The organism is Flavonifractor sp. An52, assembly GCF_002159385.1.
Taxonomy (GTDB): domain Bacteria; phylum Bacillota; class Clostridia; order Oscillospirales; family Oscillospiraceae; genus Flavonifractor; species Flavonifractor avicola.
In genome coordinates, this window is record NZ_NFIB01000007.1 from 1 (window position 1) to 105782 (window position 105782).

Annotated in this window: 108 protein-coding genes; 85 read left to right on the forward strand and 23 right to left on the reverse strand. The window is 60.3% G+C overall.

Going from position 1 to position 105782, the window contains the following annotated elements:
- A partial coding sequence (locus tag B5G06_RS03830) for a glycoside hydrolase family 3 protein (RefSeq protein ID WP_143382709.1) occupies positions 1-1097 on the forward strand: 1097 nt, incomplete at its 5' end.
- A gap of 61 nt (positions 1098-1158) precedes the next feature.
- On the opposite strand, the gene B5G06_RS03835 is transcribed toward B5G06_RS03830, so the two are convergent.
- Both B5G06_RS03835 and dpsA read right to left on the reverse strand, forming a co-directional pair.
- Complete coding sequence (locus B5G06_RS03835; protein WP_087187768.1) at positions 1159-1743, reverse strand: dipicolinate synthase subunit B; 585 nt, start codon at positions 1741-1743, stop codon at positions 1159-1161.
- Positions 1744-1745: 2 nt separating this feature from the next.
- Entirely contained in the window at positions 1746-2618 is an 873-nt protein-coding gene (gene dpsA / locus B5G06_RS03840) for a dipicolinate synthase subunit DpsA (protein WP_087187769.1), read from the reverse strand.
- A gap of 137 nt (positions 2619-2755) precedes the next feature.
- Between dpsA and B5G06_RS03845 the strand changes: the two genes are divergently transcribed.
- The 9 genes from B5G06_RS03845 to aroE all read left to right on the forward strand — a co-directional run bounded on the left by B5G06_RS03845 (position 2756) and on the right by aroE (position 12397).
- A complete protein-coding gene (locus B5G06_RS03845; protein WP_087187770.1) occupies positions 2756-4120 on the forward strand; it encodes an MATE family efflux transporter in 1365 nt (454 codons plus the stop codon).
- A 337-nt stretch (positions 4121-4457) separates the two neighbouring features.
- On the forward strand, positions 4458-5477 hold the full coding sequence (gene aroF / locus B5G06_RS03850) for a 3-deoxy-7-phosphoheptulonate synthase (protein ID WP_087187771.1): 1020 nt from the start codon (positions 4458-4460) through the stop codon (positions 5475-5477).
- Positions 5478-5543: 66 nt separating this feature from the next.
- A complete protein-coding gene (gene aroB, locus B5G06_RS03855; RefSeq protein WP_087187772.1) occupies positions 5544-6608 on the forward strand; it encodes a 3-dehydroquinate synthase in 1065 nt (354 codons plus the stop codon).
- On the forward strand, positions 6605-7834 hold the full coding sequence (gene aroA / locus B5G06_RS03860) for a 3-phosphoshikimate 1-carboxyvinyltransferase (protein ID WP_087187773.1): 1230 nt from the start codon (positions 6605-6607) through the stop codon (positions 7832-7834). Before aroB ends, aroA begins: the two co-directional genes overlap by 4 nt.
- A complete protein-coding gene (gene aroC, locus B5G06_RS03865) occupies positions 7831-8865 on the forward strand; it encodes a chorismate synthase (protein WP_343286351.1) in 1035 nt (344 codons plus the stop codon). The genes aroA and aroC overlap by 4 nt, the downstream gene beginning before the upstream one ends.
- Positions 8866-8880: 15 nt before the next feature.
- Positions 8881-10044, forward strand: a complete 1164-nt coding sequence (locus tag B5G06_RS03870; protein ID WP_087187775.1) for a bifunctional chorismate mutase/prephenate dehydratase — start codon at positions 8881-8883, stop codon at positions 10042-10044.
- Positions 10041-10535 carry a shikimate kinase gene (locus B5G06_RS03875; RefSeq protein WP_087187776.1) on the forward strand — a complete coding sequence of 165 codons (495 nt, stop codon included), beginning with the start codon at positions 10041-10043 and terminating at the stop codon, positions 10533-10535. The genes B5G06_RS03870 and B5G06_RS03875 overlap by 4 nt, the downstream gene beginning before the upstream one ends.
- The gene (gene aroQ / locus B5G06_RS03880; protein WP_087187777.1) at positions 10532-10963 is read left to right on the forward strand and encodes a type II 3-dehydroquinate dehydratase; all 432 of its coding nucleotides are present in this window, start codon (positions 10532-10534) and stop codon (positions 10961-10963) included. Before B5G06_RS03875 ends, aroQ begins: the two co-directional genes overlap by 4 nt.
- Positions 10964-10999: 36 nt before the next feature.
- Positions 11000-12397 (forward strand): shikimate dehydrogenase, encoded by a 1398-nt coding sequence (aroE, locus tag B5G06_RS03885; protein ID WP_087187778.1) that lies wholly within the window; start codon positions 11000-11002, stop codon positions 12395-12397.
- A gap of 53 nt (positions 12398-12450) precedes the next feature.
- Here aroE and B5G06_RS03890 read toward each other — a convergent pair whose 3' ends face one another.
- Entirely contained in the window at positions 12451-12699 is a 249-nt protein-coding gene (locus tag B5G06_RS03890; protein ID WP_087187779.1) for a helix-turn-helix domain-containing protein, read from the reverse strand.
- A gap of 121 nt (positions 12700-12820) precedes the next feature.
- On the opposite strand from B5G06_RS03890, the gene B5G06_RS03895 reads away from it, so the two are divergent.
- The 35 genes from B5G06_RS03895 (at position 12821) to B5G06_RS04065 (ending at position 33419) form a co-directional block, all read left to right on the forward strand.
- Complete coding sequence (locus B5G06_RS03895) at positions 12821-14263, forward strand: hypothetical protein (RefSeq protein ID WP_087187780.1); 1443 nt, start codon at positions 12821-12823, stop codon at positions 14261-14263.
- Positions 14264-14590: 327 nt separating this feature from the next.
- Positions 14591-14905 carry a 30S ribosomal protein S10 gene (rpsJ, locus tag B5G06_RS03900; RefSeq protein ID WP_006573401.1) on the forward strand — a complete coding sequence of 105 codons (315 nt, stop codon included), beginning with the start codon at positions 14591-14593 and terminating at the stop codon, positions 14903-14905.
- Positions 14906-15036: 131 nt separating this feature from the next.
- The gene (gene rplC, locus B5G06_RS03905) at positions 15037-15762 is read left to right on the forward strand and encodes a 50S ribosomal protein L3 (protein ID WP_087187781.1); all 726 of its coding nucleotides are present in this window, start codon (positions 15037-15039) and stop codon (positions 15760-15762) included.
- A gap of 17 nt (positions 15763-15779) precedes the next feature.
- Positions 15780-16400, forward strand: a complete 621-nt coding sequence (gene rplD, locus B5G06_RS03910; protein WP_087187782.1) for a 50S ribosomal protein L4 — start codon at positions 15780-15782, stop codon at positions 16398-16400.
- Entirely contained in the window at positions 16400-16699 is a 300-nt protein-coding gene (gene rplW / locus B5G06_RS03915; protein ID WP_087187783.1) for a 50S ribosomal protein L23, read from the forward strand. The genes rplD and rplW overlap by 1 nt, the downstream gene beginning before the upstream one ends.
- A 15-nt stretch (positions 16700-16714) precedes the next feature.
- Complete coding sequence (gene rplB / locus B5G06_RS03920) at positions 16715-17548, forward strand: 50S ribosomal protein L2 (RefSeq protein WP_087187784.1); 834 nt, start codon at positions 16715-16717, stop codon at positions 17546-17548.
- A gap of 15 nt (positions 17549-17563) precedes the next feature.
- The gene (gene rpsS / locus B5G06_RS03925) at positions 17564-17836 is read left to right on the forward strand and encodes a 30S ribosomal protein S19 (protein WP_087187785.1); all 273 of its coding nucleotides are present in this window, start codon (positions 17564-17566) and stop codon (positions 17834-17836) included.
- Between the two features lie 14 nt (positions 17837-17850).
- Complete coding sequence (rplV, locus tag B5G06_RS03930) at positions 17851-18183, forward strand: 50S ribosomal protein L22 (RefSeq protein ID WP_087187786.1); 333 nt, start codon at positions 17851-17853, stop codon at positions 18181-18183.
- Between the two features lie 15 nt (positions 18184-18198).
- A complete protein-coding gene (gene rpsC / locus B5G06_RS03935; RefSeq protein ID WP_087187787.1) occupies positions 18199-19062 on the forward strand; it encodes a 30S ribosomal protein S3 in 864 nt (287 codons plus the stop codon).
- Complete coding sequence (rplP, locus tag B5G06_RS03940; protein WP_087187788.1) at positions 19062-19496, forward strand: 50S ribosomal protein L16; 435 nt, start codon at positions 19062-19064, stop codon at positions 19494-19496. Before rpsC ends, rplP begins: the two co-directional genes overlap by 1 nt.
- A 2-nt stretch (positions 19497-19498) precedes the next feature.
- The gene (gene rpmC / locus B5G06_RS03945) at positions 19499-19696 is read left to right on the forward strand and encodes a 50S ribosomal protein L29 (RefSeq protein WP_204220740.1); all 198 of its coding nucleotides are present in this window, start codon (positions 19499-19501) and stop codon (positions 19694-19696) included.
- A gap of 17 nt (positions 19697-19713) precedes the next feature.
- Positions 19714-19974, forward strand: coding sequence for a 30S ribosomal protein S17 (gene rpsQ, locus B5G06_RS03950; RefSeq protein WP_050617190.1), 261 nt, complete (start codon positions 19714-19716; stop codon positions 19972-19974).
- A 12-nt stretch (positions 19975-19986) separates the two neighbouring features.
- Complete coding sequence (gene rplN, locus B5G06_RS03955; RefSeq protein ID WP_087187790.1) at positions 19987-20355, forward strand: 50S ribosomal protein L14; 369 nt, start codon at positions 19987-19989, stop codon at positions 20353-20355.
- 16 nt (positions 20356-20371) lie between these two features.
- A complete protein-coding gene (gene rplX / locus B5G06_RS03960; protein WP_087187791.1) occupies positions 20372-20689 on the forward strand; it encodes a 50S ribosomal protein L24 in 318 nt (105 codons plus the stop codon).
- 19 nt (positions 20690-20708) lie between these two features.
- Complete coding sequence (gene rplE / locus B5G06_RS03965) at positions 20709-21263, forward strand: 50S ribosomal protein L5 (RefSeq protein WP_087187792.1); 555 nt, start codon at positions 20709-20711, stop codon at positions 21261-21263.
- Positions 21264-21277: 14 nt separating this feature from the next.
- Positions 21278-21463: a type Z 30S ribosomal protein S14 gene (locus B5G06_RS03970; RefSeq protein ID WP_006573415.1), complete on the forward strand. Its 186-nt coding sequence runs from the start codon at positions 21278-21280 to the stop codon at positions 21461-21463.
- A 372-nt stretch (positions 21464-21835) separates the two neighbouring features.
- Positions 21836-22234 carry a 30S ribosomal protein S8 gene (gene rpsH / locus B5G06_RS03975; protein WP_007494638.1) on the forward strand — a complete coding sequence of 133 codons (399 nt, stop codon included), beginning with the start codon at positions 21836-21838 and terminating at the stop codon, positions 22232-22234.
- Positions 22235-22250: 16 nt separating this feature from the next.
- Entirely contained in the window at positions 22251-22799 is a 549-nt protein-coding gene (gene rplF / locus B5G06_RS03980) for a 50S ribosomal protein L6 (protein ID WP_087187793.1), read from the forward strand.
- Positions 22800-22813: 14 nt separating this feature from the next.
- Positions 22814-23173, forward strand: coding sequence for a 50S ribosomal protein L18 (rplR, locus tag B5G06_RS03985; protein WP_087187794.1), 360 nt, complete (start codon positions 22814-22816; stop codon positions 23171-23173).
- Between the two features lie 17 nt (positions 23174-23190).
- Positions 23191-23691: a 30S ribosomal protein S5 gene (rpsE, locus tag B5G06_RS03990; RefSeq protein WP_087187795.1), complete on the forward strand. Its 501-nt coding sequence runs from the start codon at positions 23191-23193 to the stop codon at positions 23689-23691.
- 14 nt (positions 23692-23705) lie between these two features.
- Positions 23706-23888 (forward strand): 50S ribosomal protein L30, encoded by a 183-nt coding sequence (gene rpmD / locus B5G06_RS03995; protein ID WP_087187796.1) that lies wholly within the window; start codon positions 23706-23708, stop codon positions 23886-23888.
- Between the two features lie 13 nt (positions 23889-23901).
- Entirely contained in the window at positions 23902-24342 is a 441-nt protein-coding gene (gene rplO / locus B5G06_RS04000; protein WP_087187797.1) for a 50S ribosomal protein L15, read from the forward strand.
- Positions 24343-25665, forward strand: coding sequence for a preprotein translocase subunit SecY (gene secY, locus B5G06_RS04005; protein ID WP_087187798.1), 1323 nt, complete (start codon positions 24343-24345; stop codon positions 25663-25665).
- Positions 25666-25677: 12 nt separating this feature from the next.
- On the forward strand, positions 25678-26310 hold the full coding sequence (locus B5G06_RS04010) for an adenylate kinase (protein WP_087187799.1): 633 nt from the start codon (positions 25678-25680) through the stop codon (positions 26308-26310).
- Positions 26311-26322: 12 nt separating this feature from the next.
- Positions 26323-27075, forward strand: a complete 753-nt coding sequence (gene map / locus B5G06_RS04015) for a type I methionyl aminopeptidase (RefSeq protein WP_087187865.1) — start codon at positions 26323-26325, stop codon at positions 27073-27075.
- 2 nt (positions 27076-27077) lie between these two features.
- Positions 27078-27356 (forward strand): KOW domain-containing RNA-binding protein, encoded by a 279-nt coding sequence (locus B5G06_RS04020; protein WP_087187800.1) that lies wholly within the window; start codon positions 27078-27080, stop codon positions 27354-27356.
- Positions 27357-27360: 4 nt separating this feature from the next.
- The gene (gene infA / locus B5G06_RS04025) at positions 27361-27579 is read left to right on the forward strand and encodes a translation initiation factor IF-1 (RefSeq protein WP_009258089.1); all 219 of its coding nucleotides are present in this window, start codon (positions 27361-27363) and stop codon (positions 27577-27579) included.
- Positions 27580-27693: 114 nt separating this feature from the next.
- Entirely contained in the window at positions 27694-27807 is a 114-nt protein-coding gene (gene rpmJ / locus B5G06_RS04030; RefSeq protein WP_006573428.1) for a 50S ribosomal protein L36, read from the forward strand.
- 19 nt (positions 27808-27826) lie between these two features.
- Positions 27827-28195 (forward strand): 30S ribosomal protein S13, encoded by a 369-nt coding sequence (gene rpsM, locus B5G06_RS04035; RefSeq protein WP_087187801.1) that lies wholly within the window; start codon positions 27827-27829, stop codon positions 28193-28195.
- A gap of 15 nt (positions 28196-28210) precedes the next feature.
- Positions 28211-28612: a 30S ribosomal protein S11 gene (gene rpsK / locus B5G06_RS04040; RefSeq protein ID WP_007494608.1), complete on the forward strand. Its 402-nt coding sequence runs from the start codon at positions 28211-28213 to the stop codon at positions 28610-28612.
- Positions 28613-28632: 20 nt separating this feature from the next.
- Positions 28633-29262 carry a 30S ribosomal protein S4 gene (gene rpsD / locus B5G06_RS04045; RefSeq protein ID WP_087187802.1) on the forward strand — a complete coding sequence of 210 codons (630 nt, stop codon included), beginning with the start codon at positions 28633-28635 and terminating at the stop codon, positions 29260-29262.
- A 79-nt stretch (positions 29263-29341) separates the two neighbouring features.
- Positions 29342-30289: a DNA-directed RNA polymerase subunit alpha gene (locus B5G06_RS04050; RefSeq protein ID WP_087187803.1), complete on the forward strand. Its 948-nt coding sequence runs from the start codon at positions 29342-29344 to the stop codon at positions 30287-30289.
- 148 nt (positions 30290-30437) lie between these two features.
- The gene (rplQ, locus tag B5G06_RS04055; RefSeq protein WP_087187804.1) at positions 30438-30779 is read left to right on the forward strand and encodes a 50S ribosomal protein L17; all 342 of its coding nucleotides are present in this window, start codon (positions 30438-30440) and stop codon (positions 30777-30779) included.
- A 280-nt stretch (positions 30780-31059) separates the two neighbouring features.
- On the forward strand, positions 31060-32316 hold the full coding sequence (locus B5G06_RS04060) for an HlyC/CorC family transporter (protein WP_242955340.1): 1257 nt from the start codon (positions 31060-31062) through the stop codon (positions 32314-32316).
- Positions 32313-33419 (forward strand): M20 metallopeptidase family protein, encoded by a 1107-nt coding sequence (locus B5G06_RS04065; protein WP_087187806.1) that lies wholly within the window; start codon positions 32313-32315, stop codon positions 33417-33419. Before B5G06_RS04060 ends, B5G06_RS04065 begins: the two co-directional genes overlap by 4 nt.
- Before the next feature lie 33 nt (positions 33420-33452).
- Here the strand turns inward: B5G06_RS04065 and B5G06_RS04070 are convergent, their stop codons facing one another.
- A complete protein-coding gene (locus B5G06_RS04070) occupies positions 33453-33935 on the reverse strand; it encodes a hypothetical protein (RefSeq protein ID WP_087187807.1) in 483 nt (160 codons plus the stop codon).
- Between the two features lie 12 nt (positions 33936-33947).
- The gene (locus B5G06_RS04075; RefSeq protein ID WP_087187808.1) at positions 33948-34922 is read right to left on the reverse strand and encodes a lysine exporter LysO family protein; all 975 of its coding nucleotides are present in this window, start codon (positions 34920-34922) and stop codon (positions 33948-33950) included.
- Between the two features lie 340 nt (positions 34923-35262).
- Here B5G06_RS04075 and B5G06_RS04080 point away from each other — a divergent pair, with 340 nt between their 5' ends.
- Positions 35263-36591 (forward strand): uracil-xanthine permease family protein, encoded by a 1329-nt coding sequence (locus B5G06_RS04080; RefSeq protein WP_087187809.1) that lies wholly within the window; start codon positions 35263-35265, stop codon positions 36589-36591.
- Between the two features lie 53 nt (positions 36592-36644).
- Here the strand turns inward: B5G06_RS04080 and B5G06_RS04085 are convergent, their stop codons facing one another.
- A complete protein-coding gene (locus B5G06_RS04085; RefSeq protein ID WP_087187810.1) occupies positions 36645-37283 on the reverse strand; it encodes a helix-turn-helix transcriptional regulator in 639 nt (212 codons plus the stop codon).
- A gap of 427 nt (positions 37284-37710) precedes the next feature.
- On the opposite strand from B5G06_RS04085, the gene ssnA reads away from it, so the two are divergent.
- From ssnA to arcC, 8 genes are all read left to right on the forward strand, one after another.
- Positions 37711-39051, forward strand: a complete 1341-nt coding sequence (gene ssnA / locus B5G06_RS04090) for a putative aminohydrolase SsnA (RefSeq protein ID WP_087187811.1) — start codon at positions 37711-37713, stop codon at positions 39049-39051.
- Positions 39052-39116: 65 nt separating this feature from the next.
- Entirely contained in the window at positions 39117-42113 is a 2997-nt protein-coding gene (gene ygfK, locus B5G06_RS04095) for a putative selenate reductase subunit YgfK (protein ID WP_087187812.1), read from the forward strand.
- 158 nt (positions 42114-42271) lie between these two features.
- On the forward strand, positions 42272-42823 hold the full coding sequence (locus B5G06_RS04100) for a 4Fe-4S binding protein (RefSeq protein WP_087187866.1): 552 nt from the start codon (positions 42272-42274) through the stop codon (positions 42821-42823).
- Between the two features lie 16 nt (positions 42824-42839).
- Positions 42840-45410 (forward strand): selenium-dependent xanthine dehydrogenase, encoded by a 2571-nt coding sequence (gene xdh / locus B5G06_RS04105; RefSeq protein ID WP_087187813.1) that lies wholly within the window; start codon positions 42840-42842, stop codon positions 45408-45410.
- A 298-nt stretch (positions 45411-45708) separates the two neighbouring features.
- A complete protein-coding gene (gene dpaL / locus B5G06_RS04110) occupies positions 45709-46944 on the forward strand; it encodes a diaminopropionate ammonia-lyase (protein ID WP_087187814.1) in 1236 nt (411 codons plus the stop codon).
- A gap of 65 nt (positions 46945-47009) precedes the next feature.
- Positions 47010-48401 carry a YgeY family selenium metabolism-linked hydrolase gene (locus B5G06_RS04115; protein ID WP_087187815.1) on the forward strand — a complete coding sequence of 464 codons (1392 nt, stop codon included), beginning with the start codon at positions 47010-47012 and terminating at the stop codon, positions 48399-48401.
- Between the two features lie 105 nt (positions 48402-48506).
- Positions 48507-49706 carry a knotted carbamoyltransferase YgeW gene (gene ygeW, locus B5G06_RS04120; RefSeq protein ID WP_087187816.1) on the forward strand — a complete coding sequence of 400 codons (1200 nt, stop codon included), beginning with the start codon at positions 48507-48509 and terminating at the stop codon, positions 49704-49706.
- A 165-nt stretch (positions 49707-49871) separates the two neighbouring features.
- The gene (gene arcC, locus B5G06_RS04125) at positions 49872-50813 is read left to right on the forward strand and encodes a carbamate kinase (RefSeq protein WP_087187817.1); all 942 of its coding nucleotides are present in this window, start codon (positions 49872-49874) and stop codon (positions 50811-50813) included.
- A 113-nt stretch (positions 50814-50926) separates the two neighbouring features.
- On the opposite strand, the gene B5G06_RS04130 is transcribed toward arcC, so the two are convergent.
- The 7 genes from B5G06_RS04130 to B5G06_RS04160 form a co-directional block, all read right to left on the reverse strand.
- Positions 50927-52657 (reverse strand): sensor histidine kinase, encoded by a 1731-nt coding sequence (locus B5G06_RS04130; RefSeq protein ID WP_087187818.1) that lies wholly within the window; start codon positions 52655-52657, stop codon positions 50927-50929.
- Between the two features lie 89 nt (positions 52658-52746).
- Complete coding sequence (locus B5G06_RS04135) at positions 52747-53415, reverse strand: response regulator transcription factor (RefSeq protein ID WP_087187819.1); 669 nt, start codon at positions 53413-53415, stop codon at positions 52747-52749.
- Between the two features lie 29 nt (positions 53416-53444).
- A complete protein-coding gene (phoU, locus tag B5G06_RS04140) occupies positions 53445-54095 on the reverse strand; it encodes a phosphate signaling complex protein PhoU (protein ID WP_087187820.1) in 651 nt (216 codons plus the stop codon).
- Between the two features lie 12 nt (positions 54096-54107).
- Positions 54108-54869: a phosphate ABC transporter ATP-binding protein PstB gene (gene pstB, locus B5G06_RS04145; protein ID WP_087187821.1), complete on the reverse strand. Its 762-nt coding sequence runs from the start codon at positions 54867-54869 to the stop codon at positions 54108-54110.
- Positions 54870-54881: 12 nt separating this feature from the next.
- Positions 54882-55748: a phosphate ABC transporter permease PstA gene (gene pstA / locus B5G06_RS04150; protein ID WP_087187867.1), complete on the reverse strand. Its 867-nt coding sequence runs from the start codon at positions 55746-55748 to the stop codon at positions 54882-54884.
- Positions 55749-55757: 9 nt separating this feature from the next.
- Positions 55758-56624, reverse strand: coding sequence for a phosphate ABC transporter permease subunit PstC (gene pstC / locus B5G06_RS04155; RefSeq protein ID WP_087187822.1), 867 nt, complete (start codon positions 56622-56624; stop codon positions 55758-55760).
- An 87-nt stretch (positions 56625-56711) separates the two neighbouring features.
- Entirely contained in the window at positions 56712-57602 is an 891-nt protein-coding gene (locus tag B5G06_RS04160) for a phosphate ABC transporter substrate-binding protein (protein ID WP_087187823.1), read from the reverse strand.
- Positions 57603-57952: 350 nt separating this feature from the next.
- Between B5G06_RS04160 and B5G06_RS04165 the strand changes: the two genes are divergently transcribed.
- The 3 genes from B5G06_RS04165 (at position 57953) to B5G06_RS04175 (ending at position 60874) form a co-directional block, all read left to right on the forward strand.
- Positions 57953-58525 carry an inorganic diphosphatase gene (locus B5G06_RS04165; RefSeq protein WP_087187824.1) on the forward strand — a complete coding sequence of 191 codons (573 nt, stop codon included), beginning with the start codon at positions 57953-57955 and terminating at the stop codon, positions 58523-58525.
- A gap of 138 nt (positions 58526-58663) precedes the next feature.
- On the forward strand, positions 58664-59833 hold the full coding sequence (glf, locus tag B5G06_RS04170) for a UDP-galactopyranose mutase (protein ID WP_087187825.1): 1170 nt from the start codon (positions 58664-58666) through the stop codon (positions 59831-59833).
- Positions 59834-59845: 12 nt separating this feature from the next.
- Positions 59846-60874: a glycosyltransferase family 2 protein gene (locus B5G06_RS04175; protein ID WP_087187826.1), complete on the forward strand. Its 1029-nt coding sequence runs from the start codon at positions 59846-59848 to the stop codon at positions 60872-60874.
- 45 nt (positions 60875-60919) lie between these two features.
- On the opposite strand, the gene B5G06_RS04180 is transcribed toward B5G06_RS04175, so the two are convergent.
- Positions 60920-61630: a DUF554 domain-containing protein gene (locus B5G06_RS04180; RefSeq protein WP_087187827.1), complete on the reverse strand. Its 711-nt coding sequence runs from the start codon at positions 61628-61630 to the stop codon at positions 60920-60922.
- A 149-nt stretch (positions 61631-61779) separates the two neighbouring features.
- On the opposite strand from B5G06_RS04180, the gene B5G06_RS04185 reads away from it, so the two are divergent.
- Positions 61780-63309, forward strand: a complete 1530-nt coding sequence (locus B5G06_RS04185) for a putative polysaccharide biosynthesis protein (RefSeq protein WP_242955341.1) — start codon at positions 61780-61782, stop codon at positions 63307-63309.
- A 1-nt stretch (position 63310) separates the two neighbouring features.
- On the opposite strand, the gene B5G06_RS04190 is transcribed toward B5G06_RS04185, so the two are convergent.
- The gene (locus B5G06_RS04190) at positions 63311-64228 is read right to left on the reverse strand and encodes a CPBP family intramembrane glutamic endopeptidase (RefSeq protein ID WP_087187829.1); all 918 of its coding nucleotides are present in this window, start codon (positions 64226-64228) and stop codon (positions 63311-63313) included.
- 163 nt (positions 64229-64391) lie between these two features.
- On the opposite strand from B5G06_RS04190, the gene B5G06_RS04195 reads away from it, so the two are divergent.
- From B5G06_RS04195 to B5G06_RS04255, 13 genes are all read left to right on the forward strand, one after another.
- On the forward strand, positions 64392-66752 hold the full coding sequence (locus B5G06_RS04195; protein ID WP_255396440.1) for a vitamin B12-dependent ribonucleotide reductase: 2361 nt from the start codon (positions 64392-64394) through the stop codon (positions 66750-66752).
- Positions 66753-66875: 123 nt separating this feature from the next.
- Entirely contained in the window at positions 66876-67847 is a 972-nt protein-coding gene (gene bsh, locus B5G06_RS04200; RefSeq protein ID WP_087187831.1) for a choloylglycine hydrolase, read from the forward strand.
- 300 nt (positions 67848-68147) lie between these two features.
- Positions 68148-68924: an enoyl-CoA hydratase-related protein gene (locus tag B5G06_RS04205; protein WP_087187832.1), complete on the forward strand. Its 777-nt coding sequence runs from the start codon at positions 68148-68150 to the stop codon at positions 68922-68924.
- 295 nt (positions 68925-69219) lie between these two features.
- Positions 69220-70071 (forward strand): 3-hydroxybutyryl-CoA dehydrogenase, encoded by an 852-nt coding sequence (locus tag B5G06_RS04210; RefSeq protein WP_087187833.1) that lies wholly within the window; start codon positions 69220-69222, stop codon positions 70069-70071.
- Positions 70072-70166: 95 nt separating this feature from the next.
- The gene (locus B5G06_RS04215) at positions 70167-71327 is read left to right on the forward strand and encodes an acyl-CoA dehydrogenase (RefSeq protein WP_087187834.1); all 1161 of its coding nucleotides are present in this window, start codon (positions 70167-70169) and stop codon (positions 71325-71327) included.
- Between the two features lie 23 nt (positions 71328-71350).
- Positions 71351-72151 (forward strand): acryloyl-CoA reductase electron transfer subunit gamma, encoded by an 801-nt coding sequence (gene acrB / locus B5G06_RS04220; RefSeq protein WP_087187835.1) that lies wholly within the window; start codon positions 71351-71353, stop codon positions 72149-72151.
- Between the two features lie 19 nt (positions 72152-72170).
- Positions 72171-73274 carry an acryloyl-CoA reductase electron transfer subunit beta gene (gene acrA, locus B5G06_RS04225; RefSeq protein WP_087187836.1) on the forward strand — a complete coding sequence of 368 codons (1104 nt, stop codon included), beginning with the start codon at positions 72171-72173 and terminating at the stop codon, positions 73272-73274.
- Positions 73275-73396: 122 nt separating this feature from the next.
- Entirely contained in the window at positions 73397-73753 is a 357-nt protein-coding gene (locus B5G06_RS04230) for an EamA family transporter (RefSeq protein WP_242955342.1), read from the forward strand.
- A gap of 114 nt (positions 73754-73867) precedes the next feature.
- A complete protein-coding gene (locus B5G06_RS04235) occupies positions 73868-75106 on the forward strand; it encodes an IS1595 family transposase (protein WP_087187837.1) in 1239 nt (412 codons plus the stop codon).
- Positions 75107-75124: 18 nt separating this feature from the next.
- Positions 75125-75775 (forward strand): zinc-ribbon domain-containing protein, encoded by a 651-nt coding sequence (locus tag B5G06_RS04240; protein WP_087187838.1) that lies wholly within the window; start codon positions 75125-75127, stop codon positions 75773-75775.
- 122 nt (positions 75776-75897) lie between these two features.
- Positions 75898-76407, forward strand: a complete 510-nt coding sequence (locus B5G06_RS04245; RefSeq protein WP_242955344.1) for a DMT family transporter — start codon at positions 75898-75900, stop codon at positions 76405-76407.
- A 105-nt stretch (positions 76408-76512) separates the two neighbouring features.
- A complete protein-coding gene (locus B5G06_RS04250; protein WP_087187840.1) occupies positions 76513-76761 on the forward strand; it encodes a DUF6514 family protein in 249 nt (82 codons plus the stop codon).
- A 302-nt stretch (positions 76762-77063) separates the two neighbouring features.
- Positions 77064-78449 (forward strand): sodium-dependent transporter, encoded by a 1386-nt coding sequence (locus B5G06_RS04255; protein WP_087187841.1) that lies wholly within the window; start codon positions 77064-77066, stop codon positions 78447-78449.
- Positions 78450-78490: 41 nt separating this feature from the next.
- Here B5G06_RS04255 and B5G06_RS04260 read toward each other — a convergent pair whose 3' ends face one another.
- The 3 genes from B5G06_RS04260 to B5G06_RS04270 all read right to left on the reverse strand — a co-directional run bounded on the left by B5G06_RS04260 (position 78491) and on the right by B5G06_RS04270 (position 81934).
- Positions 78491-79216, reverse strand: a complete 726-nt coding sequence (locus tag B5G06_RS04260) for a polysaccharide deacetylase family protein (RefSeq protein WP_242955343.1) — start codon at positions 79214-79216, stop codon at positions 78491-78493.
- Positions 79217-79294: 78 nt separating this feature from the next.
- Positions 79295-79972, reverse strand: coding sequence for a DUF2461 domain-containing protein (locus B5G06_RS04265; RefSeq protein ID WP_087187843.1), 678 nt, complete (start codon positions 79970-79972; stop codon positions 79295-79297).
- Positions 79973-80047: 75 nt separating this feature from the next.
- Positions 80048-81934, reverse strand: coding sequence for a VanW family protein (locus B5G06_RS04270; RefSeq protein WP_087187844.1), 1887 nt, complete (start codon positions 81932-81934; stop codon positions 80048-80050).
- Between the two features lie 363 nt (positions 81935-82297).
- Between B5G06_RS04270 and B5G06_RS04275 the strand changes: the two genes are divergently transcribed.
- Positions 82298-83410 (forward strand): 5-bromo-4-chloroindolyl phosphate hydrolysis family protein, encoded by a 1113-nt coding sequence (locus B5G06_RS04275; protein ID WP_087187845.1) that lies wholly within the window; start codon positions 82298-82300, stop codon positions 83408-83410.
- Positions 83411-83702: 292 nt separating this feature from the next.
- Here B5G06_RS04275 and B5G06_RS04280 read toward each other — a convergent pair whose 3' ends face one another.
- Positions 83703-84653 carry an Ig-like domain-containing protein gene (locus tag B5G06_RS04280; protein WP_087187846.1) on the reverse strand — a complete coding sequence of 317 codons (951 nt, stop codon included), beginning with the start codon at positions 84651-84653 and terminating at the stop codon, positions 83703-83705.
- Positions 84654-84831: 178 nt separating this feature from the next.
- Between B5G06_RS04280 and B5G06_RS04285 the strand changes: the two genes are divergently transcribed.
- Positions 84832-86253 carry an AAA family ATPase gene (locus B5G06_RS04285; RefSeq protein ID WP_087187847.1) on the forward strand — a complete coding sequence of 474 codons (1422 nt, stop codon included), beginning with the start codon at positions 84832-84834 and terminating at the stop codon, positions 86251-86253.
- A gap of 40 nt (positions 86254-86293) precedes the next feature.
- On the opposite strand, the gene B5G06_RS04290 is transcribed toward B5G06_RS04285, so the two are convergent.
- A complete protein-coding gene (locus B5G06_RS04290; RefSeq protein ID WP_087187848.1) occupies positions 86294-86710 on the reverse strand; it encodes a hypothetical protein in 417 nt (138 codons plus the stop codon).
- Between the two features lie 183 nt (positions 86711-86893).
- On the opposite strand from B5G06_RS04290, the gene murI reads away from it, so the two are divergent.
- From murI to B5G06_RS04325, 7 genes are all read left to right on the forward strand, one after another.
- Complete coding sequence (gene murI / locus B5G06_RS04295) at positions 86894-87709, forward strand: glutamate racemase (protein ID WP_087187849.1); 816 nt, start codon at positions 86894-86896, stop codon at positions 87707-87709.
- Positions 87710-87797: 88 nt separating this feature from the next.
- Positions 87798-88241: a DUF1934 domain-containing protein gene (locus B5G06_RS04300; RefSeq protein ID WP_087187850.1), complete on the forward strand. Its 444-nt coding sequence runs from the start codon at positions 87798-87800 to the stop codon at positions 88239-88241.
- Positions 88242-88436: 195 nt separating this feature from the next.
- The gene (argS, locus tag B5G06_RS04305) at positions 88437-90185 is read left to right on the forward strand and encodes an arginine--tRNA ligase (protein WP_087187851.1); all 1749 of its coding nucleotides are present in this window, start codon (positions 88437-88439) and stop codon (positions 90183-90185) included.
- Positions 90186-90519: 334 nt separating this feature from the next.
- On the forward strand, positions 90520-91794 hold the full coding sequence (locus B5G06_RS04310) for a glycosyltransferase family 2 protein (protein ID WP_087187852.1): 1275 nt from the start codon (positions 90520-90522) through the stop codon (positions 91792-91794).
- A gap of 131 nt (positions 91795-91925) precedes the next feature.
- Entirely contained in the window at positions 91926-93146 is a 1221-nt protein-coding gene (locus B5G06_RS04315; RefSeq protein WP_087187853.1) for a homocysteine S-methyltransferase family protein, read from the forward strand.
- A gap of 222 nt (positions 93147-93368) precedes the next feature.
- Positions 93369-95690 (forward strand): anaerobic ribonucleoside triphosphate reductase, encoded by a 2322-nt coding sequence (locus B5G06_RS04320; protein WP_087187854.1) that lies wholly within the window; start codon positions 93369-93371, stop codon positions 95688-95690.
- An 81-nt stretch (positions 95691-95771) separates the two neighbouring features.
- Positions 95772-96977, forward strand: coding sequence for a class I SAM-dependent rRNA methyltransferase (locus tag B5G06_RS04325; RefSeq protein WP_087187855.1), 1206 nt, complete (start codon positions 95772-95774; stop codon positions 96975-96977).
- Positions 96978-97020: 43 nt separating this feature from the next.
- Here the strand turns inward: B5G06_RS04325 and B5G06_RS04330 are convergent, their stop codons facing one another.
- The 3 genes from B5G06_RS04330 to proB form a co-directional block, all read right to left on the reverse strand.
- The gene (locus B5G06_RS04330; RefSeq protein WP_087187856.1) at positions 97021-97347 is read right to left on the reverse strand and encodes a hypothetical protein; all 327 of its coding nucleotides are present in this window, start codon (positions 97345-97347) and stop codon (positions 97021-97023) included.
- Positions 97348-97434: 87 nt separating this feature from the next.
- Positions 97435-98682, reverse strand: coding sequence for a glutamate-5-semialdehyde dehydrogenase (locus tag B5G06_RS04335; protein WP_087187857.1), 1248 nt, complete (start codon positions 98680-98682; stop codon positions 97435-97437).
- Positions 98683-98723: 41 nt separating this feature from the next.
- A complete protein-coding gene (proB, locus tag B5G06_RS04340; RefSeq protein WP_087187858.1) occupies positions 98724-99536 on the reverse strand; it encodes a glutamate 5-kinase in 813 nt (270 codons plus the stop codon).
- Positions 99537-99729: 193 nt separating this feature from the next.
- Between proB and B5G06_RS04345 the strand changes: the two genes are divergently transcribed.
- From B5G06_RS04345 to eno, 5 genes are all read left to right on the forward strand, one after another.
- A complete protein-coding gene (locus tag B5G06_RS04345) occupies positions 99730-100224 on the forward strand; it encodes a tRNA (cytidine(34)-2'-O)-methyltransferase (protein WP_087187859.1) in 495 nt (164 codons plus the stop codon).
- On the forward strand, positions 100221-101492 hold the full coding sequence (locus tag B5G06_RS04350) for a phosphoglycerate kinase (RefSeq protein ID WP_087187860.1): 1272 nt from the start codon (positions 100221-100223) through the stop codon (positions 101490-101492). The genes B5G06_RS04345 and B5G06_RS04350 overlap by 4 nt, the downstream gene beginning before the upstream one ends.
- A gap of 87 nt (positions 101493-101579) precedes the next feature.
- A complete protein-coding gene (gene tpiA / locus B5G06_RS04355; protein WP_087187861.1) occupies positions 101580-102353 on the forward strand; it encodes a triose-phosphate isomerase in 774 nt (257 codons plus the stop codon).
- A gap of 34 nt (positions 102354-102387) precedes the next feature.
- Positions 102388-103908 (forward strand): 2,3-bisphosphoglycerate-independent phosphoglycerate mutase, encoded by a 1521-nt coding sequence (gpmI, locus tag B5G06_RS04360; RefSeq protein ID WP_087187862.1) that lies wholly within the window; start codon positions 102388-102390, stop codon positions 103906-103908.
- 388 nt (positions 103909-104296) lie between these two features.
- Positions 104297-105598 carry a phosphopyruvate hydratase gene (gene eno / locus B5G06_RS04365; RefSeq protein ID WP_087187863.1) on the forward strand — a complete coding sequence of 434 codons (1302 nt, stop codon included), beginning with the start codon at positions 104297-104299 and terminating at the stop codon, positions 105596-105598.
- Positions 105599-105782 lie beyond the last annotated feature (184 nt).

Sequence of the window (105782 nt, forward strand, 5' to 3'; positions counted from 1 at the left end):
CCCCTACCCCCACGCCGGAGCCTACTCCCACGCCCACCCCCACGGTGGAGGAGCGGACGGCGGCTCTGGCGGCGGAGATGACGGCTGAGATGAGCCGGTATGAAAAGATCTGCCAGCTTATCATCGTATCTCCCGAGGATCTTACCGGCGTAAGCACTGCCACCCAGGCGGGTGCGGCCACCAAAGCGGGGCTGGAGCGCTACCCTATCTGCGGTATTCTGTACCGCAAGCCCAATATGCTCAGCCAGAGCCAGCTCAAGCAGATGCTGGACAACAGCCAGAGCTATTCCAAGATCCCCCTCATCTTTACCTGCGACGAGGAGGGGGGACGGGTCACCCGCCTCATGAGCACCGTGGGTACCACCTGGGTGGGCCCCATGCTGGACTATGAGGACCAGGGCCCCGAGACCGCCTACGACAATGCCTACACCATCGGCTCCGATCTGGCCAGCTGCGGCTTCAACACCGACCTGGCCCCGGTGGCCGACGTGTGGACCAATCCGGAGAACACCGTTATCGGCGACCGGGCCTATTCTACCGACTTCAATACCGCGGCGGAGCTGGTGGCGGCGGCGGTGAAGGGCTTCCACGACGGCGGCGTGGGGGCGGTGCTCAAGCACTTCCCCGGCCACGGCGGTACCTCCACCGACTCCCACGACGGGGCCACCTATCTGTATCGCACCCTGGACCAGCTGCGGCAGGGGGAGCTGATCCCCTTCCAGGCGGGCATCGAGGCGGGGGCGGACGCGGTGATGATGGGCCATCTCATTGTTCCCGACCTGGACGATCAGCCCGCCCCTCTGTCCTATGAGATCGTCACCGGTCTGCTCCGGGAGGAGATGGGCTTTAACGGGGTGGTCATGACAGACGCCATGGAGATGTCTGCCCTTACCAAGTATTATACCGGCGGTCAGGCGGCGGTGATGGCCATTCAGGCCGGGGTGGATATCCTGCTGTGTCCCGGCGATCTGGACAGTACCATTGCGGCCCTGGAGGCGGCGGTGGAGGACGGCTCCATCTCAGAGGAGCGGCTGGATGAGAGCGTGCAGCGCATTCTCACCTTCAAGATCAACCGGGGCCTCATCCCTCTGGAGTGAATAAAACAGAAAAAAGGACTGCTGTGGTACAGCAGTCCTTTTTCTTATGTCTGACGCGATCTCAGGCGGGGCTGCCCAGCAGCAGGGGCTGGAGCTGGCGTCCCTCCAGCGCGGCGGCAATGGTGTCGGGCACCAGAGAGAAGTCGGCCACCACCGAGGTGGGCTTGCCCTGGGGATCGTCCTGCCGGAAGGGGACGAAATAGACGTGCTTCTTGTCCAGCAACGCCCCGATGTTCTTGGCCGAAGCGGCCAGAGCGTCATTGGTGGCGGGACAGATCACCAGTGGGCGGCCGTTGCGCAGATGGGCTTTGGCCGCCATGGTGACGGTGGAGTCGGTGACGCCGTTTGCCAGCTTTGCCAGAGTGTTGCCGGTGCAGGGGCAGATGACCAGCACATCCAACAGCTTTTTGGGCCCGATGGGCTCCGCTTTTACCAGAGAGTCGATGACCCGCTTGTCACAGATGCGCTCCATCTCCCGCATAAACTCATGGGCCGGGCCGAACCGGGTGTCGTTGGCGGCGGCGGCCTCCGACACGATGGGGGTCACGTCCCCAAACCGGGCCTTCACCTGCTCCAGGGCGGTCATAGCCATACTGAATGTACAAAAAGACCCGCAAAAGGCGAATCCAACCTTCGCTTGTTCCATGCTCACACTCCCAATTCCCGCAATATGTTGTAGATGGTGGTCTGAATACACTGGCCTGCCGTCACCGGCGCAACCTTGCCCGGCAGGGAGAGGGCCCAGATCACTTTGACCCCCAGCCGGGCGGCCGCATCAAAGTCCACGCCCCCCGGCTTGGAGGCCAGGTCGATGACCAGACAGCCCGGTTTCAGATCGGCAAGCTCTGTGAGGCCCAGCACAGGGGCGGGGACGGTGTTGACCACCAGGTCGTAGCCGCACAGCCAGCCCGCCAGGTGCTCGGTCTGCTCCCCGCAGTAGCCGCAGCTCTCTGCCCAGGCCAGGTCGGCCCACTTGCGGGCAGCCACGCTCACCTTGGCCCCCAGGCCTGCCAGACGCCGGGACAGGGCCTTGCCTACCCGTCCAAAGCCGATGACCAGCACCCTGGCGCCGTGGAGGGTGATGGGCAGTTCCTCCAGTGCGATCTGGATGGCACCCTCTGCGGTGGGCACCGCGTTGGCCACCGCCAGTTCCTCCCGGGCGAAGTAATCCTGAAGGACCAGTCCTTTTTGGGCGGCCAGGGCGGTGAGATTGGGGCCCACCATCCCGGCGCACACCAGTTGGCCGGGCCGCAGAGGGGAGAGCAGCTCCTCCAGCTTCCGGGGCTGGTCGGACAGAGGGGCGTGGAGCAGGCCGCCCTCCTCCTCCGCCGGCAGAGGCAGGATCAGGCAGTCGGCCAGTTCCACCCCCGCCGGGTCGGTCTCCATCTGTACCCCCGTCAGAGGGCCGTGGCCCTCCAGGGCCCAGGTATGTACTGTGTGGCCGTCGGCGGCCAGCAGCTCCGCCAGTTTGGCCTGCCGCAAATCGCCCCCCGCCACCCACAGGTTCAGTTCATGTCTCATGGTAAGCCCTCCGTTCCCAGTGACTGCTCCATCCTATTCCGCCGCCGGAAAAGGGTGACTGGGTGGCACAGCTTGACTTTTTGCTTTAACAGGCTAATAATAAAAGGACAGATCAAGAGAGAGCGGAGATGGACCCGATGGATCGAAACGAACAAAATCGCCTGACCGAAGGCAGCGTCCCCAAAAAGATGCTGGCCTTTGCCCTGCCCATCTTTTTCAGTAACCTGTTTCAGCAATTATATAATGCAGTGGATTCCCTTATTGTGGGCAACTTCATTGGCCGGTCTGCTCTGGCGGCGGTCAGCTCCTCCAGCAGCATGATTTTGCTCATGGTGGGCTTTATCAACGGTGTATCCCTGGGTGCGGGCGTGCTCATCGCACGGTACTACGGGGCGGAGGACGACGACCATATGGAGCGGGCGGTCCACACCACCGTGGCCCTGGGCCTGACAGCAGGTGTGATCCTGACAGTAGTGGGGGCCATTTTAACCCCACAGATCCTCCAGTGGATCGGCACCCCTGCCGACGTCATTGACAACTCCATTCTTTACTTCCGCATTTACTTCTTCGGTTCCTCCGCTGTGGTGCTCTACAACATGGGGGCCAGTATCCTCCAGTCGGTGGGCGACAGCCGCAGCCCCATGAAGTACCTCATTGCCGCCTCCCTTACCAATGTGGTGCTGGATCTGCTCTTTGTGGCGGTACTGAAACTGGGGGTGGGCAGCGCCGCCCTGGCCACCATCCTCAGCCAGTGCCTGTCCGCCTTCCTGGCCTTCCGCAAGCTGACCCTCACCAAGGCGGGCTACCGGGTGAACTGGCGGCGGGTGCGCTTCGAGGGACCCACCTTCAAGCAGATCATCACCCTGGGTATCCCCTCCGGAGTACAGAGCTCGGTGGTCTCCCTGGCCAACGTCATCGTCCAGGCCAACATCAACGCCTTTGACTCCGCCGCCATGGCGGGCTGCGGCGCCTACAGCCGTATCGAAGGCTTTGCCTTCCTGCCGGTAACCTGTTTTGCGCTGGCCCTGTCCACCTTCGTCAGTCAGAACCTGGGGGCCCACCGCTTCGACCGGGTGCGGGCGGGTATGAAGTTCGGCCTGGTGTGCAGCCCCATTTTGGCAGAGGCCATCGGCGGGATCATCTTCCTGGCCTCCCCGCTGCTGGTGGCCGCCTTCAACAGCGAGCCGGAGGTGGTGGCCTTTGGTGTGGCCTACGCCCGTACGGTGTCCCTGTTCTACTGCCTGCTGTCCTTCTCCCACTGCTGCGCCGGCATCCTGCGGGGCATGGGGCGGCCCATCGTACCCATGGCCATTATGCTGACGGTGTGGTGCGCCCTGCGTATCACCTACATCACCCTTACCGTGCGGGTCATCCCCGACATCCGGGTGGTCTATTGGGCCTATCCCCTCACCTGGTCCATCAGCTCGGTGCTCTTCGCCCTCTGCCTGCGGCAGCTGCTGCGGCATATGCCCCCCGGCGAGCTGCAAAGCGCGCCCATGTGACCGGACAGGGGGAAAACACAGTGAGAGTGGAGAAAACTCCGGCGGTATTTGTACACAATTCCCGTTGCAATCACGGGAAAAAGAGGGTATAATGACTCCAACCTAGAAAAGTGAGGCGTACAGGCATGACCAGACGTTCCCTCACAACTGCATCCTTCCTGTTTTCCTTTGGCTGGGCTCGATTTATGGGCACCGGCTTTTTTGGCATGGGAAAATAGCAGGATGGAGTAAATGGGTGGGCCTTATGGGGCCTGATATTACCTTGTAACACAGACAGGGCGCTCATTGATTTCATCAATGAGCGCCTATTTTTGTCACTGGAAAGGAAGCGTGTCATATGGTAGTCGTCATGAAGCCCGGTACCCGGCAGGAGGATATTCAACATCTGGCAGATAAACTGAAGCAGCTGGGCCTGGAAGTGGGCATTACCAACGGCGTGGGCTGCACCATCCTGGGCCTGGTGGGTGATACCACCGCCGTGGATATGGACAAGATTTCCATCAACCCCAACGTGGAGCGGGTCATGCGGGTGCAGGAGCCCTACAAGAAGGCCAACCGCAAGTTCCACCCCGAGGACACGGTGGTCACCGTGGGCAATGCCAAGATCGGCGGCGGCAACTTCTCCGTCATTGCCGGCCCCTGCTCGGTGGAGAGCGAGGAGCAGATCTGCGCCGTAGCCGAGGACGTGAAGCGCTCCGGCGCGGCCATGCTGCGGGGCGGCGCCTTCAAGCCCCGCACCTCCCCTTACTCCTTCCAGGGCATGGGCGCTCCCGGCCTGGATCTGCTGGTGGAGGCCCGGGCCAAGACCGGTCTGCCCATCGTCACCGAGATCATGGACCCCCGGATGGCCGACCTCTTTGAGCGGGAGGTGGACGTGGTCCAGGTGGGCGCCCGCAATATGCAGAACTTTGAGCTGCTTAAGGAAGTGGGCAAGATGAGCAAGCCCATCCTGCTCAAGCGGGGCCTGTCCAACACCTACGAAGAATGGATCATGTCCGCCGAGTATATTATGGCCGAGGGCAATGAGAACGTGATCCTGTGCGAGCGGGGCGTGCGTACCTTTGAGACCTACACCCGCAACACCCTGGACGTGTCCGCCATCCCCGCCGTCAAGCAGATGAGCCATCTGCCCGTCATCGTGGACCCCTCCCACGCTGCCGGTATGTACTGGATGGTGGAGCCTCTGGCCCTGGCCGCCGTGGCGGCGGGCGCCGACGGTCTCATCATCGAGGTCCACAACGATCCCGCCCACGCCAAGTGCGACGGCCAGCAGTCCCTTACCCCCCAGAAGTTCGACGCCCTCATGCACAAGGTGGGTATGCTGGTTGACCTGGTGGAGAAAAAGTTGGTAAAATAAAAAGAAATGACGCAGGGGTGGCCAGAAAGATTGCTCCTACGGTATTATGGAAAGGACGAAGTGCCCATGAAGACCCTCACCGTTGCCCTGCCGGGGCGGGAATATGATATTCTGATCCAGCGGGGCCTGCTGGACCAGGCGGGAGAACACTGCCGGAAGGCCCTGCCCCGGGCGGGCAGGCTCTTTGTGGTCACTGACTCCAACGTGGCCCCCCTCTACGCCCACCGGCTGGAAGCAAGCATTACCGCCGCCGGGTTTTCCGTGACAGTCCATGTCGTGCCCGCCGGAGAGGCCTCCAAGTGTGCCGGTCAGCTGGCCGGCCTGTGGGAGGCCATGATGGCCGCCGGGCTCACCCGTACCGATGCCGTGGTGGCTCTGGGCGGCGGCGTGGTGGGGGACCTGGCGGGCTTTGCCGCAGCTACTATCCTGCGTGGGGTGGACTTCGTCCAGATCCCCACCACCCTCCTCTCCCAGGTGGACTCCTCTGTGGGAGGCAAGGTGGCCATCGACCTGGAGGCGGGCAAGAATCTGGCCGGTGCCTTCTGGCAGCCCAAGCTGGTGCTGATGGACCCGGATACCCTGGATACCCTGCCCGACGCTACCTTTGCCGACGGTATGGCAGAGGTCATCAAGTACGGCTGTATCCTGGACGGGACCTTCTTTGATTTCCTGGCCCACCGGCCCAGCCGGAAGGAAATTATGGCGGAAATCGAACACGTCCTGTATACCTGTTGTAATTTAAAACGAATTGTTGTGGAAGAGGACGAGCGGGACACGGGAAAACGGATGCTGCTCAACTTCGGCCACACCCTGGGCCACGCCTACGAGAAGGCGGGCCACTATGAGAAGTGGACCCACGGTCAGGCGGTGGCCGCCGGTATGGTGAGGGCCGCCGGACTGGGGGAGCGGCTGGGGATTACTCCGGCGGGGACGGCGGACAGGATTGCCGCCGTTCTCACCGCTCTGGATCTGCCGGTGGAGATCTCTTGTACGGCGGAGGAGTATGCCGCCGCCATTGGTCTGGACAAGAAGGGGGCGGGGGCGGACATCAGCGTGATCCTGCTGGAAGAGATGGGCCGGGCCATCCCCCATAAAATGCCCAAAGCCGCACTGCTGGAGGAACTGAAATGAATGTGACCATTACGCCGGCGGTCCTGAAAGGGACGGTGACGCCGCCCCCGTCCAAGAGCCAGGCCCATCGGCTCATCATTGCCGCCGCTCTGTCCGACGGCTTCTGCAAGCTGTCTAACGTGGACCTGTCCGAGGACATCCAGGCCACCCTGCGGTGTATGCGCACCCTGGACGCCGACGCCTCCGCCGACGGCACCATCATCCGGGGCGCCGACCTGGTGGATGGCCATGAGGAGCCCGCCCCCGAGGTGATGGACTGCGGGGAGAGCGGCTCCACCCTCCGCTTTCTCATTCCGGTGGCTCTGGCCCTCAAGGGGGGCGGGAAATTCACCGGCCACGGGCGGCTGATGGAGCGGCCCCAGGGGCCCTACTTCGCCCTCTTCCGGGAGAAGGGCATCTTCTACGAACAGAAGGACGGGGTGCTGACGGTACGGGGCAAGCTGACCCCCGGTATTTACACCCTGCCGGGCAACGTGTCCTCCCAGTTCATCACCGGCCTGCTGTATGCCCTGCCCCTGCTGGAGGGGGACAGCGAGATCAGGCTCACCACCGACCTGGAGAGCCGGGGCTATGTGGACATGACCCTGGACGCCCTGGAACGGTTTGGAGTAAAGGCGGAATACGACGGCAAGCGCATCTTCCGTGTGCCGGGGAATCAGTATTACCAGCATCAGAATCTGGCCATTGAGGCCGACTGGTCCAACGCCGCCTTCTGGTACGGAGCCAAGTTCCTGGACTGCCCGGTGGAGATCGGCGGGCTGGATCAGGCCTCCGTTCAGGGGGACCGGGCCATTGCCGGATTCTATGACCAGCTGCAGGGGACCGGCAGCCTGGACCTGGATGTAAGCCAGTGCCCCGATCTGGTGCCCCCTCTGGCCGCCATGGCCGCCCTGCGAGCGGGGGAGACCACCCGCATTGTCAACGCCGGGCGGCTGCGGATCAAGGAGAGCGACCGGCTGGCTACCGTGACCGAAGTGCTCAACGCCCTGGGCGCCCAGGTGGAGGAATATGAGGACTACCTGGTGATCCATGGGAAGGAGAAGCTGGCGGGGGGTGTTACCGTCTCCGGCCACAATGACCACCGCATTGCCATGATGGCGGCCATTGCCGCCATCCGGTGCGAAGCGCCGGTGACCATCACTGGTGCGGAGTGCGTCAAGAAGTCCTATCCACGGTTCTGGGAGGATTACCGCAGATTGGGAGGAGAACTGATATGCGACATATGATCTTCGGGGAGTCCCACGGCCCTGCCATCGGCGTGGTGCTGGAGGGGGTACCCGCCGGGCTGGAGCTGGATCTGGAGCAGGTGCAGAAGGAACTGGACCGGCGCAAGCCGGGCCAGGACCCCACCGCAACTGCCCGGAAGGAGAGCGACCTGGTGGAGGTGCTCTCCGGGGTGTTTGAGGGCAAGACCACCGGGGCCCCTCTGGCTATGGTGATCCGCAACTCCGACCAGCACTCCAAGGACTATGAATCCATCCGGTACACCCCCCGGCCCAGCCACGGGGATTACGCCGGATTCATCAAGAGCAGAGGCTGTCTGGACTATCGGGGAGGCGGCCACTTTTCCGGCCGCCTCACCGCCCCGCTGGTGGCCGCCGGCGCGGTAGCCAAGCAGGTGCTGGCGGGCCGGGGCGTTCAGGTGGGTGCCCACATCAGCTCCATCTACGGCATCTGCGACGCCGCCCTGGAGGACCCGGAGGAACTGAAAGCTGTGGCGGCCAAATCCTTCCCGGTACTGAATGACAGCAAGGGAGAGGAGATGCGCCAGGCCATTCTGGAGGCCAAGGAGGAGCAGGACAGCGTGGGCGGCGCCATCGAGTGCGCCGTTACCGGCCTGCCCGCCGGACTGGGCGCCCCCGACTTCGGCTGCAACGTGGAGGGAATTTTCTCCCAGTATCTCTTTGCCGTACCCGCGGTGAAGGGCATTGAGTTCGGGGCCGGCGTGGCCTTCTCCCTCATGCGGGGCAGCGAGGCCAACGACCCCTTTGCCGTGGAGGACGGCAAGGTGGTCACCAAGACCAACCACGCCGGGGGCATCAATGGCGGCATCACCAACGGGATGCCGGTGACCTTTGAGGTCACCATCCGACCCACTCCTTCCATCTCTCTGCCGCAGGAGAGCGTGGACCTGCGGACCGGGGAGGAGACGGAAATTGAGATCCACGGCCGCCATGATCCCTGCATCGTCCCCCGGGCGGTGCCGGTGATCGAGGCGGCGGCTGCCCTGGCGGCCTGCGCTGTATTGGGCATCTGATAAGGAGCGATGGATATGACGGAACTGGAGCAATATCGGCAGGAGATCGACCGCATCGACGGGGAACTGGTCAAACTCTTTCTGGAGCGGATGGCCGTCACCGGCAAGGTGGGGGAATATAAGCAGCGCCAGGGCATCCCTGTGCTGGACGCCAACCGGGAGAAGCAGGTCATTGCCGCCAAGACGGCCCTGACCGATGACCCCGCCCGGAAGGCGGATCTGGCGGCGCTCTATGAGAGCATCATGGCCATCTCCCGCCGCCAGCAGCGCCATCTGGTGAAGGAGGGAGCGGAGGACCCGGGCTACGCCGCCTATCTGGCCGACCTGGCCAGAGTGCGTCAGCCGGTGGCCAATCCCCGGGTGGCCTACCAGGGGGAGCCGGGCTGCTACAGTGAGGAGGCCACTGTGGGCTTCTTCGGCGGGGACGTGAACAGCGTGGGCAAGCCTTGGTTCAACGATGTATTCGCTGCCCTGGAGAGCGGCGAGGTGGACTACGCCATGCTGCCGGTGGAGAACTCCTCCACCGGGTCTATCCGGCAGGTATACGACCTGATGGCCCAGTACCGCTATTACATCGTGGGAGAGTGGCAGGTGCCGGTGGAGCACTGCCTGGCAGCACTGCCGGGCGTAGAACTGTCCCAGATTACAACCGTCTATTCCCATGAGCAGGGGCTGATGCAGAGCGAGAAGTATCTGGACGCCCACCGGGACTGGAAACGGGTGCCCACCCTGGACACCGCCGGTTCTGCCAAGCTGGTGGTGGAGAAGGGGGATCTGACCGCAGCCGCTATCTGCTCCAAGCGGGCTGCCCAGCTATACGGCCTCAACATCCTGGCTGAACGGGTCAACCACAATACCATGAACCATACCCGGTTTGCCGTGGTGTCCCCGGTGCCTGAACTGCGGCCCGACCGCAACAAGATCAGCGCCGTGTTCCGCCTGCCCCACCAGAGCGGCTCCCTCCACGAGATCCTTACCATCTTTGCCGTCCAGGGGCTCAACCTGCTGAAGATCGAGTCCCGGCCCATCCCCGGACGGGGTTTTGAGTACCTCTTCTTCCTGGACTTCACCGGCGACCTCACCGCCCCCGGCATGGACGGGGTGCTCCACGAGCTGAGCCAATTGGCCACCGAGGTGCGCATTCTGGGCAACTACAAAGCCTGGGAGGAGCAGGCATGAGGGATAACGTGGTGCTCATCGGTATGATGGGCTGCGGCAAGTCCACGGTAGGGAAGCTGCTGGCCGAGAAATTGGGTTTCACCTTCGTGGACACAGACCAGTATATTGAGGAGGCCCTGGGCCGGTCTATCCCCGACATCTTTGCCAAGGAGGGGGAGGCCTTCTTCCGGGACTGGGAGTTGGGCGCGGCGGAGGAGCTGTCCCAGCGGAAAGGACAGGTCATTGCCTGCGGCGGTGGCCTGCCCACCCGTGCGGATTCCATCGCTTCCCTGAAATATAGTGGTACTGTGATCTTCCTCCGGCGGGACCCGGGGGAGATCTATGACAATGTGTCTATGGGTGGCCGCCCCCTGGGCCAGCAGGGGAGAGAGGCCTTTCTGGAGCGATATGCCGGACGGGAGCCCATCTATTTGGAGTGGGCCGACCATGTGGTGGATGTACAGGCCACTCCGGCGGAGACCGTCCAACGGATTTTGGAGGTGCTGAAATGAAATTCCTCATCATCAACGGGCCCAACCTGAACCTGCTGGGCAAGCGGGAGCCGGGTATTTATGGGGAGAACACCTATGACAGCCTGTGCAAGCGGTTGGAGGACTTTGCCGCCGCCCACGGCTCTGAGGCCCACTGCTTCCAGTCCAACCACGAGGGGGCCATTATTGACGCCATCCACGCCGCCGACGGGGTGTATGACGCCATCGTCATGAACCCAGGGGCCTTTACCCACTACTCCTATGCCATTCTGGACGCCCTCAAGGCGGTGGATGTGCCCTGTATTGAGGTCCACATCTCCAACGTCCACCAGCGGGAGGAGTTCCGGCACAAGAGCGTCACCGCCCCCGCCTGTGTGGGTCAGATCTGCGGCCTGGGCCTGTATGGCTACGAGGCGGCAATGGGTTACTTTCTCGCCAGAGAGTTGTAACCGAAGAGAGCTTCCATAAATGAGCAAGGAGAGATTATGAAATATCCTTCTGTTCCCTTGCCCCGCATTGGAATGCGGGTCATCAAGACAGCCGTGGCGGTGATGGTGTCCTATGCGCTGTTCCTTCCCTTTGGCCTCACCTATCGGGAGGAGCTGGGAGGTATTTTGGGGCAGATGGGGCCTCTGTATGCCTGTATTGCCTGCATCATCTGCACCCAGAGCACCTTGGGTCAGACCTTCCGCCAGGGTATTTCCCGCCTGATCGGCGTCATTGTGGGCGGCGCCCTGGGTACCGCTACCCTGCTGCTGGGACCGGCCCTGGAGCATTTCTGGCTCAAGACCATCATTCTTGGTGTGGTATGTGTGGCAGGGGTTTGGTTGTGTCTGCTCATCAAGCGGCCTACCGCCTGCGGCATGGCCTGCATCCTGCCCTGTGTCATTCTCATCACCGGCGTCACCGGCGTGACCCGGTATTACTACGCCGCCGCCCGCATGATCGAGACCATTGTGGGATTGCTGGTGGCCCTGGCAATCAACGCCGCCCTCCCCGACCACCGGCCGGAGGGCGAACGGGGAGAGATGGATATGAACGTGGAACTGAAAAACACTACCCGCAAGCTGTGCGTTATTGGGGACCCGGTGGCCCACTCCAAGTCCCCTCTGATCCAGAATACCATGCTCAAGGCGCTGGGCCTGGACTATGTGTATCTGTGTCAGCCGGTGCCCCGGGGACAGTGCAGGGAATGGCTGGAGTGTGCCAAATTTGCCGGGTACGCCGGGTTTAATGCCACCATGCCCCATAAGGAGGAGCTGGTGCCCCTGCTGGATGAGCTGGACGAGGATGCCAGACTCATCGGAGCGGTGAACACCGTATGCATCCGGGAGGGCAAAACCTACGGCTACAACACCGATGGCGAGGGCTTCCTTCGGGCACTGGCCGACGAGGGCATCGATCCGGCGGGTAAAAAGGTGACGGTGCTGGGAGCGGGAGGCGCCGCCAAGGCGGTATGTCTCAAGCTGGCCCAGGCCGGAGCGGGGGTCATCGTGTGCAACCGTACCCTCGACAAGGCTCAGGCCATCTGTGACCACGACCCGGAGCACCTTCATCCGGCGGGCTTTTCCCAGGATGAACTGGCCCGGGCGGCGGAGGAGTGCGACCTGCTGGTGAATTGCACCTCCCTGGGAATGGCGGACACCGCCGGACAGTTTGCCGACTTCTCCTTCCTGGATCATCTGAAGCCCGGCGTGCCGGTGGTGGATCTGATCTATATCCCCGCTGAAACCGAATTGCTCCGCCAAGCCAAAAAGCGGGGCCACAAGGCCATTAACGGGCTGGGCCTGCTGGTCAACCAGGCGGTGCTGGCCCTGGAGCACTTTACCCAGACCGAAATTGACGCCGCCGAGATGAAAAAGCGGATTGCCGAAGTGCTATAAGATAACGTAGAAAGGAGCCCCCGACGTTCCAATGGACGTCGGGGGCTCCTTTTTTATTGCTCGTCGGGACCAAAGAGTTGGGAGATGGGCACCCCCAGCACCTGGGACAGGCCGTACAGCTCGATGTCGGTGACCGTACGCTGCCGGTCCTCAATCCGGGAGACCGAGCCCCGGCAGACATAGATCGCCATGGTTTCCAGCTTATCGGACAGGGCCTGCTGGCTCATGCCCCGCTTGATGCGCAGGGCCCGCACCTGCTCGCCCACCAGGTTTTTGGCAGTCCCGTCAATGATCCTGGCCATGAGAATACACCTCCTTTTGTCTTGACATAGGACAACCCCAACGTTATACTGAAAATCGTCCTGAGTTGTCCTATCATAGGACAAAACTAAAAAATGTAAGGTCAGGAGGGGGGAGAAGACGATGGAACGGCGTTTGACGGCGGGGGCCGGTCTTTTGACCCGGATTATGCTGGGGCTGGCGCTGGCCCTGCTGGCCGGCGGGCTGGTACTGGGGCTGGGGCAGAATGGGGAGACCTGGAAGGCCCTGGCACTGGCAGTCCCCGTCCTGACAGCGGGCTGGAAAGGGTTGCCGCCGCTGTGCCGTTGGTTGGAGAGAATGGGGGCGGTCAGGATCTGGCTGGGGCTTACCCTACTCTGTCTGGCGGTCAAGGGAGCCTGGGTGTTCCTGGTACGGGTAACTCCCTCCGGGGATTACGCCACCTTCTGGGGCTATGCCAATGCCCTGGCCCGGCAGCCGGTACTGGAGGACGGGCGCTATATGGCCCTCTTCCCTCATATCTTCGGCTACTCCTCCTTTCTCAGTTGGTTTATCCGCCTGCTGGGGCCGGGGGAACTGCTGGCCCAGATGCTCAATGTGGTCCTCACCGCTGTCTCCGGCAGTTTTCTTTTCCTGTTGGGGCGGCGGTGGTGGGGACTGCTGGCCGGGATCTCCGCCTATCTGCTGTGGATTGCCTGCCCCTCCCAGACCATTTATAATAGTCTGGTTCTGTCCGAGCCCCTCTATACCACTCTGATGCTGGGAACCTTGGTGCTGCTGACGGCAGGGGAGGGGAGACGGCCCATCCTGCGGGGGGTGGCAGCAGGGCTGGTGCTGCGGTGGTTCAACGGGGTGCGTCCCATTGCGGCGGTGGTGATCATTGCTCTGCTGATCTGGCGCCTGGTGCTGAAGCCGGAGGAATGGCTGCTGGGAGAATCCCGGCGGTACTGGTTGGGGCTGCTGGCCGCCCTGCTGGCGGTCTATGCCGTCACCGGCCCGCTGTGGCAGGCCCATTTGACCCGCCGCATTGGGGAGAAGCCCTCCACCACGCCGGGCTACAGTGTTCTGGTGGGATTTAACCAAGACTCCGGCGGGGCATGGAACCAGGAGGACAGCCAGCTGCTCTTTTCTCTCGGCGATGCGCCGGGGGCCACCGCCCAGCAGGCTCAGGAGGGAGCTTTGGAGGCTGCCAAAGACCGCATCACCTCCGGGAAGGTGGCCTTGCTGCCTCTGCTGCGGGATAAACTGAGGGCTTTTCTGGGCTCTGACCACGCCTGCGTGGGCTATGTGGGCAGCGTGGTGCGTCATACCAAGCTGTTTGCCCTGGCCTGCAACGGATTCTATTATGCAGCCATGGTACTGGCGGGAGGTGGCCTGGTCCGGCTGTGGCGAAACCGGGAGCGCTCCGCTGTGGTTTTGCTGCCCCTGTATGTGCTGGGGCTGACCTGCGCCCAGATGCTGGTGGAGGTGGCCGGGCGGTACCACTATTCCCTGATTCCTGTGCTTTTGCTGCTGGGACAGGCGGCCCTTTTCCCGCCCGCTCCGGCAGAGACAAAAATTTTTCAAAAAAACCGGGAAAGCTCTTGACAGGGAATGGGTTTTAGAGTATCATAATCAAGCGCCTGTTTGGGGCGCAGTCTGCGATGATGCGGGAGATTGCTCAGCAATGAGGTAACTTCCGCGGAGTATGTCCGAGCTAGAATCGGGCGGCTGAGGGATCTGTACACGGCGTATATCGCCATGTATGGGTAAAACCGGCCTGCTTGTGCCGGTTTTCTTCATGTCACGGAGTGATACGCACGGAAACGTGTACTGAAATCTCTCACCGTACGAAGCGAGGAAAGACACCGCGCTTTGGCCCCGTGGACCCGGCAAAAGCGCACCACTTCGTATGTTTAAGGAGGAACAAACACCATGGCAGCTCAGAAAGAAATGATCCGCATCCGTCTGAAGGCCTACGATCATCAGCTCATCGACCAGAGCGCTGAGAAGATCGTTGAGACCGCCAAGCGCACCGGCGCTTCCGTGTCCGGCCCCATCCCCCTGCCCACCAAGAAGGAAGTCGTCACCATCCTGCGCGCCGTCCATAAGTACAAGGACTCCCGCGAGCAGTTCGAGCGCCGCACTCACAAGCGCCTGATCGACATCCTCAAGCCCTCTCCCAAGACCGTCGAGGCCCTGATGAGCCTGGAGCTCCCCGCCGGTGTGGAGATCGAGATCAAGCTGTAAGAGACAGCGATCCATTCCTTTGTTTGTACCGCAGTCCGCCGCGTTTTGAGGCGGACGGGTCAAGTTGGCCGAGCAATACCAGTCCAATGGGTAACTCGCCCAACCAATAACCTTATTAAGGAGGAAAACACATGGAAAAGGCCATTATCGGCAAGAAGGTCGGCATGACGCAGATCTTCGACGAAGCCGGCAAGGTCATCCCGGTCACCGTCATCGAGGCGGGCCCCTGCACCGTGGTGCAGAAGAAGACCGAGGAGAAGGACGGCTACAACGCCGTTCAGCTGGGCTACGGCGACGTAGCTGAGAAGAAGCTCACCAAGCCTGAGCTGGGTCACCTGAAGAAGGCTGGCGACGCTCGCAAGAGCACCCTGAAGGAGTTCAAGCTGGACAACTGCGACGCCCTCAACGTGGGCGACGAGGTCAAGGTTGACGTGTTCGCCGAGGGCGACCGCGTGGACGTGACCGGCATCAGCAAGGGCCACGGCTATCAGGGCGTTATCAAGCGTCACGGCGCTCACCGCCTGAAGGAATCCCACGGTACCGGCCCTGTGCACCGTCACGCCGGCTCCATGGGCTCCAGCACCGATCCCTCCCGTATCTTCAAGGGTAAGATCGGCGCCGGCCAGATGGGTAACGAGCAGGTCACTGTTCTGAACCTGGACGTCATCAAGGTTGACTCCGAGCTGGGCATCATCGCTGTCCGCGGCGCCATCCCCGGCCCCAAGGGCGGCATCGTGTACCTGCGCAACTCCGTGATCAACGTCAAGGAGAAGGGCGCCGCTGCCAACGCCAGCGTCAACCCGCAGAAGGCTTCCGCCCGCGTCAATCCCCAGAAGGCTTCCGCCCGTAACAAGTAAGAAAGGAGAGAACTCAAATGCCTAAGGCAATTCTTGTGAACATGGCCGGCAACCAGGTCGGCGAAGTGGAGCTCTCCGAAGCTGTGTTCGGGATCGAGCCCAATCAGACCGTTGTCCACGAGGTGGTTAAGAACCACCTGGCCAACTGCCGTCAGGGCACCCAGTCCGCTCTGACCCGCGCCGAGGTTTCCGGCGGCGGCATCAAGCCCTGGCGCCAGAAGGGCACCGGCCGTGCCCGTCAGGGTTCCACCCGCGCTCCCCAGTGGACTCACGGTGGTATCGTCTTTGCTCCCAAGCCCCGCGACTACAGCTACGTGCTGAACAAGAAGGTCAAGCGTCTGGCTCTGAAGTCCGCTCTGTCCGCCAAGGCCGCCTCCGGCGACATCGTGGTTGTGGACAGCCTGACCATGGACTCCATCAAGACCAAGGCCATGCAGGGCTTCCTGAGCACTGTGGGCGCCAAGAAGGCCGTCATCGTGACCCCCGAGGTCAACGAGACCGTCATCAAGTCCGCCCGCAACATCCCCGGCGTGGTGACCACCACTGCCAAGATCCTCAGCGTGTACGACATCGTGAACGCTGGCAAGTTTATCGTAGATAAGGCCGCTCTGGCCGTCATCGAGGAGGTGTTTGCGTAATGGCTACCACCGCTTATGATATCATCAAGCGCCCCATCATCACCGAGCAGTCCATGGCCGAGACCGAGGCCAAGAAGTACACCTTCGAGGTGGCCAAGAGCGCGAACAAGATCGAGATCGCCAAGGCCGTCGAGGAGATCTTCGGCGTGAAGGTCGCCAAGGTCAACACCCTGAATATGCAGGGCAAGGCCAAGCGCACCGGCCGCTTCCCCGCCGGCCGCCGCGCCAACTGGAAGAAGGCTATGGTTACCCTGACCGAGGACTCCAAGACCATCGAGTTCTTCGAGGGCATGGTGTAAGGAGGATAAGGAACAATGGCTATCAAAACTTATAAGCCCACTACGCCCTCCCGCCGCCACATGACCGTGAGCGCCTTCGAGGGCATCGATAAGAAGGCCAAGCCCGAGCGCAGCCTGCTGGAGAACCTGAAGAAGAATGCCGGCCGCAACAGCTACGGCCGCATCACCGTCCGCCATCGCGGCGGCGGTAACAAGAAGAAGTACCGCATCATCGACTTCAAGCGCGACAAGGAAGGCACCGCTACTGTCATCAACCTGCAGTACGATCCCAACCGTTCCGCCAACATCGCCCTTATCCAGTATGAGGACGGCGAGAAGCGCTATATCCTGGCTCCTGTGGGCCTGAAGTCCGGCCACATCATTATGACCGGTCCTGACGCCGACATCCTGCCCGGCAACTGCCTGCCCATCGCCAACATCCCCGTGGGCGAAATGATCCACTGCATCGAGCTCTACCCCGGCAAGGGCGCCCAGCTGGTCCGCGCTGCCGGTGAGGCCGCTCAGCTGATGGCCAAGGAGAACGGCATGGCTCAGGTCCGTCTGCCCTCCGGCGAGGTGCGTTATATCCGCGAGAACTGCAAGGCCACCATCGGCCAGGTCGGCAACACCGACTGGGCCAACATCCAGATCGGTAAGGCCGGCCGTAAGCGTCACATGGGTTGGCGTCCCACCGTGCGTGGTTCCGTCATGAACCCCAATGACCACCCCCACGGCGGCGGCGAGGGCAAGAGCCCTGTCGGTCGTCCCGGCCCTGTTACCCCCTGGGGCAAGCCTGCTATGGGTTACAAGACCCGCAAGCTGAAGAACCGCACCGAGAAGTTCATCGTCAAGCACCGCAACGCGAAGTAAGGGAGGCAGTAAAAGATGAGCAGAAGTATCAAGAAGGGCCCCTTTTGCGCTCCCGAGCTGCTGAAGCGGGTCGACGAAATGAATCAGACCGGCGAGAAGAAGGTTCTGAAGACCTGGAGCCGCGCCTCCACCATCTTCCCCTCCTTCGTCGGACACACCTTTGCCGTGCATGACGGCCGCAAGCACGTTCCCGTCTATGTGACCGAGGATATGGTTGGCCACAAGCTGGGCGAGTTCGCCCCCACCCGTACCTTCCGCGGCCACGCCGGCGCCAAGTCTGGTAAGTAAGGAGGAGAGAGAATATGGAAGCTAAAGCACATCTGAGATATACCCGTATCTCTCCCCGTAAGGTCCAGATCGTCTGCGACCTCATCCGCGGCAAGAGCGTAGCCCAGGCCAACGCCATCCTGATGGCCACCCCCAAGGCTGCCTCCGAGCTGCTGCTCAAGCTCCTCAAGAGCGCCGCTGCCAACGCGGAGAACAACCATCAGATGGACCCCGAGAAGCTGTATGTTTCCCAGGTGTTCGCCTGCCCCGGCCCCATCATCAAGCGGATGCGTCCCCGGGCTCAGGGCCGCGCCTATCGGATCAACAAGCGCACTTCTCACATCACCATCTGCGTGGCTGAGCGCTAAGGGAGGAGGAAGAATATGGGACAGAAAGTGAATCCCCACGGCCTGCGCGTGGGTGTCATTAAGGATTGGGACTCCCGCTGGTATGCCCGCAACGAGAAGGTGGGCGACCTGCTGGTGGAGGACAAGAAGATCCGGGACTACCTGAAGAAGACCCTGTATTCCGCCGGTATCCCCAAGATCGAGATCGAGCGCGACAACGCCAAGGTGCGCATCTACCTGCACTGCGCCCGTCCCGGTGTGGTCATCGGTAAGGGCGGCGAGGCCATCGAGGCCCTGCGCCTGAAGGTGGAGAAGATGATCGGCAAGCCCGTGGCCCTCAACATTGTTGAGGTCAAGAGCCCCGACATGGACGCTCAGCTGGTGGCCGAGAACATCGCCCAGCAGCTGGAGAAGCGCATCGGCTTCCGCCGCGCCATGAAGAACGCCATGGGCCGCGCTATGCGCATCGGCGCCCGCGGCATCAAGACTCAGGTGTCCGGCCGTCTGGGCGGCGCTGAGATCGCCCGCACCGAGCACTATCACGACGGCACCATCCCCCTGCAGACTCTGCGCGCCGACATCGACTACGGCTTCGCTGAGGCTGCCACCACCTACGGCCGCATCGGCGTGAAGGTGTGGATCTACAAGGGCGAGGTGCTCACTCAGACCCTGCGCACCACCCCCCGCACCCTGGACACCAAGAACTTCAAGGAGCGTTCCGACCGTCCCCGCCGCGACCGCCGCGACGGCGACCGTAAGGGCGGCTTCAACCGCAACGGTGGCTTCAACCGCAACGGCGGCAACCGCCAGGGTGGTTTCAATAACAACCGTCCCCAGGGCGGTGCCCGTCCTCAGGGCGGCGCTCGTCCTGCCGCTGCCAAGGAAGGAGGCGCTCAGTAATGCTGCTGCCTAAGCGCGTTAAGTATCGCCGCGTGCACCGCGGCCGCCTGAAGGGCAAGGCCCTGAAGGGCAACACCGTGACCTATGGTGAGTTCGGTCTGCAGGCCACTGAGCCCAGCTGGATCACCAGCAACCAGATCGAGGCCGCCCGTATCGCCATGACCCGTTACACCAAGCGTGGCGGTAAGGTTTGGATCAAGATCTTCCCCGATAAGCCCATCACTGAGAAGCCCGCTGAGACCCGCATGGGTTCCGGTAAGGGTTCCCCCGAGTACTGGGTGGCCGTGGTTAAGCCCGGCCGTGTTATGTTCGAGATCGCTGGCGTCTCCGAGGAGATCGCCCGCGAGGCCCTGCGTCTCGCTTCCCACAAGCTGCCTGTCAAGTGCAAGATCGTGGCGAAAGAGACCGCCGAGACCGAGAATGGTGGTGAATGAAGATGAAGGCTACTGAAATCCGTAAGATGAGCGCCGAGGAGCTGACCAGCAAGCTGGGCGACCTGAAGAAGGATCTCTTCCAGCTCCGTCTTCAGCACGCCACCAATCAGCTGGACAACCCGGTGAAGATCGCTGAGGTCAAGCGGGATATCGCCCGCGTCAAGACCATCATCCGTGAGCTTGAGCTCGCAGGCCGATAAGAAGGAGGAACTAGATCATGGAAAACAGAACTTCTTCCCGCAAGACCAGAGTCGGCCTGGTGGTTTCCGATAAGATGGACAAGACCGTGGTGGTGGCCATCGCCGACCGTGTGGCCCACCCCCTGTACAAGAAGATCGTCAAGAGCACTTACAAGCTGAAGGCCCACGACGAGAACAACGAGTGTGGCATCGGCGACCGCGTGCGGGTCATGGAGACCCGGCCCCTGTCCAAGGACAAGCGCTGGCGCGTCGTCGAGATCATCGAGAAGGCGAAGTAAGGAGGTGCCGGTATGATTCAGCAGGAAACTTATCTGAAGGTGGCCGACAACACCGGCGCCAAGGAAATTAAGACCATCCGCGTGCTGGGCGGCTCCAGCCGCAAGTTTGGCAACATCGGCGACGTGATCGTGGCTTCCGTCCGCAAGGCTCAGCCCGGCGGCACCGTGAAGAAGGGCGAGGTCGTGAAGGCCGTTATCGTCCGTTCCGCTAAGGGCGTCCGCCGCGCCGACGGCAGCTACGTCCGCTTTGACGAGAACGCCGCCGTCCTCATCAAGGACGACAAGAATCCCCGCGGTACCCGTATCTTTGGGCCCGTGGCCCGCGAGCTGCGCGACAAGGATTATATGAAGATCCTGTCCCTGGCTCCCGAAGTGCTGTAAGGGGGTAGGAGAAGACATGAATAAGATGAGCATTCGTAAGGACGATACCGTCATCGTCCTGTCCGGTAAGGACAAGGGCAAGCAGGGCAAGGTCCTGGAGGTCATGCCCAAGGAGGGCAAGGTCGTCGTCGAGAAGATCAACGTGGTCTCCCGTCACACCAAGCCCCGCAAGCAGGGCGAGCAGGGCGGCATCATCAAGAAGGAAGCCCCCATCTACGCCTGCAAGGTGCAGCGCGTCTGCCCCAAGTGCAACAAGCCCACCCGGCCCGCTCACAAGCTGCTGGCCGACGGCAAGAAGGTCCGCATCTGCAAGAAGTGCGGCGCCGAGATCTGAGAGAGGAGGAGACTAGACAATGGCTGATAAGAAAGTGCCCAACCTGAAGGCGAAGTACCAGGCCGAGGTCGCTCCTGCTCTGATGCAGAAGTTCGGCTACAAGTCCACCATGCAGATCCCCAAGATCGACAAGATCGTGGTCAACTGCGGCTGCGGCGAGGCCCGCGACAATGCCAAGGTCCTGGAGGCCGTTGTGGGTGATCTGACCAAGATCACCGGCCAGAAGGCCATCATCACCAAGGCTAAGAAGTCCGTGGCTAACTTCAAGCTGCGTGAGGGTATGCCCATCGGCGCCAAGGTCACCCTGCGTGCCGACCGTATGTGGGAGTTCCTGGACCGCCTGTTCAACGTGGCCCTGCCCCGCGTGCGTGACTTCCGGGGCATCAACGGCAACTCTTTCGATGGCCGCGGCAACTACGCCCTGGGCATCAAGGAGCAGCTGATCTTCCCCGAGATCGAGTACGATAAGATCGACAAGATCCGCGGCCTGGACGTGGTCATCTGCACCACCGCCAAGACCGACGAAGAGGCCAAAGAGCTGCTGACCCTGATCGGCGCTCCCTTTGCCCGCTAAAGGAGGAGAACGTAATGGCTAAGAAGTCTATGATCCTGAAGCAGCAGGCGGAGCCCAAGTTCTCCACCCGCCGCTACAATCGCTGCAAGATCTGCGGCCGTCCCCACGCCTACCTGCGGGACTACGGCATCTGCCGTATCTGTTTCCGCGAGCTGGCTTACAAGGGCCAGATCCCCGGTGTGAAGAAGGCATCCTGGTAATCAGGACAGCCTGAATGACGCAAACGCCCGCGCCCGGCGTGCGAGAGCACGTCAGGCGCTTGCGTTGCGTGATGAGGTTTTTTGGATTTGCCTTGCAGTCCAAAAAATAAAATTCTCCGTTTAGGAGAAAAACCCTGAGATTGTGTCAATCCGACTGTGAAAAATGAATAAGCGGCGCCCGCTCCACGGGGTAGGGTAGGGCATTCCTCCAAAAGTTTGGCGGAAAGTCACTTTTTCCTTTTCACACAAGGGTTTTCACGATATAATAATTCCTTGGCAGACGGTTAAAAGGTCGGAGCCCCGCGAACTCCGATACCTTACCGCCTTAACGGGCTCTCTCACGGCCCGTCATTCAAAAAGGAGGGTAAACTCATGCACATCACAGACCCCATTGCGGATATGCTGACCCGCATCCGCAACGCGAACAACGCCAAGCATGACACCGTGGACGTCCCCGCGTCCAACATGAAGAAGTCCATCGCGCAGATCCTGCTGGATGAAGGCTATATCAAGAACTTCCAGCTGATCGACGACGGCACTCAGGGCGTCATCCGCGTTACTCTGAAGTACAACCCCGGCAAGGAGAAGGTCATCACTGGTCTTCGCCGCGTTTCCAAGCCCGGCCTGCGTGTCTATGCCGGTGCTGACGAGCTGCCCCGGGTCCTCCACGGCCTGGGTATTGCCATCGTGTCCACGTCCAAGGGCGTCATGACTGACAAGGCTGCCCGCGCAGCCCATGTCGGCGGCGAGGTCCTGGCGTTTGTCTGGTAAGGAGGGAGAGTAGAAAATGTCTCGTATCGGAAGAATGCCGATCTCCATCCCCGCCGGTGTGGACGTGAAGATCGAAGCCGGTAACCTGGTTACCGTGAAGGGTCCCAAGGGCACCCTGACCCAGCAGCTGCACCCCAACATGAACATTGCCCAGGAGGGCGATGTCATCCATGTCACCCGCCCCAATGACGAGAAGGAGAACCGCAGCCTCCACGGCCTGACCCGCACCCTGCTGCACAACATGGTGGTGGGCGTGACCGAGGGCTACAAGAAGGAGCTGGACGTCAACGGCGTCGGCTACCGTGTGGCCAAGGAAGGCAACAAGCTGGTTATGAACCTGGGCTTCTCTCATCAGGTGGTCGTCGAGGAGATCGACGGCATCACCATCGAAGTGCCCAGCGCCAACAAGATCGTCATCAGCGGCGTCGACAAGCAGAAGGTCGGCCAGTTCGCCGCCGAAGTGCGCGAGAAGCGTCCCCCCGAGCCTTATAAGGGCAAGGGCATCAAATACACCGACGAGGTCATCCGCCGCAAGGAAGGCAAGACCGGCGTCAAGAAGAAATAAGGAGGTGTGCCACTATGATCAACAGACCCGATACCAACGCTCAGCGGCTTAAGCGCCACAAGAGAGTGCGCGGCAAGATTTCCGGCACGCCCGAGCGTCCCCGTCTCAACGTGTTCCGCAGCAACACCAACATCTATGCCCAGATCATCGACGATGTGAACGGCAAGACTCTGGTGTCCGCTTCCTCCATGGAAAAGGGCTTTGAGGGCAAGGGCTCCGACTGCGAGGCCGCCAAGAAGGTTGGCCTGGCTGTCGCCGAGCGCGCCAAGGCCGCCGGCATCGAGAACGTCGTGTTCGACCGCGGCGGTTACGTCTACCACGGCCGCGTGCAGGCCCTGGCCGAAGGCGCCCGTGAGGGCGGCCTGCAGTTCTAAGGGAGGAGGAAGATTAAATGGCTCGTTTTGAAAGAGAACCCAGCGAGTTCACCGAGAAGCTGGTTGCCCTGAACCGCGTGTCCAAGACCGTCAAGGGCGGTCGTATCTTCAAGTTTGCCGCCCTGATGGTGGTAGGCGACGAGAAGGGCCGCGTGGGCTTCGGCCTGGGCAAGGCCGCTGAGGTGCCCGAGGCCATCCGCAAGGGCATCGAGGATGCCAAGAAGCATATGTGCAACGTGACTCTGTCCGGCACTACCATTCCCCACGAGGTCATTGGTGAGTTCGGCGCCGGCCGCGTGCTCCTGAAGCCCGCTGCCCCCGGTACCGGCATCATCGCCGGCGGCCCCGTCCGCGCCGTCATGGAGGCCGCCGGCATCCGTGACATCCGCGCCAAGTGCCTGCGCTCCAACAACCCGCAGAACGTGGTCTCCGCCACCTTCGAGGGCCTGAAGGCTCTCCGTGGCCCCGAGGAGGTCGCCCGCATCCGCGGCAAGAGCGTCAGCGAGATCGTAGGTTAAGGAGGGCCGTGAACATGGCTAATCTGAACATCAAGCTGGTCAAGAGCCTGAACGGCCGCATCGCCAAGCATAAGGCCACCGCCGAGGCTCTGGGGCTGCGCCACATCGGCGACACCACCGTACAGCCCGACAACGAGGCTACCCGCGGCAAGATTGCCCACATCGGCTATCTGCTGCAGGTGACCGAGGAAAAGTAAGGAGGTGCGCGAAATGAATCTGCATGATCTTTCCCCCGCTGCCGGTTCCAACCCCAAGGCTTACCGCAAGGGCCGCGGCAACGGTTCCGGCAACGGCAAGACTGCCGGCCGCGGCCAGAAGGGCCAGTGGTCCCGTTCCGGCGGCGGCGTCCGCGTGGGTTTTGAGGGCGGCCAGATGCCTCTGACCCGCCGTATCCCCAAGCGGGGCTTCAACAACATCTTTGCCAAGCCCCTGGAGGCCATCAACGTGTCCGTCCTGAACAAGTTCGAGGATGGCGCTGTGGTCAATGTGTGCGACCTGCTGGAGAAGGGTATCCTCTCCAAGTGTGAGTATGGCTACAAGGTGCTGGGCAACGGCACCCTGACCAAGAAGCTGACCGTCCGTGCCTCCGCTTTCTCCGCCTCCGCCAAGGAGAAGATCGTGGCGGCAGGTGGAAAGTACGAGGTGGTCTAAGTGATCGAGACCATCCGTAACGCGTGGAAGATCCCCGAGCTGCGCAAGAAGATCCTCTTTACCATCTTCGCGCTGCTCATCTTCCGGCTGGGCTCGGTGGTTCCTGTTCCCTTTATCAACAGCGACCTGCTGGGCAATACGCTCAACAGCATGGGTGGTATCTTCTCCCTGCTGGGCACTATGAACGGCACCGCCTTCTCCATGGCCGCCGTTTTCGCCCTGGGCGTACAGCCGTATATCAACAGCTCCATCATCATCCAGCTGCTCACCGTCGCTATCCCCGCTCTGGAGCGTCTCCAGCGGGACGGCGGCGAGGAGGGCCGGAAGAAGATCGCGGCCATCACCCGTTACGTGACCGTGGCTATCGCTATCCTGCAGGGCCTGGGTTACTACACCCTCATCAGCAGCTACAACCTGATCGACACCGCCGGCCTGCCCGGCTGGTGGGTGGCTGTTGTGATCATCCTGTGCTTCACCGCCGGCTCCGCCTTTGTCATGTGGCTGGGTGAGCAGATCACCGAGTTCGGCATCGGCAACGGCATCTCCATCATCCTGTTCGCCGGCATCCTGTCCCGGGTGCCCGGTATGGTGGAGTCCATCTACACCGGTATCAGCAACAACCTCAACGGCGTCACCGGCGAGGGTGTCGTTAACCTTCCCTGGTGGGGCGCCATCCTCATCGTCATTGGTATGCTGGCCATCGTGGTGCTCATCGTGTTCATCCAGAACTCCGAGCGCCGCATCCCCGTCCAGTACGCCAAGCGGGTGGTGGGCCGCAAGATGTACGGCGGCCAGTCCAGCCACATCCCCCTGAAGGTGAACATGAGCGGCGTTATGCCCATCATCTTCGCCCAGGCCATTGCCTCCCTGCCGTCTACCATCGGTATGTTCTTCGGCAAGAGCGCCAACAGCGAGGGTGGCTGGGGCGTGTTCCTCAGTGTGTTCAATACCACCAGCATTGTTTATATCATCGTTTACTTCCTGCTGATTGTGGGCTTCAGCTACTTCTATTCCACCATGCAGTTCAACCCGGTGGAAGTGGCCAACAATCTCAAGAAGAACGGCGGCTTTATCCCCGGCTTCCGTCCCGGCAAGCCCACCGCCGACTTTATCCACAAGGTTCTGGGTAAGATCACCATGTTTGGTGCTCTCTATCTGGCCGTGATCGCCATCGCTCCCATCGTCACCGGCGCCATCATCGGCGTCAGCAGCCTGGCCATCGGCGGTACTTCCGTCATCATCGTGGTGGGTGTTGCTCTGGAGACTACCAAGGCGATGGAGGCTCAGATGATGATGCGCCACTACAAGGGCTTCCTGGAGTAAGGGGCGAGGAAAATGAAAATCATTCTTCTGGGCGCCCCCGGCGCCGGAAAGGGTACTCAGGCTGAGATCATCAGCAAGAAGCTGGGTATCCCCACCATCTCCACCGGCAACATCCTCCGGGCCGCCGTCAAGGCCGGCACCCCTATCGGGCTGGAGGCTAAGAGCTATATGGACGCCGGCAAGCTGGTCCCCGATGAGGTCATCATCGGCATCATTCAGGAGCGGCTGGCCGAGCCCGATTGTGCAAACGGTTTTATCCTGGACGGCGTGCCCCGCACCATCGCCCAGGCTGAGGCTCTGGATGCCCACGGCATCCACTTTGACGCGGTGCTCTCCCTGGAGATCGCCGACAGCGTCATCGAGGCCCGCATGACGGGCCGCCGGACCTGCCACACCTGCGGCGCCACCTACCACATTGTGGCTGCGCCTCCCAAGCAGGAGGGGATCTGCGACAAGTGCGGCGGCGAGCTGGAGCAGCGCAAGGACGACCAGCCTGAGACCGTTAAGCACCGGCTGGAGGTCTATCACAACGAGACCGAGCCCCTCAAGGACTACTACCAGGCTCACGGCGTGCTGATGAGCGTGCCTGATCTGGGCGGGATCGAAGAGACCAACAACAAGATCATGGAACTGCTGGAGAAGTGATTTGAGATGGAAATGATCTCACTGAAATCTCCCCGTGAAATCGAGCTGATGCGCCGGGCCGGGCGGTTGACCGCCCAGGCCCGGGCGCTGGCCGGTTCCATGGTGCGGCCCGGTGTCACCACCCATGAGATTGACACTGCGGTACGCAAATTTATCGAAAGTCACGGAGCCAAGCCCTCCTTCCTGGGATATGGCGGCTTTTCCGGCTCCGCCTGCATCTCCATCAATGAGCAGGTTATCCACGGCATCCCCGGCCCCCGGAAGCTGCAGGAAGGCGACATCGTCTCTATTGACGTGGGCGCTTACCTCAACGGCTTTCATGGTGACTGTGCCGCCACCTTCCCCTGCGGAGAGGTGAGCGACGAGGCCATGCGGCTCATTCAGGTCACCGAGCAGAGCTTCTGGGAGGGCATCCGTCTGGCCCGGCCGGGCAAGCGGGTGTACGACATCTCCCACGCCGTTCAGCAGTATGTGGAGGCCAACGGCTTCTCCGTGGTGCGGGACTTTGTGGGTCACGGTGTGGGCGCCAAGCTCCACGAGGCTCCGGAGGTACCCAACTACGGGCCTGCCGGACACGGTCCCCGGCTCCAGCCGGGCATGACCATCGCCGTGGAGCCCATGGTGTGTGCCGGTGACTGGCGGGTGAAGGTGCTCAAGGACGGCTGGACCACCGTGTCCGCCGACGGCAGCATGACCGCCCACTATGAAAATACCATCCTCATCACCGACGGCGAGCCCGAAGTGCTTACCGTGGCGGAGGACTGAGTATGGCGGCGGAGCATCCGCGGATCGTCCGCTCACTGGCAGGGCATGACAAGGGGCAGCTGTTCTGCGTATTGGATCAAGACGGCCCCTATCTGCTGCTCTGCGACGGCAGACGGCGAAAGGCAGAGTCCCCCAAGCGGAAGAAAACCGTACACACGGCCGACGCCGGGGACTTCCAACACCCCGTTCTGGAGAAGATCCGGACTGGGGAACCCATCACAAACCGAGAGGTGCGGAGGGCGCTGGCCGCTTTCCGAGCTGAGGAGTCAAGGAGGGTATGACGCTTTGGCAAAAGACGATATGATCGAAGTGGAGGGCGTCGTCACCGAGTCCCTTCCCAATACCACGTTCCATGTGGACATCGGAAACGGCCACATCATTCTGGCCCACATCTCCGGCAAGCTGCGGATGAACTTCATCCGCATTCTGCCCGGCGATAAGGTCACCGTCCAGATGTCCCCCTACGACGTAACCCGGGGCCGGATCACTTGGCGAAGCAAGTAATCCGGCTCATTCCGGCGGGCGCAGGCCTGCCGACCCTATCAATGACCGGTGCGGGTCAGCGGGGCCTTGCCTCCGCCGTACCGGGGCCATCAGGCTCTACAGGAGGTTAATGACATGAAAGTTAGACCGTCCGTGAAGCCCATGTGCGAGAAGTGCAAGATCATCAAGCGCAAGGGCAAGGTCATGGTTATTTGCGAAAACCCCAAGCATAAGCAGAGACAAGGTTAATAGGAGGTGCTGAAACAGTATGGCACGTATTGCTGGCATTGATTTGCCCAAGGATAAGCGGGTCGAGATCGGCCTTACCTATATCTTTGGTATCGGGCGCACCAGCGCCAACAAGATCCTGGCTGAGGCCGGTATCAACCCCGACACCCGCGTGAAGGATCTGACTGAGGCCGACGAGGCTAAGCTGCGCGAGATCATCAGCCACAGCTACACTGTGGAGGGCGACCTCCGTCGTGACGTGGCGATGGACATCAAGCGTCTGACCGAGATCGGCTGCTACCGCGGCCTGCGTCACCGCAAGGGTCTGCCCGTCCGCGGTCAGCGTTCCAAGACCAACGCTCGTACCCGCAAGGGTCCCAAGCGCACCGTCGCTAACAAGAAGAAGTAAGGGAGGGAGAAACACATGGCTACCGCTACCAAGGGTAAGAAAGTTATCCGTAAGCGCCGCGAGCGCAAGAACGTTGAAAAGGGCCAGGTGCATATCCGCTCTTCCTTCAACAACACCATGGTCACCGTGACCGATATGGGGGGCAACGCCCTGTCCTGGGCCTCTTCCGGCGGCCTGGGCTTCCGTGGCTCCCGTAAGTCCACCCCCTTCGCCGCTCAGACCGCTGCCGAGACCGCCGCTAAGGCTGCCATGGAGCACGGCCTGAAGACCGTAGAGGTGTACGTGAAGGGCCCCGGCGCCGGCCGTGAGGCTGCCATCCGCGCCCTGCAGGCCGTGGGCCTGGAGGTCACCCTGATCAAGGACGTGACCCCCATTCCCCACAACGGCTGCCGTCCGCCCAAGCGCCGCCGCGTGTAAGAGAAGGAGGAGTACGAATTATGGCTAGATATACCGGAGCAGTCTGCCGCCAGTGCCGCAGAGAGGGCCAGAAGCTCTTCCTGAAGGGCGACCGCTGCTACACCGACAAGTGCGCCATGGAGCGCCGTCCCTTTGCCCCTGGTATGCACAACCAGGGCCGCACCAAGAAGCTGTCCGAGTACGGTATGCAGCTGCGTGAGAAGCAGAAGGCCCGCCGTTACTACGGCGTGCTGGAGAGCCAGTTCCACAAGTATTACGAGATGGCCGCTGCCCGCAAGGGCGTGACCGGCGACAACCTGCTGAGCATCCTGGAGACCCGCCTGGACAACGTGATCTATCGTCTGGGCTTCGCCATGAGCCGTCCTGAGGCTCGTCAGCTGGTCCGTCACGGCCACTTCACCATCAACGGCCATCGCGTGGACATCCCCTCCTACCTGGTCAAGCCCGGCGAGGTCATCGCCCTGAAGGAGACCAGCCGGAGCAAGGAGAAGTTCAAGGCTTCTCTGGAGGCCAACGGCTCTCGTCCCGCCCCCAAGTGGCTGGACTTTGACCAGAACAACCTGGTGGCCAAGGTGGTTGCGCTCCCCGCCCGCGAGGACGTGGACCTGCCCATCGAGGAGCACCTCATCGTCGAGCTGTACTCCAAGTAATCGTGCTTGTACCCTCGATTATTGGTGAGCTGTATAAGGCGGCGGACAGAGTCCGCCGCCGCGAAAAGGAGGGTAACACATGGTAGAAATCGAGAAGCCCCGCATCGAATGTGTGGAGAACCCCGGCGACGGCTCCTACGGCAAATACGTCGTGGAGCCCCTGGAGCGTGGCTATGGTACCACGCTGGGTAACTCCCTGCGCCGCATCCTGCTCTCGTCCCTGCCCGGCACGGCGGTTACCTCCATTAAGATCGCCGGCGTGCAGCACGAGTTTTCCACCATTCCCGGAGTGAAGGAGGACGTCACCGAGATCGTCCTCAACGTGAAGAGCATCATTGCCAAGCTCCACTCCGAGGGCGTGAAAACGGTCTATATTGAAGCCAGCGGTGAGTGCGAAGTCACCGCCGGCGACATTAAGGCCGACGGCGAGGTGGAGATCCTCAATCCGGACCTCCACATTGCCACCCTGGGACCGGACGCCAGCCTCAACATGGAGCTGACCCTGTCTCATGGCCGGGGCTATGTCCCCGCCGACCGGAACAAGCCGGCCCAGACCATCATCGGTCTGATCCCGGTGGACTCCATTTACACGCCGGTGCGGAAGGTCAATTACACGGTGGAAAACACCCGTGTCCGCGACCTGACCGACTTCGACAAGCTGACCCTGGAGGTGTGGACCAACGGGACCATCACCGCCCGGGACGCCGTCAGCCTGGGCGCCCGCATCCTCTGCGACCACTTCGTCCTCTTCACCGATCTCTCTGAGACCATGGGCTCCAAGTCCACGGTGGTGGAGAAGGCCGAGGCCCAGCGGGACAAGGTGCTGGAGCTGACCATCGAGGAACTGGACCTGTCTGTCCGTTCCTTCAACTGCCTCAAGCGCGCCAACATCAATACGGTGGAGGATCTGATCTCCAAGACCGAGGACGAGATGATGAAGGTGCGCAACCTGGGCCGCAAGTCCCTGGAAGAGGTCATCAACAAGCTGGCCATGATGGGCCTGCACCTGGCCGACGAGGAAAACTGAGGCCAGGGAAGAGGGCGGCCCGGGGGCACGTAACGTCCCCTCCCGGACCCGCAGGCCGCAAGGCGCTCTCTTCAGGGGATTTCATCCCCCCGGACGAATTTAAATTGTGGAGTTCGCCTTGGCGAACATCCGATAGGAGTTGGATTTCATGTCTCACAACCGTAAGCTGGGCAAGCCTACTGATCAGCGCATCGCCATGCTGCGCGCCATGACCACCTACCTGCTGGAGAATGGTCAGATCAAGACCACCTATGCCCGTGCCAAGGAAGTTGCTCCTATGGCCGAAAAGATGATCACCCTGGCCAAGAACCCCAGCCTGGCCAATTACCGCAAGGCTCTGTCCTACCTGACCAAGGAGGACGTGGCCAAGAAGACCTTCGACGAGCTGGGTCCCAAGTATGCCGGCCGTAACGGCGGTTATACCCGTGTGGTCAAGATCGGTCCCCGCCGCGGCGATGCCGCCGAGATGGCCATCGTGCAGCTGGTGTAATTTCACCTTAAAAAGCGCCCTGCCTTCTGGCAGGGCGCTTTTTCTATACGCAACTTCTTGCAATTTGTGGAATGCTATGGTATACTATGCAACAATAAACTATAAAGAAGACGGTGAGCCCTTGTGGACGAACCTCCGCCCAGTAACAACTGCAAAAAAGACTATGTGGGACAGGACAGCCTTACCCTGAGCAGGGGATAGGGTTGTCCTTTTGCGCGTTCCGCACATTTTGAACATTGGAGTTGATGATTATCCTATGCCTGACAGTTCCAGTTTAACCATGATTGTAATTTTGATTGTCCTGGTGATCCTGTCCGCTTATTTTTCTGCAACCGAGACTGCCTTCACCTCGTTGAACCGCATTCGCCTGAAAAGCAAGGCGGACGCCGGCAATCGCAGGGCCGCGTTGGCTCTCAAGCTGGTGGATCAGTATGACAACCTGCTGTCTACCATCCTGGTGGGCAACAACATTGTCAACCTGTCCGCCTCCTCTCTGGCCACCGTGTTCTTCACGGAGGGCCTGCGGCTGCAAAATGGTGCGGTGATCTCCACCGCCGTCATCACCATTGTGGTGCTGGTCTTCGGCGAGGTCTCCCCCAAGAGCCTGGCCAAGGAATACCCGGAGAGCTTTGCCATGTTCTCCGCCCCCATTATGCGTATCCTGATGGTGATCCTCACCCCGGTGAACTTCCTGTTCAGCCTGCTGAAGAAGGTGCTGTCCAAGGTGTTCCACAAGGAGGGGGACAGCGGCATCACGGAAGAAGAACTGGTGACCATGGTAGACCAGGCCGAGAGTGAAGGTGGTCTGGACCAGCACGAGAGCAAGCTCATCCGCTCCGCCATTGAGTTCAATGACATGGAAGTGGATGAGATCCTCACCCCCCGTGTGGATATTGTGGCGGTGGAGGACACCGACTCCATGGACGATATTGCTCAGGCCTTTGCTGAGAGCGGCTACTCCCGTCTGCCGGTGTACCATGAGGACATTGACGACATCATCGGTGTGATCCATGAGAAGGACTTCCACGCCGCCCGCTATCGCGGTCAGACCGACGTAAAGGCCATTACCGGCCCCATGCTGTACACCACCGGCAATACCAAGATCTCCGAGCTGCTGCGAATTCTCCAGCGGGAGAAGGCCCACATGGTCATCGTGGTGGATGAGTACGGCGGCACCGAAGGCCTGGTGACCCTGGAGGACATCGTAGAAGAACTGGTGGGCGAAATCTGGGACGAACACGACGAGGTCATTGAGGAGTTCAAGAAGCAGGAGGACGGCAGCTACCTGATCTCCTGCTCTGCCGACCTGACCGATCTGTTTGACCTGTTCTCCATCAAGGGCGAGTGCGACGCCAACACCATCTCCGGCTGGGTGATGGAGCAGATCGGCCGTATTCCCGAGGAGGGAGACCACTTTGTCTCCGACGGGCTGGATGTCACCGTTACCAAGGTGGATCACCGGCGGGTGCTGGAGATTCGGGTGGAAGTGCTCCCCCAGCCGGAAGAGGATAAAAAAGAGAAGGCGAAGGACCAGTGAATCAGGCAGATTTGAATTTGGCGGTTACCCTGCGCCATGAACTCCACGCCCATCCGGAGTTGTCCCGACAGGAGACATGGACCAAGGCACGGCTGATGAATTTTTTACAGGAACATACCAAGTTGGAGCTGCATGACCGGGGAAGCTGGTTTTACGCCCTGTATCGAGGCATGGGAGTGGGGAAGATCGCCTTCCGGGCGGACTTTGACGCCCTGCCCATGGAGGAGACCTGTGAGCTGCCCTACCGCTCCCAGTGCCCCGGCGTAGCCCACAAGTGCGGGCACGACGGCCACAGCGCTGCCCTGGCTCTGCTGGGGCTGACCCTGGAGCGCACCGGGGCGGCCCGGGACGTGTACCTGATCTTCCAGCCTGCCGAAGAGGTGGGGGCTGGCGGCGAAGCTTGCGCGGCTCTGCTGAAGGAGGAGCACATCGGGGAGGTATACGCCTTCCACAATATGCCCGGCTATCCTCTGCATACACTAGCCCTGCGGAAGGGTACCATGAACTGCGCCTCCAAAGGCGTGACTTATCGCTTTGAAGGGGTGTCTACCCACGCCAGCACCCCGGAGCTGGGCCGTAACCCTGCCCAGGCGGTGGCTCGGATCGTAGGCGCCCTGCCGGGACTGACCCGACAGGAGGACCACCGGGGCCTTGTAATGGCCACTGTGGTCCAGATAGCTGTGGGAGAGCCGGCCTTTGGCATCTCAGCTTACCGGGGGGCGCTTCTGCTCACCCTGCGGGCCCAGTACCAGGAGGAGCTGGACGCCCTGTCCCAACAGGTGACCGATCTGGCCCGCCAGGCGGCGGAGGAGGACGGCCTGACCCTGACCATAGAGGAGCAGGATGTGTTCCCTGAGACTGCTAATCACCCCGCCGGGGTGGAACGGGTGGAAAAGGCCGCCCAGGCCCTGGGCCTGCCGGTGGTGGAGATGGAAGAGCCCATGCGGGGCTCGGAGGATTTCGGATGGTATCTCCGCCAGGCGGAGGGGGCCATGTTCCTGCTGGGGGACGGGGAGGACCATCAGCCGCTCCACAGAACGGATTTCGATTTCCCGGATGCGCTGCTGGGAACAGCTTGCGCTCTGTTCCAAAAACTGATCTGAAAAAAGCCCTGCGGCATTGCCGCAGGGCTTTTCTTATTCCGTTCGGGTTCGTGCCCAGTAGGCTGCCATGCTCTCACCGGGCTGTCCGGTGACCTCCTGGGAGAGATAGGCTTTCAGCTCCTCGGGCGGCGTCCAGGCCAGAGCGGAGGCCTCGTCGGGAAACTCCACTTCAGCGTAGAAGAAGCCGGTTTCCAGGTGGGGGTCTACCGAGTTGACCTCCAGCGTAAATCCGCCGGGCAGGGGATAGCGGTGCTGCTCCTTCTGGATCATGGGCTTGCCAAGCATGGCCTTCAGACGCTGGTAGCGATCCTGATCTACTGAGATCTCGATCTCCTCCCGCACCAGACCGGCCCCTCCTTTGAAACAGAGGACATAGGCGGTAGTTCCCCCTTCAAGGGTCTCCTCCCGGATGCGGATCGCGGGACGGGTGGAAAAATAGCCCTGTTCCATATAGAAGGTAGCGGCGGGGGACAGGTTGGGCCAGTCCTGCACCAGCCAGCGGCGTTCAATTTCCATAACAGCGCCTCCTCAGATGGGCAGAGCAACGATGGCAGGTACCAGAACGGGCACCGCCAGGGAGAGTACCACGCCGGAAGTAAAGGAATAGATGGTGATACGCTCATGGGTAGCTCCCACCACCACCGGCAGCACTGTGTCCATGGCGGCGGCGCCGGGCAGGGCGGCACACTCCACATAGCCCACATACCGGGCCACAAAGGGAATGGCCAGGATGGAGAAGATCTCCCGCATCACATTGGACAGAAAGGCTACTGCCGATACCGACAGGGAATAGGGGGCCAGCAGAGTGGGGGCCAGGGAGTACCAGCCCATGCCGGCGGAGGCGGCCATAGAGTCCTTGATGCCGAGAGGGAGAAAAAGACCAGCCAAAGCGGCAAAGACCAGAGTACCGGCGCACACCGCCACCGGAACCAGCAGCACCTGGAAACCGGCGGTCTTGATGTCGCTGACAAAGGTGCCCTGCTTGCCCATATCCATACCTACCATAAATAGAAGCAGGTAGAGGCCGAAGTTGATGACGGTACCGCAGTGGGCGGTGACGGCGGGGGGAAATACAAAGCGGCCGGCCAGCATACCCAGCACTACCGCAATGACGATCCATTTGGTGAGGGAGTTGTCCGCCTTGCCTGCGGAGTGGGCAGTATCTTCACCGGTCTGGTTGCTGCCCCGGGGCAGACCCACATGGTTCAGCTTGAGGACGAACCGGCGCAGTAGGGTAAGAAAGAGGATGGAGCCAAACATAGCCAACACGGTAATGAGCAGCGCGGCTAGACCGATCTGGCCCAGAGAGGCAATGACCTCATCATTGGCGCCCAGATTGACGCCCAGGGTAACAATCAGAATCATCAGAGCTACAAATTGCAGCTTGCCCACCCATACCAGGGGACGACTGCGTACCCCGGGCCGGGAGCCGATCAGTGCGCCCAGAATTACCAGCGCGATGTAGATCGCCAGATTGCTCAGGGTGCTGAGTGTAGTGCCCATAGAAGTACATCCTTTCTGAACCATAAAATGTGAGAAAAAACGCGGAAACAGGCAGCAGGGCCATTCTAGCATATCTCCTATGGAAAGTCCACCCCTGAACGACAGCGGTCAATAAGTGAAAGTCAACTCGCATTTTTAAAACTATTTAGTTTGTGAAGGATACTAAAGTTATAAGATCTGCCCTAATATTCTGGATATAATTTCATGATTTGCACAAAAAAAGGGAAAGAATTTTGGGGGGCGTGCTCCATTTTTCACTTGCATCTGAAGTTTAAATGGGTTATAGTTTGGTTGAGCAAAAAAACTATTTGGGCAAAAAAATTTTTGTGAGGTGATTGGAATGGGTACACCAAAAACAAAGAACTCTGATACCGTATTTCAATGGAACGGTATCCCCCAGCCGGGTCAGCTGATCCCCCTGGGCCTCCAGCACGTGGTGGCCGCGGTAGTGGGTATCATTACGCCTGCTATTCTGGTTGCCAACACCTGTGGTCTGAGCGAAGCAGAGAAGACCCTGATGATTCAGGTCTCCCTGATCCTGACCGCCCTTGCCACTCTGCTCCAGCTTTTCCCCATCTTCCGGCGCATCGGCTCCGGTCTGCCCGTCATCATGGGCATCAGCTTTGCGTACATCCCCACCCTCCAGGCCATTGGCGCACAGTTTGACATCGCAACGATTCTGGGCGCTGAGATCATCGGCGGTATCGTGGCCATCGTCTTCGGCGTGTTCGTCAAGTGGATCCGTCCTCTGTTCCCGCCCCTGGTCACCGGCACCGTGATCTTCACCATCGGCCTGTCCCTCTATCCCACCGCTGTCAAGTATATGGCCGGCGGCGCCGGCACCGAGTGGTTCGGCAATGTGAAGAGCTGGGTCGTGGCCCTCATCACCCTGGTAGTGGTGGTCGTCCTGTCCAACTTTACCAAGGGTATCTTCAAGCTGGGTGCCATTCTGATTGGTATGATTGTGGGTTACATCGTGGCCTACTTCACGGGCATGGTGGACTTCACCAGTGTGGGCACCTCCAGCTGGTTTGCTCTGCCCGAGGTCATGCCCTTTGAGATCAAGTTCGTGCCCTCTGCCTGCGTCTCCCTGGCCATCGTGTATGTGGTCAACGCGGTACAGACCATCGGCGACCTGTCCTCTACCACCATGGGCGGCATGGACCGGATGCCTACTGACCGTGAGCTGTCCGGCGGTATCATCGGACAGGGCGTCATGAGCATCCTGGGCGCCTTCTTCGGCGGCCTGCCCACCGCTTCCTACAGCCAGAACGTGGGTATCGTTACGGTCAACAAGGTTATCAACCGTGCCGTCTTTACCCTGGCTGCCGGCATCCTGCTGGTGGCTGGCCTGATGCCCAAGTTTGCCTCCCTGCTCACCACCATTCCCCAGTGCGTCATCGGCGGCGCTACCATCTCTGTGTTTGCCACTATCACGATGACCGGCATCCGTATGATCACCGAGGGCGGCTTTACTGCACGCAAGAGCTCTGTGGTCGGCCTGTCCGTGGCGCTGGGCGTGGGCATCACTCAGGTATCCGGCTGCCTGGCTGGCGAGGGCTTTCCCGAGTGGGTCAACACTGTGTTTGGTTCCTCCTCTGTAGTGGTCGCCACCATCGTGGCTATCATCCTTAATCTGGTATTGCCTAAGGAAAAGGAAAGCAAATAAACTGAAGACGGCAAAAGGCCCGGCTCCTTGGGGAGCCGGGCCCTTTCCTGGGATCATTCCTTAGCTTCGTCAATGTAGCTGTACAGCGTATACTTGGAGATTCCGAAGAACTTGCATACTTTGTCGCCGCTTTTGGTAATAAGGAAGGCACCGGTGTCGTTCAGGAACTGAATGGCCTTCACCTTGTCTTCCTTATTCATCAGCGCCACCGGCTTGCCTACGATCTTTACACTCTGCTCCATCAGCTCATCCAGCAGATCGGAGACATTGCGGGAGATGGGCTCGGGCTCCTTCTCCTCCCGCTCAGTGGCGGTGAACTGCTTGAGCGCAGTCTCCATGGCCAGCATCAGGGTGATATCGTAGTTGATGCCGAAGATCCCGATGGGGGTGCCGTCGTCATCCCGGATGTAGATGGTGGTGGACTTGAGGATCTTGCCGTCCTTGGTGCGGGTTAGGTAGCACAGGTGATCCTGCAGCTGGTCCTGATTGCCCCGCAGGGCCTCCAGGACCACATGAGACGGTCCATCGCCCACCTTCCGTCCCGTAACCTGCCCGTTTTCAATGGCGACGATGGAACTTTCCGGATCGTTGGTGGCCAGGTCATGAACCACCACCTCGCAGTTGGGACCAAACTGGCTGGCGATCCCTTTGGCCAGTTTGAAGAGGAATTGCAGGGTAGATGCTTCTGGCACGTAGATTCCCTCCTTTCAGAGTCTGCGCCAGAGCGGCAGGCACCCCCGGAGGAATGGGCACCAAAGGTTACCGATTCAGCGGCAGACGGTAAAATATATCTCTATCATTTTACCACATTTCAGCTCAGATTCAACTCATTTTGTGGACCTAAAAAATTTTTTGTTTTTCTAACAAAAGTATTGCATATCCGTGCGAAGTGTGGTAACATAAAAACAACGAGAGAATGAAACTATGCAAGATGCACAAATTTCCATATAAAAAGTTGTAGCTGCAACGGAGTGCTTTCGCGCACGGGCTGGATGGACATGGAATTCGGCTGGGTTGCGGATGCAACCTGGCGAAGAACGAATTTGTACTGTCCATTCCACCAGGAATGGGCAATTTTTTTACGGAGAAAAAGAACGAAATTTAAAGGAGGAACTTACTATGCTGCTGGTCGGTAATGGCAGACTCATCACCCGGAGCGAGGAGCTCCCTTATCTGGAAGACGGCGCCGTTGTTCTGGACGGCGAGGTGGTCAAGGAGGTCGGCTCCCTGGCCGACATGAAGGCCAAGTACCCCGACGCCGAGTTCGTGGACGCCAAGGGCGGCGTCATCATGCCCGGCCTTATCAATGTCCATACTCACATCTATTCCGGTCTGGCCCGGGGCCTGTCCATCAACGGCTTCAACCCCACCAACTTTTTTGAGGTGCTGGACGGCCAGTGGTGGTACATCGACCGCCACCTGACTCTGGACGGCACCCGCGCCTGCGCCTACGCCACCATCCTGGACTGCATCCGGGACGGTGTGACTACCATCTTTGATCACCACGCCTCCTTCTGTGAGATCCCCGGTTCCCTCTTTGCCATCAAGGATGTGTGCAAGGAGCTGGGTATGCGCGCCAACCTCTGCTACGAGGTGTCCGAGCGTGACGGCCAGGAGAAGTGCGATCAGTCCATTCAGGAGAACGCCGACTTCGCTAAGTGGGCCAAGGAGCAGGACGACGACATGATCAAGGCCATGTTCGGCGGCCACGCCCTGTTTACCATCTCCGACAAGACCTTTGAGAAGATGGTCAAGGCCAACGACGGAATGACCGGTTTCCATATCCACGTGGCCGAGGGCATGAACGACGTGTACGACTCCCTGCAGAACTACGGCTGCCGCCCCGTCAACCGCCTGCTGTACAACGGCATCCTGGGCGAGAAGACCATGCTGGGCCACTGCATCCACGTCTCTCCCGCCGAGATGGACATCATCAAGGAGACCAACACCATGGTCTGCCACAACCCCGAGTCCAACATGGGCAACGCCGTGGGCTGCTCCCCCGTGCTGCAGCTGTACAACCGGGGCATCCTCATCGGCCTGGGCACCGACGCCTACACCCACGATATGCTGGAGAGCCTGAAGGTCCTGCTGCCCATGCAGCGCCACAACGTCTGTCAGCCCAACGTGGGTTGGTGCGAGGCCACCGGGATGCTCTTCCAGAACAACGCCAAGATCTGCTCCCGCTACTTCAAGAAGCCTCTGGGCGTGCTGAAGCCCGGCGCCGCTGCCGACGTGATCGTGATGGACTACAAGCCCTTCACTCCCTTCTCCGACGCCAACATCGACGGCCATATGCTCTTCGGCATGATGGGCAAGAACTGCCGCACCACCATTATCAACGGCAAGGTGCTGTACAAGGACCGCGAGTTCGTGGGCATTGACGAGGACAAGATCAACGCCTGGTGCATGGAGCAGTCCAAGAAGCTGTGGGGCGAACTGAACCACTGCACTTACTGAGAAAAGCCCCAAAACTGAAAACAAAATGTAATTCCGAGTTATAACGATAACTGGAGGTTTTGATTATGAGCGATATTATGCGTCCCATGCCTTTTGCCCACCTGATGAACTGGATCCTCAGCGAGTATAAGAGCCAGGGTTCCATCTTCGGCGTGTCCAAGCTGGTCAAGCACAGCAACGGCAAGACCCTGCCCATCTTTGAGGAGAAGATCGAGTCTCCCTACGGCCCCGCCGCCGGCCCCCACACTCAGCTGGCCCAAAACATCATCGCCGCCTACGCCGCCGGCAGCCGCTTCTTTGAGGTCAAGACCGTTCAGGTCATGGACGGCGACGAGCTGAGCAAGTGCGTCAACAAGCCCTGCATCACCGCCGCCGACGAGTGCTACAACTGCGAGTGGTCCACCGAGCTGTATGTGCCCCAGGCTTTCGCCGAGTACGTCAAGGCCTGGTTCGCCTGCAAGCTGCTGGCCAAGGAGCTGGAGCTGGGCGATCCCAACGGCTTCGTGTTCAACATGAGCGTGGGCTACGACCTGGCCGGCATCAAGAGCGAGAAGGTGGACAAGTACATCAACGGCATGATGGACGCCTCCCAGACCGAGGTTTGGAAGGAATGCATGGACTGGGCTCTGGCTAACCTGGATAAGTTCCAGAACGTGGATGAGGCCTATGTGAAGGCCATCTCCCCCAAGGTGTCCGACTCCATCACCGAGTCCACCCTCCACGGCTGCCCCCCCGATGAGATCGAGCGCATCGCCACCTACCTCATCACCGAGAAGAACCTGAACACCTATATTAAGTGCAACCCCACGCTGCTGGGCTATGAGTTCGCCCGCAAGACCCTGGACGGTCTGGGCTTTGACTACATCGCCTTTGACGACCACCACTTCCTGGAGGACCTGCAGTGGGAGGACGCCATCCCCATGTTCCACCGCCTGATGAAGCTCACCGGCGAGCGGGGCCTGGAGTTCGGCGTGAAGATCACCAACACCTTCCCCGTGGATGTGAAGGCCGGCGAGCTGCCCAGCGAGGAGATGTATATGTCCGGCCGCTCCCTGTACCCCCTGTCCCTGTCCCTGGCCGGGATGCTGTCCAAGGAGTTCAAGGGCAAGCTGCGCATCTCCTACTCCGGCGGCGCCGACATCCACTCCATCAAGAAGCTGTTTGAGGCCGGTATCTGGCCCATCACCATGGCTACCACCGTCCTGAAGCCCGGCGGCTATCAGCGCTTCAGCCAGATCGGCAAGGAGCTGATGGACATCAGCTATGAGCCCTGGACCGGCGTGGACGTGGCCAAGGCCCAGGCTCTGGTGCAGGAGTTCGTCACCGACGCCCACTACCAGAAGCCCATGAAGCCCATCCCCAGCCGCAAGATGGACAAGAAGGTGCCTCTCATCGACTGCTTCGAGGCCCCCTGCCGCAACGGCTGCCCCATTGAGCAGGATATCCCTGCCTACCTGATGAAGGTCAACGAGGGCAAGTACGAGGAGGCCCTCCAGATCATCACCCACCGCAACGCTCTGCCCTTCATCACCGGCACCATCTGCTCTCACCGCTGCCAGGACAAGTGTATGCGCAACGCCTATGACGAGAGCGTGTACATCCGCACCCAGAAGCTGAAGGCTGCCGAGGGCGGCTTTGAGGCCCTGCTGCCCAAGCTGAAGCCCGCTGCTCCTGTGGCCGGCAAGAAGGTTGCCGTCATCGGCGGCGGCCCCGCCGGTATGTCCGCCGCCTACTTCCTGGGCCGCGCCGGTGTGGATGTGACTATCTTTGAGCGCAAGGACTCCCTGGGCGGCATCGTCCGTCACGTGATCCCCGCCTTCCGTATCAGCGATGAGGCCATCGACAACGACGTCAAGCTGATGAACGCCATGGGCGTGAAGGTGGAGCTGAATACCGAGGTCAAGAGCGTGCAGGACCTCTTTGGTAAGGGTTACACCCACGTCATCCTGGCCACCGGCGCCTGGCACAAGGGCAGCGCCGGCATGGAGTACGGCGAGGAAATGAACGTCATCGAGTTCCTGGAGAAGGCCAAGAAGGCCCCCGAGAGCCTGGATCTGGGCAAGAACGTGGTGGTCATCGGTGGCGGCAACACCGCTATGGACGCTGCCCGGGCCGCCAAGCGCATCCCCGGCGTGGAGAAGGTCTCCCTGGTCTACCGCCGCACCAAGCGCTATATGCCCGCCGATCAGGAGGAGCTGGAGCTGGCTCTGGAGGACGGCGTGGAGTTCTGCGAGCTGCTGGCTCCCGTGGGCGTGAAGGACGGCGTGCTCACCTGCCACCAGATGGAGCTGGGCGCTCCCGATGCCTCCGGCCGCCGGTCCCCCGTGGACACCGGCAAGGTGGTTGAGGTCCCCGCCTGCACCGTCATCACCGCCGTGGGCGAGAAGGTGGACACCGAGCTGTACACCGCCAACGGCCTGGAAGTGGATAACCGCGGCAAGGCTGTGGTCAACGCCGACACCCTGGAGTCCTCCGTGAAGAACGTCTACGTCATCGGCGACGGCCAGAAGGGCCCCGGCACCGTGGTGGAGGCCATTGCCGGCGCTACCAAGGCTGCCCGCGCCATTCAGGACTTCGACGTGAACGTCTATGTGGACAAGAACGTCAACCCCGACTACCAGAAGCCTCTGGCCAAGCGCGGCGACGTCTGCACCGATTGCAGCAGCTGCGACGACATCCGCTGCCTGGGCTGTGCCACCGTGTGCGAGACCTGCACCGAGGTGTGCCCCAACCGTGCCAACGTGGCCATCACCGTGCCCGGTATGCGGATGCGCCAGATCATCCATGTGGATGGTATGTGTAACGAGTGCGGCAACTGCGGCACCTTCTGCCCCTACGACAGCCGTCCTTACAAGGATAAGTTCACCCTGTTCTGGAGCGAGGAGGACTTCGTCAACAGCGAGAACGAGGGCTTCCTGAAGCTGGAAGGCACCAAGACCCGGGTCCGTCTGGGCGGCCAGGTCAAGGAGTACGATGTGGCCGACGCCGGCTGCGGTCTGTACGAGCCCCTGCGCAAGCTGATCTGCGCTGTGTATGACAGCTACAGCTATCTGCTGAAGTAAAAGTGTAAATCGGTTCCACTGCCACCCCCCACGGCAGCGCGCATCGCCTCAGTGTTGACTGAGGCTTTGCGTGCGCGTGGGGGATAGGTGGATTGGACGATGGAATACTGACCGGGCGGGAATCCCTGGAGCCCGCCCTGTGTAAGGAGGAACCCAACATGGCACCGACCCAAAACAACCGTATCGCCATGGTGTACTGCGCCGGCGGCAGCCGGGCCAAGCGCCGGGGAGAGGCGGATCTGTCCTACCTGGATTGCAGCATGGCAAAGCAGGCCTTTGCCGACGGAGTGCTGGAGTGCGCTCAGGGGTGCCTGGGCCTGGGCAGCTGCGTGGAGGCCTGCCGTCTGGACGCCATCCACATCGGTGTCCACGGCGCTGCCGTGGTGGACCGGGAGGCCTGCGTGGGCTGCGGCCTGTGCGTGGAGGCCTGCCCCCAGGGCCTGATCCGTCTGGTGGACGCGGACACCACCATCGTGCCCCGCTGCTCCAATCAGGATGCCGGCCCCGTGGCCCGGAATGCCTGCGACGTCAGCTGCATCACCTGCCGTATGTGCGAGCGCAACTGTCCGGCGGCCGCCATTACCATGGTGGACAACCACGCGGTCATCGATCCGGAGCGCTGCATCTCCTGCGGAATGTGCGCGGTAAAGTGCCCCCGGGGCGTGATTGTGGACGCTGACGGCGTCTTTACCGTGGCTGACTTTGCATAGGAAAGAGGGACCACAGATGAGCTATTCTTTTACCGTAAACGGCGTCCTCCGTACCACCGAGGAGGATAAGCCCCTGCTGCGCTATCTGCGCGACGATCTGCACCTCTATTCCGTCAAGGACGGGTGCAGCGAAGGCGCCTGCGGCACCTGTACCATCGTGGTGGACGGCAAGGCCGTCAAGTCCTGTGTCCTCACCACCAAGAAGGCGGTGGGTAAGACCATCCTCACCGTAGAGGGCCTGTCCCAGGTTGAGCAGGAGGCCTTTGTGTACGCCTTCGGCAAGGTGGGCGCCGTCCAGTGCGGCTTCTGTATCCCCGGCATGGTGATGGCGGGCAAGGCCCTCATCGACCAGAACCCCAATCCCTCCGAGGCCGACATCAAGAAGGCCATCCGGGGCAACATCTGCCGGTGCACCGGCTACAAGAAGATCATTGAGGGCATTGCTCTCACTGCCGCCATTCTCCGGGGGGAGGAGAAGATCGACCCCGAGCTGGAGAAGGGCGACATCTACGGCGTGGGCGACCGGGCCTTCCGCACCGACGTGCGGGGCAAGGTGCTGGGCAGCGGCGCCTACTGCGACGACATCGAGATGGAGGGTATGGTTCATGCCTCCGCCATCCGCTCCCAGTATCCCAGAGCAAAGGTGCTGGACATTGACGCCTCCAAGGCCCTGGAGCTGCCCGGCGTGCTGGCCGTTCTCACCGCCGAGGACGTGCCCAACAACAAGGTGGGCCACATCCAGCAGGACTGGGATGTGTTCATCGCCAAGGGCGATATCACCCGCTGCGTGGGCGACGCCATCTGCCTAGTTGTGGCTGAGAACGAGAAGGTGCTGGCCCAGGCCAAGAAGCTGGTGAAGATCAGCTACGAGCAGCTGGAGCCGGTGCGCTCCATCCAGGAGGCCATGGCCGAGAATGCGCCCAAGCTCCACCCCAACGGCAACCTGTGCCAGCAGCGCCATGTGACCCGTGGCGACGCCAAGACCGCTCTGGCCAACTCCAAGTATGTGGTGACCCAGAGCTACAAGACTCCCTTTACTGAGCACGCCTTCCTGGAGCCCGAGTGCGCCGTGGCCTTCCCCTACAAGGACGGCGTGAAGGTGTACACCTCCGACCAGGGCGTGTACGACACCCGGAAGGAGATCTCCATCATGCTGGGCTGGGAGCCCGACCGCATCGTGGTGGAGAACAAGTTCGTGGGCGGCGGCTTCGGCGGCAAGGAGGACGTGTCCGTGCAGCACCTGGCGGTGCTGGCGGCCCTGAAGGTGAACAAGCCGGTGAAGGTGAAGTTCACCCGGCAGGAGTCCATCAACTTCCACCCCAAGCGCCACTATATGGAGGGTACCTTCACCCTGGGCTGCGATGAGAACGGCATCTTTACCGGTCTGGACTGCGAGATCTACTTCGACACCGGCGCCTATGCCTCCCTGTGCGGCCCCGTACTGGAGCGTGCCTGCACCCACTCCGTGGGCCCCTACTGCTACCAGAATACCGACATCCGTGGCTTCGGCTACTATACCAACAATCCTCCCGCCGGCGCCTTCCGTGGCTTCGGCGTGTGCCAGAGCGAGTTTGCCCTGGAGTCCAACATCAACCTGCTGGCCGAGAAGGTAGGCATCTCCCCCTGGGAGATCCGCTACCGCAACGCCATTGAGCCCGGCAAGGTGCTGCCCAACGGCCAGATCGCCGACTGCTCCACCGCTCTGAAGGAGACCCTGCTGGCGGTCAAGGACGTGTACGAGGCCAACATGGATCACGCGGGCATCGCCTGCGCCATGAAGAACGCCGGCGTGGGCGTGGGCCTGCCCGACAAGGGCCGCTGCAAGCTGGTGGTGCGTGACGGCATGGTGGAGCTGTATGCCGCTGCCTCCGACATCGGTCAGGGCTGCGCCACCGTCTTCCTCCAGGTCCTCTCCCAGACCACCGGGCTGCCCCGGCTACTGCTGCGGAACATGGGTGCCAACTCTGAAGTGGCTCCCGACTCCGGCACTACCTCCGGCTCCCGTCAGACCCTGATTACCGGCGAGGCCGTGCGTATGGCCGCCGTGGATCTGAAGAAGGATATGGACGAGGTGAACGGCGACCTGTCCAAGCTGGAAGGGAAGGAATACTTCGCCGAGTTCTTCGATCCCACCGACAAGCTGGGCTCCGACAAGCCCAATCCCAAGAGCCATGTGGCCTACGGCTTTGCCACCCATGTGGTCATCCTGGACGACGAGGGTCAGGTCAAGGAAGTCTACGCAGCCCACGACTCCGGCAAGGTGGTCAACCCCACCTCCATCCAGGGTCAGATCGAGGGCGGCGTGCTCATGGGTCTAGGCTACGCCCTCACCGAGGACTTCCCCCTGAAGGACTGTGTGCCCCAGGCCAAGTACGGTACTCTGGGCCTGATGCGGTCCAACCAGATCCCCGATATCCACGCCATCTATGTGGAGAAGGACGAGCTGCTGCCCTTCGCCTACGGCGCCAAGGGCATCGGTGAGATCGCCACCATCCCCACTGCACCGGCTGTCCAGGGCGCCTATTACGCCAAGGATCACATCCTGCGCACCAGCCTGCCCATGGAAAAGACCTACTACAAAAAGTAAGCAACGCTCATACCCAGTTACCCAGTCACGGAGGCCGCCCAAAGACCTTCCAGGGGGCCTCAGATCAGCGGTGGAAAAACCACCGCTCTGAGGCCTCCTTTTTTGCTCTGACCGGGAAGAGGGGAGGGGGGAAAACCCACTGAAACCAGAGGGTTTGAGACGTCACCAAAAAAATTTTTAGTATCTCAATATTTTTTTCTGATTTCCTCTTGACAACTGGAAAACAAGTGGTATGATGGTCTCAGAAAACAAAAGAAAGTTTGCGAGTGCGCAAAGAAAATTTGGAGGCGAGTGTTCGATGAAAGACCAGCTCAAATGGGTCCTCAATAAAATGCCGAAGAGCGACGACAAGCAGCTGGACGTCATGTCCCTGTCCAACGTGGCCAAGGCCCGCTTCTTCCACAGCTCCTTCCCCCAGTACTCCATCACCCCCCTGGCTCAGCTGGAGGGCATGGCCAAGTACCTGGGCCTGGGCGGCGTGTATGTGAAGGATGAGTCCTACCGCTTCGGCCTCAACGCCTTTAAGGTGCTGGGCGGCTCCTTCGCCATGGCTAAGTACATTGCCAAGGAGATGGGCCGGGACGTTTCCGAGATGACCTACGACTACCTGACCAGCGAGGCCTTCCGCAAGGAGTTCGGCCAGGCCACCTTCTTCACCGCCACCGACGGCAACCACGGCCGCGGCGTGGCCTGGGCTGCCAACAAGCTGGGCCAGAAGGCTGTGGTACATATGCCCAAGGGCAGCGCCAAGTCCCGCTTTGACAACATCGCCAAGGAGGGTGCCAAGGTCACCATCGAGGAAGTCAACTACGACGACTGCGTGCGTATGGCCGCCGCCGAGGCTGAGCAGACCGAGCACGGCGTCATCGTGCAGGACACCGCTTGGGACGGCTACGAGGAGATCCCCTCCTGGATCATGCAGGGCTACGGCACCATGGCCAACGAGGCTGCCGATCAGCTCCGTCAGTGCGGCGTGAACCGCCCCACTCACGTGTTCGTGCAGGCCGGCGTGGGCTCTCTGGCCGGCGCTGTGGTGGGTTACTTCACCAACCTGTTCCCCAACGATCCTCCCAAGTTCGTGGTAATGGAAGCCCGCGCTGCTGACTGCCTCTATCAGGGTGCTCTGGCCAACGACGGCAAGCCCCGCATCGTCACCGGCGACCTCCAGACCATCATGGCCGGTCTGGCCTGCGGCGAGCCCAACACCATCTCTTGGGACATCCTCCGCAACCATGTTTCCGCCTTCATTTCCTGCCCCGACTGGGTGAGCGCCAAGGGTATGCGTATGCTGGGCGTGCCTGTCAAGGGCGATCCCACTGTGATCTCCGGCGAGTCCGGTGCCGTGGGTATGGGCGTGCTGGACGCCATCATGTGCGACGACACCTACAAGGAGCTGCGCGACGCTCTGGAGCTCAACCGCTTCAGCCAGGTGCTCATGTTCTCCACCGAGGGCAACACCGATCCCCTGAAGTTCCGTCGGGTGATCTGGGACGGCGAGTATCCCACCATCGACACCCCCCAGAAGCCTTACTAAGTTTGTGCTGACCGGGAAATGTCCCGATGAAACCGTGAAATAAATTGAAAATGGAGGTCATTACCATGGATTTTGAGAAGATCAAAGCTGCTGCCGAAGGTTATAAGGCCGACATGACCCGCTTCCTGCGGGACATGATCCGCATCCCCAGCGAGAGCTGCGAGGAGAAGGGCGTTTGCGAGTGCATCAAGGCCGAGATGGAGAAGCTGGGCTTTGACAAGGCCGAGTTCGACGGCCTGGGCAACGTGATCGGCTGGATGGGCGAGGGCGACAAGATCATCGCCATCGACTCCCACATCGACACCGTGGGCATCGGCAATATCAACAACTGGACCCACGATCCCTACGAGGGCTATGAGGACGACGAGGTCATCTACGGCCGCGGCGGTTCCGACCAGGAGGGCGGCATGGCTTCCGCCGTGTACGGCGCCAAGATCATGAAGGATCTGGGCCTGATCCCCGCCGGCTACAAGATCATGGTCGTCGGCTCCGTGCAGGAAGAGGACTGCGACGGTATGTGCTGGCAGTACATCGTCAACAAGTTCTTCCCCGCCAACGGCATCAAGAAGGAGCAGGTTGAGTTCGTTATCTCCACCGAGCCCACCGACGGCGGCATCTACCGTGGTCACCGCGGTCGTATGGAGATCCGCGTGGACGTGAAGGGCGTTTCCTGCCACGGCTCCGCTCCCGAGCGCGGCGACAACGCTATCTACAAGATGGCTGACATTCTCCAGGACGTGCGCGCCCTCAACGAGAACGACGATGCCGACTCCACCGAGATCAAGGGCCTCGTGAAGATGCTCAACCCCAAGTACAACCCCGAGCACTACGAGGATGCCCGCTTCCTGGGCCGCGGCACCTGCACCACCTCCCAGATCTTCTACACCTCTCCCAGCCGCTGCGCTGTGGCTGACTCCTGCTCCATCTCCATCGACCGCCGCATGACCGCCGGCGAGACCTGGGATTCCTGCCTGGATGAGATCCGCAACCTGCCCAACGTGAAGAAGTACGGCGACGACGTGAAGGTCTCCATGTATATGTACGACCGTCCCTCCTGGACCGGCGAGGTGTACGAGACCGAGGCTTACTTCCCCACCTGGATCAACAAGGAGAACGCCGCTCACGTTCAGGCTCTGGCCGACGCCCACCACGCCCTGTTCGGCGAGGAGCGCATCGGGCCCGACGGCGCCATGCACCTGCGTCACCGTCCTCTGATCGACAAGTGGACCTTCTCCACCAACGGCGTTGCCATCCAGGGCCGCTACGGCATCCCCTGCGTGGGCTTCGGCCCCGGTGCTGAGTCTCAGGCTCACGCCCCCAACGAGATCACCTGGAAGCAGGACCTGGTTTCCTGCGCCGCCCTGTACGCTGCCGTGCCCGGCCTGTACAAGGAGGAGAACAAGACCGCTGACGTGACCCAGTTCCGCGCCGGCAAGACCAACAACGACATTAAGTAAGAAGCGCTGACATAGGCCATATGGGGCGGCGCAAGCCGCCCCTGCGGATATGAAACCCGTATCCATCCACCAACCGACTAAATATTGAAAAGGAGATCGATTGCAATGGACAAGACTCTGCAGATGTATATCGACAAGCTGAATGCCCTGAACTTCAAGGAGATGTACGAGGGCGATTTCTTCCTGACCTGGGACAAGACCGACGACGAGATCGAGGCCGTCTTCACCGTGGCCGACGCTCTGCGCTATATGCGTGAGAACAACATCTCCACCAAGATCTTCGAGTCCGGCCTGGGCATCTCCCTGTTCCGCGACAACTCCACCCGTACCCGTTTCTCCTTCGCTTCCGCTTGTAACCTGCTGGGCCTGGAGGTTCAGGACCTGGACGAGGGCAAGAGCCAGATCGCTCACGGCGAGACCGTCCGCGAGACCGCTAACATGATCTCCTTCATGGCCGACGTCATCGGCATCCGCGACGATATGTACATCGGCAAGGGCCACACCTATCAGAAGGAAGTGGTTGAGGCCGTGACCCAGGGCCACAAGGACGGCGTTCTGGAGCAGAAGCCCACCCTGGTCAACCTGCAGTGCGACATCGACCACCCCACCCAGGCTATGGCCGATATGCTGCACATCATCCATCACTTCGGCGGCGTTGAGAACCTGAAGGGCAAGAAGATCGCCATGACCTGGGCTTACAGCCCCTCTTACGGCAAGCCCCTCTCCGTGCCCCAGGGCATCATCGGCCTGATGAGCCGCTTCGGCATGGACGTCGTCCTGGCTCACCCCGAGGGATACGAGGTTATGCCCGAGGTCGAGGAGGTCGCCAAGAAGAACGCCGAGAAGTCCGGCGGCACCTTCACCAAGACCAACAGCATGGCTGAGGCCTTCAAGGATGCCGACATCGTGTATCCCAAGAGCTGGGCTCCCTTCGCCGCCATGGAGAAGCGCACCAACCTGTACGCCGAGGGCGACACCGACGGCATCAAGGCTCTGGAGAAGGAGCTGCTGGCTCAGAACGCCAACCACAAGGATTGGTGCTGCACCGAGGAGCTGATGAAGACCACCAAGGACGGCAAGGCTCTGTATATGCACTGCCTGCCCGCCGACATCAACGACGTGTCCTGCAAGGACGGCGAGGTCGAGGCTTCCGTGTTTGATCGCTATCGTGATCCTCTGTACAAGGAGGCTTCCTACAAGCCCTACATCATCGCCGCTATGATCTTCCTGGCTAAGGTTAAGGATCCCCAGGCCACTCTGAAGGCCCTGGAGGAGCGCGGCATCGCCCGTTGGTTCCAGAAGTAAGATTCTGATCCATATCTGACTTCCATTTTTCCTTCCCCTTCCTTTTAAAGGCCCGTCCGCATAGGTCAACCTGCCTGTATCTGTGCGGACGGGCCCCGCTATTTCACATCCGAAATACTTGGCGTAAACAGCGCCGCTTTTATTCCATTTAAGAGGTGTTTTAACATGGGCAAGCGTATCGTGATCGCCCTGGGCGGCAATGCTCTGGGCAACAATCTTCCTGAGCAGATGATCGCCGTGAAGCAGACCGCCAAGGCCATCGTGGATCTGATTGAAGAGGGCCACGAGGTCATCATTGCCCACGGCAACGGTCCCCAGGTGGGCATGATCCAGAAAGCCATGGCCGAGCTGACCCGCTCCGAGCCGGAGAAGTACATCCCCTGCCCCCTGTCCGTGTGCGTGGCCATGAGCCAGGGCTACATCGGCTACGACCTGCAGAACGCCCTCCGGGAGGAGCTGCTGGATCGGGGCATCAACAAGGGCGTGGCCACCGTGCTGACCCAGGTGGAGGTGGACCCCGAGGACAAGGCTTTCCAGAATCCCACCAAGCCCATCGGCGCCTTCATGACCAAGGAAGAGGCCGACAAGATGGTGGCCGAGCGCGGCTACAACGTCATCGAGGACGCCGGCCGCGGCTATCGCCGTGTGGTGGCTTCTCCCAAGCCCCAGTCCATCATTGAGATCCAGTCCATCCGTGACATGGTGGCTGCCGGCCTGGTGGTCGTGGCCTGCGGCGGCGGCGGTATCCCCGTTTACAAGACCGAGGGTCATCACCTGAAGGGCGCTGCTGCCGTTATCGACAAGGACTTCGCCTCCTGCGTGCTGGCTCAGCAGGTGGAGGCCGATACCCTCATCATCCTCACCGCCGTGGAGAAGGTGGCCATCAACTTCGGCAAGCCCAACGAGCAGTGGCTGGACTCCCTGACCCCCGACGAGGCTCGCAAGTACATCGCTGAGGGTCACTTCGCTCCCGGCTCCATGCTGCCTAAGGTGCAGGCCGCTGTGGAGTTCGCTGAGAGCGCTCCCGGCCGCTCCGCCCTCATCACCCTGCTGGAGAAGGCCAAGGACGGCGTGGCCGGCAAGACTGGTACCGCTATCCATCAGTAATCCAAGCAAACTCCAAACGAACAAAGCAAAACGTGCCCGCTCCGGAAGGCTCCGGGGCGGGCACGTTTCTGGCATAAAAAATCCCCTGCCGGAGAACCGGCAGGGGATTTGTCTTAGTTGTTGGGAATGGGAAGGATCACAGTGAAGGTGGAACCTTTGCCTACCTGGCTCTCCAGGCTGACGGTGCCGCCGTAAAGCTGGGTGATGTGCTTGACGATGGCCAGCCCCAGGCCGGTGCCGCCGTTCTTGCGGGCCCGGCCTTTTTCCACCCGATAGAACCGCTCAAATACCCGGCTCTGGTCCTCCTCGGGGATGCCGATGCCGTGGTCCTCCACCGAGATCACAGCCTTGCCGTCCTGTACATGGACACGGGTGGTCACCGTGCCGCCGTTTTCGCTGTACTTGATGCCGTTGCCCATCAGATTGAAGAGCAGCTCCTTCAGCCGGCTCATGGGGACGCCTACGGTGACGCTCTCGCCCTCTACGGCCAGGGTCACACCGGCGGCCTTGGCGGAGGGCTCCAGCAGGGAGGCGGTGTCATGGGCCGCGTCCAGCACCGCGGAGCGCTCCTCGGTCTGGTCAATGGCCACCGACTCCAGCTCGGACAGCTTGAGAATGTCGTTGATGAGATCAATGAGCCGGTCCACTTCCACGCCGATCATGGTGATAAACCGCTTCTGATCGGCGGGAGAGGTTACCATGCCGCTGGACAGCATATCGGTAAAGCCCTTGATGCTGGTCAGAGGAGTTTTCAACTCATGGGACACGTTGGCGGTGAATTCACTGCGGATACCCTCCGCCTTCTTCAGCTCAGTGACGTCGGACACCAGGATGGAGGTACCCACCGGCTGGCCCTCATACTGGCGGCCGGAGACGGGGGAGACGAAGAGCCGCAGGGAGCGGGCATCCTCGGTGAGAGCATCCACATCCAGCATAATGGAGGAATGTTTTTCCTGGCAGTCATGGATGGCCTCCCGGAGCCGGCGGCTGCGGGTGAGCAGCAGAGCGCCGTCCTCCTGCTCTCCCTCAGGGAAGCCGAACAGGGTACGGGCAGCCCGGTTGATGGCCAGCACCTTGCCTTCCTCATCCAGCAGGATCAGGCCCTCGTCCATACAGTCCAAGATCAGGCTGACCTTGTCCCGCTCGGCGGTAATGGACTGAATGTAGCCGCCCAGCTGATCCATCAGCTTGTCAATGTAGCGCAGGATGGGACGCAGCTCGTCGTCGGCCTGAAGATCCTCCAGTCCGGGTGTCTTTTTGCCGTCCAATACGCCCTGGAGAGCGCCGCCTACCGAGTTGAGAGGGGTTATGATACGGTTGGCGGTGCGGTGGGACAGCAGGAAGGCCAGCAGCAGGGCGGCAATGGAGGCGATCAGGAAACCCCAGACGCCGCTCATCACCAGAGAGTTGATGGAGGACAGGGGCATGGCAGCACGGCCGATCATGCCGTCGGCAAAGCGCTTGGCAACATAGAACATGGAGGTTCCAAGGGTATCAGAATGGCGTGCCGCCTCGCCCCAGCCGGAGCGCTCGGCGTCAATCACCTCGGGACGGCTGTTGTGATCCTCCAGCTGGGAGGCGTCCGCGTCGGTATCGGCCAACACGGTGCCGTCGGTGTCGATGATGGTGAGCCGCTTGTCGGGGGCGGCGGCATGGAACTGCTCCATCAAAGCCTCCGGCTCGGTGATGGCGCTCTGGGCGTCCATCAGCTCCAGCAGCTCCTGCAGGGTGGAGCGGGCGGCGTCCATCTCCCGGCTGCGGAACATCAGGACCCCCACGACATTGGAGATCAGCAGGGCGAACACCACGGTGAGCAGTGTTGCGCCGATGATTCGTTTCTTCATAATAGGCTCCTCTCGCAGATAATGGGAAAACGGGCGGATGGAGGCCGCCCGTGGTGTGACGGCAGCCGCCCCGGCAGGGCGGCAGGCCGTCAGGACATTTTATAGCCCACGCCCCGGACCGTGGTGACCACGTCGTCGCCCAGCTTCTGGCGCAGGGCCTTGACGTGCATATCCACAGTGCGGGTCTCGCCGGTATAGTCGTAATCCCAAACCGTCTGGAGGATCTCGTCCCGGGTGAGGGCCACGCCCCGGCGGGCACACAGCAGCTTGAGCAGCTCAAACTCCTTGAAGGTAAGGTCCACCAGCTTACCGCCCTTGCGGACCTCCCGGGCAGCGGGATCGATCTCCAGATCCCCGCAGGTCAGCACCTGGTCGCCCCGGCGCTCGGTGCGGCGAAGCACCGCCTTCACCCGGGCCTGGAGCTCCATGATGCCGAAGGGCTTGACCACATAGTCGTCGGCCCCGTTTTCCAGGCCGGCCACCCGGTCCATCTCAGCGCTGCGGGCGGTGAGCATGATGACCGGCACCTCGGCGGTGTCCCGGCCCTCCCGCAGGCGGCGGAGGATCTCCAGACCATCCATGCCGGGGAGCATGATGTCCAGAATAAACAGCACGGGAAGGCTATGGGCCGTCTCGCCCTCGAACATGGCCTCGCCGGATTCATAGGGGCGAACGGTATAGCCTACGGATTGAAAATAGTACCGGAGCATCTCACGGATGCTCTCGTCGTCCTCCACCACCACGATGGCTCTGGACATGGGATCACCTTCCATTTCGTATTGGGGGCTCAGGCCTGGAGCTGGATCTCTCCGGTGACACAGAAAATAGCCCACTGGGCGATGTTCACCGCGTGGTCCGCGATGCGCTCCAGATACTTGGCGATGATAATCAGGTCGATGGCCTGGTCAGCCGTCTCCCGGTTCTCCACGATGAGCTCCACCAGCTCGCTCTTGATGGTGCGGAAGAGCTGGTCAATCTCGTCGTCCAGGCTGACCACGGCGTTGGCCGAATCGGTATCCCGGTTGACGTAGGCGAAAATGGCCCGCTTCACCATGACACCGGCCTTCTGGCTCATGGTGCGGATGTCGGCCAGAGTCTGGGTCTGCTGCTGCTCCTTCAGAAGCAGGGAGATCTCGGCGATATTGGAACACTGGTCGCCGATGCGCTGCAGGTCGGTGACCATCTTCAGGGCGGCGGAGATGGTGCGCAGGTCCCGGGCCACGGGCTGCTGCTGGAGGAGGAGACGCAGGCAGCGGTTTTCGATGTCCCGCTCCATCTCGTCCATGTGCTTGGTCATTTCCACCGCGGATTTGGCGGCGGCATCGTCGCTGGAGGCCAGAGACTCCACCACCACGTCGATGGCGTCCTCAGCGGCGGCCGCCATGTCGATCATTTCATAATTGAGCTCCTGGAGCTCGGCGTCAAAGGTTTTTCTCATGAGAGCCTCCTGTTAACCGAAGCGGCCGGTGATGTAGTCCTCGGTGCGCTTATCCTTGGGCACGGAGAAGAGCTGGGTGGTATCCCCGAACTCGATGAGCTGGCCCAGCAGGAAGAAGGCGCATTTGTCGGACACACGGGTGGCCTGCTGCATATTGTGGGTGACGATGACGATGGTGTAGTCCTTCTTCAGATCGGCAATCAGGTCCTCGATCTTGGAGGTGGAGATTGGGTCCAGAGCGGAGGTGGCCTCGTCCATCAGCAGGATGTCGGGCTCCACCGCCAGGGCCCGGGCGATGCAGATACGCTGCTGCTGGCCGCCGGACAGGCCCAGAGCCGACTTTTTGAGGCGATCCTTCACCTCGTCCCAGATAGCGGCGCCCTGGAGGGACTTCTCCACGATGTCGTCCAGACGGCTCTTATTCTTGATGCCATGGGTGCGGGGGCCGTAGGCGATGTTGTCGTAGATGGACATGGGGAAGGGGTTGGGCTTCTGGAACACCATGCCGATCTGCTTGCGCAGCCAGGTCACGTCCACTTTGGAGTCATAGATCTCCTGGCCACGGTACTGGATGGAGCCGGTGATCTTGATGCCGGGGACCAGATCGTTCATCCGGTCCAGGGTTTTCAGGAAGGTGGACTTGCCGCAGCCGGAGGGGCCGATGAGGGCGGTGACCTGCTTTTCGGGAATGTCCACGCTGACATCCTTCAGGGCCTGGGTCTGGCCGTACCAGAGGTCCAGCCCCTTCACAGACAGAATCGTATTTTCATCCATGGTTGGAACTCCTTATTTCTTCTTTAATTTCTTGCCCACCAGCTTGGCGGTCAGGTTGATGACCAGGGTGAGCAGCATCAGGATGGCGGCAATGGCAAAGGCCACGTCAAACTCAGCCCGCTCCTTGGCATACACATACAGAGCCACGGTGAGGGAAGCGCCGGAGGAGTGGATAAAGTGATCGAAGGAGGCAAAAAAGTCATTGAGGGCCATACCCATGCCGGCGGTAAAGAGCAGGGCGGCGGACTCGCCCACAATGCGGCCCACGGACAGAATGCAGCCGGTGACGATGCCGTCCACCGAGGAGGGCAGCACCACCGTGCGGATCATGCGCCACTTGCCGGCGCCCAGGCCCAGAGCGGCCTCACGGTAGGACTGGGGCACGGTCTTGAGGGCCTCCTGAGTGGTGCGGACGATGGTGGGCAGGGTCATGATGACCAGGGTGAGGGAGCCGGCCAGCAGGGAGGCCTTCAGACCCATGAACTGACAGAAGAAGAGCATACCCACCAGGCCGAAGATGATGGAGGGAATGCCGGTGAGGGTCTCGGTGGCAAACTCCAGAATACCCACCAGCCGGCGGTTGCGGGCGTACTCGGTGAGGTAGATGGCGGCGCCCACGCCCAGAGGCAGGATAAAGATCAGGGTGACCACCACAATATAGACCGTGTTGAGGATGTTGGGCAGGATACCGATGGTGTCCTTGATATAGCTGGTTTCGGTGGTCAGGAACTCCCAGGAGATGTGGGGCAGACCATTGATGAAGATATAGCCGATGACGAACACCAGCAGCGCGCAGGTCAGGATCGCGCAGAAGTAGAGCAGGAAACGGAGGGTACGGTCATAGGCCTTCCGCTTTCCGGAAAGAGGTTTCATTTCGATCACAGTATATCACCCCTTCTTCCGTTTGAGAAGCGTGTTGAGGATCACATTGATAAGCATGATAAAGAGGAAGAGCACCAGCGCGATGGAAAACAGAGCCTGACGCTGGAGGCCGGAGGCGTAGGACATTTCGCTGGCCACAGCGGTGGTCAGGAAGCGGACGGAGGAGAAGAGGGAGGGCATATTGGCCACGTTGCCGGCCACCATGATGACGGCCATGGCCTCGCCGATGGCACGGCCGATGCCCAGCACGATAGAGGCGGCGATACCGCTGGAGGCGGCGGGAACGCTTACCCGGAACACTGTCTCAATGTGGGTGGCGCCCAGGGCCAGGGAGGCCTCCTCATACTCCTTGGGGACCGCCTTCAGGGCGGTCTCGGACACGGAGATGATGGAGGGCAGGATCATGACGGCCAGCACGATGATGGCGCAGAACAGGCTGGCGCCGTCAGGCAGGTTGAACAGTTCCCGGACGGCGGGGACCAGCACCATCATGCCGATGAGGCCGTAGACCACCGAGGGGATGCCTGCCAGCAGGTCCACCGCGGTGCGCACGGCGGAGGCGACTCTGGGCGGGGCGATCTTGGCCAGGAATACCGCCGTCATAAAGCCCACCGGAACGCCCAGCACAATGGCGCCGGCGGTGCCGTAGATGGAGGTCAGAATAAAAGGAAGGATACCGAAGGAAGGCTCTGCTGCGGTGGAGGCCCACTTGGTCCCGAACAGAAATTCCACCAGCCCGATCTCCTTAATGGCGGGCAGGCCGGAGATGATCAGGTAGATGCTGATGAACAGGACGAAGACGACCGCGATGAAACCGCAGAGGAAGAACAGCAGGTTCATGGTCACTTCCAACGGTCGGAGCTTTTGTTTCATGGTTGATGACCGGCCTTTCGTAAAAGAGTTGTAGTCATAGAGATTGCCCCCTCGTGACCGAGGGGGCAATCAAAACGGCGGATGGATTTACTCGGCCACAGGCACCGCGCCGGCGCCGGCGATCAGATCGGCGGCATCAGCGGAGGTAGCCCAGTCGATGAAGGCCTGAGCCGCGTCGGAGAGCTCGGTGCTGTCGCTGACGATGAAGTTGAAGTTACGCTGAATGGCGTAGGTGTCGTCCAGAACGGTTTCCTCGGTGGGAGCCACACCGCCCACGGTGATGGCCTTCACGGTGTCATCCACAGCGGACAGGGAGGCGTAGCCGATGGCGTCGGGGTTGGAAGCCACGTTGGCGATCACTTCGCCGGTGGAGGTCAGCTCGTTCTGGTACTTGCAGTTATCGGTGGTGCCGGTGATGGACTCGAAGCCGTCGCGGGTGCCGGAGCCGGCCTCACGGCCGATGAACACGACCTGAGCGTCGTTGCCGCCAACCTCAGACCAGTTGGTGATCTCGCCGGTGGCCAGCTGAGCGATCTGCTCCACGCTCAGGTCAGCCACGGGGTTCTCGGGGTTGATGATGATGGCGATGCCGTCCTTGGCCACGGTGATGGCCTTCACGCCGGTCTCATCATCCTTCAGGTCGCGGCTGGCCAGACCGATGTCGGCGGTGCCGTCCTGAGCGGAGGTGATGCCGGCGCCGGAACCGGAACCGGTGTACTGAACCTGGATGCCGGGCTGGACCTCACGGAAGGCCTCGGTCAGGGAGCCCATCACGCTCTCCATGGAGGTGGAGCCGTTGGTGACCACGGTGCCGGTCAGCTCGGTGGTGTTGTCGGGAGTCTCGGACTCAGTCACAGCGGGGCTGTTGGTGTTGCCGGCGGGGCTGTTGGCGCTGCCGGCATCGCCGCCGCCGCAGCCGGCCAGCATACCCACGCACAGAGCGGCGGAAAGCATCAGCGCAAGAGTTCTCTTTTTCATGGTGTTCAATCTCCAATCATGCAATGTATTCTTGGTGTCTCGGAACAAGCTACAGTATAACGACCGATTGTAAAGTTGTCCTTCAACGAATTGTAAAGAATGAGTAAAGCTGCTCTCTCCCAGTGGTTTCCGGACTTTACATTGTAGGATGTCCCATTTTACAAAAGGAATACCGGCCAATTTGGAGCAGTGGGCAGAAAAAGACAAAACGTGGAAAAATGAACGGGGCAAGGTATTGTATTCTTTCGGGAGGAAAGATATAATAATGATTACTGAATCAGCTTATTCTGTGTCCGTCTGACGATCCAGAACGGACATAAGCAGATCATAAAATAAAAGGAGATACAGAGATGTCTAATATTTGGCATGATATCAGCCCCAGCCGCATCCAGCCTGAGGACTTTGTGGCGGTCATTGAGATTCCAAAGGGCAGCAAGAAGAAGTATGAGCTGGACAAGGAGACCGGTCTCATCATTCTGGACCGGGTGCTCCACACCTCTACCCACTATCCCGCCAACTATGGCTTCATTCCCCGGACCTACGGCGACGACGGCGACCCCCTGGACGTGCTGGTGCTCTGCTCCGAGGCCATGGACCCCCTGACTCTGGTGCGCTGCTATCCGGTGGGCTATATCTCCATGCTGGACGGCGGCAAGAACGACGAAAAGATCATTGCCATCCCCTTCTCCGATCCTACCTATAATACCTATCAGGATCTGATGGATCTGCCCGGCCACATCTTTGATGAGATGGCCCACTTCTTCACGGTCTACAAGGCTCTGGAGGGCAAGGAGGCCGTGGCCGGTGACGTGAACGACCGGCAGGCCGCCATTCAGGTCATCCAGCGGGCCATGGATCACTATGCCGAGTGCTTCCTGGGCGGAGCTGCCCCCCGGGTGGATCACCGGGCTTCGGACCGATAACACCGTTAAGGAAAACTTAATGGATTCTTTTCCCCCATTTCTTTGATTCTGTGTTAAAATGAATCCGTTATATGCCTGGACTGGGCATATGGCCGCATCCAATCGCTGCGATCATTCCAATGAGAGAGGACGGATACCATGGGTCATCCATTTGACTGCCTGGTCATCGGCGCCGGTATGGCGGGTGCCATCTGCGCCCGGGAGCTGGCCGAGCGGGGCGGGAAAAAGGTGCTGGTGCTGGAGCGCCGGGACCATGTGGGCGGCAACGCCTACGACTGCTTTGACCAGGCCGGTGTGCTCATCCACCGGTACGGTCCCCATATCTTTCACACCAACGATAAGCGGGTCTTTGACTATCTGTCCCGCTTCACCCCCTGGCTGAACTATCAGCATCAGGTGGTGGCCAACATTCCGGCGGAAGAGGGCCGGATGGAAATGCCGGTGCCATTCAATCTGGTGTCCATGCGGGCGGCCTTCGGAGCGGAGAAGGCCGACAGTCTGGCCAAGCGGCTCATCGCTGCCTACGGCGCAGAGAAGAAGGTCACCATTCTGGAGCTGCGGCAGAATCCCGATCCCGAGATCGCCGCTCTGGCCGATTATGTGTACGAGCACGTCTTTGTCCACTACACCATGAAGCAGTGGGGACAGCGCCCGGAGGACATCGACCCCAACACCACCGCCCGGGTGCCGGTGTTCCTGTCCGAGGACTGCCGCTACTTCCAGGACACTCATCAGGGGATGCCCAAGGAGGGCTATACCCCCATGTTCGAGCGGATGCTGGACCATCCGGACATCACCGTGGAGCTGAATGTTGACGCCGGGGAACGCCTGACCCTGGCCGACGGAGCGGTGCTGCTGGACGGGGAGCCCTTCGATGGTACGATAATCTATACCGGTGCGGCGGACGAGCTGTTCGGCTGCAAGTACGGCCGGCTGCCCTACCGCACCCTGACCTTCCGGTTTGAGACCTACCCGGTGGATTACTGGCAGAGCCACGGCACGGTGAACTACACCGTGGACCAGGACTATACCCGTATCACCGAGTTCAAGTATCTCACCGGCCAGGATCTGCCCGGAGTGACCACCATTATGAAGGAGTACTCCAGCGCCTACACCGGGGCGGAGGGAGAGATTCCCTACTACGCCATTATCAATGAGGCCAACAACGCCCTCTACGCCAAATATAAGGCAGAGGCCGACCGCTTCCCCCGGTTCCACCTGCTGGGCCGGCTGGCGGAATACAAGTATTACAACATGGATGCCATCGCCGCCCGGGCTCTGGCGCTGTGTGATGATCTGTTGAAGTGAGGAAAGGTACATATGTCAAAGCTCATTACTTTCGCGGTGCCCTGTTACAACTCCGCGGCCTACATGGAGCACTGTGTGGAGACCCTGCTTACCGGCGGGGAGGACGTTGAGATTATCCTGGTGGACGACGGCTCCACCAAGGACGATACCCCCGCCATCTGCGACCGCTACGCTGCCCAGTATCCCAACATCGTCAAGGCCATCCACCAGGAGAACGGCGGCCACGGTGAGGGCGTCAACCAGGGCATCCGAAACGCCACCGGTTTTTATTTCAAGGTGGTGGATTCCGACGACTGGCTGGATGAGGCCGCCCTCCAGAAGGCTCTGGAGAAACTGCGGAAGTTTGCCAAAATGGAGAAGCCGGTGGATATGTTCGTGGCCAACTACGTCTACGAGCACGTGGAGGACAACACCCAGAAGGTGGTCCGGTACACCAATGTGTTCCCCCAGAACAAGATCTTTTCCTGGAGCAAGGTGGGCCGGTTCCGCCCCTCCCAGTTCCTGCTGATGCACAGCGTGATCTACCGCACCCAGCTGTTGCGGGACTGCGGCCTGGAGCTGCCCAAGCACACCTTCTATGTGGACAACATCTTTGTCTACCAGCCTCTGCCCTATGTGAAGCGGATCTATTATATGGACATTGATCTGTACCGCTACTTCATCGGCCGGGCTGACCAGAGCGTCAACGAGCAGGTGATGGTGGGCCGGGTGGACCAGCAGCTGCGGGTCAACAAGATCATGATCGACAGCCACGATCTCCGCAAACTCCACGCTCAGCAGCCCCGACTGGCCCGGTATATGAGCAGCTACCTGTCCATGATGATGACCATCTCCTCCATCTTCCTCATTCTGGACGGCTCTCCTGAGGCCCTGGGCAAAAAGACTGAGCTGTGGGAGTACCTGCGGCATAAGGATGTGGGGCTCTACCACAAGTACAAGTACCGCTCCCTCTCCTTTGTAGGCAATATCCCCGGCTATCAGGGCCGGAAACTATCGGTGAAGCTGTACCGGCTGGCCCGCAAGATCTATAAGTTCAACTGAGCATAAAAAACAGGACGCATTATGCGTCCTGTTTTTTTATACCGTTTAACCCAGCGTTGCCATGAGCCAGTCCCGGATGGGAATATAGGCCAGAGGCAGGAAGATGGCGGGGAGCATATTGCCCACCCGCAGCTTCTCCTTGGGCAGACCCAGCATATTGATGCCGATGCCGACGATAATGGTGCCGCCCACGGAACTCATTTCATTGACGATAGCTGGGTCGATCTGCTGGCCTACCAGGCCGAAAATCAAAGTCATGCCGCCCTCATACACCAGAATCGGTAGAGCGGAGAAGGCTACGCCGATGCCCATGGCCGCAGAGAAGGTGATGGCGGTGACGCCGTCCATCACAGACTTGGAGATCAGGATATCATAATTGCCGTTCATACCCGCCTCCATAGCGCCGTTGATGGCCATAGCGCCCACGCAGAAGAGGACGGAGGCGGTGACGAAGCCCTCCACAAAACGGCTGTTTTCATCCTTGCGGAGCAGTTTCCGGTGAAGCAGCTCCCCCACGCCGTCCATCCGGCCCTCAATATTGATTGCCTCACCGATCAGAGTACCGATCACCATACACACAATGACGCACAGAGTGTCCGCCGTGCCGATCATGCCGGTGATGCCGATACCCATGGTGCACAGACCCAGAGCAAAGGTGATGCCTGAGGCAAAGCGGGGGCTGATGCGGTTTTTGAACAGAAGGCCCAGACAGCTGCCCAGCAGGATCAGGACCACATTGATGACGGTGGCAATCATAGGGATTCCTCACTTTTATACTGCAATTCACTAAAATATACGGTTCTATGATAAAACCTTTGCCGTCATTTGTCAAAAGGTTTCTGGATGTATGCCGGACGACCCTGCGGAATAGAGTGGAAGTGGACCATTGAAAGGGGGAGGGCCCATTGAAGCTCGACCGGACATCTATGCTCTACGGCACCCTGCTGCTCACCGGCACCGGCATTGCCGGGCAGTTTTTGGGCTTTGTCTACCGGATCTTACTCTCCCGCCTCATCGGGGCGGAGATCATGGGCCTCTACCAGCTCATTATGCCGGTTTATTCTGTGCTGCTCTCTCTGACGGCGGTGGGGCTGACGGCGGCGGTATCCAACCTGTCCGCCGGATACTACGCACGGGGACAGCGGGGGGCGGCGGCCCAGGTGCTCCGCCGGTGCCTGCTGTGCTTTCTGGGACTGTTTGGGGTGCTGGCCACGGTTACTGCCCTGCTGTATGACCCTATTTCGGTGTACTTGCTGGGGGATGCCCGCACCCAGATGGGGCTTTTGCTGCTGCTGCCCTGTATTCTCCTTACCGGTGTGGAGAACCTGCACAAGCACTTTTTCTACGGTACCGGCGCCATCCGGCCCCCGGCGGCGGTGGAGCTGTGCGAGCAGGTCATCCGGGCGGCTGCGGTTCTCGGGCTGCTGGTGCTCTTCCTGCCCCAGAATCCGGAGCGGACTGTGGCCGTCATCGTGGTGGGCATGATCGTGTGCGAACTCTTTTCCTCCATCACGCTGATGCTGCTGGCCCGCCGCAGGCTGGCAGGGGAGAAACTGGGAGAGCCGGGGGCCTCCCGGCGGATGAACCGCCAGATCCTGGCCATAGCCCTGCCGGTGGGGTTCACCAGCCTGCTGGGCAACCTGATGGGCTCGGCCAACGCGGTGCTTATCCCCCAGCGGCTGGTGGCCGCCGGGGCGGAGGTGAGCCGGGCCATGGAGGAGTTCGGTGTGCTGTGCGGCATGACCATGCCCATGCTCTGCCTGCCCACCGCCTTCATCGGCGCCCTGGGGCTGGTCCTTATGCCCAAGCTGGCTCAGGGGGCAGCCCTGGGCAACACCCCGCTGATCCGGCGGCGGATCGACCGGTCTATGCTGGCTACCTCGGTGCTTATGTTTCCTGCTATGGCTCTGCTGGTAGTGGTGGGCCCTACCCTGGGTCAGCTTCTCTTTCGGGAGGAAGGAGTAGGCCGGTATCTGCTCCCTCTGTCGGTGGGGGTGCTGCTGTCCTGTTGGCAGGCAGTGCTGGGATGCGCCCTCAACGGCCTGGGCAGACAAAAAGCTGCAGCCCGCAGTTCCATTCTGTCCGGCGGGCTGCAGCTGGGCTGCACCTATCTGTTATTGGGACTCCCCGGTGTGGGGATCGGCGGCTACTGGGTGGGTGTGGTGGCCTCCTCCGCCCTGGGGGCGTTCCTGAACTGGTTCCAGGTGCGGCGAGTCACCGGGCTGAAGCTGCGGCTCTTTGACTGGGGGATAGCCCCTGGCCTGGCGGCCCTGCTGACGGGCCTCACCGGCAACCTGCTCTTTCAGGTGCTGCTGGACAGCGGAGTAGGGGAGTGGACGGCGGTGGGGGGCTGCACCCTCTTCGGTGTGGTGCTCTACCTGGCGGCCCTCCAGGCCCAGGGGGTGCGGCTAAATCGCCTTTTCCGCTTGAGGTAGGTTACAGAACATAGCTGGCCATCAGGATGAGTGCCAGCAGACAGAAAGCGATGACGCCGGGATTTTCAAAGAAGAGCCGCCATTTCATGCCCTCGGAGAAGGGGACCAGGCCTGGTTCCAGTTTGATATCCCGCCAGCTGGTGACCAGAAAGGTCATGCCCACCACGATGGACCCCAGCACCAGCAGGGAGGTCAGCAGTTCTCCGGTCTGGCCCAGCAGCTCCAGCAGGGGCACCAGACCCACCGAGGTAAAGTTAATCAGGGCGTGGAGCAGGATGGACTGCCACAGGCAGCCGGTCCGGAGCACCACATAGGCAAAGAGAGCCCCCACGGCAAAGGCATAGAACAGCTGATTCAGATTGCCGTGAAACAGGCCGAAGCACAGGGCGGAGGCCAGGATGGCAAATTTATCCCCGTAAGGCCGCAGTCGGTTCAGCAGCAAATAGCGGAAGAGATATTCCTCTGACAGGGGCGCAATGACGCAGCCCAGCAGAAGGTTCAGTACTGTTGGGTAGCCGGCCAGACTGTCCACCGGATTGGTGACCGCCTGGCCCCGGAGAATCCCAATCAGTTGGGTGAGAAGCAGGGTGAGCAGATTGGACAAATAGACCAGACCAAGAGTGGTCACCAGGGCTTTGCCCAGGTTCAGCGGCCCCATGGGGCGGCGTGCGGAGGGGCCCGGGGCGGGCACGCCGCGCAGCACCAGGCAGAAGGCGGGTACTCCCGCGCCGTAGGCTGAGCCCACGGAGAGGCACCAGCGGGAGATGGGGTGATTCAGAACGCTGGGGACGATGCCGGCCACCAACAGCTGGACCGCCAGCATGGCGGCCATCTGGGCAAACAGGGCCCATCCCAGCCGGGAGAACCATTGACAGTGGGGGCGCAGCAGTTGGGCCCGGTCCGGTTGATGGAGATCCATTCCGTCACCTCGCACAAAAATAAATCCAAATTGAGCCCAGCCGGGCCGTCAAAGCACGGTCCGAAATTCGCACCTGCTTCAGGCACAAGGGCTTCCGGGCTCCATTATAGCAAGAACGGGTGAAAAGGGCAAGAAATCGGACATATTGACATGGGCGTTTTTCATGATACAATATCTTGTGCTTAGAACTGAAATACACTCAGAGGAGAGATACGATATGCCCATTTCTGAAAACGCCAAGGCTGTACTGGAGCGGCGTTATCTGGCCCGGGATGAGCAGGGGAATCCCACCGAGACGGTGGATGGCTTGTTCCGTCGTGTGGCCAACGCGGTAGCCGAAGGCGACCGCCATTTTGACCCCAAGGCCGATGTGGTGGCCACGGCGGCGGAATTCTATGAGATGATGACCAATCTGGACTTCCTGCCCAACTCCCCCACCCTGATGAACGCCGGCCGCCCTCTGGGGCAGCTGTCCGCCTGCTTTGTGCTGCCGGTGGCCGACTCCATGGAGGACATCTTTGACGCCATTAAGAACGCAGCTCTCATCCACAAGAGCGGCGGCGGCACCGGATTTTCCTTCTCCCGGCTGCGTCCCAAGGGTTCCACCGTCAACTCCACCGGCGGTGTGGCCAGCGGCCCCATCTCCTTTATGAAGGTGTTCAACGCCGCCACCGAGGCGGTAAAGCAGGGCGGTACCCGCCGGGGCGCCAACATGGGCATCCTCCGGGTGGATCACCCCGATATTATGGACTTTATTACCTGCAAGAACGATACCTCCGAGATCACCAACTTCAACATCTCCGTGGGCATCACCGAGGCCTTTATGGAGGCGGTGAGTGCGGACGGGATGTACGATCTGGTGGATCCGGCCACCGGCCGGGTGATGGGCCAGCTGAAGGCCCGGGAGGTCTTTGACACCATCGTCACCTCCGCCTGGCAGACCGGCGAGCCGGGCATCATCTTCCTGGACCGGCTCAACCGGGACAACGCGGTGCCCAGCCAGGGCGAGATTGAGTCCACCAACCCCTGCGGTGAGCAGCCCCTGCTGCCCTATGAGAGCTGCAATCTGGGCTCTATCAACCTGGTCAACCACATCACCAAGACCGTGGCGGGCTGGGTGCTGGACCGGGCCAAGCTGGAAAAGACCATCCGTACCGCCGTCCACTTCCTGGACAACGTCATTGAGGTCAACCAGTACCCCCTGCCCGAGATTGACAAGATGACCCGCTCTACCCGGAAGATCGGCCTGGGCGTCATGGGCTTTGCCGATATGCTCCTCTATATGGGTGTGCCCTACAACAGCGAGGAGGGTGTGGCCCTGGCCCAGGAGATCATGGACACCATCAACACCATCGGCCACCAGGAGAGCGAGAAGCTGGCCGAGAGCCGGGGTGCCTTCCCCCTCTTTGACCAGAGTATCTACAAGGACGGCAAGCCCATCCGCAATGCCACTGTTACCACCATCGCCCCCACCGGCACCCTGTCCATCATTGCCGGCGTGTCCTCCGGTGTGGAGCCGGTGTTTGCCTATGCCTATATCCGCAACGTCATGGACAATACCCACCTCATTGAGACCAACCAGATTCTGAAGGACAAGCTGGTGGAGGCGGGGATCTACTCCGAGGCTCTGATGAAGCAGATTGTGGAGCAGGGTTCTCTGGCCCATGTGGACGGTATCCCCGAGGAGATCAAGCGGGTATTTGTGTGTGCCCACGATGTGTCCCCCATCTGGCACGTGAAGATGCAGGCCGCCTTCCAGCAGTACACCGACAACGCCGTCAGCAAGACGGTGAACTTCCCCAACTCCGCCACTAAGGCCGAGGTGGCCGAGGTCTACCGCCTGGCTTATACCCTGGGCTGCAAGGGCACCACCATCTACCGGGACGGCAGCCGCAACGAGCAGGTGCTCAACATCGGCAAGGTCAACGACGGTAAGGAGGCTGCCCCCGCCCCCACCGGCCGGGTGTGTGAGGAGTGCCAGGTGCCTCAGGAGGCTTATGGCCACATCCAGCCCCGGCCCCGCCCGGCGGTGACCACCGGCTTCACCGAGAAGGTGCGCATCGGCTGCGGCAACCTGTATATCACTGTAAACTATGATGAGAACGGTATCTGCGAGGTGTTCACCAACACCGGTCGGGCCGGCGGCTGCCCCAGCCAGTCTGAGGCCACCGCCCGGCTGGTCAGCGTGGGTATCCGCTCCGGCATGGACCCCAAGGAGATCATCCAGCAGCTCAAGGGCATCCGCTGTCCCTCCTGCCTGCGCCAGCCCGGTGTGCCGGTGACCTCCTGCCCTGACGCCATTGCCAAGGCTCTGGAGAAGGTGCTCAAGGTGTCCAAGGGCACCCACGAGCCCGCTCCTGCTCCCATCAGTGCGGCAACCAAGGCTGCGGCTCCCATTCCCCGGCCCGGCATGACTCCTGCCGAGGCCAAGCTTGCCAAGTTCTGCCCTGAGTGCGGGGCGAAGCTGGAGCACGAAGGCGGCTGCGTCACTTGCCGTGACTGCGGCTACTCCAAGTGCGGCTAAAACAGAAAAGGGCCTGCTCCGGCAGGCCCTTTTTGCAACAGAGTCCGGATAACCTGGAGCGGGGACAGTCACACTAAGGGATGCGCCGGAAGGCATTTCATTTGAATACAGGAGGCGTCAGCCATGTGTACCAGCCTGACCTTTACCACCGACCACACTTATTTTGGGCGGAACCTGGATCTGGAATACCAGTTTGGCCAGCAGGTGGTCATTACTCCACGTAATTACCCGTTTTCCTTTCAAGCCATGCCCACCCTGAAGAAGCACTATGCCATCATCGGCATGGCCACAGTGGCGGAGGACTACCCCCTCTATGCTGAGGGGGTCAACGAGAAGGGCCTCTATATGGCAGGCCTCAACTTCCCGGGTAACGCCTGTTATCCCTGCGGCTCGAAGGACGGTACCCCCGCCGCCCCCTATGAGCTGATCCCCTGGCTGCTGGGCAGCTGCGACAGCATGGACCAGGCGGAGGAAAAGCTGCGCTCTGTCCGTATTTTGGATACCCCCTTTGCCCCCAATATGCCAAACGCCCCCCTCCATTGGCACCTGGCCGACGGAAAGCGGGCTCTGGTGGCGGAGCCTATGGCCGACGGTCTGAAACTGTTTGAGGACCCGGTGGGAGTGCTGACCAACAACCCCACCTTTGATTTCCACCTGACCAACCTGAACCAGTATATGGGCCTGTCCGCCGCCCAGCCGGAGAACCGCTTCGGTGGGGTGGAGCTGTGTCCCTTTGGTCAGGGAATGGGCACGTTGGGCCTGCCGGGAGACTGGTCACCCGCCTCCCGCTTTGTCCGGGCCGCCTTCCTTAAGTGGAACAGCGCCTGTGAGCGGGACGAGATATCCAGTGTCAGCCAGGTCTTTCACATCCTTGACGCGGTAGCCATGCCCCGGGGGGCGGTACGGACGCCGGAAGGGAAGTGGGACATCACCGACTACTCCTGCTGCATCGACGGCCGGACGGGCACCTATTATTATAAAACCTACGATAACAGCCAGATTACCGCTGTCGCCATGGATGAGGCAAAGCGGGAGGGAGAAACGCTGATCTGCCATCCTCTGGTCACGGAGCAGCAGATCCGCTTTGTGCCGTGAGCCCCGCCGGGGCGTTCGCCCCGGCACTTGTACATATTGCATAAATGCGGCGCCTTGCCAACAGGGCGAAAAAAGGGAAAACCGGGCCAAAAACCATATGGTTTGCCAATTCGGCCGAGAGTTAAGGCGGCTTTCTGAAACCGAGTTGTGCATATTGGCTATAATCATTGATAAAAAAATAACGAATTTCTCTTGCATTTTACTTGCCTGTTGGGCGGCGGTGCGTTATACTTATTAGGTAAGAACTTGTTAAAAATATAACAATTCTAGATAGGTTACAGGACAAGGAGGCAGAACATAATGGGTTTTGTGAAGCTGGAAAAGCAGGGCCACGTGGGCGTGGTCACCATTGACCGGCAGGAGGCGCTGAACGCGCTGAACAGCCAGGTTCTGAGCGATCTGGACGCGGTCATTGATCAGGTGGCTGCTGACGATGAGATCTATGTGATGATCCTCACCGGCGCGGGCCGTTCCTTCGTGGCCGGCGCCGATATCGGCGAGATGAAGGGCTTCTCCTCCATCGACGGCAAGAAGTTCGGTGTGCACGGCAACAGCGTGTTCCTGAAGCTGGAGAACATGGCCAAGCCGGTGATCGCGGCGGTCAACGGCTTCGCTCTGGGCGGCGGCTGCGAGCTGAGCATGGCCTGCGACATCCGTCTGGCCAGTGAGAAGGCCCGGTTCGGTCAGCCCGAGGTGGGCCTGGGCATTACCCCCGGCTTTGCCGGCACCCAGCGGCTGCCCCGCATCGTGGGCATCTCCAAGGCCATGGAGCTGATCCTCACCGCCAAGACCATCAAGGCCGATGAGGCCAAGGCCATCGGCCTGGTCAGCGAGGTCTATCCCGCCGAGGAGCTGATGGACAAGGCCATGGAGCTGGCCAACGCCATCTGTGCCAACGCTCAGATCGCCGTGCAGGAGTCCAAGCGCTGCATCCGCATGGGGATGCAGACCGACATCGCCACCGGCTCCGCCTTTGAGGCCGAGGCCTTCGGCGTGTGCTGCGGCACTGCCGACAAGGACGAAGGCATGGGCGCTTTCCTGGAGAAGCGCGCTGAGAAGCACTTCCAGAACAAGTAAACTATCCGGAAGTGAGTACTTACCTGGCCCATGGCTGAGTCCCCGGCGCTTGCGCCGTCAAGCGTTTTGGCCTGTGGCCAAAACCTTGAAATCGGCGGAATTCATTTCCGGCGATTTGAGTGAAATCATGGGGGTCCCGCACGGTGTGCAGCACCGGGTGGGGCGGGGGCATGGGCGCTTTCCTGGAGAAGCGGGCTGAGAAGCATTTCCAGAACAAGTAAGGAAGCATCCTCTGTTTCAGTTCGATACATCCTTTCTTTAAAATTAAAAACAGATTGAAAAGAGGTTTTTTGTCATGAAAAAGATTGTTGTCATCGGCGGCGGCACTATGGGCCTGGACATCGCTCAGGTCTTCGCCAAGAAGGATTTTGATGTTACCGTCCGCGACATCAACGACGACATCATCAAGGCTTCCGAGGGCCGTCTGAACAAGAGCCTGGACAAGCTGGTGGCCAAGGGCAAGATGGATGAGGCCAAGAAGGCCGACATCCTGGCTCACATGACCTTCACCACCGATCTGAAGGCTGCTGCCGACGCCGACCTGGTGGTTGAGGCCGCCATTGAGAACCTGGACATCAAGAAGAGCATCTTTGCCGAGCTGGACAGCATCTGCAAGCCCGAGACCATCCTGGCCTCCAACACCTCGTCCATCTCCATCACCGCCATCGCCGCCGCCACCAAGCGGCCCGACAAGTTCATCGGTATGCACTTCTTCAACCCCGCTACCGTCATGAAGCTGGTTGAGGTCATCCGGGGCGCTCACACCTCCGACGAGACCTTCAACACCATCCGCGACCTGTCCGTGGAGATCGGCAAGGAGCCCGTCGAGGTTAACGAGGCCCCCGGCTTCGTGGTCAACAAGATCCTGATCCCCATGATCAACGAGGGCATCGATCTGGTATACACCGGCGTGGCCTCCGTGGAGGGCGTTGACACCGCCATGAAGCTGGGCGCCAACCACCCCATGGGCCCCCTGGCTCTGGGCGATCTGGTGGGCCTGGACGTGTGCCTGGCCATCATGGACACCCTGTACAACGAGACCCACGATCCCAAGTATCGTGCCTCCCTGCTGCTGCGGAAGATGGTCCGGGCCGGCAAGCTGGGCCGCAAGACCGGCATCGGCTTCTACGATTACAGCAAGAAGTAATATCCCTGCGTTTTATCACGCACGAAGCGACGGGCGGGAGCCCAAAACACTCCCGCCCGCCGTTTTGAAATACATATCTAGGAGGAAGGCAACAAATGGATCTGCACCTTTCCAAAGAGCAGGAAATGCTCCGTAAGATGTACCGTGACTTTGCCGAAAACGAAGTCAAGCCCCTGGCCGAGTGGGTGGACGAGAACGAGGCGTTCCCCGAGGAGACCGTCAAGAAGATGGCCAAGCTGGGCATGATGGGCATCTATTTCCCCAAGGAGTATGGCGGCGCCGGCGCGGACGTTCTGTCCTACGTCATGGCCGTCGAGGAGATGAGCAAGGTCTGTGGTACCACCGGCGTTATCATTTCCGCCCACACCTCTCTGTGCTGCGCTCCCATCTATGAGAACGGCACCGAAGAGCAGAAGATGAAGTATCTGCCCAAGCTGTGCTCCGGCGAGTGGATCGGCGCCTTCGGTCTGACCGAGCCCGGCGCCGGCACCGACGCCCAGGGCCAGCAGACCACCGCCGTGAAGGACGAGAACGGCAACTGGGTGCTCAACGGCTCCAAGATCTTCATCACCAACGCCGGCTATGCCAACGTGTTCGTGATCTTCGCTATCACCGGTGTTTCCACCGACAAGCGCGGCCGCAAGAAGAAGGAAATCTCCGCCTTCATCGTGGAGCGCACTGATCCCGGCTTCTCCGTGGGCAAGCACGAGAAGAAGATGGGCATCAAGGGCTCCTCCACCTGCGAGCTGATCATGGAGGACTGCGTGATCCCCGCCGACCGTCTCCTGGGCAAGCAGGGGAAGGGCTTCGGCATCGCCATGAAGACCCTGGACGGCGGCCGTATCGGCATCGCCTCCCAGGCGCTGGGCCTGGCTGAGGGCGCTATTGAGGAGACCATCAAGTACACCAAGGAGCGCGTTCAGTTCGGTAAGCGTATCTCCCAGTTCCAGAACACTCAGTTCCAGCTTGCTGATATGCACGCCAAGACCGAGGCTGCCAAGTGGCTGGTTTACTCCGCCGCTATGAAGAAGCAGAACCATGAGCCCTACACCATGGACGCTGCCATGGCTAAGCTGTTTGCTGCTGAGACCGCCAGCGACGTGACCCGCCGCTGTGTGCAGCTGTTCGGCGGCTACGGCTACACCCGTGAGTACCCCGTGGAGCGCATGATGCGCGACGCCAAGATCACTGAGATCTACGAGGGTACCAGCGAGGTCCAGCGCATGGTCATTTCTGCCAACCTGGGCGTGAACTAAAGGAACTGGAGGGAAGTTACGATATGAAAGCAATCGTTTGTGTCAAGCAGGTCCCGGATACCTCCGGTGTGGTGGCGGTGAAGGAAGACGGCACCATGGACCGTGCCGCCATGGCTACCATCACCAACCACGACGACCTGGCTGCTGTCGAGGCCGCTCTGCGGATCAAGGACGCCACCGGCTGCAAGGTCGTGGTGGTTTCCATGGGCCCCCCGCCCGCCGAGGGTATGCTCCGCGAGCTGCTGGCCATGGGCTGCGACGAGGCCGTTCTGGTCTCCGCCCGTGAGTTCGGCGGTTCCGATACTTACGCCACTTCTCAGATCCTGGCTGCTGCCATCAAGAAGATCGGCGTGGACGACGACGACATCGTGTTCTGCGGCCGTCAGGCCATCGACGGCGATACCGCCCAGGTCGGTCCCCAGATCGCTGAGAAGCTGGGTATGCCCCAGGTCTCCTATGTGGCCGAGATCAACGTGGACGGCAAGGCTGTCACCGTGAAGCGCCTGCTGGAGGACGGCTACATGACCATCAAGGTCCAGACCCCCTGCCTGCTGACCTGCGTGAAGGAGCTCAACGACGCCCGTTACATGAGCGTCGGCGGCATCATGGAGTGCTACCAGAAGCCTCTGGAAGTGTACAACTATGAGACTCTGAAGGACGATCCCCTGATTGATGTTACTACCATCGGCCTGAAGGGCTCTCCCACGAATGTGTACAAGTCCTTCTCTCCCCCGGTGAAGGGCGCCGGTATGATGATGGAGGGCGCCGACAAGGCGACTGTCGAGAAGCTGGTCTCCATCCTCAACGACAAGCACATTATCTAATCGAAAGGAGAGCAATAGAATGGCTTTCAATAGTAGCGATACCGCCGCCTTCAAGGGCGTATGGGTTTTCTGTGAGCAGCGCGAGGGCGTTATCATGTCCACCAGCTACCAGCTCCTCTCCGAGGGCCGTAAGCTGGCCAACGATCTGGGCGTGGAGCTGTGCGGCGTGGTCCTGGGCAAGGACATCAAGGAAGAGTACCTGAAGGCTCTGGGCGGCTACGGCGCCGACAAGGTGTACTACTGCAACCACGAGCTGCTGGACGTTTACACCACCGACGCCTACACCAAGGTCATCTGCGACCTGGTGGAGGATAAGAAGCCCGAGATCTTCCTCATCGGCGCCACCAACATCGGCCGTGACCTGGGCCCCCGCTGCGCTGCCCGGCTGCACACCGGTCTGACCGCCGACTGTACCCACCTGGATGTGGACGTGGCCAAGTACAAGGAGTTCCTGAAGACCACCTCCACCATCGACGTGGACAACACCGTGTTCGAGGAGAACACCAACCTGAAGATGACCCGTCCTGCTTTCGGCGGTCACCTGATGGCTACCATCATCTGCCCCCGCTTCCGTCCCCAGATGTCCACCGTCCGTCCCGGCGTGATGCAGACCCAGCCCTACGACGAGGCCGGTGCTGCCAAGACCGTCATCGAGAACGTGGACGTCAAGCTGGACAAGTCCGACATCCATGTTGAGGTGCTGGAGGTCAAGAAGGCCGCCAAGAAGCTGGTGGACCTGATCGGCGCCGACGTTGTGGTCTCCGTGGGCCGCGGCATCTCCAAGGACGTGGAGGGCGGCATCAAGCTGGCCGAGGAGCTGGCTGGCGTCCTGGGCGGCGTCGTGGGTTCCTCCCGTGCCTGCGTGGATGCCGGCTGGATCACTGCCGACCATCAGGTGGGCCAGACCGGCAAGACCGTTCATCCCCGCATCTATGTTGCCCTGGGTATCTCCGGCGCCATCCAGCACCTGGCTGGTATGCAGGACTCCGAGTGCATCATTGCGGTGAACAAGAACGAGTCCGCCCCCATCTTCGACGTGGCTTCCTACGGCATCTGCGGCGACCTGTACAAGGTCACCCCCATGCTCATCGAGGCTATCCGGGCTGCCAAGGCTGCCAAGTAAATATTGCCTTTCTTCCAAGCACCGGCCAGTATCACTGGCCGGTGTTTTTTTATGCAGGGCACCGATTGCGCGGAGAAGGGAAAGGGCGTATACTAAAACACCGTAGAGAGGGGGAAAATACCATGCTGGAGCGTCATCCCAACGGCGTATTGTTGCTGGGCGTACTGGGTATCTCCATATCGGCCATTCTGGTGCGCTATTCCCAGGCCCCCTCAGTGATCACCGCAGTCTACCGCCTGGGATGGACGGTTCTCCTGCTGCTGCCGGCTGTGCTCACCAAATTTCGGGGGGAGCTGCTGCAGGTCCGGCGGAGGGATTTGCTGCTGTGCACCCTCAGCGGGATCTGTCTGGCCCTCCACTTCCTCACCTGGTTTGAGTCCCTCAAATGGACAGGCGTGGCGGTATCCACCGTGTTGGTGAGTACCGAGGTCATCTTCACCGCCCTGGGCTTTGCCCTTTTTTTAAAGTCCCATTTATAGATAAGTATTGAAAAATGAAAATGACATAAATGGTCCGTCAAAGTGCATATATGCCACCTACCCCTACAGTAAAATCTATCCTCAAACAGATAGATTTTTTGTGGGGGTACTTTTATGGCTACATTGAAAGATTTGACAGACTTGATGGCAAGCAGCAATCTTACCGAAGCGCAGATTGCAGACTTGATTTCCACGCTGACGGTGATGCAGAAAGAGAACAAGGCCAGTAAGAGAGGTAAAAAAGTAGTTCTGTCAGCAGAACTCTTAGAATTATTGGAGAAATGCACCTTGAATAGAGGGGCAGCTTTGTCCTGCCCTAAGTGCGGGAGCGTATCCGTCAGCAAGAACGGTAAGAGAAATGGCAGACAGAGATATTTGTGCAAGGACTGTCACAGAACCTTTGGCGATACCTATGGTACTCTGCTTTACCATTCAAGATTGTCTGTTGCCCAATGGAAACAATTCTTGACTTTGACCCTCTACAATACCAGTCTGAACAAGATTAAAAGGGATATGGGGATCAACAGAGTAACCGCTTGGTTCAACCGTCACAAGGTCTGTTCTCTTATCCATCAGATTGAGGGAGAGCAAGACCGTTTCCCCTCTATTGTAGAGGGGGATGAGTTCTATGTTCCCCTTTCTTTCATTGGTGAAAGAAATAAGGCTTTCTTTCTGGAAGGGTTGCAGAGGATGCCCCGCCATCACCGCAATCGAGCCGATAAGTATGAGTATGTGGAGCAAGCCGGCTATGAGGTGACAGATGTGCAGGATATGGAGGGGTTTCAGGATAATAATACTATTCCCTCTGGTTTAAAAGTGTCAAAGGAATTGAATGGGCTTGATAAGGAAGCCAGGAGAAAGCGTGGTATCAGTAATGAGCAGGTCTGTGTTCTCACAGCAGTTGATAAAGCAGAGAATACTTACCTTTCTCCCTCTTGTCTTGGCAAGATTGAACCCAGGCATTTGGAGCAGCAATGGGGTGGACGGTTTGCAGAGGACAGCATACTTGTCACCGATAGTTTGAGAGCATACAAGACCTTTGCCAATCACAACAAAGTACATTTGAGGCAGATACCCTCTGGTAAACACGCCTCTGGTCCGTTCAATTTGGGTAAGGTCAATGCTTATCATTCAAGGCTGACCGATTTTATGGATTGGTATAAGGAAGTAGCCTCTAAATATCTGGACCATTACCTTGCTTTGTTCCGATGGCAGGAAAAGCACCGTAAGCACAGAACCGCAGAGCAAGTAAAGATATTGTTGGATATGTTGACGCGGGGAGTTTCAGAGCGGGTGATGCTGAAAGAGTTAAAATACAAGCATATGCCTTTTGATACAAAGGGTTTGATATAAAAGAGGGGGGTGTGTGATATGTTTTGTAGGCATTGTGGCGCTGAATTGCAGGATGGAGCAAGGTTTTGTCCTAACTGCTGCGCGCCGATTGAATATAGTTGTGAAACTGCAAGTAATGATGTAAATGATAATGTCCGTAACTCAAACTACAATACCGGTTTTACTCCATTGACAAATTATAAATCATCGCAGAATAGTGTGGCTACTTCGCCAAGTTCCCAAAAGCCGCAGAAACTATTGCGAGTTCTTGTTAAAATTGTTCTGATTTTGATAGGAATATTTGCAATATACAAGTTTTTCCTTGCACATCCTTTTATTACTGTGTTTATAGGCATCATAGGATTAATTATTTTTGCCAGTTGTTTGAGCGTATCAGGTGTTACCAAGAAATGTACTGCAAGAATGGCTTTACCGCTAAGGGAAAGGTTGTCTTTCAACTTTACAGATATAACGATTGGTATGACGGAGACTTTTGTGGAATTATATTTGGGCAAAAACTATGTGATAACATACCAAAACCAGAATGAAAAAACTTGTCGTTGGGAATATGTTGATTTAATAAATCCAGATAATGTTTTCAGTATTACAATCCGATTTGAGAAAGATGATTCCTTGTTTAGCGTGTATAAGGTAGTCTCTAAAAGGCAGACGGGGATATGGGTAAATTAAGAAACATCCTCATTTATCGATGAAATATTCATAGATTGAGTGAGGGTGTTTTTCGTCAAAATAACGGTTCAATACTTATCTATAAATGGGACTTTTTAAAAGGAAAGATTCCGCCTTTGGGAGTGGCGGCCATTGTGCTGGCCTTTGAGGGCAGCGCCGTGCTGGCCCTGGCCGGCGGCGCCCAAGGGAGCGAATTGTACGGAAATATTCTGGCCCTGGCGGCGGCAGTCTTTGTCGCTCTGTATACTTTGATTGGAAGAATACAGAGAGGATACCTCTCCACCACCATTTATACCTTTCTGACCTACCTGGCCTGCTTTCTGACCCTGCTGCTGATGGCCCTGGCCAGCGGTACCCCCCTGGTGGGCTATGGGGGTCGGGAGTGGCTCATCGGCCTGGGCCTGGCAGTGCTGTGTACCCTCATGGGCCACAGCCTGTTCAGCTGGTGCCTGAAATATCTGTCCCCCGCCTATGTGTCGGCGGTCAAACTGTGCGAACCGGTCTTTTCCGGCGGCTTGGCGGTTCCGCTGTTCGGGGAGATCCCCACGCCCCTCCAGCTGCTGGGCGCGGCAATTATTCTGGGCGCGGTACTGCTCTATACCTGGGCGGAGCGTGAAAACAAGACGCAGTAGTCCCTTGCCGGCGATTTGTGACGAAAGAATACGAACGGTAAAACTTTACAAATTATGGTAAAGATGTATAATTGAGTCATAGAATCGCGTAAAGGGGAGAGACGAATGAGAGAACTGCTGCTGGAGAGTCCGGCGGACTGCGGATACCGCTACGCCATCCTGGTGGACGAGATGTCGGTGGGCGGTCTTTGCTGCGAGAGCTACGGTGTGAAGGTGACCGGGCCGGACGGGGAGAGTGAGGAGATCCCCAATATTACGGTGAGTGCCGGCCGAATCGACGAGCTGGCGGAACTGATCCTCCGCAATCAGGTGTCGCCGGTGACGCTGCGGGATGTGGTGGAGGACTGGCTGTAAGAAAAATGGATAATGATGCAGATCAATGTAACGCTTTGCATTGACAGAGCCGGTAAAATCGGCTATGATATTGTCTGCTGAATTAACTGCTTTGCGCTCCGCTTGGGCAGACGTTCGAGAGGAAAAAAGACAAAAAACTGCTGTTTAGGCGGCAAAGTAGTTTGTTTCCCGCGGTGAGGGCCGCGGGAATTCTCTTTGTGGAGGATCTTTCCTCCCGGGGAACCAGCGGGGCCGAGGCCGGATATTGAACGGGATCGGCTCAGAAGGCCGCCATCGGGCGGCCAAGCCAAGGAGGAAAAATCGTGAAAGAGAGAGAGACCTTTGCATCCCGGCTGGGCTTTGTGCTCATCTCTGCCGGGTGCGCCATCGGCCTGGGCAACGTCTGGCGTTTCCCCTACATCGTGGGGCAGTACGGCGGCGCCGCCTTTGTGCTGATCTATCTGGTATTTCTGGTGGCCATGGGCCTGCCTATCATGGCAATGGAGTTTGCCGTGGGCCGGGCCAGCCGGAAAAGCATCATTGTATCCTTCCAGGAACTGGAGCCCAAGGGCACCAAGTGGCACTGGTACGGCTGGTTTGGTATGGCGGGCAACTACCTGCTGATGATGTTCTATACCACCATTGCCGGCTGGCTGCTGATGTATTTCTTCAAGATCGCTGCCGGTCAATTTGAGGGACTGGACAAGTCGGGTGTGGAGCAGAGCTTCGGTACCATGATGTCTCAGCCTGGAATCCAGCTGCTCTTCATGGCCATTGTGGTGGTGCTGGGTATGGTAATCTGCAGCCGTGGCCTGCGCAACGGCGTGGAGAAGGCCAACAAGTTTATGATGCTCTGCCTGCTGTGCCTGCTGGTGATCCTGGCCATCCGGGCCATCACCCTGCCCGGCGCTGTCAAGGGCCTGGAGTTCTATCTGGTGCCTAATTTCGACAACCTGATGTACGACGCCAACGGCAACTTCCGGCTGGGCGAGGCCATCTACGCCGCCATGGGACAGGCCTTCTTTACCCTGAGCCTGGGCATTGGCGCCATGGCTATCTTTGGAAGCTACATCGGCAAGGACCGCCGCCTCTTCGGTGAGACCATCAGCGTGGGCATCCTGGATACCTGCGTGGCCTTTGTGTCCGGCCTGATCATCTTCCCCTCTGCCTTCGCTTTCGGAGTCAATCCCGACGCCGGTTCCAATCTGATTTTCATCACCCTGCCCAACGTGTTCAATGCCATGCCCGGTGGGCGGCTGTGGGGCGCGCTGTTCTTCGTGTTCCTGTTCTTTGCCGCCCTGTCCACCATCACCGCCGTGTTTGAGAACATCCTGGCCTGCTGGATGGACAAGTGGGGGGTGTCCCGTGGTAAGGCGGTGGCCATCAACCTGGTGCTTATCTTCCTGCTCAGCCTGCCCTGCCTGCTGGGCAACAACATCTGGAGCGGTATCAAGATCCTGGGCATGGGCGTCATGGACTTTGAGGACTTCCTGGTGAGCAACAACCTGCTGCCCCTGGGTTCCGTGATCTACCTGCTGTTCTGCTGCCTGTCCAAGAAGATTGCTTGGGGCTTCGACGGCTTCCTGGCCGAGGCCGACCAGGGCAAGGGCGTGCGCTTCCCCGCCAAGCTGCGGATGTATTTCACCGTGGTGGTGCCCATCATTGTGCTGATCATCTTTGTCATGGGCTACATCGAGAAATTCGCATAAACCTGCAAAAAGGACCTGCCGTGAGGCAGGTCCTTTTTTGTTCATGGGTGGGCATTCCAATATACCTCACCCGGGTCCAGGGAGAGCCCCCTGGCGGCAAAGAGCTGATCAATGGTGCAGAAATAGTAGCCCTGGGCGTGGAGACGATCCACGATCTGCAACGCGGCATCCACCGACTCTGGATAGATGTCGTGGAGCAGGATAATGCCGCCGTCCCGGGCCTGGTTTACCACCATGTTTACCACCCGGTCGGTGTTTTTGTCGTCCCAGTCCTCCGGATCAATGGACCACAGGATGATGGGACAGCCCGCCCGCTTTTTTACGCCCTCATCCCACTTGCCGTAGGGCGGACGAAGGAGAAAGTCGTTGTGGCCCAGCAGATCCTTCAGCAGGGTGCGGGTGGACTCCACCTGGGCGTCAAAATCCGTCTGGTTCAAGTCGGTGAGCTGCACATGGTCAAAGGTGTGGATACCAATCTGGTGGCCCTCCCGGTCCATCCGTTCTACCACGTCGGCGTTGTCAGCAATCTGGCGGCCGATGAGGAAAAAAGTGGCCTTTACGCCTCGTTCCGCCAGACCATCCAGCAGGCGGGTGGTGGTGGAGCGGCGGGGGCCGTCATCAAAGGTAAGGGCGATGAGTTTTTGCTGAGGCAGCTGGGCGGGAGCGTCAACCGACAGCACACTCTGCCGGACACCCAGGGAGAAGGTCAGACAGACTATAGAAACTGCCAGAATGACCACCATCCACCGCTTTTGAAGCTGACTCACGCCCCTCGCCCCCGTTTCGCCGTTGTGTGGCATAGTATGTGCAGGGCGGCGGGGAAGTTTTCACACAAAATCTGTCAGTCAGGCCTGGCAGGGATCGGGATCGCCGCTGAGGGAAAGAATGTACTGGTAATAGGGCAGCAGGAATTCGTAACTGTCCACCAGCACATCGGCCAGTTCGTGGCTCCACAGCAGCTCCTGATGGGGGGCGCTGTGGGAGATGGCAAAGCTCTTTTTATCATACCAGGGCTGCAGCAGGGGGGAGGGCGCAGCCTTGGGCCGTTTGTAGTCCGTACCTTCCAGGATAAACTGGTCCTGCTTGTTCAGACGGCGGGTCAGCTGCTCCATGGGCTTGGGGTCCCGGTCCATCCGGGCCCGGAATTTGGCCATGGTCACCGCGGGAGCCATCCAGAACCCCATGCCGCAGGACCAGCCCTCCGGCTCCAGTTCAAACCAGAACACCGGCTCGGAGCCAGCTTCCACATGGGGGCGAACCAAACTCATCCACAGGTGGTCCTTGTAGGGGCCACGGCCAAAGAGCCGCCGGGCGTCCCGATAGATGCGGGAGACCTTGCACACCAGATCCAGGTCGGGGTGCTTGTCCAGAAAACGGGCGTATACCTCGTTGGCCAGCTCCTTCATAGGGCGCTGGAAGTGGGTGAGGTACTCCTCTTTATGGGCCTCAAACCAGGACTTTTCATTGTTGAAGCGGATACCCCACATAAAGTCCACGGTAGCCCCGGAAAATCCTTGAAACATAGTGATTCCTTTCTCATTTCATATTTGGGCAAGCAAGGCCCCCCGCCGGGCGGGGGGCCTTGGCAGATGCTGAGGTCAGGCCGCGGGGGCCTCCGATGCGGGCGGTACGCTGTCCTCAGGCAGCATACCGGGGCCGGGTGTGGTCGTGATTTCCAGTGGAGGCGTGGCAGTGGGTGTTGCGGAAGGTGTGGCGGAGGGGGTAGCCGACGGCGTTGCGCTGGGTGTTGCGGAAGGTGTGGCAGAGGGGGTAGCCGACGGCGTTGCGCTGGGTGTGGCCGACGGTGTAGCCGTAGGTGTGGGCGTGGGCTCCACCGGGGTCAGTGTTTTCAGTCCCGTAGAGGGATCAATGCCCCAGCGGGCTGCGTCGGTGGGGTTGTAGTAGTACACCGCGTCGGAGGACTTGTAGCTGTTGCGGTAGAGGAAGATGGTATCTACCGTATTGCCGTTTTTATCCACCAGCTTCTGGTACACATCCACGGTGACGCCGTTGTAGCGGGAGTAATTGGGGTCCCGCCGGGGCTCGGCGCCCGCAGGGTGGTTGGGATCGGGCTTATAGGTGTTTTTATAAGGAGTTGTAGAGACGGTAACAGAGTAGGGTTCGCCGTGGATGCCGGTGGTATCGGTGCCGTAGATGGTGACGTGGAGCTTATGGTTTTTATCCTGATAGGTTTCGATTTTGATGGGATAATCGGTACTGTTTTTGAATTTAAAGTCGATCTGGTTGCTCCAGACAGTGGCGTCAGTGCCGATCACCGGCATATAGCCGCCATTAAAGGCGTGCTTGGATCGTTCCACGGTCTCCAAATTGGCCTTCAGAGTCACCCAGTAAATGGTAGAGGAGAGCTGGCAGATGCCGCCGGCGGTGGCGTCAATACTCTGGCCGTTCTGGTAGGTGCCGGCGTCCTTGTAGCCGCTGGACTTGGTATAGGGGCCAGCCAGGTCGTTGTAGGAGAATACCTCGCCGGGCAGCAGGATGGTGCCGTTGACCCGGCTGGCAGCCAGGTCGATGTTGTACCAGCGATTGGAGGGACCGGCGCAGCTGGTGGTGCCGGTGCCCAGCACATCCTTGAAGAGGTTGGCCTCCAGGTCGGCGGTGGTCATTTCGGGCTCGGTCTTGGTCAGGGGTACGGAGACATCGGAGCCCTCTGCCGCGCTGTCCAGGGCAGACTTGGCGGCGGCAGTATCCAAGCTGACGCCGGTGACAGAGGGCACGATCTGCTTGGTGCTCTTGTCTAAGTAGGCGTCGGCTGCCTCCACGGTGACCTCCTTCTGGATGGCATCAAAATCCGGGTCCAGGGGAGGGGCGGTGGTGACCTGGGTCTCCAGGGGGGCATTTTCCGCGCTGCTGTCGTTAAGCAGCTGAGTGAAGCGCTCTGCGGCGGCGTCGGTGAGGGCGTTTACGTCGATGGTGCGGCCGGTGACACCCTTGTGGAACACCAGCTGATCACCGGACACCTCCCAGGTGGTCTGGGCCTCGGGGTCCGCGTGTTTTTCCACCGCCTCAGTCACAACAGCGGGGGTGTCCTTCAGGGTCACAGGGACGGAATACTGGGCCCCTCCGGTGATGGCTCCCAGATACTGGATGCCCCGGGTGAAGAAGCTGCCCGACTGCTGGTCCAGGGCCTCTTGGAGGGCGGATTCCACTGCCTGGTCATCCACCGTGGCGTCGCTGCCCGGAATGGTAAATTCCTGCCCCTCGCACACAAAGGGCACGGAGAGCTGAGAAAGCCGGTCAGGCAGCTGGGTTTTGAGGGTATCCAGGGCCTGTTCCTGGGTTTGACCGCCCAGGTCGATCCCGGCGACGGTCGTATTGGGCAGGAAAGTGCCGCTGCCTGCGGCGGCGCACAAAATGAGGTAGCCGCCAATCAGGATGACGACCACCGCCAGTGCCACAATGAGGGCGATCTTACCGCCCTTGGGCTTTTCGGCCTGAGCGGTTCGCTTGCCCGCTGTTTGTGCCATATTCGATCACTCCAACTCGTATAATTGCCCGGCCTGAGGCCTGGGCAGAAAATCCGGCAGATCGTTACCAGAAAGACAGCAGAAACTGCCGGGCTGCATCAAAAATGATTCAGTAACCCATATTATAGGTGTTTCCTATGAGAAAAGCAATTACAGATTGGTTACATGGTCCGGCGGCGGAAATCGCTTTACAGAAAAGAAGATTCAGTGTATGATTATATGCACCTGGACGGCGGATCATATCGGCGGTTGTCCGCCATTACAGCATGGCCCGTCCAGCGGATCATATCCAGCGAAACTTTGACACTTTTGTGATGGAATGACAACATTTTTTGACTTTAGACTGCAAAAGGGGCGGTATCCATGTCATATAACCGATACGGCCGTCAGGACGGGAACGGGGATCTGGGTTCCTGGATCGTGACGCTGATCCTGTTGATCAGCCCGCTGTGGTTTGTGGGACTGATCCTGCTGTTCCGCAAGCTGAACGCGCTGGGCCGCAGACCGCAGTTTCCTTATCTGGGGCCAAGTCCCGGTACACAGGGATTTCACACCCCGCCCGCAGGGGCGGCGGGCAGAGGGCTGGGCCTTGGGAAAGGCAAGGCCATGACCATCGGCGGAGCTATCATGGCTGTTATCTTCGGCATCGCCACCGCGGCGGGACTGCCGGTGGTGAGCAGCATCATGGGCTTCCCTCTGTCGCTGGCAGCCATGTCTCCGGTGATCGGTCTGTGTGCCGGCGGCCTGGCCCTTATGCTGGCGGGCAGTTTCAATACCCGTAAGATCCGGCGGTTCCGGAAATATCTGGCCCTCATTGGCCGGAGGGAGAGCGTGTCGGTGGTACAGCTGGCCCACGCCATGCCGGTGCCTGTGCGCAAGGCGTGCAACGATTTGCAGGAGATGCTGGACCGGGGCATCCTGCCTGCGGGATATCTGGATATGTCCTCCTATCAGCTGATTCTCAGTGACGAGGGCCTGAAGGATGAGCCGGAACCGGCGGAAGAGACTCAGGACCAGAGCCCGGAAGAGGAGGAACCCCTGGACATCCGGGACGACGACGCGGTACTCCGGGAGATCCGCCGCCTCAACGACGACATCGACGACCTCGAGATGAGCCGCAAGATTGACCGGATCGGGGAGATTACCAGCAAGATCTATGGATATGTAAAACAGAATCCCAGCAAGGAGGGGCAGCTGCGCTCCTTCCTCAACTATTATCTGCCCACCACCCTGAAGATCCTCAAAGCCTATGCCCGTATGGAGGACCAGGGGGTGGAGGGAGAGAACATCCGCACCGCCAAGGCGCGCATTGAGGGCATGATGGACAAGGTGGTGGACGGCTTTGAGAAGCAGCTGGACCGCCTCTTTGAGGTGGACACCATGGATATCACCGCCGACGTGGAGGTGCTGGAGCGGATGCTGGAGAAGGACGGCCTGTCCGGCGGCATGGACTTCGGACAGAAGGGTACTTCATAAAACGTTTACATAAGGTCCAAAAATTATCCATCACTCGACAGAGCGGCTGTGGTATCTTATAAGCACAGCCAAGCAAGAAGGCAAGGGCGCCGCGCCGGGAGCGTGCGGAGGACAAATGCCATCCAGAGCGCGTTCAACAGACCGGCCCGCCCTTGTGACTGCCCCCCGGCTGTGGGGGCAGACCAAAAACAACACCTGGCGCTGCCGAGTGATGAGATACAGATGGAATCCTCCAAACAAACAAAGGAAGCCCCGGACGGCATCGCCGTCCGGGGCTTCCTTGTTGTTTAGATTAGGTGCAGCGCACGGTACAGGTCAGGGTCTTGCCGTCCACGGTGCAGGTCAGGGTGGTGGTACCCTTGCCTACATAGGTCACGGTGCCGTTGGAGGACACGGTGGCCACGGCGCTGTTGCCGATGCTCCACACGGGGGTGGAGGAGGTGCCGCTCACTTTCACCTGGAAGGAGGGGTAGGTCTTGCTCAGAGTGAAATCTGTTCGGTTCAGGGACAGAGAGGTAGACGTAGTGGTGCCGGAGCCGGTGGTGGTGGAGCCGCCGGTGGTTACCGAGTTGTGGACCAGACAGGTGTGGGTCACGCCGCCAGGCATGGTGGCGGTAATGGTGGCGTTGCCCGTCTTGGTCCCGGCGCTTACCTTGCCGGTCTCATCCACGCTGACCACCTCGGGATCGCTGCTGGTCCAGGTAATGGCGCCGGAGGAACCCTCGGGAATAAAGGTGACGGTCAAGGTGATGGGATCGGGATAGCGGTTACTGAGGGAGAACTCCGTCAGACTCAGGGTGAAGTCGGTGGCCGTCTGGTCGGCGGGAATGGTCTCCGACGGATCGGGCGACTCGGTGGGTTCTATGCTGGGCTGAGCGGAGTCGGTGGGCATGACGCTTTCCACGCCGGACGGATCGTCTACGAAGCCGCCCTTGGTCACCAGAGGAATGATCACCGAGATCACAATGATCACCGCCGCGATGATAATGGCCAGGGAGACGATGATCCCCACCAAACGGAGGGGAGAGGGGCCGCGGCCATAGCCGCCGCCTCTGGTGTTTGTCATCAGCCGCTTGCCGCCCCGGGCACGGCGGGGGGTGTCCTCGTCGCCGTCAAAGTCCTCGCCGTCCAGCGGAACCTCGTCACAGAACGGGCAGTGCTTATAAGTAGAGGCGTAGTCTTCGCCGCAGTATTCGCAATGAATCATTTTGGGACGGTCGTCCCTGCTTCGTCTGGATGCCATAGGAAATCCCTCCAATCGACATTCTTGTGTCTATTGTACAACGCAGACGCGCAACCCGTCAACGGTACTTCCGGAAATATAAAAGTTTTTTAACAATTATGTCAACTGATGGGCGGGGTTGCGCCGTCAAAACAAATTGGATATAATAGCAGGCAGAACGGCAGGGGAGGCGGAGCATATGAAAGGTTCCATCAGTGCTGCGGAAGCCCACAAACAGTACAGCGAAGCTGTGGCCGCGTTCCGGCGTCAGATTCCGGACCAGGTGCTGCGGGGGCGGTTTGGCCGGGAGGCCGATCCCTTCTTTCGTGCCTGCGCCCTGGGCCTGTGGCAGCGGGATGGGGCCTCTCCCACACCCAGATATGTGGAATTTTACAACGCCATCTACACCAAGGGCAATCCGGTCCCCTCGGTGCTGTTTTGGGAACTGTCCTCGGAGGTGGCGGGTTATCCCGGATTCCGGCCGCCGGAATTTTTCAACCGGATGCGGGCCTGCGACAAGGTATCGGGCACCAGCCTGGCCCGCCGGTTTATCGATCTGACCACTCTGATGCTGCTGCTCTTTGCCGCGGTGGACGATCAGGTCAGCGAGGCCGAGGCCGGGTTTGTCAACCAGTGCGCTGATGCCCTCTCCGCCCTGTGTGATCAGGAGGGATTGAAGGGGGAGAAGGCGCCTCTGGACGTGGGGGACTTTGTGACCCGCAGGCCCGCCCCCCAAACGCCTCAGACCGCTCCGGCGGCGGAGCAAAAGGAGGAGGACAAGTCGGAGGAGCCGGAGCCTACTCTGGAGGAGCTGATGGCCCAGCTGGATGAGCTGTGCGGCCTGGAAAAGGTGAAGGCCGACGTGAAGAGTCTGGTCAACCTGGTGAAGGTGCGCAAGCTGCGGCAGGAGCACGATCTGCCGGTGCCGCCCCTGTCCCTTCATCTGGTGTTTATGGGCAATCCGGGCACCGGCAAGACCACCGTGGCCCGGCTGCTGGCCCAGCTGTACAAGGCCATCGGCGTGCTGTCCAAGGGACAGCTGGTGGAGGTGGACCGGTCCGGTCTGGTGGCCGGCTTCGTTGGACAGACCGCCATCAAGACCAGCGAGGTGATCCAGAAGGCCCTGGGAGGCGTGCTCTTCATCGACGAGGCCTACGCCCTGGCGGGGCAGGACAACCCCAACGACTTTGGCAGGGAGGCCATCGAGACTCTGCTGAAGGGAATGGAGGACCACCGGGCGGATCTGGTGGTCATTGTGGCGGGCTACACCCAGCTGATGGACCGCTTCCTCCACGCCAACCCCGGTTTGGAGAGCCGGTTCAACAAGTATTTCTATTTTGAGGACTATAATGGGGAACAGCTGATGGAGATCTTCTGCTCCATGTGTGGGAAAAATGGATATACCCTCAGTGATGAGAGCCGGAAGTATGCCGAAGAGTATTTTAAAACTCTGTATGAAGAGCGGGATGAGAACTTTGGCAACGCCCGGGACGTGCGCAATCTGTTCGAGCGGGCGGTGGCCCGTCAGTCTGACCGGGTGGCCGCCCTGGAGGCCCCCGGCAAGGAGGAGCTGATGGCGCTGACGCTGGAGGATCTGAAGGAGGACCAGCCGGAGGCATAAAAAGAGCCCCTGCCAAATATGGCAGGGGCTTTGAGCCGTCTTACAGGTGATCGCTGTCTACCAGGATGTTATCGGTGCCGTGTTCCTCAAATTCAGCGATATAGGCGTCGATGCGGCTGGCCAGTTCGTCATAATTGCTCTCGTCGATCGGGGCGTCGTCCATGTCCCGGCGGGCCAGGTCCTCCGCCAGAATATCGAAGAACACATTGTTTTCGTATTCCATGATGGCCTCGTGGATGCCGCCTTCGGCGAAGGCGCGGGAGGGGACCACTTCGCCCTGCCAGTCCTCGGCCAGCGTGGGCATTCCCTCCGCCCGGGCCTTGGCAAAGAGCAGGCTCTCTACCTCGTCATAGTCCCTGAACCGGTCGTCACCCCGGGTGGAATTCAAGATCCAGTTGCCGATATAGGCCATATCCAGCAGACGGCGAAACTGCTTGGTCGTCAGTTCCAGCTTCATACCAATGCGACCTCCTCGCTGTCATGACGTTGGGGTAGGAGGGACCATACCCCACTCTCATATTATAATCACCCCCGAAGAAATGTCAAACCGGGGAGGGAAAAATGTGAAAATAACCCCTTGTTTTCCTGCCCTGTTTCCCCTATCATTAAAAGAACCATAGTATTACAAGGAGGGAACGCCTTGGACAGTCGACCCATTGGCGTATTTGACTCCGGCCTGGGCGGCCTGACCACGGTGCGGGAGCTGTGCCGCCTGCTGCCGGGGGAGGACATCGTCTATTTCGGAGATACCGGACGGGTGCCCTACGGCAGCCGCTCCAAGGAGACCATCATCCGGTACGCCCGCCAGGACGTGGCCTTTCTGCGTACCTTTGATTTGAAACTCATCGTCATTGCCTGCGGCACCGTGTCCACCACGGCCCTGGACATCCTGGCCAATGAGAACCCCATCCCGGTGTTGGGTGTAGTGGCCCCTGCTGCTGCCGCCGCCGCGGAAACCACGCAAAACGGCAGGATCGGACTCATCGGCACCCAGGCATCCATCCGCAGCGGCGCCTATGAGGCCCTTATCCGCAAGGCCGACCCGGCGGCCCAGGTGACTGCCCAGGCCTGCCCCCTCTTTGTGCCCCTGGTGGAGAACGGGCGCTTCAGGCCCGGCGATGTTGTCATCGAGACGGTGGCGGGGGAGTATCTGGCCCCCCTGAAGGAGGCGGGAGTGGACACCCTGGTACTTGGCTGTACCCACTATCCGCTGCTCCAGGATGTGATCGCCGCCCAGATGGGGCCCCAGGTCCGGCTGGTCAACGCCGGAGCGGAGGGCGCCCGCGCCGCTGCCGCCCGGCTGGCAGCCGATGACGCTTTGTCCGGAAAGACGGAGGTAGGCAGCTGCCGGTACTTTGTCAGCGACCGTCAGGAGGATTTCTCCCGGCTGGCCTCCATTTTCCTGGGCTGGGACGTTACCGGCACTGTGGGCCAGGTGGATATCAGCTGCTATTGAAAACCAGCCCTTTACATTAGGGCGGGAATTGGATATAATATGGTGCAATTTGCGGCCGGAAGGGCCGATAAAGAGGGAACATAGAACCATGGAGAACAACGTTATCATATCCATTCGGGGCAAGCAGTCCTTTGAGGACCAGGAGCCGGAGGTCATCGAACTGGTGACCGAGGGCAGGCTGTCCCTCGACGGCGAGGACGGCTACACCCTCAGCTATCAGGAGAGCGAGCTCACCGGGCTGGAGGGTACCCTTACCACCTTCCAGATCGAGCCCGAGCGGGTTACCCTGCTGCGGGTAGGGGAGGTCAACTCCCAGATGGTCTTTGAGGAGGGGCGGCGGCACCTGTCCATGTACAACACCCCCTACGGTGCGCTGGCGGTAGGCATCAACACCAAGAAGATGCGGACCCAGCTCAGCCCCGACGGCGGCAGCATTGAGATCAATTATGCCCTGGAGATCGACCATGCCGTGGCGGGGGAGAACCTCTTCCACATCCAGGTGCGGCAGAAGGGAAACAGCATCCGCCAGTAAAACCGCAGCATAGTTCCATCCCCAAACGGAGTAATAAAAATCCGTTTTTCCCGGGGACATGAGCCTCGGGAAAAACACATCTCAGCCCGCAAGTGTGGGCTCTGGCCGCTTTGGCGGACAGAGGATGCGCGCGGCGGGCTGCATTCTCTCTCAAAAATGCTTGCATTTTTGAGAAATAAAGAAAAGGTGATAGATATGTCCAATATGATCCAGGCGGCCCGGGAGCAGGTCGCCCAGCTGACACAGGCGGCCTACGAGAAGGCCGCGGCCCAGGGCCTGCTGCCCGCAGGGGCGGAGGTCAAGGCCACCATCGAGATCCCCAAGGACCCCACCCACGGCGACTACGCCTCCTCCTTCGCCATGGCGGGCGCTAAGGCTCTCCACAAGGCCCCCCGGCAGATCGCCCAGACCATTGTGGACAATCTGGATCTGGCGGGTACCTTCTTTGATAAGGTGGAGATCGCCGGCCCCGGCTTCCTCAACTTCACCCTGGGCAGCAAGTGGTACGGCGAGGTCCTCACCGACATCCAGGCTGAGGGGAGCACCTACGGCGCGGTGGACGAGGGCCACGGCGAAAAAGTGATGGTGGAGTTCGTCTCTGCCAACCCCACCGGCCCCATGCACATCGGCAACGCCCGGGGCGGCGTGCTGGGCGACGCTCTGGCCAGCGTTCTCACCCGGGCTGGGTACGACGTGTGGCGTGAGTTCTACGTCAACGACGCCGGCAACCAGATTCACAAGTTCGCCATGTCCATCGACGCCCGGTACCTCCAGATCGTGCTGGGTGAGGAGAACTATCCCTTCCCCGAGGACGGCTATCACGGCGACGACATCAAGGAACTGGCCCAGGCCTTCTATGACCAGCACGGCCCCGACTGGAAGGATAAGCCGGAGGAGGAGCGCCAGGAGGCCATGGCCCAGTACGGCCTGTCTGTCAACATCCCCAAGATGAAGGCCGATCTGCGCCGCTACCAGATCGAGTACGACGAGTGGTTCCTGGAGTCCGGCCTCCACAGCTCCGGCTATGTGGCCGAGACGGTGGGTATGCTGGCCGACAAGGGCTGGACCTATGAGAAGGACGGCGCCCTGTGGCTCAACACCACCGACCTGCTCAAGCAGAAGTTCATGGCTGAGGGCAAGACCCAGGAGCAGGTGGACAAGCTGGACCTGAAGGACGACGTGCTCCGCCGGGCCAACGGCTTCTACACCTACTTTGCCGCCGACATTGCCTACCACCGCAACAAGCTGGAGAAGCGGGGCTTCTCCAAGGCTATCAACATCTGGGGCGCCGACCACCACGGCCATGTGGCCCGCCTCCAGGCCGCCCTGGACGGCCTGGGCCTGGACGGCTCCCACCGGCTGGTGGTGGTGCTGATGCAGCTGGTCAACCTGCTGCAGGACGGCCAGCCTGTCCGGATGTCCAAGCGCTCCGGCAAGGCCATCGCCCTGCGGGACCTGCTGGACGAGGTCAGCGTGGATGCCGCCCGGTTCTTCTTCAACTCCCGGTCCTCCACCTCCGCACTGGACTTCGATCTGGATCTGGCGGTGCGGCAGGACTCCGATAACCCGGTGTACTACGTCCAGTACGCCCACGCCCGCATCTGCTCTCTGGTGAGCCGCCTCACTGAGGAGGGCGCCCAGATGCCTGACGCGGCCGCTGTGAATGCCGCCCTCTTCACCACCGCCGAGGAGAAGGCCCTCATCAAGACCCTGTCCCAGCTGCCCGAGGTGATCCGTATCTCCGCCCGGGACTACGACCCCTCCCACGTCAACCGCTACCTTATTACCCTGGCTGGCGACTTCCACCGTTTCTACAACGCCTGCCGCATCAAGGGGGAGGAGGCTGGCCTGCTGTCCGCCCGGCTCAAGCTGGCGGACACCGTCCGTTCTGTCATTGCCAATTGCCTGTCCCTTATTGGCGTTACCGCTCCTGAAAAGATGTAAAGAAAAAGATCCCGCCTTTTTTCAAAAAGGCGGGATCTTTTTTTGTAAATTTTCGTCCAAGAAAAAACCGCAACAGTGCAAAGATGTTATGTCTACCTGAAAGCGCGCTTAATGTTTCGAAAAGGGACGAATCAGAGCAATATGGAATCTGTTTGCAGCGGAGAGGTCGGATTTCTTACATTTGTATAAAAGAAATAAAAACTTTCCCTTAATCTTCTGTTAATTGGTATGTAACACTCTTGTAATCTTTTTTGGGTGTGGTATGATATGCAATGCACGCGGCTATCCACCGCGGGCAGGTTCCTTCAGCGATCAACAGACGGAGGATCATGGAATGACGATATTAGAATTTGTAAAAGATTTGAATTTTGCAGTGGTGCTGCTTTTTACCCTGCTCTATCTTTACCAGGGCTTCTATGTGGTGGTGGGGCTGGTGCGCCGGCGCTGGAAAGAGACCCATCAGCCTGAAAAGCTCCATCGCTTTGCTGTGGTGGTATCCGCACGCAACGAAGAAGGGGTGATTGGGGAACTGCTGGGCAGCTTAAACAAGCAAAATTACCCCAAAGAGCTGCTGGACCTCTATGTGGTGGCCGACAACTGCACCGACGATACCGCCGGTGTGGCCCGCAAGGCCGGCGCCTTTGTGTATGAGCGCTTCGACCAGCAGAAGAAGGGCAAGGGCTACGCCATGGACTACCTCTTCCACCGTCTGGAGGAGGAGGGCAAGGACATCTACGACGGCTACTTCATCTTTGACGCCGACAATCTGGTGGACCCCAACTTTGTGGCCGAGATGAACCGTACCTTTGACAAGGGATACGACGCCATCACCTGCTACCGTAACTCCAAGAACTTCGGGGACAACTGGATCTCCGCCGGATACTCCATCTGGTTCCTGCGGGAGGCCCGCTTCCTCAACTTCCCCCGTACCCTGCTGGGTACCAACTGCCATGTGTCCGGTACCGGCTTCCTGGTGTCCGCCAAGGTCATCCGGGAAAACGGGGGCTGGCCCTTCCACCTGCTCACCGAAGATATCCAGTTCTCTGTGGACTGTGCCATCCAGGGCCGCAAGATCGGCTACTGCGATACCGCCGTGGTGTACGATGAGCAGCCCACCACCTTCCGCCAGTCCTGGGACCAGCGGCTGCGGTGGTCCAAGGGCTTCTATGAGGTGGACCGGGATTACACCGTGCCCCTGCTGAAGGGCTGTTTCCGCCCCGGACGGCTGGGTACCTCCTGCTACGATATGTTCGTCACTGTGGCCCCCGGTATGCTGCTCACCCTGGTGATGATCCTGTTCAACGGCATCATCCTGGCCAGCTGCATGACCCAGCCCGCCTATATTGCCGCCAAGGTCATCGATGTGACCGTCGGCTTCATGCTGTCCGCTCTGTGGAATTTCTATGTGGGCCTGTTCTTCTACGGCCTGCTGACGGTACTTTCTGAGTGGAAGCACATCAGCGCCTCTCCGCTGCAGAAGCTGGGCTATGTCTTTACCTTCCCCATCTTCATGTTTACGTACATCCCCATCTCCATCGCCGCTCTGGTGAAGAAGGTGGAGTGGAAACCCATCTACCACACCTCCACCAAGCGGGTGGGGGCGGGCTGAGCCAAACCCAATGAGAAGAGACCTGCCGTTTCGCGGCAGGTCTCTTTTGCCTGGGAACCAGGCTTGCATTGGATCATGAAACTGTGATATAATACCACCCAAATGTGCAATACAGGAGGAACCGAGCAATTATGGACACCATTCCCTTATCTATGCCCATTCTGATGGACGGTGCTACCGGAACCGAGCTGCGCCGGCTGGGTATGCCCGACGGAGCCTGCACCGAGCAGTGGGTGCTGGAGCATCCCCAGGCTCTGCTGGAGGTACAGCGGCGCTATGTGCAGGCGGGCAGCCGTATTCTGCTGGCCCCCACCTTTGGGGCCAACCGGGCCAGCCTGGAGCGCAGGGGTATCATGGGACAGGTAAGAGAATACAACCAGCGGTTGGTGGAGCTCACCCGGCAGGCCGCAGGCGACGGCGTACTGGTGGCGGGTGACATGGCCCCCGCCGGGCTGACGCTGGTGCCCTTTGGCGAGAGCAGCTTTGAGGAATTGGTGGCAGTCTACACGGAGCAGGCCGCCGCTTTGGAGGCTGCCGGGGTGGACCTGTTTTTCCTGGAGACTATGACCGACATGGCTCAGGCCCGGGCGGCGGTGCTGGCCTGCAAGAGTGTGTCGGACAAGCCGGTGTGGGTGTGCTTCACCTGTGACGACGAGGGCCGCACCCCCGGCGGCACCGATGTGCTGGCCGGACTCATTGTCATGCAGGGCATGGGGGTGTCCGCCTTCGGACTCAACTGCACCAGCCCCGCGGATACGGCGGAGCAGCTGGAGCGGCTGACACCCTATGCCTCCGTACCCCTGATTGCAAAGCCCTCTGCCGGGCTGCCCGGGGCCTGCTGTACCCCGGAGGAGTTGGCGGGCTTTGTACCCCAATACGCCGCCGCCGGAACCCGTATGTTCGGCGGATGCTGCGGGGCGGGACCGGAGCATCTGGAGGCAGTGGCACGGGCCATGGCTCAGGTAGACTTTTCTGCCTTCCAGCCGGTGGAGCGGGACCCGGATGTGATTCCCTGCGCCAGCGAGAAGGAGGCCCGGTTTATTACCCCCGATGTAGATGTGGGGGAGACCATCGAGTGTACCCCCGACCTGATGGAGGACATCCTGGAGGCCGAGGAGGAGTCCCCCCAGGGTGCACTGAAGATTGCCATCCTGGAGGAAGACGACCTGGACATCTTTGCCGAGAATCAGTATGTGGTGAAGGATGCTCTGTGCCTGTGGTCCGACGTACCCGAGCTGCTGGAGAAAGCCCTGCGGCTCTACCAGGGGCGGGCCTTTTGGGACGGTACCGGGGATCTGGAGGAGGATTTCCTCCGGGAGATGGCAGGCCGGTACGGCCTGGTGCTGCTGTAAAAAGCCCTGTCAAGGGACCTTCGGGCCCCAAAATAAAATCAGCGAAACAGACAAAAAGCACGTCCCCTTTTTGGGACGGGCTTTTTGTTTTGCGCCTTGACGGCACATATCAAGATACTGTATCATGGATGTTGCGCGAAGAACCAAAACACAAGATATTGTGCCGGAATATAACGGGCGGTAATCGCCTGCAACAGTGGAGCGGGAAAGGAACGGATCGCAATGACACTCACCAAAATCAGAAAACGGGACGGCCGGCTGGCGGAGTTCAACGAAGAGAAAATCGCCGGCGCCATTGACAAGGCCTTCCGAGCCACCTACAAACCGGGCAAAGAGGCAGAGGCCAGGCGGCTGGCCGACGAGGTCCTCTCCATCCTGGAGGTGGAAGGGGAGAAGCAGCCCGGTGTGGAGCACATTCAGGACCTGGTGGAGCGGGTGCTGATGGACAACGGCTACATCCAGACTGCCCGGGCCTACATCCTGTACCGGGAGGAGCGCAGCCGTGCCCGTGAGATGAATACCCGGCTGATGAAAACCTATGAGGACATCACCTTCTCCGCCGCCAAGGACTCCGACATCAAGCGGGAGAACGCCAACATCGACGGTGACACCGCCATGGGCTCCATGCTCAAGTTCGGCTCCGAGGGCGCCAAGCAGTTCTATGATATGTTCGTCCTCAACCCCGACCACGCCCGGGCCCACCGGGAGGGTGATATCCATATTCACGACCTGGACTTTTTGACCCTCACCACCACCTGCTGTCAGATCGACATCAAGAAACTCTTTGAAGGGGGCTTTTCCACCGGTCACGGCACCCTGCGGGAGCCCAACGACATTGCCTCCTACGCCGCCCTGTGTTGCATCGCCATCCAGTCCAACCAGAACGACCAGCACGGCGGCCAGAGCGTGGTGAACTTTGACTACGGCATGGCCGACGGTGTCCGCAAGACCTTCAAGCGGCTGTACCGTCAAAACCTGGCCCGGGCCCTCATGCTGCTGGAGGATGAGAGTGACCCCGAGCAGGAGCTGAAGGCCATGATGGCCGACCTGGAGAAGGAGACCGGCCTGTGCCCCATTCTGGCGGGCAGCGAGGAATACTTTGCCGCCGAGCGGGCCGCTCTGGTGCCCAAGTTCGGGGACGAGGCCACCGTGGAGAAGGCCCAGAAGTTTGCCCAGCAGCGGGCGGTGAAGGAGACCGACCGGGCCACCTATCAGGCCATGGAGGCCCTGATCCACAACCTGAACACCATGCATTCTCGCGCCGGCGCCCAGACTCCCTTCTCCTCCATCAACTACGGCATGGACACCTCTCCCGAGGGCCGCATGGTGATGAAGAATGTGATGCTGGCCACCGAGGCCGGCCTGGGCGGCGGCGAGACTCCAATTTTCCCCATCCAGATCTTCCGGGTGAAGGATGGGGTCAACTACAACCCCGGCGAGCCCAACTACGACCTGTTCCAGCTGGCTATGCGGTGCTCCGCCAAGCGGCTGTTCCCCAATTTCTCCTTCATCGACGCCCCCTTCAACCTGCAGTACTACAAGCCCGGCCATCCCGAGACCGAGATCGCCTACATGGGCTGCCGCACCCGGGTCATCGGCAACGTATACGATTCCGAGCGGGAGATCTGCAACGGCCGGGGCAACCTGTCCTTTACCACTATCAACCTGCCCCGGCTGGCCATCAAGGCCCGGGGGGACCTGAACACCTTCTTCGAGTCTCTGGACCGGATGATGGACCTGTGTGTGGACCAGCTGCTGGAGCGGTTTGAGATCCAGTGCCGCAAGCACGTCTACAATTTCCCCTTCCTCATGGGACAGGGGGTGTGGCTGGACAGCGAGAAACTGGACTGGAACGACGAGGTACGGGAGGTCCTGAAGCACGGCACCCTGTCCGTGGGCTTCATTGGCCTGGCCGAGACTCTGAAGGCCCTTATCGGCGTCCACCACGGTGAGAGCGAGAAGGCCCGGGTGCTGGGCCAGGAGATCATCTCCCATATGCGGGCCCGAATGGATGCCGAGAGCGAAAAGCGGGGCCTCAACTTCTCCCTGCTGGCCACCCCTGCCGAGGGACTGTCCGGCCGCTTTGTTCGGATGGACAAGGCCCGCTTCGGCGTCATGGAGGGCATCACCGACCGGGACTACTACACCAACTCCTTCCATGTGCCGGTGTACTATCCCATCTCCGCCTACGACAAGATCAAGATCGAGGCGCCCTACCACGCCCTCACCAACGCCGGACACATCAGCTACATTGAGATGGACGGCGATCCCACCGACAACCTGGAGGCCTTTGAGAAGGTCATCCGCTGCATGAAGGAGAGCGGCATCGGCTACGGCTCCGTCAACCACCCGGTGGACCGGGACCCGGTGTGCGGCTTCTCCGGCATCATCGGGGACCGCTGCCCCGGCTGCGGCCGCACCGAGGCCGACGGCGTGCCCTTTGAGCGCATCCGCCGCATCACCGGTTACCTGGTGGGTACCCTGGACCGCTTCAACAACGCCAAGCGGGCCGAGGAGCACGACCGGGTAAAGCATGGCGTGTAACCTGACCACGTCTGAGAAGTAAAACCCATAGGGGGGCGGGGCTCTGCCCCGCCCCATTTTGATATAGAGAGGATTTTGTGTATGGCTGATATGCCTGCTATCCGCCTGAAGCGGGGAGAGGGCCGCTCCTTCAAGGCCGGCGGCCCCTGGATCTATGACAATGAGATCGGTGAAATCGTGGGGCAGCCCGCCGACGGCGATGTGATCCACATCGAGGATTACAACGGCTACCCCCTGGGGGTGGGCTTCCTCAACCGGGCCTCCACCATCACGGTGCGAGCGCTGTCCCGGAAAGCGGACACCGTTATTGACGAGGCTTTTCTGGAGATGCGGGTGCGCGCTGCCTGGCAGTACCGCAAAGACACGGTGGACACCTCCTCCTGCCGCATCATTTTCGGTGAGGCCGACTTCCTGCCCGGCCTGGTGGTGGATAAGTTCTCCGACGTACTGGTGGTGGAATCCCTGGCCCTGGGCATTGACCGGATGAAATCCACCATTTTGAAGCTGCTGGTGGATATTTTGGCCGAGGACGGCATTGCCATCCGGGGTATCTACGAGCGCAGCGACGCCAAGGTGCGCCTGAAGGAGGGCATGGAGCGGGTGAAGGGCTTCCTGTCCGAGCCCTTCGACCCGATGGTGGAAATTGTGGAAAACGGGGTCCGGTACCAGGTGGATGTGGCCGAGGGCCAGAAAACCGGCTTCTTCCTGGACCAGAAGTACAACCGGCTGGCTATCCAGCCTCTGGCCAGGGGCGGCCGGGTGCTGGACTGCTTTACCCACACGGGCGCCTTTGCCCTCAACGCCGCCAAGGGCGGCGCCAGAGAGGTACTGGGTGTGGACGCCTCTCAGCTGGGCGTGGATCAGGCTACCCGCAACGCCGAGCTCAACGGTATGAGCGACCGGGTGCGATTTGAGTGCCATGATGTGTTTGAATTGCTGCCTGAGCTCGAAAGAAAGGGCGAAAAATTTGACTTGGTGATCTTAGACCCGCCTGCCTTTACCAAGTCCCGGGCCTCCGTCAAGAAGGCGGTGACCGGCTACCGGGAGATTAACCTGAGGGGCATCAAGCTGGTGAAAAACGGAGGCTATCTGGCCACCTGTTCCTGCTCCCACTTCATGACCCCCGAGCTGCTGGCCAAGACCATCGGGGAGGCCGCCCGGGACGCTCACCGCCGCCTGCGGCAGGTGGAGTACCGTACCCAGGCTGCCGACCACCCGGTGCTGTGGGGGGCGGATCAGTCCCTCTATCTGAAATTTTACATCTTCCAGGTCATGGACGAACAATAAAAAGCACAGGGGCCGCTGCCATTGGCAGCGGCCCCTGTATGTTTTAAAGCAAACAGCGCTCGTTCCGGTCCATATAGTGGGCATCGGCCCGCAGAGTGAGGGGCCGGTCGGTCCCTTCGGGCAGGTAGAAGCGCAGGCCGGTGAGCCTGAGATCGGCGGCGGCCGGTTCATGATGGGGTGGGATGGTGAACAGCCGGGCCCCCAGACAGGTATCCCCGTCCATCAGCTCGGCTGCCAGGGCCACCCGCCGCTCCGGCAGCACCTGGGTCAGGGTCAGGGTACAGTCGATGATCTGACTGGCCTCCGGGCACAGCTTGCCCAAATCGCAGTATACCACGCCGCCCTCCGGCTTGATCTGGCGTTCCAGCATGGAAGCACCCCCTACAAATTCATACGGCGGGCATTGCTGCCCGCCGTATGTAACAAGAATTCCGTATGGGGCCGCTCCATTCTATGCTCAGCGGATCTGGCCGGTACCGTAGATCACGAACTTGCTGGAGGTCAGTTCCTCCAGGCCCATGGGGCCCCGGGCGTGCATCTTCTGAGTAGAGATGCCGATCTCGGCGCCCAGGCCGAACTCGTTGCCGTCGGTGAAGCGGGTGGAGGCATTGACGTACACCGCCGCCGCGTCCACCTGGTCCAGGAACTGCTGGGCGGCAAAGTAGTTGTTGGTGACGATGGCCTCGGAGTGGCCGGTGCCGTGGGCGTGGATGAACTCCACCGCCTCGTCAAAGCCGCCCACCACCTTGACAGCCAGGATATAGTCGCCAAACTCGGTATCCCAATCCTCCTCGGTGGCGGGGACCACGAAGTCGCCCAGGATGGCCCGAGTCTCGGGGCAGCCCCGCAGCTCCACGTTCTTGGTCTGGAGCAGCTGCCAGGCCATGGGCAGGAAGTCCCGGGCCACCGCCCGGTCCACCAGCAGGCACTCAGCGGCGTTGCACACCGAAGGCCGGGAGGTCTTGGCGTTGTGGATGATGCGGGCGGCCATATCCAGGTCGGCCTCCCCGTGGACGTATACATGGCACACCCCCACGCCGGTCTGGATCACCGGCACCTTGGCGTTCTCTACTACATTTTTAATCAGACCTGCGCCGCCACGGGGGATGAGCACGTCCAGATATTCCGTCAGGTTCATCAGCTCGGTGGCGCTCTGGCGGGTGGTGTCGGTGACCAGGGCCACGCAGTCACGGGGCAGGCCGGCGGACTCCAGGGCGTCCCGCATGATGGAGACAAAGGCCTGGTTGGAGTGGAAAGCCTCTTTGCCGCCCCGGAGGATGACGGCGTTGCCCGACTTGAGGCAGAGAGCGGCGGCGTCCACAGTGACGTTGGGCCGGGCCTCATAGATGATGCCGATGACGCCCAGAGGCACCCGGCGCTTGCCGATGACCAGGCCGTTGGGCCGGGTAGACATCTTGGTGGTCTCACCGATGGGGTCGGGGAGGGCGGCCACCTGCCGCACACCGTCCACGATACCTGCGATGCGGGAGCCGTCCAGCGCCAGCCGGTCCTGGAGGGAGGGGCGCATTCCGGCGGCTTTGGCGGCGGTCATATCTTCCTGGTTGGCGGCCAGAATCTCCTCCTGGCGGGCCTCCAGAGCGGAGGCGATGGCCTCCAGGGCGGCGTTCTTCTTGGCGGTGCCCGCAATGGAGAGCACCCGGCTGGCATTTTTGGCGGCCAGACCCTGCATTTCCAGCTGCGTCATAACTTGTCACTCCTTTTATGTATAAGGTTGGGCGAGGGAATTCAGAGGGCGGCGAAGCGGGTGCCGATGTCGGCGCCGTTTACAATATCATAAAGAGACTCGATGTTGCTGCCATTGGCAATGACCATCTCGATACCGGCGTCCAGAGCGATCTGGGCGGCGTTGAGCTTGGTGGCCATGCCGCCGGTGCCCCGCCAGGTGCCGGCGCCGCCGGCCATGGCCCGCAGCTCCGGGGTGACAGCCTCCACATGGTGGATCAGCTGGGCTTCCGGATGGGTGCGGGGGTCGGCGTCGTACAGTCCGTCGATGTCGCTGAGCAGCACCAGCAGGTCGGCCCCGCACAGCCGGGCCACAATGGCGGACAGGGTGTCGTTGTCGCCCAGCACCTTGCACTGGCCGGTCTCGATCTCCGCTGAGGACACCGAGTCGTTCTCGTTGACCACCGGGATGACCCCCAGCTCCAGCAGGGCCTCAAAGGTGTTGTGCAGGTGCTCCGACCGGACGGGGGCGTCTACATCCTCGCCGGTGAGCAGGATCTGAGCCACGGTGCGGTTATACTCTGCGAAAAGCTTGTCGTAGATGTGCATCATTATGCACTGGCCCACGGCGGCGGTGGCCTGCTTCATCCGCAGCTCGGTGGGGCGGGCATCCAGCCGCAGCTTCTTGGTGCCGATGCCGATGGCGCCGGAGGAGACCAGCACCACCTGATAGCCCATCCCCTCCAGATCGGAGAGCACCCGGGCCAGTCGTTCCATATTTTGAAGATTGAGGCTCCCGGTGTCCCGGGTGAGGGTGGAAGTACCCACCTTGACCACCAATCGACGTACCTGTTTCTTGCGCTGCAAAGCGTTCATCCTCCTTGCCTGATCTTGCGTCTGAGAGCATCATACCACAGTTTCGCAATGCAGTAAAGGAAAGAAGTGATGGTTTGCGCAAAGAAAACTATACGTTTTACCACTTTTTCATGCTTTTACGGTTGAAATCCACGGAATTTTGGAGTACAATAGCCTGCGCTGAACAGTGATAGAGGCGTAAAGAGGGAATAAAATGCTGAATATCGTGCTCTTCGAACCGGAAATACCACAAAACACCGGCAACATTGCCCGTACCTGCGCGGTTACAGGCATACGACTCCACCTGATTAAGCCGTTAGGCTTTGATATCAGTGATAAAGCCGTAAAAAGGGCCGGCTTAGACTACTGGCATCTGGTGGATCTGCGGGTGTATGAAAATCTGGAGGACTTCTTTCAGAAAACCGGCGCAGAGGATATCTGGCTGGCCACCTCCAAAGCCCCGAGGCCCTATACAGAGGCCACGTTCCGGGATGGGTGCTATCTCATCTTCGGCAAGGAGACCGCCGGGCTGCCGGAGGCCTTCCGGGAGAAATACCGCCAGCGCTGTATTCGTATCCCAATCCGGGCGGAGGCCCGGTGCCTCAATCTTTCCAACTCAGCGGCGATCCTAGCGTACGAAGCCCTGCGACAACTGGATTTTCCCGGATTGACCGGGGAAGGCGAGATGAAAGGAGCTAGTATAGTATGAACTACAACAAGAAGACCGTAAAAGACATCGACGTAGCCGGCAAGAAGGTGCTGCTGCGCTGCGACTTCAACGTGCCCATGGCCAAGGACGGCAGCGGCGTCATCACCGACGACAAGCGTATCCGTGCGGCCCTGCCCACCATCCAGTACCTGCTGGATCAGAATGCTGCTGTGATTGCCTGCTCCCACCTGGGCAAGCCTGTGGCCACCTTTGACTCCTATGTGAAGAAGCAGGCCGAGAAGGGCAAGGACCCTGCCTCCATCACTGAGGAGGAGTGGAAGAAGTCCCTGGCCAAGCTGTCTCTGGCTCCTGTTGCCAAGCGCCTGAGCGAGCTGCTGGGCCGCGAGGTCATCATGGCCTCCGACGTGGTGGGCCCCGACGCCCAGGCCAAGGCCGCCGCCCTCCAGCCCGGCCAGGTCCTGCTGCTGGAGAACACCCGCTTTGAGAAGGGTGAGACCAAGAACGATCCCGCCCTGGCCAAGGCCATGGCTGATATGGCTGAGGTGTATGTGTCCGACGCCTTCGGCGCCGTTCACCGCGCCCACGCTTCCACCGCCGGTGTGGCTGCCTACCTGCCCGCTGTGTCCGGCTTCCTGATCCAGAAGGAGCTGGAGATCATCGGCGGCGCTCTGGCCAATCCCAAGCGTCCCCTGGTGGCTATTCTGGGCGGCTCCAAGGTGTCCTCCAAGATCGGCGTCATCAACAACCTGCTGGAGATCGCCGACACCATCATCATCGGCGGCGGCATGACCTATACCTTCCTCAAGGCTCAGGGCGGCTCCATCGGCAAGTCCCTGCTGGAAGAGGACTGGCTGGACTACTGCAACGACATGATGAAGAAGGCCAAGGAGAAGGGCGTCAAGCTGCTCCTGCCCGAGGATACCATCTGCGCCAAGGAGTTCTCTGCCGACGCCGAGCCCATCCTGGTGGACAGCATGAACATCCCCGACGACTGCATGGGCATGGACATCGGCCCCAAGGCCATTGCCGCCTACGCTGACGCTGTGAAGGATGCGGGCACTGTGATCTGGAACGGCCCCATGGGCGTGTTTGAGTTCCCCGCCTTTGCCAAGGGCACCCAGGCTGTGGCCGAGGCCCTGAGCAACAGCAACGCCATCACCATCATTGGCGGCGGCGACTCCGCTGCCGCTGTGCAGCAGCTGGGCTATGCCGATAAGATGACCCACATCTCCACCGGCGGCGGCGCTTCCCTGGAGTTTATGGAGGGCAAGGAGCTGCCCGGCGTGGCTTGCCTGCTGGACGCCTAAATAGATAAGCGCTGCTACAGCGTGACATCAGGCCCAACCGGGTCTAAACCTAAGAGAGAAGATTTGAAGAAAGGGGCCCATTTACCCATGAACAGAAGATATCGCAAGACCATCATTGCCGGCAACTGGAAGATGAACAAGACCCTCTCCGAGACCCGCGCCTTTGCTGAGGAGCTCAAGCCCCTCATCGGCAAGCCCAAGTGGTGCGAGGTTGTGCTGTGCGTGCCCTCTGTGAACCTCCAGGCCGCTGTGCGCCTCTTCAAGGAGAGCCGCGTGGCCATCGGCGCCGAGACCTGCCACTATGAGTCCCACGGCGCCTTCACCGGCGAGGTTTCTCCTGAGATGCTCAAGGAGATCGGCGTGAAGTACGTCATCATCGGCCACTCCGAGCGCCGTCAGTACTACAATGAGACCGACTTCACCGTCAACAAGAAGGTCCACGCCGCCCTGGAGGCTGGCCTGTACCCCATCGTGTGCGTGGGCGAGAGCCTGGAGCAGCGTGAGCTGGGTGTCACCATGGACCTGATCTCCTATCAGGTGAAGGCCGCTCTGGCCGGTGTGCCCGCCGACAAGATGCGTCATGTGGTCATCGCCTATGAGCCCATCTGGGCCATCGGCACCGGCAAGACAGCCACTGCCGAGCAGGCCAACGAGGTGTGCGAGGCCATCCGTGCCGTCATCCGCAAGCTGTACGGCGCCCGCGTGGCCCGCTCCGTCACCATCCAGTACGGCGGCTCCATGAATGCCAAGAACGCCCAGGAGCTGCTGGCTCAGCCCGACGTGGACGGCGGCCTCATCGGCGGCGCTTCCCTGAAGGCCCCCGACTTCGTGCAGATCATCAATGCTGCCAATCAGGAATAAGCCCCCGCTTTTGTGCAGAGAACAGAGGTAAACTATGAGTAAAACACCGACTACCCTCATTATCATGGACGGCTTCGGCCTGCGGGGCGACAAGACCGGCAACGCCATCGCCGCCGCCCACACCCCCAATCTGGACAAGATCTTTGCCGAGAACCCCGGCTGCAAGCTGGCGGCTTCCGGCATGGATGTGGGCCTGCCTGAGGGACAGATGGGTAACTCCGAGGTGGGTCACACCAACATCGGCGCAGGCCGGGTGGTGTTCCAGGACCTGCCCCGGATCACCAAGTCCATTCAGGACGGCACCTTCTTTGAGAATGAGGCCTATATCGAGGCTATGGACGACTGCAAGGAGCGGGACGGTGCGCTGCACGTGTTCGGCCTGCTGTCCGACGGCGGCGTCCACAGCCACATCACCCACATCTTCGCCCTGCTGGAGATGGCCAAGAAGCGCGGCCTGCACAAGGTGTTCGTCCACTGCTTCCTGGATGGCCGTGACGTGCCCCCCGCCTCCGGCAAGGAGTACGTGGAGCAGCTGGTGAACAAGTGCAAGGAGCTGGGCGTGGGCCAGGTGGCCACCGTTATGGGCCGCTTCTACGCCATGGACCGCGATAAGCGCTGGGACCGCCTGCAGCGGGCCTATGACGCCATCGTGCTGGGTGTGGGCACTGAGAACGCCGATCCTGTGGACGGTGTGCAGAAGTCCTATGACGCCGGAGTCACCGACGAGTTCGTGGAGCCCATCGTGTGCACCAAGGAGGGCAAGGTGAAGGAGGGCGACTCCATCATCTTCATGAACTTCCGCCCCGACCGGGCCCGGGAGATCACCCGCTGCTTTGTGGACCCCGCCTTCACCGACGTGGAGCGGAAGAAGGGTTACTTCCCCGTGACTTACGTCTGCACCACCGAGTATGACGCTACCATGCCCAATGTGCTCATTGCCTTCCCCCACCGGGAGCTGGAGAACATCTTTGGCGAGTATATTGCCCGCCAGGGCTACACCCAGCTGCGCATTGCCGAGACCGAGAAGTATGCCCATGTGACCTTCTTCTTCAACGGCGGCGCCGAGCAGGTCTTCCCCGGCGAGGACCGCTGCCTGATCCCCTCTCCCAAGGTGCCCACCTATGACCTGCAGCCCGAGATGAGCGCCCCCGAGGTCACAGAGGAGGCCGTCAAGCGCATCGAGAGCGGCAAGTACGACGTCATCATCCTCAACTTCGCCAACTGCGACATGGTGGGTCACACCGGCGTGTTTGACGCCGCTGTGAAGGCCGTGGAGGCCGTGGACGAGGGCGTGGGCAAGGTGGTGGAGGCCACCACCAAGATGGGCGGCGTGACCCTCATCACCGCCGACCACGGCAACGCCGACCGGATGCTGGACGACGACGGGGTTACTCCCTACACCGCCCACACCACCAACCTGGTGCCCTTCTACATCGTGGGCGCCGACGTGAAGCTGCGGGACGGCCGCCTGGCCGACATCGCCCCCACCATGCTGGATCTGATGGGCCTTGAAAAGCCCGCAGAGATGGATGGCGAAACCTTGATCCTGAATTAAGGGCTTTTCAAGGTCTATCCCCGCTGCAGGCGGGCGGCGCTTACGCCGTCCAAGCGTTTTGGCCGAAGGTCAAAACCTTGATGCCGGGGCAATTTACTGCACAGCCGTTGGCGTCTTTGACGCCTTACGGATGTGGCGCACCCCTTGCGGGTGGTTGCCCCGAGCAGATAAAAAGATTCGGGGTCCCCGCGTGGCCTGCCGCGTGGGGTGCCTGGAGAAGCCCGCAGAAATGGACGGAGAGACCCTGATCCTCAACTAAGCGGTATCCGGCGGAAGTTCCGCCGTACCAAATATTGACCCGGCGGGCCGAAGGCCCGCCCCCCACAATCCGATACCCCTGTATGGCGGGGGTTATCCCCCGCCGCCAATACGAAAGGAGTTTTTTACCATGAAGCAGATCATCGAGATCGTTGACGTTCTGGGCCGTGAGATCCTGGACAGCCGCGGCAACCCCACCGTTGAGGTTGAGGTTTATCTGGAAGACGGCACTGTGGGCCGCGCTGCTGTGCCCTCCGGCGCTTCCACCGGCATCTATGAGGCCTGTGAGCTCCGCGACGGCGACAAGAGCCGTTACCTGGGCAAGGGCGTGCTGACCGCCGTGAAGAACGTGAACACCGAGATCGCCGAGTGCCTGGTGGGCATGAACGTGCTGGACCAGACCGCTATCGATAAGGCCCTCATCGCTCTGGACGGCACCCCCAACAAGACCAAGCTGGGCGCCAACGCCATCCTGGGCGCTTCCCTGGCCTGCGCCAAGGCCGCTGCCGAGAGCCTGGGCACCTCCCTGTACAACTACATTGGCGGCGTCAACGCCAAGACTCTGCCCGTGCCCATGATGAACATCCTCAACGGCGGCGCTCACGCCACCAACAACGTGGAGATCCAGGAGTTCATGATCATGCCCGTGGGCGCCTGCTGCTTCCGTGAGGCTCTGCGGATGTGCGCCGAGGTCTTCCACAAGCTGAAGACCACCCTGAAGGAGAACGGCACTCCCGCCGCCGGTGTGGGCGACGAGGGCGGCTACGCTCCCAACCTGAAGAAGGACGAGGACGCTCTGAAGGTCATCGTGAAGGCCATCGAGGAGGCCGGCTTCAAGCCCGGCGAGGACTTCATGATCGCCATCGACGCCGCTTCTTCCGAGTGGTGGAACGAGGAAGAGAAGTGCTATATCCAGCCCAAGTCCGGCAAGAAGATGACTCAGCAGCAGCTGGTCAATATGTGGAAGAAGTTTGTGGAGACCTACCCCATCATCTCCCTGGAGGACGGCATGGCCGAGACCGACTGGGAAGGCTGGGCTATGCTGACCAAGGCCATCGGCGACAAGGTGCAGCTGGTGGGCGACGACCTGTTCGTCACCAACGTCACCCGTCTGGCTACCGGCATTGAGAAGAAGGTTGCCAACTCCATCCTGATCAAGGTCAACCAGATCGGCACCCTGACCGAGACCCTGGACGCCATCCAGATGGCCAACCGCGCCGGCTACACCGCCATCGTGTCTCACCGTTCCGGCGAGACCGAGGACGCCACCATTGCCGACATCGCTGTGGCTCTGAACGCTGGCCAGATCAAGACCGGCGCTCCCAGCCGCACCGACCGTGTGGCCAAGTACAACCAGCTGCTCCGCATCGAGGAGGAGCTGGGCGATGTGGCTCAGTACCTGGGCAAGGATGCTTTCTTCAACCTGAAGTAAGTTTTGACAAGCACAACGGGGCCGCTGCCAATGGCAGCGGCCCCGTTTTTTGTATCGCCCGGCTCCCTCCTGGGCCCCATCATGGATGGGGCGGCGCTTTGCGCCGTACAAGCGTTTTGGGCTTGCCCAAAACCTTGGCGCAGGGGCAATTCATTTGCCCCGAGCAAGTAAAATCAATTTGGGC

Excerpts from the sequence above, each read along its gene's own strand:
- pstC (WP_087187822.1), bottom strand. The coding sequence starts at position 56,624 with ATGAAACAAAAGCTCCGACCGTTGGAAGTGACCATGAACCTGCTGTTC.
- rpmJ (WP_006573428.1), top strand. The coding sequence starts at position 27,694 with ATGAAAGTTAGACCGTCCGTGAAGCCCATGTGCGAGAAGTGCAAGATC.
- dpaL (WP_087187814.1), top strand. The coding sequence starts at position 45,709 with ATGAAAGACCAGCTCAAATGGGTCCTCAATAAAATGCCGAAGAGCGAC.
- proB (WP_087187858.1), bottom strand. The coding sequence starts at position 99,536 with ATGAACGCTTTGCAGCGCAAGAAACAGGTACGTCGATTGGTGGTCAAG.
- B5G06_RS04320 (WP_087187854.1), top strand. The coding sequence starts at position 93,369 with ATGACACTCACCAAAATCAGAAAACGGGACGGCCGGCTGGCGGAGTTC.
- B5G06_RS04280 (WP_087187846.1), bottom strand. The coding sequence starts at position 84,653 with ATGGCATCCAGACGAAGCAGGGACGACCGTCCCAAAATGATTCATTGC.
- aroB (WP_087187772.1), top strand. The coding sequence starts at position 5,544 with ATGAAGACCCTCACCGTTGCCCTGCCGGGGCGGGAATATGATATTCTG.
- B5G06_RS03895 (WP_087187780.1), top strand. The coding sequence starts at position 12,821 with ATGGAACGGCGTTTGACGGCGGGGGCCGGTCTTTTGACCCGGATTATG.
- B5G06_RS04315 (WP_087187853.1), top strand. The coding sequence starts at position 91,926 with ATGGACACCATTCCCTTATCTATGCCCATTCTGATGGACGGTGCTACC.
- rplD (WP_087187782.1), top strand. The coding sequence starts at position 15,780 with ATGCCTAAGGCAATTCTTGTGAACATGGCCGGCAACCAGGTCGGCGAA.
- aroE (WP_087187778.1), top strand. The coding sequence starts at position 11,000 with ATGAAATATCCTTCTGTTCCCTTGCCCCGCATTGGAATGCGGGTCATC.
- B5G06_RS04190 (WP_087187829.1), bottom strand. The coding sequence starts at position 64,228 with ATGGATCTCCATCAACCGGACCGGGCCCAACTGCTGCGCCCCCACTGT.
- B5G06_RS03870 (WP_087187775.1), top strand. The coding sequence starts at position 8,881 with ATGACGGAACTGGAGCAATATCGGCAGGAGATCGACCGCATCGACGGG.
- rpsC (WP_087187787.1), top strand. The coding sequence starts at position 18,199 with ATGGGACAGAAAGTGAATCCCCACGGCCTGCGCGTGGGTGTCATTAAG.
- B5G06_RS04160 (WP_087187823.1), bottom strand. The coding sequence starts at position 57,602 with ATGAAAAAGAGAACTCTTGCGCTGATGCTTTCCGCCGCTCTGTGCGTG.
- rplE (WP_087187792.1), top strand. The coding sequence starts at position 20,709 with ATGGCTGATAAGAAAGTGCCCAACCTGAAGGCGAAGTACCAGGCCGAG.
- bsh (WP_087187831.1), top strand. The coding sequence starts at position 66,876 with ATGTGTACCAGCCTGACCTTTACCACCGACCACACTTATTTTGGGCGG.
- B5G06_RS03835 (WP_087187768.1), bottom strand. The coding sequence starts at position 1,743 with ATGGAACAAGCGAAGGTTGGATTCGCCTTTTGCGGGTCTTTTTGTACA.
- B5G06_RS04115 (WP_087187815.1), top strand. The coding sequence starts at position 47,010 with ATGGATTTTGAGAAGATCAAAGCTGCTGCCGAAGGTTATAAGGCCGAC.
- aroC (WP_343286351.1), top strand. The coding sequence starts at position 7,831 with ATGATCTTCGGGGAGTCCCACGGCCCTGCCATCGGCGTGGTGCTGGAG.
- eno (WP_087187863.1), top strand. The coding sequence starts at position 104,297 with ATGAAGCAGATCATCGAGATCGTTGACGTTCTGGGCCGTGAGATCCTG.
- rpsS (WP_087187785.1), top strand. The coding sequence starts at position 17,564 with ATGAGCAGAAGTATCAAGAAGGGCCCCTTTTGCGCTCCCGAGCTGCTG.
- B5G06_RS04175 (WP_087187826.1), top strand. The coding sequence starts at position 59,846 with ATGTCAAAGCTCATTACTTTCGCGGTGCCCTGTTACAACTCCGCGGCC.
- ssnA (WP_087187811.1), top strand. The coding sequence starts at position 37,711 with ATGCTGCTGGTCGGTAATGGCAGACTCATCACCCGGAGCGAGGAGCTC.
- B5G06_RS04135 (WP_087187819.1), bottom strand. The coding sequence starts at position 53,415 with ATGTCCAGAGCCATCGTGGTGGTGGAGGACGACGAGAGCATCCGTGAG.
- rplC (WP_087187781.1), top strand. The coding sequence starts at position 15,037 with ATGGAAAAGGCCATTATCGGCAAGAAGGTCGGCATGACGCAGATCTTC.
- B5G06_RS04265 (WP_087187843.1), bottom strand. The coding sequence starts at position 79,972 with ATGTTTCAAGGATTTTCCGGGGCTACCGTGGACTTTATGTGGGGTATC.
- glf (WP_087187825.1), top strand. The coding sequence starts at position 58,664 with ATGGGTCATCCATTTGACTGCCTGGTCATCGGCGCCGGTATGGCGGGT.
- rplO (WP_087187797.1), top strand. The coding sequence starts at position 23,902 with ATGAATCTGCATGATCTTTCCCCCGCTGCCGGTTCCAACCCCAAGGCT.
- aroQ (WP_087187777.1), top strand. The coding sequence starts at position 10,532 with ATGAAATTCCTCATCATCAACGGGCCCAACCTGAACCTGCTGGGCAAG.
- rpmD (WP_087187796.1), top strand. The coding sequence starts at position 23,706 with ATGGCTAATCTGAACATCAAGCTGGTCAAGAGCCTGAACGGCCGCATC.
- rplF (WP_087187793.1), top strand. The coding sequence starts at position 22,251 with ATGTCTCGTATCGGAAGAATGCCGATCTCCATCCCCGCCGGTGTGGAC.
- B5G06_RS04100 (WP_087187866.1), top strand. The coding sequence starts at position 42,272 with ATGGCACCGACCCAAAACAACCGTATCGCCATGGTGTACTGCGCCGGC.
- B5G06_RS04335 (WP_087187857.1), bottom strand. The coding sequence starts at position 98,682 with ATGACGCAGCTGGAAATGCAGGGTCTGGCCGCCAAAAATGCCAGCCGG.
- B5G06_RS04290 (WP_087187848.1), bottom strand. The coding sequence starts at position 86,710 with ATGAAGCTGGAACTGACGACCAAGCAGTTTCGCCGTCTGCTGGATATG.
- rpsH (WP_007494638.1), top strand. The coding sequence starts at position 21,836 with ATGCACATCACAGACCCCATTGCGGATATGCTGACCCGCATCCGCAAC.
- B5G06_RS04270 (WP_087187844.1), bottom strand. The coding sequence starts at position 81,934 with ATGGCACAAACAGCGGGCAAGCGAACCGCTCAGGCCGAAAAGCCCAAG.
- rplR (WP_087187794.1), top strand. The coding sequence starts at position 22,814 with ATGATCAACAGACCCGATACCAACGCTCAGCGGCTTAAGCGCCACAAG.
- ygfK (WP_087187812.1), top strand. The coding sequence starts at position 39,117 with ATGAGCGATATTATGCGTCCCATGCCTTTTGCCCACCTGATGAACTGG.
- rplQ (WP_087187804.1), top strand. The coding sequence starts at position 30,438 with ATGTCTCACAACCGTAAGCTGGGCAAGCCTACTGATCAGCGCATCGCC.
- B5G06_RS04195 (WP_255396440.1), top strand. The coding sequence starts at position 64,392 with ATGATACAATATCTTGTGCTTAGAACTGAAATACACTCAGAGGAGAGA.
- B5G06_RS03875 (WP_087187776.1), top strand. The coding sequence starts at position 10,041 with ATGAGGGATAACGTGGTGCTCATCGGTATGATGGGCTGCGGCAAGTCC.
- B5G06_RS04310 (WP_087187852.1), top strand. The coding sequence starts at position 90,520 with ATGACGATATTAGAATTTGTAAAAGATTTGAATTTTGCAGTGGTGCTG.
- B5G06_RS04215 (WP_087187834.1), top strand. The coding sequence starts at position 70,167 with ATGGATCTGCACCTTTCCAAAGAGCAGGAAATGCTCCGTAAGATGTAC.
- aroF (WP_087187771.1), top strand. The coding sequence starts at position 4,458 with ATGGTAGTCGTCATGAAGCCCGGTACCCGGCAGGAGGATATTCAACAT.
- B5G06_RS04325 (WP_087187855.1), top strand. The coding sequence starts at position 95,772 with ATGGCTGATATGCCTGCTATCCGCCTGAAGCGGGGAGAGGGCCGCTCC.
- argS (WP_087187851.1), top strand. The coding sequence starts at position 88,437 with ATGTCCAATATGATCCAGGCGGCCCGGGAGCAGGTCGCCCAGCTGACA.
- rplP (WP_087187788.1), top strand. The coding sequence starts at position 19,062 with ATGCTGCTGCCTAAGCGCGTTAAGTATCGCCGCGTGCACCGCGGCCGC.
- rpsM (WP_087187801.1), top strand. The coding sequence starts at position 27,827 with ATGGCACGTATTGCTGGCATTGATTTGCCCAAGGATAAGCGGGTCGAG.
- pstB (WP_087187821.1), bottom strand. The coding sequence starts at position 54,869 with ATGGATGAAAATACGATTCTGTCTGTGAAGGGGCTGGACCTCTGGTAC.
- rplN (WP_087187790.1), top strand. The coding sequence starts at position 19,987 with ATGATTCAGCAGGAAACTTATCTGAAGGTGGCCGACAACACCGGCGCC.
- B5G06_RS04275 (WP_087187845.1), top strand. The coding sequence starts at position 82,298 with ATGTCATATAACCGATACGGCCGTCAGGACGGGAACGGGGATCTGGGT.
- rplV (WP_087187786.1), top strand. The coding sequence starts at position 17,851 with ATGGAAGCTAAAGCACATCTGAGATATACCCGTATCTCTCCCCGTAAG.
- rplW (WP_087187783.1), top strand. The coding sequence starts at position 16,400 with ATGGCTACCACCGCTTATGATATCATCAAGCGCCCCATCATCACCGAG.
- B5G06_RS04240 (WP_087187838.1), top strand. The coding sequence starts at position 75,125 with ATGTTTTGTAGGCATTGTGGCGCTGAATTGCAGGATGGAGCAAGGTTT.
- rpsQ (WP_050617190.1), top strand. The coding sequence starts at position 19,714 with ATGGAAAACAGAACTTCTTCCCGCAAGACCAGAGTCGGCCTGGTGGTT.
- dpsA (WP_087187769.1), bottom strand. The coding sequence starts at position 2,618 with ATGAGACATGAACTGAACCTGTGGGTGGCGGGGGGCGATTTGCGGCAG.
- B5G06_RS03970 (WP_006573415.1), top strand. The coding sequence starts at position 21,278 with ATGGCTAAGAAGTCTATGATCCTGAAGCAGCAGGCGGAGCCCAAGTTC.
- xdh (WP_087187813.1), top strand. The coding sequence starts at position 42,840 with ATGAGCTATTCTTTTACCGTAAACGGCGTCCTCCGTACCACCGAGGAG.
- B5G06_RS04050 (WP_087187803.1), top strand. The coding sequence starts at position 29,342 with ATGGTAGAAATCGAGAAGCCCCGCATCGAATGTGTGGAGAACCCCGGC.
- B5G06_RS04075 (WP_087187808.1), bottom strand. The coding sequence starts at position 34,922 with ATGGGCACTACACTCAGCACCCTGAGCAATCTGGCGATCTACATCGCG.
- map (WP_087187865.1), top strand. The coding sequence starts at position 26,323 with ATGATCTCACTGAAATCTCCCCGTGAAATCGAGCTGATGCGCCGGGCC.
- rplB (WP_087187784.1), top strand. The coding sequence starts at position 16,715 with ATGGCTATCAAAACTTATAAGCCCACTACGCCCTCCCGCCGCCACATG.
- acrB (WP_087187835.1), top strand. The coding sequence starts at position 71,351 with ATGAAAGCAATCGTTTGTGTCAAGCAGGTCCCGGATACCTCCGGTGTG.
- B5G06_RS04010 (WP_087187799.1), top strand. The coding sequence starts at position 25,678 with ATGAAAATCATTCTTCTGGGCGCCCCCGGCGCCGGAAAGGGTACTCAG.
- B5G06_RS04345 (WP_087187859.1), top strand. The coding sequence starts at position 99,730 with ATGCTGAATATCGTGCTCTTCGAACCGGAAATACCACAAAACACCGGC.
- B5G06_RS04250 (WP_087187840.1), top strand. The coding sequence starts at position 76,513 with ATGAGAGAACTGCTGCTGGAGAGTCCGGCGGACTGCGGATACCGCTAC.
- B5G06_RS04300 (WP_087187850.1), top strand. The coding sequence starts at position 87,798 with ATGGAGAACAACGTTATCATATCCATTCGGGGCAAGCAGTCCTTTGAG.
- acrA (WP_087187836.1), top strand. The coding sequence starts at position 72,171 with ATGGCTTTCAATAGTAGCGATACCGCCGCCTTCAAGGGCGTATGGGTT.
- B5G06_RS04165 (WP_087187824.1), top strand. The coding sequence starts at position 57,953 with ATGTCTAATATTTGGCATGATATCAGCCCCAGCCGCATCCAGCCTGAG.
- B5G06_RS04230 (WP_242955342.1), top strand. The coding sequence starts at position 73,397 with ATGCTGGAGCGTCATCCCAACGGCGTATTGTTGCTGGGCGTACTGGGT.
- B5G06_RS03845 (WP_087187770.1), top strand. The coding sequence starts at position 2,756 with ATGGATCGAAACGAACAAAATCGCCTGACCGAAGGCAGCGTCCCCAAA.
- B5G06_RS04060 (WP_242955340.1), top strand. The coding sequence starts at position 31,060 with ATGATTGTAATTTTGATTGTCCTGGTGATCCTGTCCGCTTATTTTTCT.
- gpmI (WP_087187862.1), top strand. The coding sequence starts at position 102,388 with ATGAGTAAAACACCGACTACCCTCATTATCATGGACGGCTTCGGCCTG.
- B5G06_RS04130 (WP_087187818.1), bottom strand. The coding sequence starts at position 52,657 with ATGAAGAAACGAATCATCGGCGCAACACTGCTCACCGTGGTGTTCGCC.
- B5G06_RS04180 (WP_087187827.1), bottom strand. The coding sequence starts at position 61,630 with ATGATTGCCACCGTCATCAATGTGGTCCTGATCCTGCTGGGCAGCTGT.
- B5G06_RS04020 (WP_087187800.1), top strand. The coding sequence starts at position 27,078 with ATGGCGGCGGAGCATCCGCGGATCGTCCGCTCACTGGCAGGGCATGAC.
- B5G06_RS04205 (WP_087187832.1), top strand. The coding sequence starts at position 68,148 with ATGGGTTTTGTGAAGCTGGAAAAGCAGGGCCACGTGGGCGTGGTCACC.
- B5G06_RS04235 (WP_087187837.1), top strand. The coding sequence starts at position 73,868 with ATGGCTACATTGAAAGATTTGACAGACTTGATGGCAAGCAGCAATCTT.
- tpiA (WP_087187861.1), top strand. The coding sequence starts at position 101,580 with ATGAACAGAAGATATCGCAAGACCATCATTGCCGGCAACTGGAAGATG.
- B5G06_RS03890 (WP_087187779.1), bottom strand. The coding sequence starts at position 12,699 with ATGGCCAGGATCATTGACGGGACTGCCAAAAACCTGGTGGGCGAGCAG.
- rpsJ (WP_006573401.1), top strand. The coding sequence starts at position 14,591 with ATGGCAGCTCAGAAAGAAATGATCCGCATCCGTCTGAAGGCCTACGAT.
- rplX (WP_087187791.1), top strand. The coding sequence starts at position 20,372 with ATGAATAAGATGAGCATTCGTAAGGACGATACCGTCATCGTCCTGTCC.
- phoU (WP_087187820.1), bottom strand. The coding sequence starts at position 54,095 with ATGAGAAAAACCTTTGACGCCGAGCTCCAGGAGCTCAATTATGAAATG.
- aroA (WP_087187773.1), top strand. The coding sequence starts at position 6,605 with ATGAATGTGACCATTACGCCGGCGGTCCTGAAAGGGACGGTGACGCCG.
- rpsK (WP_007494608.1), top strand. The coding sequence starts at position 28,211 with ATGGCTACCGCTACCAAGGGTAAGAAAGTTATCCGTAAGCGCCGCGAG.
- rpsD (WP_087187802.1), top strand. The coding sequence starts at position 28,633 with ATGGCTAGATATACCGGAGCAGTCTGCCGCCAGTGCCGCAGAGAGGGC.
- rpsE (WP_087187795.1), top strand. The coding sequence starts at position 23,191 with ATGGCTCGTTTTGAAAGAGAACCCAGCGAGTTCACCGAGAAGCTGGTT.
- B5G06_RS04330 (WP_087187856.1), bottom strand. The coding sequence starts at position 97,347 with ATGCTGGAACGCCAGATCAAGCCGGAGGGCGGCGTGGTATACTGCGAT.
- B5G06_RS04070 (WP_087187807.1), bottom strand. The coding sequence starts at position 33,935 with ATGGAAATTGAACGCCGCTGGCTGGTGCAGGACTGGCCCAACCTGTCC.
- B5G06_RS04080 (WP_087187809.1), top strand. The coding sequence starts at position 35,263 with ATGGGTACACCAAAAACAAAGAACTCTGATACCGTATTTCAATGGAAC.
- rpmC (WP_204220740.1), top strand. The coding sequence starts at position 19,499 with ATGAAGGCTACTGAAATCCGTAAGATGAGCGCCGAGGAGCTGACCAGC.
- B5G06_RS04350 (WP_087187860.1), top strand. The coding sequence starts at position 100,221 with ATGAACTACAACAAGAAGACCGTAAAAGACATCGACGTAGCCGGCAAG.
- arcC (WP_087187817.1), top strand. The coding sequence starts at position 49,872 with ATGGGCAAGCGTATCGTGATCGCCCTGGGCGGCAATGCTCTGGGCAAC.
- B5G06_RS04210 (WP_087187833.1), top strand. The coding sequence starts at position 69,220 with ATGAAAAAGATTGTTGTCATCGGCGGCGGCACTATGGGCCTGGACATC.
- B5G06_RS04285 (WP_087187847.1), top strand. The coding sequence starts at position 84,832 with ATGAAAGGTTCCATCAGTGCTGCGGAAGCCCACAAACAGTACAGCGAA.
- ygeW (WP_087187816.1), top strand. The coding sequence starts at position 48,507 with ATGGACAAGACTCTGCAGATGTATATCGACAAGCTGAATGCCCTGAAC.